The following is an 81,440-nucleotide window of genomic DNA, read 5'->3' on the forward strand; positions in this document are numbered from 1 at the left end:
CACTTCGGGGAGGATATAGGAGATGGCCAGGTCTGAACAGTATTTAAAGCCGATAAATACCGCGATTTCAAGGGCGATAAACAAGGGCAGTTTCCATAGCAGGTGTTTTCTGTGCCTTAGGGCTGCAGGAAGGACGATCCTGGCGTGTGCATAGAAGAGCAGAATGTTCACCGCGTAGTGCAGAAGGTAAAAGATGATTTTACTAAATGTGCCTGTCGCAAATGCGATGGAGAGGGATTCATAGATAATATAGATGCTCCAGCATCCGGCATGCAAAGCGACATTTTTGAGATTATTCTTTAAGTTGGATATTGTTCCTGCGTAAGTCAGCATAAGCCTTGCGTAATAAGTTCTTGAATGGTTTTTTAGGGGGCTAAGTTTCCTTCATGAAACACAACAACCACCACAGATTGAGCAAGAAAACAGTATTTGTTTTCCGCTCCAGAGACCAGAAAAAGGGGATCAGTACTGACCCAACCGAAACCAGTATCACCATTATTGTTACCGGTACCGGGGTAAACTTTGGCGCTCAGCCATCCCCAAAGAAGAGCTAAATTCTCCTGGAGACCCAGATTTTTTGGGCAATTAAATCCCGGAATCTGCTGTCATAGGGTTTGCTCATCGGAATGGGATGTTTCCCGAGATAAACGACGTTCCCTACAATACGCGTTACGTAGGAACCGTTTATCAGATAGGATTTATGAACCCTGAAAAACTGATCATGTACGCAGAGCATGTCGGTCAGTTCGCTGATGGTCATGTAGCTGTTATGCCGCTCGCTTTCGGTGAAAACGTCTACGTAGTTACCCGCTGCCCTGATGTGGGTAATACTGGATAAATCTATTTTATCAATTCTTCCGCGCTCCCCCGGCCTGAAAAATGCCAGGTCTTCATAACTGAATTTTCTGATTTTCTCTACAAAACATTCTTTTAGTACCCTGTTGACCACTTTGGCGAATGTTTCCAGTTCGATGGGCTTGAGCAGAAAGTCCCGTGCCCGTACGTCGAATGCTTTAAGGGCGTATCCGTCATGTGCGGTGGTGAAAATGATGTTGGGAGATTGTGTCTGGAGGTTTTCGGCAAGTTGTATGCCGGAGAGCCCTGGCATGTCAATGTCGAGAAAGATCAGGTCGATGTCCTGGGTCTGGCTGAGTTCGCTCAGGGCGTGAAGGGGTTTGGTAAAGGTTTTGTGTACTTGCAGGTTTGGGAATTCTTCGATGTGGTGAGTCAGGATGTTTATGGCTGACCGGTCGTCGTCAATGATGACGCAATTGTAGGTTTTTTTCATAAAAAATAGGTTGATTAGTGCAATTTAATATTTTTTATTCTGAATAGGAATACGTAATTATCACTTACTGATCATCTTAGCGCGCTATGCGCTTGATTTTTTAAGTTTTGTTGTGAAGTGAAATGAATGGGTAGTTAAGTTTTTAGCAGCATAAAGGGATGGAAAGTGTCCCTTTTTTCAGTTGAAATCTTAATTGCTTGAGCTTTTTAGGTTTTTGGGGTAGTTGCCTTGAATAAGACGTACGGTATGATGGTACCAGGGCAGTTAGTGATACAGGACAAAGTCGGTAATCAGTTGTAGTCAGTTGATATTGAAAATTCAGTGATTTTTGGATAATGTACCGGTTTGCAAGCCTGCGGTTGAATAGCGGCGTATTCTATTGATTTATCCACGCTAACTTTCCTGGTAAATATTTGTATTGTCATGAATAGAAGGGTTTCGCGATAGTGAAACTGTCTTTTAAAGCTTACTAAGAGTGAATTGCTACTTCCCATGGTTTCACCTTCATCATCGTCCAAAAAATATTGCTTGCAACAATCTTATCTTTGAATGATGAAAAAGGACTATTTTTAAAATCGGAGAATAAACAATCTATAGTGACCACTGCTTTTCTACAAAAACACTGAATAATTTTAGCATCAGTTATCTTTATCGAATCTGCGGACTGTTCCAAAATTCAAGTTTAGGCTTTTCAGGTGCACTGACCAATTCAGATCTTTTTGAGCTGAAAATGTTTTCGTTTTTGCAACCGGGTAATAAAATAAAAATCGAAATAAGTAGAAAGTCACTTTAATAAATAAAATTTTAAAAACTGAAATAAGTTATGTTTGTAAAAAAGAAATGTGAAAGTTGAAAGTTTTTGATAAACAGCCGATTAGAGTATTGGAATACCTCATGGATCCTCGATGTCTGGAGGAGAAATCAGGTAATTCACTTTACGACCCACAGTTTACATTTGGTTATCAAAATATCGAATCTGTAGATGTTGTTACGACTTTGTTTAACATGAGGTACTGTGTCGGACTCCATGATGAGCAACTTTTCCAATACTGTAGTTATTCACAGTTTGGATTTATTCCTGAAGGTTTTTTGGAAGATCTCAAATCCGTAGAGAATTATCTGGAGCAATATTATCTACATACAGAGAAATTTATGAGTTTATTTGGATGTAAACCCATGAAAGAAATTGAAAAAGATTATGATAGAAGATTGTATTTTAATGCTGTCGGATTATTAGAAATGATTAAAAGTAATGGGAAATACCCATTTCAAATTGCTTTTTCTTAAAACTAAGAATGAGTAAATGATATCTGCAATCCTTTCAATTTTGATTCGAATGCCCTGACTTTAGCATTGTGTTCTGCAGATGCATTTGTTAAACCGAGGGGTCACTTTCACCGAAATATACAACTACATAACATAAAGTTGATACTTGCCTAAGATTGTACAATATTCGGATTTATAAAAGAGCATTGAGATATTCCCCAGTCGGAATGTGGTGTAGAAATAGCTATTGTTGATAATAGTTAAACCATGCATTTAGCCGCTCTGTTTCAACAGGGAACTGAACACTGGATAAGTTATTGTTGCTTTTATTTCTTATTTAAAATATCGGGCATGTTTATTGAGACGGCCACGCCGGTTGAGGATAATTTCGAGTTTCCGTAACCAATATTGGTCAACGGAATTTTAACGAAAGGGGAGATCGCAATCTTCAAACGTCCGTTGATTTTCCTTTGAAACGTGGCAGCAATATTGGCAACACCTAAAAAATGCTGGTTCTGATTGCTCACCTCATAGCTTGATGGTCCCCCAGCATACGGGTTCTGGTAAGAATAGTTATACTTCTCTTTAAGCATCAGATAGCTGGACAGTCCGGTTGTAAGGATCATGGTATTTCTGCCATTCTCCATCAATTTATAATTTACATTCAGCGGTATATCCAGGACATCACAGTTCGCGTGTACATTATTAGGCTCGTTTTTAAAAACATAAGTGCTCTGGGGATTGTAAAGGCTGAAATCTGAATCATAGATTTTTTTGGCGTAGGTAGCCCCTGTTGTAATGCTCAACCGCTTGGTAATGGCAAGGGTAGCTTCCAGTCCCATGCCCCCGCTTAGACTGCTCCGGCCTGTCCGCTGCACGCTGGTCAAATCCGGCGCTGCAATGATGCTCAGCGATAATTGCGGACGCTTGTTTTTTATTAATCTTTCTTTAGTGTTTGCAGCTGAAACCTGAAGGTTTGCATCGACCGGCGATATCTTGAGTAATACGGAAGCATACTCTGCCGGGAGATTCATTTTTCCGAGATCTATACTTGCCAATTTTCCGGTATCCGGTAGGAGCTTTTCATCATCTTTCCCTGGATCTGACCATCCATTGCCTTTTTTAATATGGCCCTTTAATTCGCTCAAAGAGCTTGCATGGCTCAAGGTTTCTTTAGGCCTTATTCTATTTTCGGTTTCCAATACTTTGGCTTTGGGTGAATCATGCGAGCTGCTATTAGTCCTGTTAATTTCAGGTTTGTTTTTCTTTGCCAGAAATGGATGTCCTGAATTTTCTTCAGGTTTCCAGATAAATAAACAAATCAACAGCATTGCTGCAACTGCACCGACACCCGCCAGCCAAAAGAAAGGAACGATGCGTCGAGGCTTATCATCCAGTTTTTTTTCCATGGCAAGCCAGTCCAGTTCATTGTATTCCAGATCCGGGTTTTCTAAACCCTCTTTGAATAATTTATCAATATTTTGCTGCTCTTTCATTACCTATTCGTATCTAACTTCAACTCTATATTATTCTTTTCTTCACTGTAAGATTGAATTTTGTAACTCAACTGATCATGTTTTAAAAGCATTCCTTGTAATTTTTGTCTTGCCTTGAAAAGATTTGATTTTGATGTTCCCGTGGATATTTTTAAAATATCTGCAATTTCCTCATGGCTGTAGCCGTCAATTGCAAACATGTTGAAAACCGTGCGGTATGCCGGGCTTAAGTTCTGGATCAACTTCAGTAAATCGGCGTAGGCCAGGTTATCATAATCTGTGACAGGGGGAGGAGGGTGATCCATGGTATCGACATCCAGGTGATGGGCAAACTTTAAATTCGCCCGGTAAAAATCAATGGCCGTATTGGTCACAATTTTTCCAAGCCAGGGCTGAAAGTCTTTTTCCGAGTCATATTTCGCAATATTTCTGAAAACCTTAAAAAAACTCTCATTCAGTATTCCTGACGCGTCCAGCCGGTTATTGGCATAACGCAGACATATGCCCATAGCAAAGCTATAGAAATGTTTGTACAGTGCCTGCTGGCTCTGCCTGTCATTTCTAACGCACCCTCTTATATGATCTTTCAGCTGTTTTTCACTGCCGGGATTGGTTGTCACTTAATTCTCCTTTCGGCAATGATACGTGAAGGATATCGAAAAGGTTGCCTGCCTCATTAAATTTTTTATTTTTTTTTCGGATCAATTATCCGGTTCGTTTTTTTTCATGGAAAAGGGTTTATCCTTTTAATCTGGTTACAATAGGAAGCACCGGCTCAGGTACTTCCCACTTCTTTCTTATATTATTTTTTATGTTTATTGAAGGAAAATCTTCTGCTGATGCTAAACCCCCAGCGATATTGACCTTTGGTCCAGCTTGTCGTGGTCTCGGGGATAAACTGCATCTCCTGAATCGCGGTTGCGTTCGTAAAGTTCAGATGAAATACATGTCCCCCGGTTTCCATTTCAAGACCTACGCCCAGGGTGTTGTAAAATTTTTTAAGATTGATGTCTTCCAGATATGACTTCTGCTGTGAATTTCTGAAAGGAACAGTGTAGTCTACAACAAAAGAAATCCTTTTATTTAATTTCAGCCTGCCACCGCCTCCCAGAGCAAACAGTTCGTTTTGGTCATTGAACTGGGTATAGTTTCTGTGGATATAGGTTGGTATGAGAACCAGTGAAAATCCGGGACTGAACTTCCTTGCAATGATCAACTGGCTGACATAACTCATCCGATCGGTGAACTTCTGGTACGAAGTAGCTGCGGTCGGATCTTCCCGGTTAGCTTTGACTGCTGCTGTGGTATGGCTTAAAAAACCGGTGATCGATACCGGCACCTGGTCATCAATAGTTTGTTCTACCAGTCTCAGTTTCAGGCTAAGTTCAATTAACTGCTGCACGGCTGTTGCCCCTTTTGCCCTGGCTAACCCTACTGTTAACCGGTCAGTGATTCCATAGTCAAAGCCTATTCTGATATCCGTTGAATTATCCAGCCCGAAAAACTGGCTGATTCCTCCGTTACTTCCCGCAATGTCGCCGAAACGGTGATCCACTTTGAAATCAAGTTCGTTTTTATGGATCGTTTCGTTGGTGTGCAGATTGATCAGTTTTCCGGATTTGAAAGTCGCCATCACCTTTTCACCCTTTGAGGACATTCCGCCAAGTTCTTTCTCCAGGTCATCCTGCGCCCTGGTCATAAAAGGTAAGCCCAGCAGACTTGATAGAAGCATCGCAATAAAACGGTGCTGAAATTGTTTGGTATTTGTTTTTTTCATTTTTATTGTTTTGGGAGATAGCTTGCCTGGATTTTTACATCAATGGTTTCGGCGATGTTTTTAAATACTAAAGAAGGGACTTTGATACCATGGTCTGCTATCCTGATTTTAAAAGCTGTCTTTGCCGAAAGTGTTCCTTTGGCTACCGAAATCGTAGCAGGGACCGAATAGGCCTTTGTTATACCATGGATACTTAAATTTCCCGACACGGTCACCTGATAATTTCCGTCTTTTTCGGTATTAAAAGCCCCTGAAATTTTTCCTTTGAATTCTGAGTAGGGAAATTTATCAGATTCCATATAATTTTCATTGAAGTGTTCTTCCATCAGCTTTTTCGGAAACCGGAAAGAGGTGTTGCTGACCTTAAAGATCATCTCGCTATTTTTAGCATTTATTACAGAAGCCCCCGTATTACTTTTGGCTTCGATGTCTTCCACGACAGTACTGCTGAAGAAGTTCACCGTAGCATTTTTGCTTATCCATATGTCCTGTGCAAAGCCGATATGGACGGTCAGGCTGAGGATGATTAAAAAAATCAGTTTTCTCATCGTTAATTGTTTGGTAGTCCGTTGTCGAACCAGGTTTGAAGGGAGGTGAGTTCAGCGGCAGATAACGTACCGCCTCTTGGCATCGTTTTATTGACAAGCACCGAGGAACGAATCCGGGCTGCGCTGGATACAACAGAGGCATGGCCGTTAAAGGTCCATATGCCTGCAGCAGACCTGCCTGCACCATGACACCCTGCGCATCTGCTTTGTAAAAGAGGTGCCACAAAAGTTGCATATGAAACTGTGCTTACTGGCGGTCCCGGAACAGGTATATCGGGCTGAATTTCTTCGGCCTGACGTTTTGAGCAACTTGCCATGATCAAATAAAACATGGAAACCACTGCTATGATGATCAACTTTCGCATATTGTTAAGGGTTTAGAGGTGAGCTTAAGTTTAATACAGGCCACACTCCGGGAGCAGGAACGCTTACACCTTTTGTTTCCCCCCTTTTTGCATCAGGACCAAAATAGTATAGGGGATGTCCTTTGAAGGTGAGCTGTTTTTTGCCGACAGCAGTAATTTGCATAACCAGGTCTTTGCTGATCATGGAGGGAAGATTAAGAATCTCGGATTCAAATATCGGCCAGGTGGCATTGTTTGACAGATCAGCTCTGGTGTAGGTGTTGACATTATAAGTATCGGGGGTAAATGCATACAAAGTTCTACCGGCAGCATCAGTAAGGTATTCGCTGATTCCGTTGCCTTCTTTGCTGTCAGCGGTATAATTTCTTCCGTTTGCACCAACCAGTTGCGTTTTAGCCAGCATGATAGAGTAATCAGGTTTTCCAACAGACCAATTTCCACCTATGCCGTCACCCTTTACTTCCCCGCTTTTTGTATCGCCAGCATAGTAGTATAGGGGCCAGCCCTTGAAGGCAGTTTGTTTTTTTCCGTCCGATCTGGTAATGGTTGTGATGTCTGCGATGTTAAGATTGGAGGGAAGGGTAGCGTCTTCGGCATAGAATACCGGCCAAACCGTTTCACAGCTTCCTGTGCAGGTAGCAGTTCCGTTTGCATCTGGAGCGAAAAAGTAAAGCGCAAAGCCTCTCTGATCGGTGAGGATATTGCCGAAGCCCGCACCTGCAGAGATTTTCAAAGCAGTCTTTGTGTTCACCGGAGCCTCAGGATCCGGGCTTAGCCCGCTTTTTGAACAGGAACCAAGAAATAATGCAAGGCCAATCATGGCCACATTTAAGTTTTTAAAGGAATAGGACATTGGATAAATGATTAGGTTTTTAAAGTAATTTTTAATCATTACGGCAGGTTTTATATTTTGGTTGCCTATTCGATTATGTTATGGGGTGGTTTTTTATAAGATAATTAATATCAGTCGATGAAGCGCATAGAGGCGTGGCTTTAAGTGCATGTTCGGTGATAGGGATTGATGAACCCAACCATTTTGCGGAAGTTGAAGGTTTGTTTTTGTGTTATCTAATTCAAGTATGAAGTGTATTTTGATACTTGCAACACATAGCATAAAAGCTAAGCTTTATGGAAGGGATACAGCAGGTAAACTTGATTACAGTGGATTAGTTGTGCCGAAAGTTTTTTTGTGCAGATTATCCCCTTATGCTTCCAACTACCAAATGATATTAAACCAGATGCAAGTCCAATTGATAATAAGGGGGGCAGACGTTGATTTGAGCTCTTATCCTGAAAAACAAACGGGGAGTTATCCTTAGTGTCCTGCTATTCCCGTTTAGAGCATGTATTCAAAGCCGTTATTTTCGGCAATAGTAATTAACGGCGTGATGGTGCTTTTGAATTTTAATTTGTTTTCTTCTGTTAATTCGCTAATGTTTTCCAGATCGGGAAATATGGAGAGGTAGTCTTCGAGCAGTTTTTCTCTGGGTAACTTATATTTGATAATTTCAATGGCGCTTTTTTGCAGGCTATAAAAAGTGTCAAAATATATTTCCATTCTTGGCAGCTTATCGGATTTTGAACTATTAAAAGATGAATTGGCCGGTATCAGGTTCCATAACAGGTCGTGTGATACGAATGCATAGGGAATGAAATGTTCTATCGCGAATGCATTTTTATAAAGACGGGTATTGGTGTAAATGCAGTCTACGCCACCTAGTTCTTCAATTACGGTATCCCAGACTTTCCGCTGTTTGGTGAGGCTGTTTCTCCTAGCGGGCTTTATTAACTTATTGGGAATGTCCGGTACATTGGGATTGTGCTTTTGAAGGTAAAGGCTCAGTTTCCAGTAGCAAAAGCTTTTTAGTATGCCTGCGTTTTTGCTGAGGTAATCTGTCCAGACCGGATTGATGGTGAGGTGTGTCTGGTCCAGTGCATATAGGCAGTTATTTTCAAATTGCCCAGAGGCCTTGTGTACTTCGCTTTTGTTTTCGGCAATTGAAGGGAACCAGGGACTTAGGAAGCGATGGGGTACCTGTTTGTCAAAGTGCCACAATAGCTTTTGGGTTATTAGTCGGCTACTGTTGTTTAATTTTTTCTTGATGGTGTTTCGGTCCTCGTCGATGCTGATACTTTCAACAACTGCGATCTCTTTCACTTTTTCATGCAGCTGGTCCTGCTTTCCGAAACTGACATGGAAATAATTGATCGTGTACCAGCTGGCGGCAACCATTCCGGTGAACAGTTTTTGCTTGGGGATATAATGCTGGCCGTTTTCTACTTCCTCCAGGATGGAAAGAAACCAGTAGAATTTATAGGTGGCTGCCGTGTTGTTAAAGCTGGCGGTTAACAGGTTGATGGGTAAGTGTGCGTGGGGTGGGATCATTACAGTGCAAGATAAGCATAGGCAGGCAGGGATCGAAATCCTTTATAAATTATCAAATGGGCCAAGAACTTTGGCCTGCCTATAAGTCAAACTAGGAAACAATTAGATTGGCAAAGCGGCCTTCTCTTTTCTTAATTAGTATCCATTACGAGTGTTTCACAATTAAAATAAAATCACTAATTTGCTTGTTGAAATCTAAATTATGTCTCGATTAAGTTTGCATCTTGCTATTTGTTTTATCCTCTGGCATGGTAATGTTCTTTTAACCGCATCGGTAGCCAAAAAAATTGGTATTTCCCAAACACCATGTTAAGTTAAAAACGCTATCATAAAATGAGGGAGGACTCTATATTTCTGAAGTATGATTTACTGTTGCCGTCAAAGTTTGATGGCGGTTATCTTATTTTATCGCTGTACGAAAAGATCAAGAATGAAGAAATTGAACAATACTTCACTAATAAGGAGATTACAGAAATTCTACAACAGATAGCACACAGTTATGGAGAGGGTTCTGTTAGACAATGGAGCAAGATCAAGGGATCTTTATTTCATTATTATATCAGGAACCACCCTGATGAACCATGGAAATATTATCTTACTGACTATGCAAAAAATGTAGTTGAGCTGATGCTAAATAAACTCAATAATCCCTACAGGGAGCACTCATTGCGCAAAAGCTTCGAAGAATCGTTTAATATTACACATGGAGAAATTAAAAATGTACTCGAATTAGATCGAAAATTTGGCCGAATATTTATTCAGGGGCCGAAAAGCGTTGTCTCCGATCACTTGGAGTCATTGGAAGAAGAGTTGAAGGCGGCGTATGAGCAGCTAAACGAAATCCTAAGGAACGAGGAACTAAATGACGCGGCGAATATGGTCAGGAACTTTACTAAGATCTTCAGCAAATTTGGAGATCGTGCGCTGGATATCACAAATGCAATTTTATCGAAGGATAAATTTCTTAGAGACCTGCAGTTTATTGTTGATGATTTTTATGGGGCTGCGGTTGATCAAAGTATATCAGAAGAGACCGAAAAGTTGAAAACGCGGGCAGACTGGGAACGGGCGAGAGAGATTTATCTGGACATCACGACATTTTTTAATACCATAGATCAGAAGATAGATCTGATCAGGCGTCAGATTAGGAACGCCAGCTCCAAGCTTACCGAGCTTCAGGAACAGTTTTCCGCAAGAGCCCATCTTAGGATGCTGCTCAAAAAATTTTTCCATCTCGCACTTGATTGTGCACATTTTGCAGATGACAAAATTGGTTTAAAAGGAAATTTTCCCTTAAAAAAACTTGTACATGAGAAGACAATGATACTTTATCCCAAGTACTATGAATTTGGGCTTAAATATCAAAATATATTGCTCAGGCAGGAAGATGACAACGACTATCATAAAGCGGAGCGGGAAAGGATTGAAAAAGAAATCAGACGCCAGCAGGTTATATACGATTGGTCAGAAAAAATAAAACGTGATATAAAGCGGGGGACAACTATCGAGATAAGCGAACTTATGGAAACTGTTTCTTTGGCCGAAGGTGATATCTCGCTTGCCTATCAGGTTGCCGCCAATATCATTTCTTTTGCATCTGCTGATATTCAGATAGAAGTAAAAGTCAGCCAAAAATTAATTACGCTGTCCAATCAACATTTTTCATTATGGAAGACCAGAATTTCAAAGGCCTAGATTACTCATTTTTAATGGAGAAGGAGGTCGAAAAAATTTTCGCCAATCTTAATATCACCCTGTTACAGGGCAGACATATAGACCAATCCGATTATACTATATTTTCGGTAATACAGAAATTCGAGCAGGAGTGGAAACTTTTTTACGAGAAGTTATACAAGATCAATCTTGTTGCGGATGTTTTTGATGGCAGTGCCTATTATTATCTTGATTTTTTTGAAAATGGAAAGGGTGGTTTAAGTGACCAGAGCAGGTACAGGGAATTAAGTGAAACACAGACAATCATAGGACTTATTTTGCTCGATCTTTATTATACCCGTTATTTTGAAGAAAGGAAAATGATCAGCTGGTCGGAAATCAAAGATCAGATAATGGAAAGTGACCATCAGGAGGCTTATAAGCGGATCCTCTTTGGGGATATAAGGGGAGATTATGATGAGAAGGAATGGTCCAGTGCCGAGAATAAATTTAGATCAGCAATTGTGAGCTTTGATAAACTGGGTTGGGTTTCAAAACACTCTTTGCAACAGGATGAGCTTTTATTTGAGATCCATCCTGCCATACACCGGCTTGCAAAATTATATAGTGCAGAGCTTGAAGATTTTGACGCATTCTCAGAAATGATAAAAAGCAGGAGAGAACAGCCATGAATTACCCCAGCATTTATTCGCTCTCTACGGTTGGTGTCATTAAGCATTATATCCATGATTACCTTTTTCATCACAAGAGAACAGACTTTATTGGTTCAAACGGTGTGGGTAAATCCATTATCGCAGATATCCTGCAGATGATGTTCATATTTGATAAAGATTTAATCAGGTTTGGTACCGATGGTCTGAAGAAAGAAGAAAGGAATATCAATACACTTCCCTACAAAATGAAATTTGCCTACTGTTTTTTAAACGTGGAGGTTGATCAGGGAAAGTTTATTTTGATGGGCATTCAGATCCAGAATCAAAAAAATAAAAGGATTACGCCATTTTTGGTGACTAAGTCTGCAGATATCAGCCGAGCGATAGAGCACCTCACGCTCGCTAGGGAGGAAATGCTACTCGCCAGGGATTTTATGGACCAGGACACTTTACCTGATCTTCCTGAGCTGTCTAAACATTTCCACAATAAGATGGATCTCAGATTGAATTTCTTCCGGAACAAGGATGATATTGGGGATTTCGCTAAAAGTGTGCACCAGTTTTCATTCCAAAATGTGCACCACGCTTTTTACCATCCGGTCTTGATGGAATCGTAAAGACTGAGCCAAATATATCCAATCTTCCCAGATTCCTCCCCTTCATTTTCCAATCTATCTTTCCTGTATTTGATCTGTCAATCCTCCACGGAAGATGGTTTTGCAAGAAAAACGGCCTTCCTGGACATGATTTATAGCAAATCAGCCCAATTTTAAAAACACATCAGAATAAGAAATATAATTTTTGATTTTAAGGCCGTTAGAACATCTCCACTTCGGTTTCTCTAGACGAAACAACCAATGAATCCAATCCTGCTTTTCAGAAGCTTAAAACCGCTTAAAATGAGCCGAGTGGCCACTTTCAAGCGTAATCTAGTGACCAATATAGGCCGAAAAAGATGGCCACGATGGATGAAAACCAGTGGCCACTTTTAGCGGAACCCCCAGTCTAACCCTTTATGATGCTGCGGCTGGGAGTATGATTATTGATGAAACCAGAAATTTATATTTTGTGAAAGACTATGAACTAATTGCTAAAGTGATAATTCAAATGCTTTATGAATTAAGATGTAAACTTTTTCATGGAGAACTTGATCCTATTGCTGCTAATTTAGGGATTTACCAGCATGCATTCCACATTCAAAAGACGTTAATCAAAGAATTAATATGAAATTTTTAGAAGCAAAAGACCGTGCATTAGCAGATATCTTAAGCCGTAGTCGTTTCAGAATAGATGCATTCCAAAGAGAATATCGTTGGCAGCGTAAACATATTGAAGCCCTTATTAGTGATCTTGCTACCTCGTTCGATAAAAATTATACATACGGGGACACAATAAGCACATACAATAATTATGATAGCTATTATATGGGCCCTATTGTTTTATGTGACGACGGAAAAGAGTTGTCAGTAGTTGATGGTCAGCAACGGCTTACATCTTTTACCTTGCTGCTAATTTTCTTACATCATGCTCAAAATAATCTACTAGATCAAACGCTTAGTATCGATCTCAGGGAGCACCTCTATGTAAAAAGAGGTGGAAAAGATACATTGATACTAAATGTAGATTCTCGAAAACGAGCTATTGAGCATTTAATTAATAATCCTAATGACATCTTCAGAGATATCGATGATATAGAAAATGGTGAAGCGCAAAAGAATATGCACGATCGAGATGAATCCATATTGAACATTATAGGTCGATACGAGGATATTACAAAGCTTTTTCCTGAGCATTTGATGAATGAAGATCGACTACCGATATTTATAGAGTGGTTATTACATAGCGTTATTCTTGTGGAAATAAAGGCATTCAGTATGGAAAGTGCTTACACAATTTTCGAAACTATGAATGACAGAGGCTTGAGCCTGAACCCTACAGAAATTTTGAAGGGTTATCTGTTGTCAATGATTGATGATGACGAGAAAGGAGAGGAAATGAATGTTTTCTGGCGGGACCGTATTTTTGAAATTAAGACACAAATCGGAGTAGATAGTGATTTGGATTTTTTCCGAAATTGGTTGCGATCTAAATATGCTGAAACTAAAAGATCGACAGCTAAGGGGTCGGAAAACTTGGATTTTGAGCAAATTGGAACTCAATTTAATTCTTGGGTTAAGAATAACTCATCAAAAATGTTTTTGAAGCGTTCTGATGACTTTTACTATTTTATTAAGTCTGATTTTGACTTTTATTCTTCAGTATACGTCGAATTATTTAAGCGTAAAGGCAAAGTTCAGGAGCGATTTGAAAACCTCTATGTCACGAGTTTTTACACCATCGCTGACTCACTATCATATCCCTTATATTTATCCCCCATATCCAAGGTAGATGATGAAGATGCGGTTGCAAGAAAGATTTATATCGTGGATAAGTTTATTGATAATTATGCCGTCGGCCGAACTTTTCAAGGTAAATCGATAACCCAAAGCTCTATCCGAAACTATATATACGATTTGGTGAAAGACATTAGGAACTTGGAGGTAGAAGATCTTCAATATACTTTAAAGAATCGACTCAACGAAGGCTGGGGTGATACTCCATTTTTTCATATGCAACAAATGAATAATTGGGGGTTTTATCATTATTTTTTTGCTAGAATGCTCTATCATATTAGAGACAGCGAACTTGACTTTCAAAGTTTAATGCGGAGCAAAAAGCAAACTTCGTACGTACTTATACCCATATTTACTGCTGAGGAGATTCCAAAAGTATTACAGGATTCATTATTTTACTCTTATGAGTATGCTGTAGCTAATTTTGTTTTGATTCGACGGTATGATCTAGATGCTTATAATTCATTAAGCATTCCTGATAAATCTCGCTTTCTTTTGATTAACGGGTATCTACCTGAAATGCAAGATTACCAAAATTTTGATGACATATTAGGATTACTTGCTCATAGAGATCGAATTATAACAGAATTAGTAATGCAAATTTGGAACTTTTAAGAAAGAGAATTGATATAGTTGAGTGTTGTAGAGCCTTTTAAAGGTTTATTCATATGGTTGTATTTAATACTGTAGAATTTAAAAACACAATTTATTGCTCAAATTGCAAGTTATTTGCTTTCAATAATGTTTAATCTTCATTTACGAAAATCATAATTATTCATAATTTTTAGATATAGGTATTATTTGAATTATCTTTTCCTCGAACTGCTTGCTCTCACTACCATCTTTATTTAGTTTTGCCACTTTTTCATATGTTATTTCAATGATATTATTGACAGGTATCTTCGGAAAAAGTTGGCCTATTGATTTTAGATCCAAAGCTTTCACTAAGAGAGGAAGGTGCCTAATGCTATATTTATCTCTTTGGCTTAGGTCCTCAACTTTACCAATAAAACTGCTAGCTAATTTTAGTTTTGAACTAAGCTGTGCTTTTGAAATACCCTTTTTTATTCTTAGTGCTTTAACTTCTTTTATTAAGAGGTAATCTATTTCAGAGATTACTTTTTTATCCATAATTTTTCAATTAAATCAACCAACATGTTGGTTGATAAATAAATTATACTTATCTTCGTTATTAGATATTTATAGCGACAAATAGAGTTGGGGAAATCCTCGCTTTAACGATGTCTCTCATGATAGAAAACCGTCAAACTTTCGCATGAGCTGATATGAGTTCGCCATTTCTATTGGATATTTATATCTTTGATATAATATTCAATAGGGCGAATTTCATGTAAGTCTTTTGCGAAACTCAAGTTTAACTTGAGTGGTTCTTGACGGTACCTCTATCAAAAGCTTTGAAATTCGCCCTATTGGTTTTAGCCAATTTGGTTTTCTTCCTATGCTTTTAGGGTACACATCGTTTTACATAAAACAACCGTTTATGAAAACGAAAGAATTAACCGCCATCAAGATGTATCCCTCTGAGGACGTTTTACATCATTATTCCCTTAAATTCTTTTTAAAGAACATTATTTGTTCCCCTTCGTAATGATGGGCTAAGAAATTCCGGGACAAAAAATAGCCGAAGAGAGTTGAGGCTGTTGTGTGGTTGAGAGCACGCTTCAGATTCGCTTGGTTATATTTTGCCCGGGACCAGCCTTTATGGCTTTTTAGTCCTGGTTCATTACTATGGTTATCGCAATTGCCAAGTTAAGCAACTTTTTCTAATTACCAATACGGTTTACTGTATCTGCATGTTTTTTCATGCGGTAAGGGCTGGTTTTTGCTTTGTTTTTTCTCTTTTTTCCTGGTTTTTTCTGTTTTAATTTTTTTTTTTTTTCTGTTTAATTTTTAACATCTAATGGCATGGGCAAATTTGCGTGTTATCCTTTTGATCGGCTTTTTGCTTTGAAGCCTAAGAATCCAGTTTGAGTGGCTTGGGGGTGCAGGGGGTCTTTTTTATAAAATAGGTTCTTTAATGATTGATTTAGTTTTGGCTTCCTGCATTCTTTTTTTGGTGTTTTTCTTTCTTTTCCTTTAATCAACTAAACCAAACTTTTTATGAAACAAACAACGATTTCTATCGTAAGGGGAGGGCTATGCCTTTTATTTTATGGTAGGTCAATGAAGATATTTACTTTTTTTTTGCTGGTTCTGGCCTTTTCCGCAAATAGGGCCTCAGCGCAGGCTCCTCGTTCGGCCGATGAGTTGGTTGTCGGCCAGAGGATTCCTGATGATTTGTGGGATGTGCCTTTCAGGTCGCTGAGGGTGAAGGCTGGGCATTCAGATATCGGGGGTAGTGGCGGGGTGAAGGGACGGGCTTTTGAACCGGCGGTGTTCAGGCTGCGGGAGCTGAAGGGGCGGCTGATTATTCTTGATTTCTGGGCGACCTGGTGCGGGGGCTGTATTGCGGGATTTCCGAAGGCGAAAAAGCTGGAGGAGCGTTTTGGTGGCAAGGTTTCTTTTGTAATGGTGAACAATGAGGTGCGCGAGAAGGCGGAGGCTTTGCTCGGCAGGCGTTTGAGGGAGTATGGGGAGGTTTTTCATTATGTGAATTCGGATACGCTGCTGAACAGGCTTTTTTATAAGCGGTTGATTCCGCATTATGTGTGGATTGATGGTGGGGGTAAGGTGGTGGCGGTGACCACGCCGGATGAGGTGACGGAAGGAAATATTTCTCGGGTTTTGGCGGATGGCGGGGATGGGATCCGGAATGTACTGGATGTTGACAGGGCATTGCCGCTTTTTAGTTCGGCCAGTCTTCCGGTAAAGGATCTGCTGAAATATAGCCTGCTGACCAGGGGCAAGGTTTATGGTCTTCCTTCGGGGTTCCATTCCCGTAAGGAGGCAGCTGGAGACCGCAGTTCCGGAAGGGTGATCACGAACATGAGTTTTCATTATATTTTTAATAAGCTGTTTCTGGAGCACCGTCTTAAAACCGGGGCACAATACGGGCAAGAAAGGCTGGTCTATGAGGGAAGGAACCTCCGCTTGCTCAGGGATACATTTTTTAATTATGAGTTTTCGGTTTCTGGCCACTTGATTTCGAGCTTGGATTCGCTGATGCTGGCGGACCTGAATACTTTTTCCCCTTTTCGGTTTGGTCTGGAAAGGCGGAAAGTGAAATGTTTGGTGATGCGGGTGGTGGACAGCCTGAAATTGCCACGGGTGAAGGCTGGGAATGGCCGAAAAATGGCCTTTGTCAGGGGCAATGGGGGTAAGGAGGGTACGCTGGTGGTGGAAAATATGGAGGTGAACAGGTTGGTTTTTAGGATCAAGCAGGAGGGGGAGCTGGCTGGACCAGTTACGGATCTGACACATTCGGAGGCATTGGTCTCGCTGAGCCTAAAGCTGCCCTGTTCGCTTACGGAGCTCAACAGTCAGCTGGGGAAATACGGATTGAAGGTGACGGAGTCAGAAGAGGAACTGGAATTTGGGATTATCCGGGATCAGCCGGTTCATTAAATTTTTATAAGGATGAAATATATTTATATATCAATAGTGATTGTGATGCTGCTTGTGGGGCATGCTTTTGCGCAGCAAATGGTTATGGGTAGGATCTTGAATGCCGGGGACAGTGCAGCTGTGGGGAATGCTTCGGTAAGGGTTTCCGGGGCGGACGGGTTCAGCCGTTCGGTGATGGCGGGGGAAGATGGTAGCTTTTCGCTTTCGCTTGGTGAGGGAAGCTATAAGGTGATGGTGTCTTCGGTCGGTTATGCTGCTTTTGAGAGAAGCATTTCGGTTCCTTTATCGGGAACGTTGATCATAACGCTGAGCCGGGCGGAGAATCAGCTGGAGAACATGACGGTGAGTACGGGCTATCAGGTTCTGGACAGGACGCGGTCAACGGGTTCTTTTTCGAAAGTGAGCAGTGCGCAGCTCAACCAGCAGGTGGGCAGGAATGTGCTGGACAGGCTGGAGGCGATAGGCAATGGGCTTTCTGTTGACCGGGCTACGAGTTCGGGCGGAAGGATTATGATACGTGGGCTCAGTACGATCCGCGGTCCGAAGGAGCCTTTGGTGATTGTGGATGATGTGGCCTATGCGGGGGATCTGGGGAATATCAATCCGGATGATGTGGAAAGTATTACGGTGCTGAAGGATGCTTCGGCGGCTTCGATCTGGGGCGCCAGGGCCGGGAACGGGGTGATTGTGATTACGACCAAAAAAGCTGGCTGGAATGCGCCGTTGGGCATTGATTTCAATGCTACGGTGAGCCTGGTCGGAAAGCCTGACCTGGGTTATGAGCAGCGGATGGGTTCTGCTGATTTTTTGGGGGTGGAGGAGTTTTTGTTTGCAAAGGGCTTTTACAATAGCCAGATCAGTTCGGTTCAGAAGCCGCCGTTGACGCCTTATGTGGAATCATTGGTTTTGAATGCGGCGGGGCAGCTTTCTGCTGCTGAACTGGCGGAGGTGAGGGCGAGGTATTCGGGCTTTGATGTCTATGATGATTTCGACAGGTATGTATACCGGAATGGGGTGAACCAGCAGTATTCCCTTCGCCTCTCTGGTGGTGGTGAAAGAAATATGTGGTCGCTTTCTTCGGGTTTTAACCGCAATAAGGATAATTTAGGGATGGCCGATGAGCGTTCGACGCTGAGGTTCTCCAATACTTTTAAGCTCACCCGGATTCTGCAGCTCAGCAGTATTTTGACTTATTCTGGTGCGAAGGTGAAGCGCGGCCGGCAGGGGATCGGTGAAATTGTGAGTTATTCAGGGCTTTATCCTTACGCGAGGTTTGCAGATGAGGCGGGGAATCCCTTGTCGATCACCAAGATGTACCGGCAGACTTTTTTATCGTCTCCTGCGACCTCCAGGCTGCTGGACTGGTCTTACTTTCCATTATCGGATTATTTACATACGGATAATACCACTAAGCTGACGGATTTGAATGCAAACCTGGAGCTGAGTTACCGGCTGCCTTTTGGCCTGAAAGCAAGCCTGCGCTATAATGTTGAGCAGCAGCGGTCTTCTTCTCAGGTGCTCCAGGGACAGGAATCTTTTTATACCCGGGACTATATCAATTCCTTTACGCAGGTTCCCGCCTCGGGGACTACAGTGGTTTATCCGGTTCCGATGGGTGCGATACTGGACAGCGATGAAGGGGTACTGAATTCGCAGCAGTACCGCGGACAACTGGATTATAACAGGAGCTGGAAAAATCACCAGATTTCAGCCCTTGTGGGTTATGAATGGAGAAGGGCGGTGAGTGAAAGTGCTTCTTCCAGGGTTTATGGGCTGGATACGGATAAACTGAATACCGGTCTGGTGGATTATACCCGGACGTATCCAAATTTTGTGAATGGGTCGAACAGCTTTATCCTGAATGGGGATGGATTTGACCTGAAGCGGAACAATTTTGTTTCCCAGTTTGCCAATGTATCCTACACCTTTAGGGATGCCTACACGGTTTCGGCGAGTGCGAGGGCGGATGCATCCAATGTTTTTGGCATTTCCACCAATAACAGGTGGAAGCCGCTGTCCTCTGTTGGTCTGGCCTGGGAGCTGACCAGGATGCCTTTTTTTAAAGCGGGTTTCGTTGATTTTTTAAAACTGAGGTCAACTTACGGGTTGAGCGGCAATGTGGACCCGAGTATGGTGGGCGTGAATACGATCCGTTTTCCGGGGAGTAATGCATTTACGCAGTCTCCTTATGCGGTTTTTGATAAGTTCAGCAATCCTGACCTTCGCTGGGAGACGGTGAGGATGTTTAACCTCGCTACGGATTTTACTTTGTTTGGATCAAGGCTTTCGGGCAGTGTGGAGTATTATGCAAAACGGGCGGATGATCTTTTTGGTTTGTATCCCGTGGATTACACGACCGGGATCGGGGCTACGGTGATCAAGAATGTGGCCAAGATCAAAGGGTCGGGATTAGATGTGCAGCTCAACAGCAAGAATATCTCCGGGAGTTTCAACTGGCAGTCGACGCTTAATTTTTCAACCAACCGGGATGAGGTGGTGACTTATTATTTGCTGACCAGGAGTGCCAATAGTTTCGTGCAGTCGGGTGCTGCTGTGTCGGGAATTGAGGGTTTGCCGGTTTATTCTGTTTTTTCCTATAAATGGGGCGGGCTTGATCCGCTTACCGGAGATCCTTTGGGGATCGTCAATGGCGGGTTGAGCAAGGATTATAACCTGATCACCGGTTCGGGGACGACAGTGGAAGATTTAAAATTCCATGGGTCTGCTTTGCCCAGGTACTTTGGTAACCTGGTCAATAATTTCAGCTTTCGGGGGCTGACGCTTTCGTTGAGTCTGAGTTTTAAGTTTGATTATTATTTCAGGAGAAAAAGCATTGAATACGGTACTATGTTCAGTTCCTGGCAGGGGCATGCTGATTTTCAGCAGCGCTGGCAGTCGCCTGGTGATGAGTTGGTGACCAGCGTGCCTTCCATGGTTTTCCCGAACAGTTCTTCCCGGGAAGCTTTTTACAAATTTTCTGAGGTCCTGGTGGAAAGGGGTGACCACATCCGGATACAATACATCAACCTGGACTATGCGTTTGGGAAAAGTTTGACTGCTAAGCTCAGGATAAAGTCTTTGAACCTATTTGCCAATGCATCAAACCTGGGCATTATTTACCGGGCCAATAAAAGTGGGCTGGACCCGGAATATGTCACCAATAGTTTTAACCTTCCCCCGGGCAGGCTCTTTTCTTTTGGTTTGAGAACTTCACTTTAATTCCTTTATTATGAAAAAACTACATGTGCTTTTATTGCTGATATCGTTGATTGGGTTATCTGGCTGTAAGAAAATCTTGGAGGAGAAATCCGACCAGAAACTGGCCATTCCATCCACTTTAGCTGACTTTCAGGCTTTGATGGACAATTTTACTTTACTCAATGGCGTGGACCACACTTCACTGGAAGTGAGTGCCGATGATTACAGTCTGTCTGATGCTGATTTCACAGCAATCTCCAGCGAAGCTTACCGCCGGATGTACCGGTGGGAAAAGGGTTATCTCTTTAATCCTTCCTTTAACGAATGGCAGACGGCTTATAGGGCGGTCTACCACTGCGGAAGTGTGGTGGAAGGGCTTGAGCAGTCGGAGCTGAACAGGGATGCTGCTTTTAATAATGTAATGGGACAGGCCCTGGTCTTCCGCTCCAAGTTCCTGATGCAGGCGATGGCGGTTTGGGGGAAATCCTTTTTAATCTCGTCGGGCAATGACATCGGGGTTCCCTTGAGGCCAAGCCTGAATTTCAATGAACCTACGGTACGTGCAAGTTTGAAGGAGGGCTACGACAAGGTGATTACAGACCTGAAACATGGGGCATCCCTTTTGCCTGCAAGGTCTTTACACCCTTACCGGCCTTCCAAAGCGGCTGCCTTTGGGCTGCTCGCAAGGGCAATGTTGTATACCGGGAATTACCGGGAAGGGGCACTGTATGCGGATTCCTGTATCAAAATGGCTGATCCGCTCCTTGATTATAATAAGCTGAACAGCGCTGACCGCTATCCCTTTGCCCTGTTTAATCCCGAGGTGATATTTGATATCTACGTGGCCCCGGGAACCCCGGTCGCCAGTTCAAGGGCGCGGATCGACCCGCAACTTATCGGCCTATACAAGACGAATGATCTGAGGAAGGGCTTGTTTTTTACGCAGACCGGAAGTTATTATTTTTTCAAGGGGACTTATCACCAGCCTTCGCATTTCTTTGGCATAGCCACGGATGAGATGTATCTGATTTTATCGGAGTGCCTGATCAGGACAGGGCAGGTGCAGGCCGGTCTTGCGGCGCTGGATAAATTGCTGGTGAACCGCTTTCGGACGGGGACTTACATTCCGGTAGTGTTGAATGATGCAAAAGCGGCGCTGGACCTTGTTTTGCAGGAGCGTAGAAAGGAACTGGTGATGAGGGGTTTGAGGTGGATGGATCTGAAAAGGCTGAATGCGGAGGGTGCTGGTATTGAGATCTCAAGGACCATCAACGGAGAACGGGTAGTTCTTGCGCCGAATGATCCCAGGTATGCCTTGCCGATTCCCGAGGATATTATTGAGCTAACGGGGATTCCCCAAAATGAACGCTAAGGCATTAAACTTTACAGCAGGGAAATTTCCTGCTGTAAAGTTTTGGAATTTATTGTGCCGCTCTGCGGGCTGCTGCTGCAGCGTCAATGGCCGGGGCAGAATCTCCATAAGTGGAAACAAAATAGTCATGTAGCTCTGCCTGGGTATCTACACTTTCCGGGGTGAGGATATAACATGGCAACTGATCATCCGAGCCACATTCGGTGGGGCTTGGTGCAGACATGGAATATTTTGTTTGATCGTTTGCCTGTCCTGTGGAAGTTCCCAGAAAGTTCCATTGAACATCTGCTCTGTTTTTTGGTGCATTTTTAAATGCACTGGTGGTAATGGTTAAGCCGAACCCCAGTACCAGGGCTGCAAGGCCAATGTTGATGTTTTTTAACATGGTGTTTGCTGCTTTGTTTCGTGAAAAAGCAACTGAAAAATTTTTAGTTAAGGATCTGGATGCACCGCCCCTGTTTATCCAGATAGGTTGATTTTTTATCATCGGGCGGATATGATTGGTGGCTTGCGGGAAAACCTGGTTTTACGGCAGGCAGGAGGGGTCTTAAGGGGTCACAGCTACCTCCTTTCCTTTTTTGCGGGTGAACAATAGGTAAATCACTAAAAATAAAAACAATATGTTTATGACTAGGTGCGCTTTCCAGCTCAGTGCGGATATGATACCCCCACAGCTACATGGTGCTTTACTGAGGTATCCGGCCACAACGATATATACATAGATGGTGAAGATCGCCATCAGCAGCAGGGATAAGTAAAGCCCGGGCGTTCTGAAAGATTTAAAGGCGAGCGAAACTGCGGCCGCTATTTCCAATATAGGGATACCTATAGCTATGGCTATTGCCGATGGGCTGGGAAAGATTCTTTCCAGCTGGTTTTGAAAATCAGTGTGATCAATGATCTTGGACAGTCCGGTATAGCTCCAAAGCAGGATCAGCAGGGCATATCCCAGGGTGATCAGGTTTCTTCGTAGATTTAAGATGGCTGGCTTCATATCTGAAATTTTAGATGAAGTTCCGCCAATTGGTGCTGGTTATTTCTACCCAATGGTGACTTAATGACTGCCGGATTTGTTTTTGAGGGTGATTTAAATTACTTTCTTCTGGGTCTGCCGCGTAGCCTGCTGAGCGTTTTAGGATCGATGCCTAAATAACTGGCTATTTTTTTCTGCTCACAAACCAGTGAGATATGTGCATATTCCTTCAGGAACTTTTCATATCGTTCGTAGGAGTCGTAGAGGGATAGCTGGAGCTGATGATTCAGTAAGGTTTGGTTGAGTGTCCGGTTCAGGTCATTCTGGATATTGGGAAATTCAGGAAATAATCTAAAAAGATTGGCGATATGGTCATCGGGCAGCATCATGATCTCGCTTTCCTCCAGAAATTCAAGATATAGTGTACTTTCCGCTAAGAGATGTAAGTTTCGCTCCAGGCCCGGGAAACTGTTTTCCTGAAAGAAGAGTAAGGTCTGTTCCTGGTATTCCTCACCTTTCAGGAATAGCCTTGCGCTGCCTTGGGAGATTAGGCTGGTGATATTGAGCCCGCTCTGATTTAGGGGCAGGATCTGTTTTGCGGGGAAAGGCTGTGCGGTGATCACATAGTTGATATAGGCGGCCAGGCCCGCTGATATGGCGGTATCTTTTCCGAGCTGGTGGAGGTAGTTTTCTTTTTCCATAATCTTTTTGGGTCAAAGAAAGCTTCTTTTTCGATCTTGTCAAGTTGCTGATCTGGCCACCGCTTGCAACCCCCGATGCTTTGTTGTTTTTGGTTAAAAAAAGATTGGTAAAAGGTATATATTTGCCTCATGATGTAAGAATAGAAGTAATAAATAAAATATTGTAGCAATAGCTATTTGACTGTTTCAGAAAACCGCAAAATTTCAAACAACACAGGAAGAATAGATTGGTTGCCTACGCTATGCGTGGGTGCCTTTCTGCCTTGTGTTGTGGGTCTTTGCGGTCCCTCTGAAGCGGGCGATAGGTCAACCCGCGCTTTTTTTATGGAAGAAAATCTGCAAGATCCGGTTTCGGAGTTTTTAAATATGGCCATTACGGACCTGGCGGTCAGTGAGGGTTTTATGCTGCGCAGCAAGCTCATGGGATTCAGCACTATCGGAGAGATTGTGAAGGCGAATTTAGTTGAGGTTTCAGCTAAGGAGGATTATTCCCAGAGATGGTATTTTGAATTGGTCAGTATTCTGGACCGTCGCGGACTCCTTCATCTCATCAGCCGTTAGCCTGGATTTTTTGCTGTGCCCGGGCCAGCATTTCTGCGAGCTTTGCGGTCACTTTTGCCATATCTTCGCGTGAGTTCGCATAGTAGGCGTTTTTAAAGCTTTTCTCTGAAATGTGGCTGGTCTCTTTGGTGCTGTAATGCCCCACAACATACTCATGTACTTTTTTTGGTTTGTCTTCCAGGATGATCCCGCATTCAACCTGAAGGTGGATGAATAGGGCCAGCTCTTTAACTGACAATGATGTTTTGAACGAAGACTGTAGATTTCCTGGGTCACTGAGTTCGCTGGCCATCTTTTGCAGCTTTTCCATATGGGTAATTTCGGCCTGTAGAAAATCAATAAGGGATTGTTTCAGTGGCGGAAGTGTTGGGTAGAATGAGTTACCGCTATGACAGATGAGCTGCTTGATTCTTTTTTCCATCCACAACAGTTCTGCATAGCTTGATGAAAGGTCTGGCAGGCGGTCCCGTTCCCTGATAATGGAGATGCAGCAATAGCTAAACAATCGGGGACAATTGTAGTCATGTCTGATCAGCACGTGAAGGTATTGTTCTTCAATGTACTGTGGCTGAGATTTACTGTGTTCCAGCAGTTCACCTGTCAGGCGATGCAGGTGGAGAAGCTGCATATGACTGGTCTTTATCTCAGATAAATGTTGATGGGAGAGGCCGGATCTGAGCAGTTCAAACACATCATTTCCCGTTTCTCTGTTTAGATTGGCCTGGATCTCGCTAAGCGTGGACCTGACTTTGTCGCCTTCTGTCTTCAATTCAAACTGACATAGGGGATGGCTGGTATCGAAATAACCGGGAAAATATTTTTTTATCGATACGCCAAGTGTGTAAAGGTGGATTTCAAATTCTTTTAACAGTGCTGTTTTTTTTAAGGCATTTGGTTCAGTTTTGATACCGCTTTTTGCTAGTCGTTGATGGATGCTGTTCTGAAGTATGGTCAGGGAGTACTGATGGCGGGTGATCATGGATCGGAGCGCATCATCGGATAGTTTGGAGTGTTGCAATAGCGTGAGCACACGCTCGCATTCCATCCGCACTTCCTCAAGAACTTTGGTACTTATTTCTTCAGGATCGGCGGCCGAGTGTTCAGTGGTATGATAAAGTTCGTATAAAGGATCAAGTGCATAATCCATAAGTTCAGGGGTTGCGTTGACACTGAATTTAGTATTTAATCCTTTTATCTGTTCCGAAATTACGTGATTTGGGTTTTGACTTACGCAAGAAGACTGTTGAGTTAGACACAATCTGAACTAGTCTATGGTTTGGTTGATGCTTTCCGCAATAGCTTCCGGTTTTAACCTCGCTGTCGGATCTTTACGCAGGTGGGTTTTCTATCCAAATAATATATGTTGTTGTGATTAAACAGTTGATATATAGGTATATTTTGCTGTTCTTTTCTGGGTTGAAGGTCTGGCGTTCGATTGCTGATTGGATTTCAGCCCATCAGCATTTAAAGGTTGCTTCACCTGGCAACCTTGTAGCAACTTGACGGGCGTTTCTGTTTCTTTTTTATTTGTGGTAAAATTTTGCTGTCGTGTTTTGGTGAATGTTTCATCATCCTGATCCGGAATTTGCCGTTCAAACTGCTGCAAAAAGAAACTGAGTTCAAGGATTAACTTTTAAATCTTGTTGTTTCATGAATAAGATAGATGCGCTTTTGGATATCCTGTCCAAGATATACCACCTTCTGGTGCTGGTTTACAATAGTAAATACCATGGAGAACTGAAGTTTGATGAGGATCCACAGATGAACCGTCAGGAAGTAAAGGACTATTTGGGAATCAGTGAAAGTACCTATAAACGTATGGTAAAACAGGGGAGGCTAAAGCCGATGAAACTTCCTGGTGGGGATAAGTTTTATAAGAGCAAATTATTGTCTGAATATAAAGAAAGCAAAAGAAGGGGAAGGATTTAATTAAGCTATTAGAATATCTCTGAACAATGTGTGGGTATGGCAGGAACGGCCAGTCATTCCATATTTAACTGTCATCCTATTTGGCTTTAGAGTGACAGTAACGGATTAAATTGGCCGTTTTGGTCTTTCGGACTTTTTCCTGACGGACTTATGGAAATAAATTGCTCAATTTGATGCAAAGATCAAAGCTTCTGGAGCATAGACTTGGGATGCAAATATTTTTCGATCCCTTATTTCGGGGGATTACGGTTTTAAGCCTACCAACGCATATGGATAATGTTTGATCTTCCGGAAGCTTTGAATTGAGGATAAACTTCACAATGCACAATAGATATGGAATATTTTTCCAACGCTACGCCTATAAAATGATATCGTCTTCTATTTCCAGCATCCGTGTTAGACCAGTCCCATCCAGATTACAGGTGTAGATGTAATGTATGCTACGGTTGTTCTGGTTTTCTGCTCCAAAAATAATTTTAGTTGCAGTGCGCTTTAATCCAACATCGAAGGGCTCTATTGATATCCCGCCTGGCAGGGCGATAGGGATAGGTCTGTTTGCGCTGCCATCCATATTCATGATCCAGATCTCGGGTTTGTCATTTGTACCATGTTCCTTGCAGTAAATAAAGTTTGTAAAATCCGGAGCTGTGATTTTACCGTCTTTGTCGATGACTATGGTTTTTCCGTCTACCATCACATAACCTAAACCTGTAGTCGATGCGATTGGTGATTGTGGTGCGAAAATAGTAGGGGTGGATGAAATTTTTCCTTCTTTATCAATTGTTATACTTGTTCCATCTACCATCACTCCCCCCAGTGTAGTTTTTGAGGCAACCGGCAATATATAGTTGGCAATTTGTGCAACAACATCTTTCCGGCAGCTCAGCTGAACAAGGAGTAAGGAGAAGGCGAATGCCGTTAGCACCACTGTACTTCGTAGGATTTTTTTCATGACATTTGTTTTTAGTGATTTGCTGTTGAGGTTTAAAGATTACAAAGTGAAGCTTAATTTGAATTGTAAATTGCTGGTTTTAATTTTTTCTTTACCGAAGGTAGTGCCCGTCTCGCTGTCATAGGCTTCAAAGTTACTTTTCACTTTTCCCGAAATGTAGTCAATTGATAGTCCAATTGCTTTCCGGCGTAGAGTGATTCCAATGCTGGTTTCCAAACCATAAGCCAGTCGGTTTTTTATGCTTTCAGCGTCATAGTCCTCATCAGAGGATGTCCCGGACTCATTTATAAAATAGAAGCTTCGTCCATTTCCGCTCATTTCATTTTCTGAATATCCAAAATCAAAGAAACGAACCGTTGGAGCTAACTGAAGGCGAACGTCAATTAAAAACTTTTCGACCAGATTGAAAGAAATAGTCGGTCCGAGTTTAGTTGAGACAGCAGCAGCGGTCATCGAATCTTCGACATAGGCTTCTGGTGTTCCGGATGCGGCCGCATAAGCTTCCCACTTTTCCATTTTATTATAGTTCAGCGATAGAATAGTCCAGTCCAGTCCGTAATTTATTAGACCGTTTTTTTTTCTGTCTTTGAAATAATAGATGTGGCCGAATTCCAGCACGTATCCAGGTCCTGCTCCATATCGGCCATCAAATATGTTTTCTTTCGGTGTTAAGGAATAGTCAAGTTTATTGCCCAGTTTATTTGTTCCCATTCTAAAATACCCCTTGCGAAACGGAGATCGCTCCTGAGCGGATACATTGAGGGTAAAGCCTATGGAGAGAGCAATAAAAAGAATTGTGATTTTCATGATTTTGATTACGTTAATTGATTTATAGATGAGATCTTATGGTTTCAAATCTATCAACTACTAGATGGATTACCTATACCCATCAATGGGTATTTTTTACGACATACGTCTAATGGAAAAGTTGGTTCAAACATTTTTCTGTACCAAGTTCATGACCTTAAAGTGCCACGCAATAGGAATGTATTTATGGAATAGAACGAGAGTAAGTATGCTAGAGAACTTTAATTGCAAAATCATTCACAGTTGTAGGTATTGTTTGTTTCGATGGGCTAGGAAATTTGCCTAGATATCTCGGGGAAGATAAACTGAATGAAAAAGAGGACATGATAAAATACTTGGTGCCCGTAGGAATATAGTAATATCCTTACTTTCCAATACAATTTCCATCTCGTGGCTATTAAGAGCAAAAATATGTTCGAGAATACGGCAGCAATTATGGCAAAAGTATTTGTGGGAACCCCAATGATGATCTCATGTCCTACTTTAACAGGGTCTGCGATTTTTGCGCTGGACAAAGCATCAAATGAAAATTTCTATTAGAATGAACTTCGGAGTTAAAGATCGGTACTATTTATTTGTTGCCATATTGTTGTATAAGCATAATTCTGTTTAGCTATTTCTTCTTTCTATTGTGAATAGGATGTTGGCTTGAAAGCTTTGCCTAACCAATGATTTTTCATTGGGGATATTGTTGATTTTTTCGACTTGATAGCTGGTGATGGCTTGGATATTTGTTCTCTTTACTGACAACTTCATTCAGGACTAAGACCTGTTGTCGTTACTGCTTTCAAGATCAGACGATAATGATTTGATATTGGTCCAGCTTGCTTTTTTTTCGGCTGTAGAAAAAGCGAATTAAATATGCTCCAGGAGTATCTTATTGTCTTGGTGTTTTTTAATATTAATATTGTCAGCAACCAAGGAAAGGTTTACCGAGAATAAAGTAAGAATATGAGCTCGGTCGCCTATCTGTTCTCTCTTAAGCACTTCAGAGCAAGTTCATTCATGTTACGGCTATTGGTCTTTGCCAGAATGTTTCTTCTGTGTGTATCTACAGTTAGTTTACTGATGAATAAATATTCAGCAATTTCATTGCTGGTTTTCCCCTCTAATATTGAAGAAAGCACTTCACTTTCACGCTTTGTGAGTTCCGGGATATTGTAGTCAGCTTCATATGTACGATGTGAAGTCAGGATATTCTTATAGCTAGGCTCTCCTTCCAAACCAATAAACGAAAGAGAAGATCCATTTTCTCTCTTAAGGTTACTGATATCTGTGTGAACACCCAATACTCGTATTACTCCACCTACTTCATTTGTCTGAACAGTAGTGACCTGATGCAATAGGCGAACATAATCTCCCATTTTATTTCTTACGCGAAAGTCATAGTTCACCTTGTATTTCATTGTTTTTTCTGCCGGTAGCCTGCTGAAAAAATCCTGTACCTTTTTTTCAAATTCACAGAAATAAATCAAATCATTGGGATGCATACTCCTAAACATCAATTCAACACTAAACTCGTTCTGCATATAGCCCAAGACTGATGTCATCCGGTCACTCACATACTCCATTTGTGCGCTTGGTATATGTAGTATGTAATAGTAAAAGTCACCTGGATGAAAAATATCGATCAATCTACGATGGATTTCCATTTCCAGATTGACATGATCGGGGGTAGGGTTTTTCGAAAGCTGATGCCAGATCTTTTTGATTTCTGTAAGGCGTACTTTAGCCATTTTAAACTGAGTAATTTACTAAATATAATGTTTTTTAAGACACCTCGTTGTCTTTCTGTAATTTAAAACTTTTTCAGCAGAACATTATACAATACCTCGAAGTATGATCTGGGGCTGAAACTAAAAAATTAACGATTGGGCGCGATATTTTCTCTCTTTATCGTAGCTGATGAATCTATGAAAGTGGATAAACCAGAGTAGATTAAAACCACCTCAACGGTACTAAAATCTTGTTAAGTTTTGCTTGTTTGTATGTGAGCAAAGCAGCAGAAGGGGTCAGCCCAATTGGTTGTCTACTCTGGGATAAAAATATCTCTCTTGTAAACTATAAAAGGACAAGGGTGATATCTGGAGATTAACATTCCTGTATAACTATCAGTTGATAATAGGAAAAAATCCGTTTTTTAAATATTTATTTGTCCATTTTAATTGATAATAATTTGTATTTAATCGGAAAAAATCCGATTTTAGATGTAAATATTAACACTTATGAATTTTAGAAATTCAGTAAAGGCTTTTACAAACGCGCCTTTGAATAGATTAGTTATATTGGATATGCTCAAGGATTACAAAAGACCTAATGACAAAATTAGTGAATTGATAAAACATGGTGATCTGATTCAGCTAAAAAAAGGTTTATATGTTCCTGGGGTCAGCTTAGATGTGGCGGGCCCGGAACTTTTCGTGATCGCAAACCATTTGTGGGGACCCAGTTACGTATCGCTTGAGTCTGCGATGTCATACTGGGGGCTGATCCCTGAGCGGGTTTATCAGGTTAGCTCTATTACACTCAAGCTTTCAAAGAAGTACAAAACGCCAAAAGGAACATTTAGCTATCGCGCTATGCCCTTCCCATACTATAGTTTCGGAACCTTAAGTATAGAACTGTCTCCTGGACAGGTGGCGGTTATCGCAACACCGGAAAAAGCTTTGTGTGATAAAATAATCACTACCTCAGGACTTATTTTAAGAAGTAGGGCCCAAACGCTCAGTTTTTTACTGGATGATCTGCGAATGGATCGGGCATTGCTTGAGAAGTTTGATCTTAAAGCGCTCAGTTTATGGATTAAGGATGCGCCTAAGAATGAGAGTTTAAGAATACTGGTTAAAACACTTGAGAAGATATGATCAAAGAATGGATTGCAGAGTACAATCCGCAAAATACGGAGGAAGTACTTTCAGCACTACGGGAAATTATGCAGGATGTTGCCTTGGCGGGTCTCTCACGAACAAATTTTTTCGAGAATGCAGCTTTTTATGGCGGAACGGCGCTTCGTATATTTTACGGGCTGGACCGATTTTCTGAAGATCTGGATTTTTCATTATTGGAAGCGGATCCGGATTTTTCTCTTGAACCCTTCTTTAATGCTATTGTAACTGAATTCGAATCCATCGGCATGAAAGTTAGTATCCGGGAAAAGGACAAAAAGCAAAAAACAAATATTGATTCGGCTTTTCTGAAATCTGAAACAGAATGGAAAGAACTGGTACTGGAGGATATTGTAAAACAGGCCGGTATAAAATCTACGAATAGATCTATGAAGATTAAAATTGAAGTGGATCGTCAACCGCCTCTGGGATTTACGACGGAAATGAAATTGCTAACACGCCCGTTCTCTTTTTATGTGAGGTGTTTTGACAGACCAAGTTTATTCGCCGGGAAAATGCATGCACTTTTGTTCCGTAAATGGATAAACAGAGTTAAAGGCAGAGACTGGTATGATCTGGAGTGGTATATAAAAAAAGGAATTCCGCTCGACCTAAATCATTTTGCAAAGCGTGCTAAAGATACTGGCGACTGGAAGGAGGATGAACTAAAGGAAAAAGATGTGTTGCACATGTTGAAAGAGAAGTTTAGCACTGTCTCATTTGAAAATGTAAAGGAAGATGTCAGACCATTTATTAAAGATGACAGAATACTGGAAATCTGGAGTGCGCAATACTTCATGGATCTGTTGGACAGGATGAAATTTCAATAGCTGGCGATGAATCTGTATTTAAATTTTTGGCAAGGGCAATTTGGACAAAAAATGGTCGTCGTTCCGCATTTAAACTGTCACCCCGTTTCGCCGAAATGCCCAGCCCATCACGTTGATAGGTTTGTATAGCCTGAATATGAACAGACAACCTGGGCAGCAATGAAAGGCAAGACGGCACCTAACCGTATCTATGCAGTGGCATGGGGTATTGTTGAGTTGATGCCAGATGTGGCTAAAACGAAAGCCAATTTGATTTTGCTTAGGTAAGATTGTTTTGTTAATTGTTTTAAGCTCATTGAAAAGCGCCCCATCTATTTCATCAATCCTCCAAATAAAGGATCACTCAGATCTACGAAATCCAGCTCTTATCATTTTCCAAATGGTACACTCCATTTATCGTAAAAAGATATAGATTTCAGAGTATTGGCAGGATTTGTCTGGTTTGAAACTTTACATATCCCGGTCATAAATTTGACCAGAATATACCAACTCCAGGCATCAACCCAAAAAACGCCCAGCCTTCTCAAACTGGACGCCAATTAACCACGGAAAAATGGTTATTGTTTGTTTTCTGTGCCAGCATCGGCCGGTGCGTTGGTGGTTTTATCATGAGTAGTGTCGGCACTCAATGAATCTTGACCTGTTGTACTATCAGTATATTGGTTCATTTCGTCAGCATTCTTCTCATCCGCCTGTTTACCATTGCATGCACTTAGTGCCAGACCTAGTGCAACAGTTAATATAAAAAGTTTCGTTTTCATAGTGTAAGGAGTTGTTGTAAGAATACAATCCGTTTAAAACAATAATGTTTTGATTGCTTATCACCTTAGCCAAATAAATTGAAGCAATTATCGCCCGAGGTGTTTAGGCTATTCTTGTTTGGTGGAATTACTACACTTACGGATCTTCTTTCGACACCTGCTGATTAATAGAAATGATTCAAGCTGATCCATATAGGGAAATTATGGTAGATACCGACATTATTGATTCAACTAGGAATGAGGAGGTAATGGTAACCGATTTGAGAAGTCACCCGCATCACTTCAACCATTGAAAAGAATATTATAGATCGGGCTGCTCAAATGGCTGCTGGTGTATGGGTGGATGACCATGCTTTTGCAGAAATGGCAATTGAGCCAACGCTTTATGATATGTTTAAGTTGCATACGGTTAAATCCAATAAGCTGGAATAAATATTTTTATGTTCTTCATCTATTCACTTACAATCGGGGTTCCTATCCACACACTTTATCTACCGTATATCTACGAAAGGTAAAACCAATTGCGCACAACACTGGTTAGAATATAGTAATACAACTGATCACGCATTTGCACATGGAAAACTATAGAATAGGAATAATTGGTTACGGTGGATTCGGAAAGTTTCTTCACCATTGGTTTGATAAGATGGAAAATACAAAGGTTGTTGCCATCGCTGAAACCGGTCAGCGCACCCACGATATTCCTGGCTGCAAGGTTTACTATGATTGGAAAGAGCTGCTCGGCGATCCGAACATCGATATTGTTAGTATTGTTACTCCACCGGGCTTACATGCGGAGATGGCATGCGAAGCAATGAAGGCAGGCAAACATGTATTACTCGAAAAACCAGTAGCCATAACAGAAGAGACGGCAGAGGAAATTCTTAAAGTACAGAAAGAAACCGGCAAAATCATCACTGTAAATCACATGATCCGGTATAATAGCATCATGCAAAAAGTTAAAGAACTGGGTGAAAGTGGTGCCTTTGGAGAATTGAGGCATGTTGTGGTGAATAATTATGCCCAGGATGAGGCCTTGCCGATAGAACACTGGTTCTGGGATGAAGAGATGTCCGGTGGCATCTTGGTGGAACATGGTGTACATTTTTTTGATATTGTCAATTCACTGACCAAACAGAATTTTCAGCAGGTATTTGGGGCTTCACATCACCGGAACAGTAAGCAGCGCGACCGGGTAGCGGCTATGGTTGTATATGATGATGGGTTGATGGGCAGTTATTATCATGCTTTCTCGGGACCGGGAATGTTTGAACAGACCACTATACAACTTGCATATGACCTGGCGAGAATAGAAATTGAAGGCTGGATGCCCCTGAAAGGAAAAATACACGCAATGGTGAACAATAAGACCAAGGCAGAAATCAGTGAGCTACCGGGTTGGACAATCCAAAAAAGTGAGTCATTGGAATCATCAGAAGACATGTCGAGACCTGAGGGATGGGGTAGCGTTGAGAACAGCAATGATACAGCCACCAGACTTTTTGGTGGAATTGCTTATCCCATAGATGAAGTGATTAGGGGTACTTTTGAAATTAATCAATCTAAAGGCGAGGTGTATGGGAAGTGTGTGCAATCTATATTGAGTGATCTGATACAAAGAATAGAGAATAAGGACCATAAACTTAAGGTAACCATAGAAGATGGTGTTTTAGCCTTGAAAATTGCACTTTTAGCCTCTGGATAAGTTCAGGTTCTCTTTTTAGTGGTTGAGCTGATCTAAGCTGTATCTACCCTTTATATCCATGTTAATATGTTGTTTTGAACAGGGACTAGAAGAAACAGGTTCGTATTGAACGCGGTAGTAAATTACAGGCTATCTTATTTTTATGGAATTAATCTGGAGGTTTAGCTAGCGTGAACAAACTCATATGGGAGTTTAGGGTCGGGGTGTTTCTGTCTAGAATGACGACTTCACCAATATTTTCCACATCTTAATATAAGTTCATATTCTTAGGATACACGCTTCTGATTGTTTTAACCGTTTTAATGGGAAATGTTATATTAAAAAATGAAGTTAAAGGATTTCGGAGAGCGGGTTATAGATTTCAATTGTCAGTTGCATTATTCGGGTGAACTTCCTGAAGGTTTCCATGTGCTTAATCCTTATTTCGATAATGCAGAAACGATAGAGGTCATGAAGAAATTTTATCGTAGGTTTTATGGGGATTTTAATACCCGAAAATTTATTGTCGGAATAAATCCGAGTCGAAAGGGGGCTGGTGTAACCGGCGTCCCTTTTACGGATACCAAAAGATTGGATAGCGTTTGTGGCATCGGGATGCATTCCGCTCATACTCACGAAATATCTTCCGTATTTATGTATGACATGATTGCGCAGTTTGGCGGGGCTGATCAGTTTTACAGTCAGTTTTATATCAATTCCCCCTTTCCCTTAGCTATTGTTAAGCTAACCAAAGAAAAGAGATGGGTTAATGCCAACTATTATGATGAGCCTGCATTGTTTGAGCAGCTCAAAGGATTTATGATTTCCAGTTTGAAGCAACACATCGATATGGGCTTAGATGTGTCCGAGGTTTTTGTGCTTGGCAAGAAAAACGCTTTCTTTATAGAAAAGCTGAACAGAGAAGCAAAACTATTCGAGCGCTTAACGGTATTGGAACATCCAAGATTTATTCAGCAGTACAAATCAAAAGAAAAGCAGCTATATATCGATAAATATATCCTTAGTTTATTGGGGAATGGTGAGGATAACTAATAAAGCTAACATATAGTGGTGAGTATGAAAGAGAGATGAGCCTATTTAATGGTTAACCTTGTCTTTGTGCGAGATTATCCTGTGCTGATTTGCTGTAAGAGTAGACGAGAGCCAGCCGTTAGGCTAGGCAATGATTTAGTGGCCCGGAAAGTGAGGATCATCTCGCTTGCGCTTAAGTCTCAATCCTAATTTAGATGATTTTATTTTAATGCACATGACTCACGAATGTTTTGATATTCGGAAATCAGGACCCAATATCCTGTTTCAAGAATCAATGGATTTGGCAAGTCTTTTCAGTAGAACAAGGGAAAGCCCGGTCGGCGAAATCCTAAATCTGATAAACCGGATTGATGAATGCTTAAGCGCTAAATTTCAGATTTTACGGAAAAGAAGATGGAATGCTAATGTGTGGATATACCAATACCTTTGACCCCTTCTCGCCAATTTAAAAATATGCATTCAGTCAAAAGCTTACAACAAATCTATTCCTGGTGAGACGGGGTCAATCTACTCCGGTTTATCCACTTTTATCATAGCTGCTAAGGGTGTGGCCAACAGTGCACCGATCAGACCGAATGCTGCCGCTCCGGCAAGAAGCATATACAGATTCGACATAGGATGGATGTTCATTGTGGAAGATGTTAATTTGGCCATTAAAAAGTCTGATATAAGTTCATTAAGTATTAAAAAAAAAATCATACACAATAGTGCTGTCATTCCACTGACTGATAATGCAACAAGCGTAGGAGGAATGGCCATAATATAGAATCCTTGTGATCGGTAATTAAAAATACAGGATTTTTCGTAACCGAGAATACAGAGAAATTGGCAAGAATGATGTCGAGAAATTGGCAAGAATAAATACATAGTTCACCTTTTGGGGCAAAGCCCCAAAAGATTAGAACACCCTTGTGCTTCACCACAAAATACAAGGGATTCAATGAACTATTATTTAAACAAACTTATGATCTATCATGAAGTTCACCAAATGGAAAGAGCAGGTTTTTCCATTCAGAAGATTGCCGAGCACCTGGTAATGGACTGGCGTACCGTAAAACGTCTATTACTCCTGAGCGAGGAAGCTTACCTTCAACAATTAGAAGTGCCACTGGGCAGAAAAAGTTCCCTTGATGCCTATGAAGAGTTCGTTCGGGAAAAGCTTATCCTCTATCCGGCTACCTCTGCAGCCCAGATGCACGACTGGCTGAAGGAGCACAATGTTAATTTCCCAATTGTTAGCCCAAAGACCGCTTTCAACTTTGTGCGTTCTGTCAGGAACAAATTCAATATCCCAAAGACTGAGCCACAAAGAGATTATTTCGCTGTTCCGGAGCTGCCTTATGGTCAGCAGGCACAGGTCGATTTTGGTTTCTACAATATGTCAACCACTCAGGGCAGAACCAAAAAAGTCCAGTTCTTTACTTTTGTGCTGGCGCGGTCCCGTTACAAATATATCTATTTCAGTGATACTCCTTTCACTACTGAATCGGTTATAGATGCCCATGAAAAAGCTTTTCAGTTCATTGGAGGGCAACCACTGGAGATTGTTTATGATCAGGATAGGCTTTTTATGGTTTCAGAAAACCTGGGTGATATCGTTATGACCGCTGGTTTCCGTGCTTATGTCCGCTCATCCGGCTTTACCACCCACTTCTGCAGAAAGGCCGACCCGGAGAGTAAAGGCAAGGTAGAGAACGCGGTCAAGTATGTAAAACAGAACTTTCTCTATAACCGCTCTTTCAGGGATATGGAAACGCTGAACTCCGATGTATTGGCATGGCTATCCAGAACAGCAAACCTCATGCTACATGGTACAACCAAACTGATTCCACTTGAGGAATTTACCATTGAGCAGGCTTTTTTAATCCCCTGGCAGCCAACCCAGACCAAACCAGTAGAATACCCTGCCTATACCGTTCACAAGGACAATAAGATCTCTTACAAAAGCAATGTCTACAGTGTTCCATTGGGTACTTACAAAAAATCAAAAACCGTACTCCTCAAGGTCACCTATGAGCAGATCATTATCATGGACCACAGCAACACCGAAATATGCAGGCACGAGCTCTGCATGCTCAAAGGCCAGAAAATCCTTTCACGGGACCATGGCCGGGACAAGGAGACTGCTATTGTGGAAATGATGGAGGGCTTCTGCGATCTGATGGAGAACAAACTCAAGGCCATAAACTGGCTCAGTCAGATCAGAGACCATAAACCACGATATATACGTGATCAGATCCAGTCGTTAAGGTCCACGGTAGTTGGTCTGGATCCTGTGATTGCCTCACGTGCATTGGATTATGCATGTAGCCACAACATTGTAAGCGCAACAGACTTCAAGGCAGTTGTAAAGAGTATGCTCCGGGAGAATAAAACTGAAGATGCACCTGAGATAAAAATCATCCAGCTCAACCCATTGAGTGGGGAAAGCCGCAGAAATGCAGACACGGCTCCACAACAGAGTGATCTGGATAACTACGATGAAATATTTAATCAAAAATAACAAAAGTGGGGCCATTTGACATGGCCCCATAACTAAAAACAAAAATCATGGAAGTACAGAAACAAGAGATCAAACAGCTTTGCAGCAAGTTTATGCTTACCGGCATGGGCGCGAGTCTAGAGGGCATCGTGAATGATGCCGAAAAAAATCGGATTGGGTTTATGGAGTTCGCACTGCAGCTATTGAAGAGCGAGGTGGAACACCGTCAACAAAAAGATGAGGCCAAGCGGATGAAGGCAGCTGGCTTGCCCAGAAGCAGTGATCTTGAGCATTACGATCCGGAAAAAAATGGGCTTAGGACCGAAAGGCTGGCACAGCTCAGGGAGCTAAACTGGATGGATCAATTGTTTAATATGGTATTGATGGGGCCCTCGGGAACAGGGAAGACACATTTGGCAGCGGGATTGTGCCGTGATGCGGTCAAAGCTGGTTATAAGGCTTATTTAAGGTCAATGGATGAGATTATAAATACCCTCAGAACAAAGGACTTCGTAAAATCGCAAATGCTTGAATATAACAGGTTGGCAAAAGCTAATATGCTAGTGCTTGATGACATTATGCTTTTTCCATTGGAGAAGAACATGGCAGTGGCATTTTTCAACTTTATAAACCACATTTATGAGTCCACTTCAATCGTAGTTACCACCAATAAAAAACCAACCGAATGGGCAAAAATGCTGGAGGATGAAGTCATTGCAACGGCACTGCTCGACAGGTTACTTTTTAAGTGTGAAGTGGTTAATCTTACTGGAGATAGTTTCAGGCTACAGAACCGGCAAACTTTCTTTGAATCGTAGAAATATTAAACTACTTTTGAAACGGACTCTGTATTTATTAGTGCCATTTTCTCTGCACCATTCTTACCAAAAATACTGTATTCCTAATTACCAAAAACTCTGCATTCTTTATTACCGACTACAATCCTGTCTTTAAACTTCGAGGATGGACCCAAATACATATATGCAAACCTTTCACTGCAACCCGTTGGCCGGATGGGTGATGAGCCCGATAACATTATTTTTCTTCTCGATGATATTACCAGCCAGATTTTCTTAAAAAAAATAAGCGAACAGGCCAACGAAGTATTGCTCAATGCTATCGAAGATACCGGTCTGGGATATACGATTGTTGAGTTTGCCTCTGGTGAGATGGCGGCCAATGTACAGATGAAACAAAACTATGGTTACGGCGAATCCGAGCGGTTCAGTTATAAGGATCTTTTCGCAGCAATACTGCCCGAATTCCGGGAAAAGATAAAGCTTGCGGTTGACGAAGCTGTCCGTAGCCACGGAATTTATCAGGCCCAGTATCAGGTTAAATGGCGTGATGGTTCCATCCACTGGTTAAAAGCATATGGGAAACCTGTATATGATGCGAATGGTATAGCTTCTCATATCATCGGGTTCAATAAAATAATCTCAGTAGATTAAATGCATCAGTAACATTGATACGCTTTCCATGAACGCAGTTAGGTAAGATATTTTAGTTCATGATGGAGTAGACTTACTTTGGAGGCATGGGTACTATTTGAGTAACCTGCATAGAACGTATTTTCCAATTGTTCTCTTGCTTGACAAAGACTGCCGTAATCATCTTATGATCTGTGTTTCCTTTTCTAACTGTCTTTCCAGGCACCTGGTAATCCTGTTTTGCGATCAGAGTTTCTTTGATGTATACAATTGCTGCCTTGTCGCTCAGGAAGTGTGTCTTTGAAATATCGAACTTGACCTGAGTGGGTTTTATACAACAATCATTGATCAGCTTAAACTGGTTTATAATCTCGCTTTTTCCTTTCCAGAACAAACCCAGAAAGTTTATGAGCGTTCCATCCTCAGTAAAGGAATCTGCATAGGATAACATATCATTTTTGTTCCAGTCCGTTTCTTGCTTGATTATGACTTTATTTATTTGTTCTTGTGGCGTTTGTGCCCAGCAATGAGCATTTAGGATAAAAAGGAATAAAAGTATCATTCTATTCATCATGTCTTTTTTGTGTATAAAATGCTGATTTTAAGTGAAATAAATGCAAATGATTGAATTAAATGCATCGTATGACTTCTTTGCTAAGGGATAGGATATTTGATTTTTGAAAGTCCTCATTGACGCCGTTATTTTAAATGGGCTCAATCGATACCTTTTAAGAACTTCTTCTTGATCTAGTGTACGCTGGCCAGGTTAATTTCGCTAGCTCGATATTTAAAACTATCTTAAACGATATTAAAATATATCAGCACATGGCACAGGGAAAAGTTAAAATGTACAATGGAGAAAAAGGTTATGGATTCATCACTCCGGATGAAACATCAGAAGATTTATTTGTCCACGTTACCGGACTTCTGGTACGCGATCTCAAACCGGGAGACGTTGTTGAATACGATACCGAAGAAGGGAAAAAGGGTTTGATGGCTGTAAATGTTAAAAAACTCTGATTGATGAAGGGCTGATTTTCAGGCAAAAGTTATCGTTTGAAAATATGTCTTTGATAGTTTGCTTTAATAATTTGGCGTTTGTGATTGTTTCCCCTTCACATAAAATTGGGATTGTTGCTCAATTTACGCACCCCAGACGATGAACTCATCACTCATTTGTAAAGGGGGCTAGAAGTTTTTGAAAGTGAAAATACGGTACCTGTATTGGGAGTATATTTTATGGTCTGTACATGGTAAGATATTTTTTTAATCCCAATCTCGCCTGATTGATGTGTGTCTTGACGGTTCCTACAGGAATATCCAGCTGTTCGGCAATTTCTTCATATTTATACCCTTCGAAGTGCAACTGAAATGGAATGCTATATTCCGGTTTTATCGAGTCCATGGCTTTTGATATATCTTCCATGGCAAATGTGGTGGTTGAAGTATTCACTGTGGCACTCGTTTTCAGCTGGGCACTACTGATTTCATCATCAGTGGTAATCAACTCTTTCTTTTTGGTGTTTTTCCGGAAATCATTGATAAATGTATTTTTCATGATCACATAAAGCCATCCTTTGAGGTTTGTTCCTTCATCAAACTTTTCAGCAAACCTCATGCCCTTGATCAGGGTTTCCTGCATCAAATCTTTCGCATCGTCTTCATCATTTGTAAACTTAAGGGCGTGGGAAAGCAGGAATTCAGAGTGTTCACTAAGTATTAAGGTAAATTCAGTCTGGTTCATAGGTATAGATTGATTTTTATTCCCCAACGATCAATGATAGAAAAGGTTTTAAATCAGGCGAAAAATATTCAGCTTGGTGGGTATACCCGTTGAATATAAGCCCGGCCGTCATTATCGCTATTCCGTCTGGTTGTATTTTTTGCTAATAAAATTTGATCCCTCTTGTTTGATTACTAAAAATATTAGCATAAATTTGTGTTGTATAAAGGCAAGGATATTTATGATCAGGGCATTTGAGAAAAGAGCAGAGCAGAAGATTTCGGGGTTTCAGTCTCCGGCGGCAGATTATTTGGAAGGCAGACTTGATATTGCCGGCAGGCTGGTTGTTGATCCCCATTCTACCTTTTATTTTCAGATGAAAGGAGAGGCCATGTCCTCGGTGAGCATTCATGATGGAGATATTCTGATCATTGATCGAAGCCTGTCCCCGAAAAATGGTACTACTGTTATCGCTTTTATAGACGGGAATTTTTCCTGCCGGATCTATCAGGTGATAAACAGTATCCCCCAACTTAAAAACGATACCGGAACAATCTACCAGACCGAAATGGATACCCTTCAGATATGGGGAGTGGTGACCTCGGTCTGCCGGAATGTATTGCCCAAATCTTTAAAAACCGGAAAGTGCCGCCATGTTTGCGCTCTGTGACTGCAATAACTTTTATGCCTCGGCAGAACGGCTGTTTCGTCCGGAACTTACAGGCAAACCCATTGTTGTATTGAGCAACAATGATGGATGTGTCATTGCCAGGAGCGAGGAAGCAAAAGCATTTGGCATTAAGATGGGGGATCCGGAGTTTCTGGTCAGGGACCTGATCAAAAAATACCACATACACGTTTTTTCCAGCAATTATGTGCTTTACGGGGATATGAGCGAACGTGTGATGAATCAGCTTGGCCGCTGGTTTCCCCGGCTGGATGTTTACAGCATTGATGAGGCCTTTGGCTGGCTGGGTGGTATCAGGAACCTTGAAAGCTATGCGCCAAAAATCAGAAATGCGGTGATCCAGAATACCGGTATCCCGGTTTCAATTGGCGTTGCGCCTACAAAGACGCTTGCCAAGCTGGCCAATAAGCTTGCTAAAAAACACAATGGGGTACTGGTACTTGATACTGATGAGAAGATTTCGGACGCGGTCAGGGATTTTCCTGTGCACGATCTCTGGGGCGTTGGCAGGCAATACTATAAAAAGTTCGAAGCACTGAAGATAGAAACGGTGGCCCAGCTGAGGGAGATGCCCGAAATGTGGTTCAAGCAGAATATGACCATCATGGGCCAGCGCATGTACAATGAGCTATGGGGGAGACCTGCCATTCCGCTGGACGAAATCCGCGAAACCACCAAAGGCATTACCGTAAGCCGCTCTTTCCGGAACTATATCGAAAGCCCGGAGATTCTGGCTGAGGCGCTTGCGCTATATGCGAGCAGACTGGCTGAGAAGCTTCGTGCCCAAAAGCTGCGCTGCGTGTACCTTCAGGTGTTTTTATATACCAATAAAAACCGGGAGGACCATCCACAGCATTTTCCCAGTCATACCCACAAGCTGCTGATCGCCAGTAACAGTACCACTGATCTGGTGGGTATTGCGGTGAAAGTGTCCCAAAAACTTTTCAGATATGGGATCAAGTACAGAAAGGCCGGGGTCATTGCTACAGGACTCATTCCTGAAAGCGAACTGCAGCTTAATATGTTTTCTGATCATGATGGAGGAAAGAAAGATACGGTATCTGCTGTGCTTGACCGGCTGAACCTGGCCTATGGAAGGGGAACGCTGAGAATGGCGACTGAAGGGTATGAAAAAAAGTGGCGGCTTAAACATGAATACCTATCCAAGGGTTACACCACCCGATGGAGTGATATTATACAAGTTATTTAAGATAAGAAGACAAGTTATGTGCGGAAGAACACTGATAGGGGAGAGTAAGGCCATGGCGGCAAAGGCAGGTCTTATCCTTGGCGAGGAAGCTAAAGAAAAGGACACCAACCGGCCTCCGGGCACGGATATGCCTGTAATATTGGATGCCCGTTCGGGCAAACTTCATTATGTCAAATGGGGGCTTATTCCCTCATTTTCGGTTGAAACGCCCAAATTTGCTACCACTTATTGCCGTATTGAAACCATGCACGCTTTACCGACCTATAAAAACCTGATCGGACGGCGTCATTGTGTTTTTGTGGTGGAAGGGTTTTATGAATGGGACAGGAGCAGTACCCAGAAGCAGCCCTATTTTTTTGAACGCAGAGACGAGGCACTCATGCTGATTGCGGGTTTTTGGGACAGTTGGAAAGATCCAAAGACTGGTATCGTGATCCCGTCCTGTACCATGATCATGCAACCGGCCAATGAATTTATGTCCAAGATTCATGACGGCATGCCCTGCATCCTTTCCCAGGCAGAAAGCGCGATCTGGCTGGACCGTGAGCTGCCTTCCAGGGAACGGTTAACTGTACTGCATCCGGTTAATAATGATTTGCTGAAAGGCTGGCAGGTGGATAAAAAGATCAATAACGCCCGCAATAAAGATGAGGACAACAATAAGCCTTCGGGTCCTGACCTGACGCTTTTCAATTAACTTGAATGGCTGGACGTCTGGATAGTCTTTATGATATGCTGGAAGTCTGAAATAACAGCTTAGCGATCAGCTGTTTTAGAATGTATTAATCATCTTTTGAAGTATGTTGTTAACTATATTTGATTGATTCTTACGCTTCACCTGCTTCTGTTTTCGCTATGGCAGTTCTGATTCTGCTCAGGGTCTCGAGTCTCATCCCCAAAAAGGATGCAATGTATTTTAGTGGTACCCTATTGAGCAGGTGAGGGTAAATATGCCGAAACCGATCGTAGCGCTTGGCCGCTGTGGGCAGCTTGGCTATATATGCCCGCTCAGAAGCGCCCCTGAAATAGATTTCGGTCATCTTCCTTCCTACATAGTTGGCGATCGGGAAATGATTGTACAAATACCTGGACATGGAATGCGGCACCGCTATGGCGAGCACAGGTTTAATGCTTTCAATGTATTCCTCGGAATCCACTTCTTGCCATAGGTTTCGGATACTGCCGGCCAGTTCGAAATCTGCAGCAATCCAGGTAGTGATTTTATGATTCCCTGCTTTAATATATCCATGTACAGCGCCTCTGATGATCGGAAATATGTACCGATTGCGTTTAAGCGGAGAGGCAATGTGTTTGCCCTTTGGAAAGGATACCGGGAATGTCTCTTTGTTGATTATCTGCTCAATCTCCGGATTGAGCTCATGATAAGACTGAAAGACTGCAATCAGTGGTGATCTGCCCCCGAAGTCGTTCCATTTTGCTTCTCCGTATTCGTTCTGTAAATTCATCTGCGTTTACTTATAGGATTTCTGCTATACCTTAGATCTGAATTTTATACACAATTCCAGCGGGAGTTTTGTTTGACCAGGATATAATGTTGTGGATTAGCTACACTTATACTGCATTTTAAATACCAATATGTTGCTGACATTCCGGATTTTTAGGGTTTCTGGAAATCTTAACTTGAGCAAGTTAACATGCATTAATTGGCCTGCAGGGGCAAAGTAAAACGGAAAGTGCTTCCTTCGCCTAATTTGCTTTCTACCCAGATCTTTCCGCCATGGCGTTGTATGATTTCGCTACAGAGAAATAGACCAAGCCCGAGACCTTGCGTACCGCTTTCCTGCATGCGGTAGAACCGGGAAAAAATCAGCTCAAATTTATCCTCTGGTATACCTGGTCCCTGGTCACGGACACTGATGATGACCTGGTTATCATTCACTTCGAGAGAGATCTCCACAAGCTTTGATGAAGGTGAGTACCGGATCGCGTTGGTCAACAGATTTACAAGTACCTGTTCGATCCTTTGCGCATCGAGCATGATGCTTAACGCATCAATATCGGTGCGGAATTTAAACTCATGCTCGGGATGGACATGTACCATGAGCTCAATACTGTCTTCGATGATGCGTTTGATATTGTTGGCTTCGGTCGTCAGCAGTAGCTTTCCGGCTTGTATCTTTGTGATATCCAATAAGTCATCGATCAGGGCCGTTATTTTTTTTACCTGCTGGGCAGCTCTGCTAATGATGTGCTTAGACTTCTGGTCTCCGCTTGTTTTTTCAAGGATTTGTAGATAGCCGTTTAAACTGGTCAGCGGCGTTTTCAGTTCATGGCTTGCCAATCCTATGAATTCATTTTGTCTCTCACTGAGCGTTTTCACCTGCTCATAAAGCCGTGCTTTTTCCTGCTGTAACAAGATCTGCTCGCTGATATTCCTTGCAATCTTTGATGCGCCGATGATTTTTCCATCTTCAGCAACGACCGGGGAAACGGTCACTGAAATCGGAATCAGTGTGCCGAATTTGGTTAATCTGACCGTTTCGAAATGAGCTACTTTTTGACCTGCCTTGATCTGTGAAATGATAAAGGTTTCTTCCTCAAGGCGATCGGGTGGAATGATTAGCGAAATATGCTTGCCAATAGCTTCAGTTTCCAGGTAGCCGAACATTTTTTCGGCGGCAGGATTCCAGCTCATAATGATGCCATCGAGCGTTTTACTGATAATCGTATCATCAGAATTCGCTACAATTGCCGCTAATATGGCATTTCTTTCGTTCAATAAAGCTTTTATCATAGGTTGATGGGCCCCAAAGTTAAAAAGAATATTCATAATAGTTGTAAAGCATTTGTGCGCTATAAAGTCATCATCTTATAGAGTATCACAACGGATTTGCCTGACGTGACCTTTTATTAGGTGTAACACACTTTTTGCCATACAGCTACAGTGAACAAGCGAGAGAGAAATACTATAATTTTGCCAAAACGTAAAATGATGAAATAGATGTGTTTGTCAAAATCTGATATAGGTATCTTTTTGATAAGAGAACAATGCTTGATTTCAAATTCATATCCAGGAATATCAGTATGGCGCTATTATTGATTGAAAAGCCAATCAATTATTCAGCGAACGTATATAGGAGAAATATTGATGATAAATGTCAAATAAACGATTTTATGTAGTTTTAATCAGTCATATTTTAATAGTAAGTGTAAATTTTACACTATATTTGATCCATGAATCTGAATAAAAACGTCTCACTAAACATCATGGGTATTAGTGCCCTGGATATCAGAATGATAGAATTGATCGCCCAGGGATTAACCTATAACGAAATTAGTGCTGAATTGAATGTTATTCCATCCAAGGCGGAGGGCATACGTAAAAAGCTGATCGCAAAAACCCATACCAAAAATGCAGCTTCGTTGATATCCTTCGCTTACAGGTTTGGATTGCTGAAAACATAAAAAAGCTTTTATCCCTGGAACAAGAAAACGCTATTCGTTTTTATTTCTCCAAAGTCACCTGGATCTTAACTTAAATTAGCAAAAATTAAGTTATCATTTTCTCCTATAGACTTTGATTTCAGAATCCGGTTATTCAGCTCCTAATCGCAATGTCTCGATGACTCGCTGTTTAATTGAATATCCCTTCTGCTCGTCGCCTCATCTCATATTGCTGAACTTTCCTGTAACAAATTTTAATTGCCAAAACAAAACCTCATGAAAATTGATTCTATTTTCATAGCTGGAGGTAATGAGAAAAAAAATAGATTTATTGGAAGATGACGAGGGGATCAGGGATGTTATAACCATGATCCTTTCTGACGAAAATTATGAGGTGCGTAGTTTCAGTAACATCACAGAGTTTATGAACAGGGATACCTTTCATTATCCTGATCTTTTTTTATTGGATGTTATGCTCCCAGATGGCAACGGAATGGAGGTATGTGCGATGCTGAAAACAAATGATAATACCAGATCGACGCCAATAGTCATGATGAGTGCCAAGTATGATGAGCTGCAGATCAAACGATCATGTGAAGCAAGTGCTTTTGTATCCAAACCTTTCGAGATAGACTTCCTGCTGAAGAAAATCGGCGCTATTATCCAAAACTAAACTTAGATAATTATTTTGTTTCCAATAAACACATGATTGCAGATATTGATTACCAGAATTTATTTCTTAAAGATCTCGACTTAAGCCTTGCACTAGAAATCGGCCTTCGAACGATCATCATGTTTACTTTTGTTCTTGTCTTTCTTCGCTCTTCTGGCAAGAAGGGGGTAAGGCAGTTGAGTATTTTTGAAGTAGCAATTATTATCTCACTGGGTTCTGCTGCAGGGGATCCTATGCTGAGCAGTGAATCAGCCATATTTCCATCCCTCCTGGTTTTTCTCATTATATTGGTCATTTATCGCCTGATCACCTATCTGGCAGCGAAGAACCAGGGAATTGAAGATATACTGGAAGGGAAGGCCACCTATATCATTGAAGACGGTATGTTCACCTTGCAGGAAGAAGGAGATGCAAATTTTGCGCAAGATGAATTTTTTGCCGAAATGAGAACCCAAAGTATCGAACATGTAGGTCAGGTACGCACTGCTGTATTAGAGTCGAATGGTCAGGTCAGTTTTCTGTTTTATGCCAAAGAAGAAAAAAAGAAAGGTATGCCCGTTTTTCCAAAGCCATTTTCGAAACGTTCTGTTGTTGTATCTGAAAACGGAGATTATGCCTGTACGCACTGCGCAAATGTTGAACAATTATCGGCACCGGCGAAATGTACAAGATGCGGTAAAGAGGAATGGGTGCTGGCAATTGATACTTTGAGGACAGCATAACTAAAATGATATATTTAAATGGCTGTAAGCGGGCCAGGATTGCTTTTTTTAAGCATTCCAAAAACAGCATATTGGATTGGATTTCTGTGAAACCGTGCTATATCTAAATATTGGAGGAAAGTAAGCTTTGAAAAAATTCAGCTTCTGGCAGTTCTTTTTTAATTTTTGTTAGCTGTAAAGATTACCCAATGACATTGTTTTCCCTTCGCTATCTGGTATTTTGATTATTTCTTGGGCCACCAGGCGATTATTTACCATTCCAATACAAAACTGAACGACTTCAAATCTGTTATAGACAATTCTGTTATCCTCATGATGAAAGCGGATTTTTTGACCATTATTGTCTTTAATTATCCCGCAGCCTGACAGGCTATTGTAGGATAAAATGATTCCCAAACGCTTCATATCAGCATGCAGATTTATATTTTAAGTGAGAATACCTAACCTGAATGAGCAGGCTATTAAGGCAGCAGTGTTTCTACTCTTTGACTTTCGAAGCATACTTATTCGTATTGAATCCACTGTTCGCTTACTGGAAAATACTATTTCTCCTATTTCCTTATTTGTTAATCCTTCAGCAATCATGTTCAAGATCATTAGTTCCCTGTGATTAAAAACAATTGCTGGACTTGCGGAAACAGGAATGTAATGCATGGTTAAATATACCCAATATCTTCCGGTATACATTTTTTAAAACAAAAGATAGTATAAATACCAGAATGTTGTTTTAAAGTGGCTCTAGCATCAGTTGATAGTACAAGCTATCAGAACCCTAAGCAAGTAAATATAAGGCGAGATCCTGAGAGGATATGAGAGGCATTTAATCATATTATTATTGAATATTATGACTCAATAGCTTGAATAAATTGTTTAACTTTATAGAAGTTCAGCAGAATATTATTTTATCTTCCTGCTTCATGAGAAGACCTGCATGTTCCTTACCTATCATGGCAAAGCAGTGTCATTGTTTTAGAACTGACTGATGATGATCAAGAAAGAGTTTGAGTGGGATGGAGAGGTTGATACCAGGGATCTTTTTGACCGATCAGAAAAGCTTATACAATCCTCCAATCGGATCATTTCCGATATGGAAATTCAGGTTCAGCAGTGTAGATTTCTGATTGAAGCACTTACTTCAAAAATAAAGCGCAACCAAGGTTTATAAGCTAAACTGGAGCAAGGATTTTTCTTTTGTCATCTTAAGGATTCCAGTGGAAATACCTTTGATGTTCATTAATCGTCCGGCTGTCTGAAAATAAGATCTCACACCAATATTGTTATCACATTCGGCCAAGAAAAATGTTACTGGATTCCTGATTTGGTCAACCTGAGCTTGGGGATCAGTGATCTGTCATGATCATTCAGTTAATCCCGGGAATATAATAGTGATAGAAGTCTATTATTTACGCCGGTTTTTAAATCGTTAAGATGCCAGTCGAAATCTACACACTGATATATAAAACGGTTATATTTCCGGTCGATGATGCATATCAACTTCTAGGTGGTTTGGGAATGAATGCGTTGCTTGATCCCATCTGAAATATTAATGAATTCCCGCTTGAACTATCCACAGGAAGACTGGTAAATAAAAAAGGGCATCTGCAATATTAAAAAATTGCAGGCAGGAAAGATGCATATTTTACGCGCTCATGTATGGTTTTTTATTTCTGAAAATACGTGTTAGATTATTTTTTTTGTAAAAAAAAAGGTTTTTACTTTGGCAGCTCAAACCAAAAATTTGTCCCGGTGAGGGGATCACTGCTAACGCCGATTTTTCCAAGATGCTTGCGGACAATGTTTGCACTGATGAACAACCCTAGGCCTAAACCTGAAGCGCTGTTCTTGTTATCTGTTGCCTGATAATATCGGTCAAAAAGAAGTGGTATCTTATCTTGGGGTATTCCGGGGCCTTTATCAATAATCGAAACCCGGATGCTATCCTGCTGATTTTCAATGTTGACTTTGATCTTGCTGGATTTAGGGGCGTATTTGATGGCATTGCCGATCAGGTTGGTTAATACACGCCCTATTCTTTCCGAGTCTGCCGTAAGCATACTATTTTTGTGTCCCAGTAGCTCAATGGATTGAGTTGGCAACGTTTCAAACTGATCTATCACTTCCTCCGCCAAAAAGTAGATGTCAAAATCTTCTTTTCTTAGCGAGAGCTGCTCTTCATAATTTTTCCCGGCATTCAACAGGTCGTCAATAATTGCAGTGATCCTGTTGATTCCCTTATTGGCCTGAAGGATCAGCGATTTAACACGCTCTGAAGCACCGTCCTGACTACGGTCGAGAAGTTGTAGTGAAGCTTTAAGACTGGTAACGGGCGTTTTCAGCTCGTGACTGGCAATACTGATGAAGTCATCTTTATGCCGCTCTATCAATTTGTCTTTGGTGATATCATTGATTACGCCAATCACCCTGACGACCTGACCGGAATCATCCTTTTCGGGCGTACCTTTAATGTTCAGCCATTGAAGTTGTCCGTCCTTTCGCAGTACCCGGGCCTGTACATCCAGACCATCCGTTTGGGCGATTTTTTGTAAAGCGCCTTTAAAGCTTTCCAGATCACGCTCTGACAGATGAGGGTAGTAATCTTCCAAAAACCATTTTTTACTATTGGAATCATAACCAAAGAGCTGGTCGTGATCAGGTGAGCGGAATACTTCACCCGATTTGATATCAAGCTCCCATATGGCCGTTCCTGAATATTTTAATGCAACATTTAACCGCTTTTGGCTATTTTCAAAATGTTTCAGTCCGGTGATGTCGTCGAGCACCGTAAAACCGAATGTTTCACCCTGGTCGGTATATAAAATTGTTGTCACATCTACCCATACAATTTCCCGGTCTTTGCGGTAGAGGCATGCTTTTAGCTTAAAGTTCGATACCTGTTTAGCCCACAGTTCTTCCTGGAGATGATGCCAGTGGTCTATATGTTCTTCGCAGGCATGATCCAAAATTTTTGTGCCCAGAATTTCTTCGGCTGTATAACCGAGCAGCTTACAAAGTGCTTTATTAACCTTTAAAATGGTGAGATCTGAATTTATGATTTTTGTGGCGACGCTGCTGAGTTCAAATATACTATTGAACTTTGCATCACACTCCCTAAAACGTTGCTCGAAGCCATGCTTTTCACTATCTTTTTTCATATTTTACGCTACTGTATTCTTAACATTTTTTATGCATAAGTGTTTGAGCTGAGATCGAGCCAAAACAAAAATACATCGCGATTGATTTAGTATACATATCAGCATTTATTGTTATTGCAATCGGCTCAGCAGCAGGGGGCCTTGAGCCACTACAAAATATACTAAGTCAGTTAGCTCATCCCTTTAATGCTGCAATCGTTTTGATCCATCATATTCCAAAAGGCAATAACAGTAACCTTGCATTGATTCTTAAAAGGGTAACAGATATACCGGTTATAAAAGTTGTTGAGGATACAAAAGTAGAAAAGAGAAAATCTATGCACTGGGTATAGGCAAAATCATGATAGTTATAAACGGTACGCTGATGTTAAGATAGGTCAGAAGAGGAAAACATCAATAGGGGAATCGATGAGTTTTTTATAAGTCTTGCCAGGGACGTAGGGCATCTTGCGATAGGAGTGGTCCTTTCCGGAGCAGGGCTGGATGGATTGCAAAGTGCGATGGCCATAGAAGATCAGCAAGGCCTGATTATTGTGCAGGATCCGGATACCGCCCAGTTCGGATTAATGCCGGGATCCCTTGTTGCAAACGACCATCCTGACTATGTACTGTCCCCAAAAGGCATCGCAACAAAACTTCGGGAAAAAACTGCTTTGGTGAATGAGTAGTTCATTTTGTATGTCTCGGGGATGCGCTCCTTTAATCATATAGCTAAGACCTGATATTCTTTTGATGATATTTTACAGCTTCACGTGCAAGCGAAATACTGTTCCTTCGCCTAAGCTGCTTTCTACTTCGATCTTGCCTCCCGATGCTTCGATAATTTCTTTGACCAGGTACAGTCCGATACCGGAGCCCTCTCCGGACCTTGATATCCTTTCATATTTTTTGAAAATATTGCCCAGTTTAGCCTCAGGAATTCCCATGCCGTTATCTGAAACCTGTATCACCATATAATCATCCTTTTGATAGGTTTTAATGTGGATTTCAGGTGTTCGTGCTTTTGAACGGTATTTAATGGAATTGTTTACCAGGTTATATACTGCGCTTCTCAGCTTTCGGCGGACAAACTTGATTTCTGAATGTGCTATTTCGCTTTTGATGACTGCTTTGGACTCTTTGATCTGTGGGGCCAGGGTTAGCCTTACATCCTCAATAATATGCTCGAAATCCAACAGTTCGTCAACAGCTTTGTACCGGTGTTCGTTTTCACGGGCATCGGTGAGATCATGGATAATGTGCTGCATCTTGATCAGACTGTTCTCCACTTTTTCAAGCAATACAGGGAATCGCTGCATGCCTTTTTCAGGCAACTGCTTGAGCATTTCAATGGTTAACCCCAGGCTGGTCAATGGCGTCTTGATATCATGGGAGATGGTATCGAGCAAAAGTTCATGCTCTGCAATGAGTTTCTCCTGCTCCTTCAGGTCACGTATCCGCATGGTGATTTCGACGAAAGTGACGATTACCCCGTTGGTTTTTTTATTCTTTTGGACGATATAAGGCAGAATATTCATCTGGTACCACCTTAAATCGGTGGTTTGTATTTCTTTTTCAAGCACCTCTCCGGAATCAATAACGTGCTGAATATTTTCCATAATGGTAGGAAAACGGAAGTTTTCGTGGATTTCGGTGAGTGGTCTGCCCACATCGGTAAGCTGAAGACTGAATTGACGCATCGCCGGTGGCGTGAACTTTCGCAGAATCAGGTGTGCATCGATAAAAAGCTGGGGAATAATGGTGTTCCGAAAATAGTTTTCCAGTTCCTCATTGAGCTCAATTAATGAACTGATCTGTTCGTTTTTATTATTCATCGATTTCCGCCGCGTGGGTCAGGTATTAGGGCCACGCAAGATATGGAATATCTTCAGCTATTTCATTATAAGTTACAACTGCTGTGAGTAAACCACATTGGAATACCACGATGGCAAGACATATCTAAAGCGTGAGAGTAAAGACCAGCTTTTTCAAATAATTGGTCCAGAATGGTTCGAATGAGTTTTCTAACTGAGCAGTAAGCGCGTCAAGAGATTTCAAAAGGCATTTCGTGCTTAGTTTTTTTTTATGGGTCCAATGGTCTGGTGCAAGCGGATTCTTGATTAGAGCTCTGCATGGACAACACGAACATTTTCGTATCAATGTTTTATCGCTAATTAACGTTTGGTTAGCATACATTCAGTTTAATTAAAGATTGCGGTTTCGATATAATTAAGTTTGGATGTATACGGTTTTCCAGGCTGAAAATCTTTTGAGTTTGAAGCCAGAGAGCCCTATGAAATCAGCCAGAGCTAATATCACGTCCAATTCTTTTAAAGAAATTATCCTTGTAGGTATCGGTTATAGGTATTAATTTTTCTTTGATGCTAATCCTGTTTCTTTCAATGAATTTAATTTTGTCGAACGCAACGATATATGATTTATGCACCCGAATAAATTGATATGCAGGTAAAAGTTGCTGGATGCTTTTCATGCTTTGAAGTGTCAAGATCACCTCTGCTTCGGTATGGATCACGATATAATCCCTAGCGCCCTCAAAATAGTAAATATCGGAGAGGTTCATCTTGATGATCCTGTTCTCAGTCTTAATGAAAATATGGTTTACCGCATTTGTATTTAGCGAAATAGAGGTGTCTGCTAATGCCTTGTTCATCTTAAATCGGTCTGTTGCTTTTTCAGTAGCAACCATGAAACGAGCCATCGTGATCGGTTTTAGCAGATAATCAATCACCTCAAAATTATAGCCATCCAATGCATATTCGCTATAGGCGGTAGTTACAATGACCATACATTTTTTTTGCAGCAGGTTTAAAAATTCAATCCCATTTAATTCGGGCATCTGCATATCGAGAAAAATCAGGTCGATTTCTTCAATTTTCAGATAACTGATTGCGGCTAATGGATTAGAGACGGCCCGCACCAGGTTTAAACCTGGCATCTTCGAAATGTAATCAGACAAAAGTGATAAGGCCAAGGGCTCATCATCAACTACCATGCAATTTAAATTTTCAGCCATTAATTACCATTTTAAGTTCAATATGAAAGTAAGTTGCAGTTTCATCTATGATCAGGTTATATTTTGCAGGGTTCAATAACTCTAATCTTTTTTTGATGTTCTCTAAACCAATTCCCCCCGTTGCATCTTTCCTGTTTTCGTTTTTTTGATTACCCACCTTGAAAATAAGCGTATTTTCCTTAATTTTCAGGCTAATAGTCAGCGGATGCTCAGGGTCTTTCAGGTTCCCATGCTTAAAGGAATTCTCTACAAATGGAATGAGTGATAGGGGAATAATTTTTATTGCTGGGTCAATATCAGCTTGAATATTTATCGCTCTTTCGGGGATGTAATCATACCTCATCAATTGCAAATCTATAAAGTTGTGCAAATATTCAACTTCCCTAACCAAGGGTACAAAATCATCTTTTTGATACAACATGTACCGTAATAAATCAGAGAGTTTGCTGATCGCTGGAAGTGCATTCGCCGAATGCTGATAAACTAATGTATAAATATTGTTGAGATTGTTAAACAAGAAGTGAGGATTAATCTGAGATTTAAGGAATGACAGTTCTGCATTACGGGCCTGAAGCTTTAACTCTTTTTCTTTTAACTTCTTAAATCGTTCGTACTGTACGCCAAAAAAAGCAATTGACACAAAATTATAATAGATGGTAAAGTATAGGTTGTCGAAAACATAATACTTTAACGTAAGATATTTCGGGTTATAATTATGATGGCCAGTTATATAAAATAAGATCACCTCTTCTACAACAAAGCGCAATCCAATCATAATGGGTAGGCCGATTAATAGGTACAGGCTAAGGGTAACAATAATTCCCTTGTTTGGGTATAGGAAATAGAATAGCAAATAGGTTAATATGTTATCTAACAGAAACACCAAAAAAGAAGGGCTTATAAAAACCTTAGTGATATCACTAATAAATACAGCAAAACCCCAGGTTTTATCTGTACGATTCAACCACCCTGCACTATGGCTAAGGAAATAAAATGTACAAAAGCAGGCAATAAGAATAGGTATTTTAAGGCGCATTATTCAAATCTACAGTATTCAAAACAGCTAATCCAAGCATTTCTTCAATTATTTTTAGGATCTTATTTGATACAAAATTTTGCAGATGATATCCTTCATCTTGCAGTTTGAATTGCGCCTTTCAAAGAATTCATTCTTTGATCAGGATGAGGGTCTTCAACTTTATAAAAAAAGAGAATGAAGAAGATCTATTTGTTAATTGTTATTAGTCTATGCTGCTTACCAGCACTATCCCAGCAAAATATAACTATAAAAGGCAAGGTGTTAGATGAAAACCGGGCGCCCATTGCTAACGCTACGGTGTCCTTATTTTCGGCAACAGATCAACCTATACTCAAATTACTTACCAATGAAAGTGGTTTGTTCTCTTTTGTGAAACCCTTCCAAAAATTTTATGTCAGCATCAATTATTTAGGGTATATTCCATTTAGAGTAGATGAGTTTAATGGTGACAGTATCATCATCACCCTAAAAAATAAAAATGTGCAACTTAATGAAGTTGGTATTAGTACAACAAGGCCATTTATTGAACAACAACTAGACAAAATGGTTGTTAATGTTAACGGCGATGCAAAAGCTGGCGTAAATGCGATAGACATTTTAAAGAAAATACCTGGTGTTGTGCTCAAAAATAATGAAGAGCTAATGGTAGAAGGGAAAGGGGTTGCTGTAATGATGGATGGTAAACTAACCCGATTATCAGGAGCTAATCTAATGTCGTTATTAGAAGGTACTGCTTCTGCCAACATCAGTCAGTTCGAAATCATCTATAATCCTTCTGCAAAATATGATGCTGCCGGCTCTGGTGGTTTAATTAACATTAAAACGATTAAACGGGATAAACCTGGTTATGATGCCAACATCAGCATAACTGGTGGTCATGGCTGGAAATTTCCAAACACCAGTAATTCAGTTGGGCTCAATTATAAAACGGGAAATACCAATTTTTATGGTTCATATAGTTTTGGTTTGGGCAAACAATACCAAGAAATACAAGCGAATACGTATCAAAGTGATCTTAACCAAAGATTACAGGACTCTTCTACTTATAGGAGTAGGTACGAATCTAATAATATCCGTTTAGGTTTTGACCATTCTTTAAATAAAACCGATGTATTTGGTGTGCTGATCACTGGATCTCACAATCTTCGTAATCCCAATTATTTTTCTGACACAGAAACCTATGGCGTAAACCAATTTAGCCCTACAGCACTTACACGGTCTAACAACAAAAACTCAACCACTGGAAGAGGGATAAATGTAAACTTGAACTATAAACATGTAATTGATGCTAAAAATCAACAAGAGCTTAGTTTTGATGCCGATGCAGGTACTTTCGATTACCACAATCAAAATACGAACAACATTGCCATCATCAATCTCTTAACTACAAATCAAAACCAAGCGTACATGCAAAATGGGCTTACAAAATCTGAAATCTATAGTTTTAAAAGTGATTATACCAAAAAGTTAAGCAAAGGTGTTTTCGAAACTGGTCTCAAAATCAGTAATGTAAAGATCGAAAATAATTTTATTTCCTTGTTTAGCAATGATATGCAACAACCCAGTGATATGGGAAGCAATGATTTTTTATATCGAGAAACCATCTTGGCGGCTTATGCAAATCAAAGGTTGGCTTTAGGGAAGTTTTCGATGCTGCTGGGGCTGAGGGGGGAGCAGACCTTTACCAATGGTAATTCCATTACCTTAAACAAGGAAGTAAAAAAACAATATCTTAATCTTTTTCCAAATGCTACGCTTGGCTTAAAGCTAAATAACAGTTCTATTTCTTTGGGCTATTCAAAAAGGATTGGACGACCCTTGTATAATGAGTTGAACCCATTTGTAATGGTTACAAGTGCTTTTACTACCAGGAGTGGTAATCCGAACCTTAGTCCATCTTATACAGATAATCTCAGGTTAGCTTTCACACTACAAAGCAAATTCACCATTGCAACTTCTTATAGTTTTGCTAAAAATGTAATCACAGATCTGCGAACACGGGATCCTCAAACCCAGATCACCAATAGTTTTAAAACCAATTTAAGTGCCTATCGTAACGTAGGTTTTAACACTTCTTACAGCAATAAACTCTTTAAAATTCTGCAGCTTAATTATAGTTTAGGCATTTCGAACAGTAACTACGATTTTTTGTATAATGCTGCTCGTGAAAACATTAATCAGACTACCGGATATCTTTCATTGGGGAATAACATCGAAATTTCGCCGACGTTATGGACCGAAGTATTTTTTTATGGTCAATCTAGGGTAACTTATGGCAACACTGTGAACCTGCCATTTAGCACAACCAGTTTGAGCTTCGGAAAAAAAATATTTCAGGGAAAGGGAAGTCTCAACTTAAATATCAATGATATTTTTTATACAGGGATTACCAGAAGTGAAGCTAATTATGGCAATATTGTTTATGATTTAAAAAGTAAATACGATAGTAGGAATGTACGTTTAAATTTTTCATACCGATTTGGAAATTCGAAAATTGAAACCAGAAAAAGGAGTGCTGGATCTGAGGAAGAGCAGCGGAGAAACCAATAATAATTGGCTTAAATGGTAAATTCATCAGGGCTATCACAATTCGACAGAAAACATGAAAAGAGATTTATGAAAACTCTGTTTATAATTAATCTAAATAAGCTATATTTGTCGAAATTCCTTAAAATTGTCGGCCGAAGCAACAAACCATATCATTTCTATTAACAGGAAAACATTTGAAGATGTTTATAACCGATACTGGGAAAAAGTTTATGCAGTATGCTACAATAACATCAGAGATGTAGAGATTGCCAAGGAAATGGTACAGGACATCTTCAGGTCTTTATGGGAAAGAAGAGCAGAACTCGAACTTGATAATGTTGAACGCTACCTCGTCCGATCTGCGAAGTACAAAGCTTTTGAATTTATCAGAAATAAAACAAGCAGGCAGAAGATAGATGAATTTAACTATCAGGGCTGCATAAACTCGAGTAATTGTACTGAAGAGCAGGTATTCTTCAATAATTTGAAAGAAAATGTAGATTTACTGGTAGATACCTTGCCCTGTCAATGTAAAAAGGTCTACAAAATGAGTAGGGAAGATGGTTTGAGTAACAAAGAAATCTCTGAAATGCTCATGATTTCTGAAAGGGCGGTAGAATATCACATTACCAGAGCGATGACTACTTTAAAAATGAAGCTTGCTGTTTTCAATAAAAAATAAGCTTCACCTACGGAAATTTTATGTTAGCGCTACTATTCTTGAAAAGCATCAGAAATATTAGTTTTGTTTTATAAATTAGGTTGATGAAAGTAAATGCCGATCTTTTAGCGAAATATCACGAAAATCGCTGCACGCCTGAAGAGCGTACAGCGCTTGAAGCTTGGTTGCTAAGTAGTGATGTTGATGATCTGGAGTTTCACAGTGAAAAAGACAAACAGATTGCCAAAGCTGATATTTGGGAGGAATTGGATGCGATTTTACCTAAAGAAGAAGTTGTTAAAGTAGCACCAAATTTTGCATCATTTTATATGTGGAAAGGCGCAATTGCAGCAAGTTTAGTGATCGGGTTATTTGGTCTCTCTTTTTACTATTTTAATCAAAGCAGACAGACAGCTGTCGAATTCGTTGCATTTCACAACAAATCAAGCTTAAAGGTTAATCACATCAGTTCTAAAGAATACAACCTGACGATTGCACCGGAAACTTTTGCTGAGGTGAACCGACATAGCGGCATTATTGAATTGAGTGGCAGTATCTTGATTTCACCCAAAAAGGACATCGAGTTAAGTTTTGATGGTGAAAAAGAAAAAGTGAAGCTGAAGGGGGGACAGACCTATATCATCCTAAATAGTAAAACTGGAAATCATGGTTTAATTATCGTAAACGAAAAAAATCTGATCAGTTTGCCTCCCGTTATTCAGAAAAAGTTAATTCAGGAGTTTGATATCTAGTATCCATTTAATCCTCATTACTGCCTTATCCAATATGAAACCAAGCATTGTCAGACTGTTAAACTTTATTTTTGTATTCTTTGGCATCGTTTGTTTCATCGCCTGTAGAAGCTCTTGTTCTACAAATCACAGGGAGAAATATAGTATTCATATTATGGATATGGATGCCAAAGAATATGTTGTAACTACCAACAATTTGGATGCAGGTTTACTTAAGCCAGAAGAAATAACTGAGGCACTGCCCGATTCTATCTTCAGAAATATTATTGTGAAAGATGGCTTTTATTACTCATTACAGCGGAAATCAGATATTTTAACCAAGTATACTTTAAAAGATAGAAAGCTTTTTGCTGTTGCCCATTTGCAGTTGCAAGATTACAATGAAGAGAATTTTTTATGGATGGGAAAAGACTCCCTATTGTTGAGCGGTCTGAATAATCAGGCCAACGAAGCGAAATATTATTTGGTTGATACCAAGGGTATGAAAACACTCGCTGCTGGACTATTGGATATTAATAAGCCACAAGGGAAATTTAAAACTACTTCTATTGGTTTTGTACATAAGAGAAAAGACACACTGTTTATTGGCTACACTTTTCATCCTATAATCCACGGTGCCAATTATACAACCAGCGATACCATGTACATCTCCCGGTTAACCTACCCGCAAATGAAGCGTGTTGGTATTCAAAAGGAAATCAGGTCAACTTATCCGGCAGGGATCAATACGGTGCAGCACAATGAGTTTACAGACGAGTATGGTAATTTCTATTTTATGTCCTGTCCGGGCATTGCTATGGGTAACCGAGCCGATTTACCAACGGCTATTTTTAAGATCAATGCCAACAGTTCATTAGTAGACTCAACGTATTTTTTCAATCTTTCCTCGTCAACGATCAAAAACCACGCTTACGGCTTATGGTATGTTGGAAATGGAAAAGCAATTGTTCGTTCGGAGCGAAAGGATTTGTATAAAGGCCTTTCTGACCATTACAGCACTTCACATTTCGAATTTTACCTACTGGATATCGTTCATCAGAAAGTAATTAAAAAATTGGATTTGCCTTTGGATAAAGGAACCCGCAAGGAATGTGTTTTGGTAAATGGCGATACAGTTCATATTGCCGTAAATTCTACTACCGATGGCAACTTCATCTGGCAATATAACCTCAAAACTGATGAACTAAGAAAGGGCCTGCAGTTGGGAGGGGTATCTGCCTTCATCGTTCGTATAGATCGGTTATTAAATTAATTTAGACTAATTTTAGATATTTTCATTTTCCACCTTCGGGTAAGGGGAAGTTAGGCTACTATGTTTAAAAAACCATAAAAATGTTTCGTTTTAAACTTCTTCTAATTATCATTTTCTCCTTTCATTTATCAATTGCGCAAGCGCAACAAAACAGTAGCCTAAGTGGTATAATCACAGATAGCTCGGGGCCACTTAGTGGCGCATCTGTAATATTTAAAGGCACTAAAATGGGCACAACAACTAATAGTAGCGGTTATTTTGAGTTTACTGGAGTTGCTCCCGGTACTTATACAGTTGTCATATCAATAATGGGTTTCGAAACCCAACAAAAACAGGTAAGCCTAAAAGCAGGCGAGAAACTAAATGTTAACTTCTCACTTAAAAGTACATCACAACAAATGCATGATGTGAATGTAACTGGTAAAACCGCTACACAAAAGATTAAAGAGTCTGGATTTGCAGTAAACGCCATCGACACTAAAAAGTTGGCAAACACCACCGCCGATTTAAGTCAGATTTTAAACCGCAGTACCGGCGTTCGTGTTCGCGAGCAGGGTGGTTTAGGATCCGATTTTAAATTCTCAATTAATGGTTTATCTGGTAAGCAGGTTAAATTCTTTATTGATGGGATACCAATGGATGTAATGGGAAGTGCAATTACCTTGAACAACATTCCTGTAAACCTTGCTGATCGTCTGGAAGTTTACAAAGGTGTTGTGCCTGTAACTTTGGGAGCCGATGCAATGGGGGGTGCGGTAAACGTAATTACCAACCAAAACGTTAATAACTATTTAGATGTAAGCCACAGTTATGGTTCTTTTGCAACCAACAGATCAGCTTTGCTTGGTCAATTTGTTGATAAAAAAACAGGGATCGTAGTTAAGGCATCAGGATTCTTTAACTACTCTAAAAACAACTATCTGATGAAAGACGTAGATGTTGTAGTCGGTGGTGTCAGAAACGGGAAAGAAATTACCGATTTAAACGGTGCTGATTATGTAAAAGCAGATGTAAGGCGTTTCCACGACGATTATAGGTCGGTATCAGGTCAGTTAGAAGCTGGAGTAACCAACAAGAGCTGGGCCGATGTTTTATTTGTAGGTGCGGGTTATAACAGAGTTGACCAGGAATTACAGACCGGTTTTGAGCAGGATATTGTTTACGGAATGGTTACCAGAGCAAGCAATGCCAAAAATTTAACCTTGCGCTACAAGAAAGATAACCTGTTTACCAAGGGTTTAAGCTTAACAGCCTTTGCGGCAAAATCAAAAGATACCTACATTACTACAGATACTGCAACCAGATTGTATTTCTGGGATGGTTCCTATTCTCCTGATAGAGGCACTACCGAGATGAATAATATTAAGAATATTACGCACATGGTTAGACCAAGAACCTATGCCATGGCTAACGCAAGCTATACAATCAACAGCGAGCATTCTTTCAATTTAAACTACACTTTAGATCATTTAAAGAATAGAAATTTCAACGCTTTAGTTACAGATCATGATGATATGCCAGGTTTGCTCAGGAAACAGATTGCTGGTTTTGCCTATCAACAAGACCTTTTAGATAAGAGATTGGTGAATACGGCATTCGTAAAATATTATCATTTGGGCTTAGAACGTAATAAGTATATCAACGCTGTTTTAACTAAGTTAGATACTACTTTTAGCAATTTAGGTTACGGTATTGCAACCAGATACAAAATTTTACCTGATTTAGGAATTAAGGCTTCCTTCGAGCATGCTTATCGGTTACAAGAAGCAGAAGAAATGTTCGGCGATGGCTTAAATGTACAGGGTAATCCAGATTTGAGGCCCGAAAACAGCGACAACGTAAATTTGGGGGCGTATTATGGCTTAACAATTGGAAAGAGCAGGTTTTTTATAGAGGCTTCTGGTTTTTATCGTAATGCGCAAGATTTTATTGCTCCACTGCCAGATCAACGCACAAAGGTCATCAAAAATCAAAACGTATCGGCAGTTAGAATTACAGGTTTCGAAAGCGAATTAAGATACGCCTATGATCAGTTAATTACGGTAAACTTAAACTTAACTTACCAAAACGCAATTAGTACAACACAATATGGTAGAACCGAATCTATCAACTATGAAAGCACTTACCTAAATAAACTGCCAAACCAACCTTTCTTATTCGGTAATGCAGATTTCACCATTGGTAAAGACAACCTGTTAGGTAAAAACACACGTATACAATTTAACTGGCTTACACAATATGTAAACTGGTTCTATTTAACCTGGGAAGGTAGTGGCAGTTTAAACGGAAAACAATTTGTACCTACCCAGTTTATACACAACGCATCTGTAAATTATGCGCTTCAAAATGGCAAATACAACCTATCTGCCGAGTGCAGAAACTTAACTGATGTAGTAGCTTTTGATAACTATAGTGTACAAAAACCAGGCAGATCATTTGCCGTGAAATTGAGGTATTTCATTCATTAGTAAATAAATTTTTAAAAGATGAAAAAATATATAAGTAGTGCCATAAAGGCTATTGCGCTAGTATTATTGATTGTTGTTATCAACAGCTGTAAAAAGCCAGCAGGGGGTTCAGACCAAGGCGAAACTAAATATTCGGCAGTACTATGCATTGGTAGCTGGCCAAATACCGCTTATTACATTGCCGGCATAGGGTCGTTAACCAGCGGTACCATTAGTTTGGCTAATAACGGCGCCGAAATGACGGGTAAAGTTTATGCGCAAGATATTATCCAAAGGGATGGTTTTTATTATCACGCCAACGCATCCAGCGGAAAATTAGGCAAATATCACGTTGAAAATGGGGTGTTGGTAACCGATAAAGAAATTCCTTTTTCGTGGTTAGAGTGGAGCTCGTATGCTTGGGAAGATGCAAGTACTTTGGTCATCTTCGGGGTTGGCAATAATGAGGGGCGTTACGCTGTTGTTAACGTAGACAGAATGGCGATTAAAACGGGTAAACTAAGCCTCAAAAGCATTCCAACGGGTTTCGATGGTTACAACATCGGTTTCGCACAATACAGCGCTAACAAACTATATTTAGGTTATGGGTTTTCTTCGACAGATTTTACCAAATATCCCAACATGCCGGTATACCAGGAGTCGTTAGTAGCGATAATAGACTATGCAACCATGACGGTAGAAAAATCTCTGTCTGATACTCGTACTACTGGTTTAGGCGGTCCAAATGTATATGCGCCATCTTCATTTGTAGATGAGTTGGGCGATCTTTATTTTATCAGTGATCCGGTAAATAATTACGATTACAATTCTCCATCGGTAATGTACCGTATCAAAAGTGGAACCACAGTGATCGATCCAACTTACTTCTTCAATTTTTCTGCAGTTACTAATAACGAAATGGTGCCGGCAATGTGGTACATCGGTAATGGAAAAGCCATTGTGCGTTCAAGAATTGCAGGTCAATCTATCGATACCGACCATTATTTCTGTATAGTAGATGCTAGAAACGGGTCGTTTATTAAAAAACTAAACTTACCTGTGGATAAAGGAGAACGGATGGTAAATGCCGTAATTGTTGAAGATGGAAAAGTTTTTATTGCAGTAAATTCTGCGGATAAAGATTACATCTGGCAGTACAATCCCGCAACCGATGAGCTTACCAAAGGGGTTGAGTTTATAGGAGGTATCGATTACATCCTGAGAATAGAAAAACTAAAATAATACCAGCAGCTTACAATGACATTTAAGAAGATTAATGCGTGGCTGCATTTATGGCTAGGGTTAGCATCTGGTATTGTTGTGTTTATACTCGGAATTACGGGCTGCATACTTGTTTTTAAGGTAGAAATTAACAAATATGCCTCACCTTGGACACGGGTAGAAATTCCTGAAGGCGGTAAAATGTTGCCACCTTCAGTACTTTACAAGGCGGTAGAAAAAGCGGTGCCCAATAGAGAAATAGAATCAGTTTGGTACCATGGCCAAGGAATGACCTCAAGGTTCAGGATTCATGAAATGGATTCTACCGTTTTTGTTAATCCATACAATGCAGAAGTTGTAGCTATTGGCCAGTTAAATGATTTTTTTCACTTTTTTGAAGACGGCCATTATTATTTGTGGTTGCCACAAAAAATTGGTCGTCAAGTAACAGGCTGGGGCACGTTTATATTTTTTCTACTGCTCATTAGCGGATTGATTTTATGGTGGCCCAAAAACCTGAAAAAAGCTAATGTTAATAAGAGCTTTAAAATTAAATGGAGCGGTAAGTTTAAGCGTGTAAATTACGATTTACACAACGTTTTAGGTTTCTACTCCATTATTGTTGCACTTATTTTAGCTTTTACCGGTTTAATTATGAGTTTTGCCTGGGTTAATGCTGGTGTATATTGGTTGGCTGGAGGAGATAGCACAGAGAAAAAAAGAATTGAAGCTGTTTCTGACACCACCACAAATCTTAAAACAAATATGTTAGAGCAGGTAAACAAGGCCTTTTACTTAGGAGTTTCCAAAATTGGCGAACATAATACAGATCAAATTATTGTCAACTTCCCCGAGAGCGCATCTGATGCACTTTACATCTGTGTTGATATGTATAAAGGTACCTGGCGTGATGTTTACCTAGATCAATATACCTTAAAAGAACTTCCAGCATCGAGAAATAGACTTAGAAATGAAGACCTCGCCGCTTGGATTAGACGCTCTAATTATGGCTTACACGTTGGCGAAATTGGCGGAACTACGACTAAAATAATCTACTTCATAGTTAGCTTAATTTGCGCCAGTTTGCCCGTTACCGGCTTTTACGTTTGGTGGGGCAAAAGGAAAAAATCAAAAAAGAAATTCAGCAGCTTAAGCGAACCCAATTAAGCGCTTATCAATTAAAATCATACAGAATGAAATGTACGTGTACTACAGCTAAATTGGCTGTCAAGGATATCTTTTTGCGCAAAATTTTAGGGTTTATTGCTTTATTGCTGTGGACACAAATTGCTGTTGCACAACAAGAGGGGCGTATTTTGGGAGTAGTAAAAACTACTTTGGGCAAACCCATAGAATATGCCTCGGTAGCCTTAAAGCAAAGCGATGATAAAATTTTTAAGGGCGTATTAACAGATTCTGTTGGTAAATTTTCGTTTGCAAATTTGCCAAACGGAACTTATAAATTGGTAATTTCTAGCATGGGTCATATCAACCAAACCTTACCTAACTTCCAGGTTAATGCTTCAAATAAGGTCTTTAATTTCTCAGATATTCAACTGGCGGATGATGCGAAACAATTAGCAGCGGTACAGGTTACTGGGCAAAGGAAAGTGATAGAGCAAAGTATGGATAAAATGACTTTAAACGTAGAGCATAGCATTTTAGCCGAAGGCAGTACAGCCTTAGAATTGTTGGAAAGAGCGCCAGGGGTGAAGGTAGATGGTGATGGTAACATTTCCCTAAAAGGAAGAAGTGGTGTAAACGTAATGATCAATGGCAAGCTGACCTATTTAAATGCAGCAGAACTGGCAATACTATTAAAAGCAACCAATTCTTCATCCATCTCTAAAATTGAAATCATCAACAGTCCGTCTGCTAAATTTGATGCTGCGGGTAATGTTGGGATGATCAACATTGTGATTAAGAAAAACCAAGCAAGAGGGTTTAACGGTTCCATCAATACAAATGCTGGCGCTGGTCGTAATGCAAGGTATGGCGGTGGATTTAACCTGAATTATCGTTCTGCAAAATTTAACATTTATGGTAATTATAACTACGCTTATCGTGGCGAAACCGAATACCTGGATTTTATCAGGCGTTTTGCCGATGGACAAGTTTCAAATTTTCGAACATCTACCCAGCGTACCGAAACCAATGAGCCACTAAATACCCATAATTTTCGTGCTGGTATCGATTATGAAATTGATAGCAGTCATGTTATTGGGCTTTTGGTGAACGGAAATTTAGGGAGCTATATCCACGATAGTGAAACCAGCAACCTGATTAGAAATAATCAGGGAACTTTGTTAAGTGATATGTTTACCCAAAACTACGATAAACAAAGCTGGGAGAGTTTAACCTACAACTTAAACTACTTGCATCGTTTTGGAAAAAAAGGTAGAGCGCTCTCTGCAGATTTAGACTTTGCGCCTAATCGTTTCAACTCTAATTTAAATTTGGATACCCGTTCCAAACCTAATACTGATTTTCCTGATGGAAATTTAGCCAGAAGACGCGGAACTGTGCCTGCTAAAACCGATGTTTATGTAGCTAAGTTTGATTACACCGACGTATTTAGCGAAGCTATAAAATGGGAAACTGGAGCAAAGAGTTCGTTCATCCAAGCGGATAATAATTTGGTATATCATCGGTTCATCAATAACAATTGGGAGTATGATGCAACGTCAAGTAATCATTTTAAATACAAAGAGCAAATTCATGCGGCTTACTTAAATGTGATGGCGGAGTTTGGAAAAACCTCAATACAAGCGGGTTTACGTGGCGAGTACACCAATACCAACGGAAATCAAATCACTGCCAATCAGGTTTTTGCAAGAGATTACTTTCAATTGTTTCCCAATGTGGCGGTAAACCAAAATATCAATGCCAACAACCAGGTTCAACTTTCTTATAGTCGTAGAATTGAAAGGCCAAATTATAGTTCCTTAAACCCTTTTCGTATGTTCAGAGACCCATCTTTATACTATGAAGGAAATCCATATCTAAAACCAGAACTAACACAAAACATTGTATTTAATTATGTATTCAAGAACAAGTTTACTACGTCTTTAAACTACAGCAGAACCAGTGATGTAATTACTTGGGTAACGGGACAGAATGATGCTGCAAATACGACTTTCGAAGCGCCAAAAAACCTCCCAAGTTTAGTGAATATGGGTGTGAGTTTTACCGCCCAGGTTGACTATTTCAAGTGGTGGTCGGCAACAAATTTTGTAAATGTTTTTCGTAACGAATACGATCTGCAAAATAGCAAGAACAAACAAACCAGCTTTAGTGCAAATACCCAGAATTCGTTTAAATTAGCTAAAGGTTTCGGCGCAGAGCTGAATGCTTTTTATAACTCAAAATCAGCTTATGGTATGATGATCGAGCAATCTTACTGGGCAGTTTCTGCCGCCTTGCAAAAAAGCATACTCAATGATAAAGGCAGTATCAAGTTAGCAGTGAATGATATTTTTCAGACCAATAACTTTAGAAATGATACCCGCTATGAAAATATCAATATGTACAGCAGAATTTGGATTGATAGCCGAAGAGCAATCCTTTCATTTACCTACAGGTTTGGAAAGCAGTTTGAAAATGGTGCCCGTAAAACAGCTAGCGATGACATTCAAGACAGGATAAAATAATCACAAAGGCTATGGGTATGAAGATCTTTTATTCGGGAAGCCAGTACATGGTGTAATCATCCGGGAATAGAGATAAAGAAAATTTCTGAAAAAAAATGCTGCTGATCTCTAAAAATCTAGCTTTAAATTTTGGTATTATGACCTTGATAAATTGATTTTTCTCAAAAAGGTATTAAGATATCGAAGAAGATAGTTGACAGAAAATTAGAAATTATTCCACTTTAATAATACTTGTTACTCTTATCCCGGGCATCCGGTCGAAAATATCCTGCATTTATTTTCTATGGTTTGCCCAGCAAATAACACTACTTTGTTGATGCCAAATGCCTTTGAGCGCTTTACCACGTTGTTGTACATTCCCTGATTTCTCATCAGCCGCCAGAGGAGTTTGGAAATCCAGTTTCTCTTTCGGAAAGCCTTTCATTTCATACATTCCAGGGGATTGAAATCTCCTGTTTCTCCTTTCATTTCCGGCTTTGTGAAGATCAGCTTTACTGCCGTTTTCCTGGCCGCTCATATTTTTTTACAGTCGAAGGCTTCAGTCTTTTCCGCTTTAAGCAGGCTACGGGCTTTCAGGACTATTCGCATTGGAAAAGGCCTGTGGGTGCGGGCAGTTTCCTGGATCAACTGCGTTTTGGTCGCTGAATATAATAACAATATATAAGTCTTTAATCTATGAATGAAGAGAATGTTGGGTATTTGCAGAATAATCTAAAATACCTGGGTTTTGGGGAGCAGCTGAATGCGGCGCTAAAAGAATCCATCGGAAAGGCTTTGCCTGAATTTAAATTTAAATTGGAGACGTCCGTTGTGATGGCCGATCCTGTTAATAAGGATAAGCCGGAATTAGCTGATAAGATATCTTATGCGCTGAACTTTTCAAAAAGTAAGGTGACTGATGTGTATTTCTTTAACAACTTTGAAGCGACTTTGCAAAAAGGAGGCGCTGTTGATGCGCTTTCGCAGGTCTTCTATATCAATAAGGGTAAGGGAGTAACCGCCAAGGAATCATTTAATCTCATTTCTGACCGTGCGGTCAATAAGGACGTAGTAAAGTGGGGAGAAAGCGAACCTGTGGCTAAAGCTGGACTTTGCTGAAAAAGTGGATGGGGGATATGTCATGAAGAACTTTGGCGAAAGTGCGGATTTGATCTTTCTGCACATAACCATTGACAGTTTTATGATCTCTGATCTTGAAAAGCTAGGTTTTAAGTATCAGTTAATGAAGTCATTGCAGCGTGGTAATGTGCATGAGGTTTCTTTTTTCAAGGTTGGCAGGGAAACAAAGGGATTTGTTGCTGCCTACCCACAGTATAAGACTTTGGACTTTTCTGACGCGGGTATGAAGTCGGTGTACAGCAAGGCTGTGGACCAGAAGGCAATGGCCAGTGAGGCAGTTGTCCAGGAGCCTGAAGTTGCTATGGAGACAAAAAGGGCAGGGGCAGATTGTCTTTGTATTAAGTTTTAGTTTTGTTGAGGCTTAGCAGGGGGCAAATGCCCCTGCTACTTGAGTTTGGCTAATTTTTTTGTGATTTAAGGGATTCTGATATATTTGCCGCTTAAATATCACTTATCATAGAAAAATATGCAAAAATTAGCGAGCTTGTAGCATCGGTTGAAGCTGATGCTGAAAAGTTCTACAACGCAGGTATCGCTGCTGTCGGAACGCGTGTTCGTAAAGGTATGCAGGATCTGAAAAACCTTGCTCAGGAAATCAGAGCTGAGGTCACAGAAAAGAAAAATACCAAGTAATCAATTAAGATTACTGTTTTGGGAATTATGCCCCAGTCCGGATTCGGATTGAGGCATAATTATTACGGTGGAAATTATATGGATTAAATCAATAAAAAAACCAAGATTGCCACAGAATTTTCATAAATTTTATTTTTGATTTTCACTTATTCCTTAACAATTTCCGCTGATCGTATTTAATAGGGGCATAGTGTCAGATATAAGATTGATGCTCAAGGAATCAATTAGATCAGCGTCAACTTTCATGTTTGACTATTAGCATCTTTCCATTTTCCAACCCCGTCCGACCGTAATCTAAACAATATCTTCAAATATATTTAGAGCTATTCAGTATCCAGCTAACATCCTCAAAATTAAAGCCGATGTCAGTAGAAACTACCAGCTAATACATTAGTCGGATTGTATTTAAGTAGTAAAAAATAGAGATATTTTTTGTATTATGCTCACATTTGTAATTGATCTGTCAAGAGGTGTTCTTAATTATTAGCAGATAATAAGTTTGTGCAAATCTAGCTAGGTTCGTTCTGTGCGCTATGAAATGCGCATGCTACAGGTACTTGTCATGACTATATTTTGAGCAGAAATCCATAAAAAAAAACTTCCTTATAATAACAAAAGATAGTTATTTTTGGTTTTTGCTTGACCTTTTCATCCTTTTGAAAAAAGGCAATTTCTATCCCAAATCACTAACCAAATGATATGCATCTTAAGCTGAAAAGGTACTTTTTGATTGTTTTGTTTTTCTTGATCGGCATACGGCTTTATGGCACAGAAAATCTACCGTTCTCTACCTTAGGCATCGAGAAGGGACTGTCTAATAATGCGGTAAGGGCAATTTTTAAAGATTCAAAAGGCTTTATGTGGTTTGGTACCCACGATGGTTTAAATAGGTATGATGGTTACGAGTTCAAAATTTTCAGGAATATTTTAGGAGATAAAAAATCTCTCCCACATAATTACATTTATAGCATTAGCGAAGACAGGGCGCATAACTTATGGATTGGCACTGGACAGGGAATTGGAATTTACAATCCATTGAATAATCATTTCACTGCTGCTTATTTTAAAAGACATTCCGATCGAGCCAGATTGGCAATAACTTCTCAGATCAATGAAATCATAGCAACTGGTAGTGGTGAAATGATTGTGGCTACGAACGGACTAGGGTTAATTGTAAAACCTGCCGCTCAAAACGAAGGGATACAAATTATGCTCAAATTAAAAGATGGGATGAGCACTGCAAATTATAATGTTCTTGATATTAAAATTGCCGGAAATAAAACAATTTACTTACTAATAGAGGGTGTTGGATTATGCGTTTACAAACAAAAAGCTAAACAGGTAGAAGTTTTAGAAACACTTTCGGTAATTACCCAGTGCATGGAAGTTGAAGACAACGAAAATTTGTTAATCAGTTCCAGCAAAGGCATTATTCGTTTAAATATTCTGTCACATCAGCAGCAGGCTTTAGGTGAAAACTTCGTTATTCCATCGAATGCAGAACTCATTTCGACCATGCATCTTGATAAACAGAAACAGCTGTGGCTAGGAACAAATGCTGATGGTTTGAAAGTTAAAACACAGGTAACTGGAGGTAAATATATATGGCCTTTAAGTGGCGCTATTCAAAATCAACTCATTCTAACAATTTATGAAGACGAGGTCGGTAGAAAATGGATCGGTACCTCGAAAGAAGGCGTAATTATTTTGGACTCGAAGAGCGCGAAATTTAAAACAATTTCTAGCAATCCACAGCTAAAAACAAGCTTAGTGAGCAATTTTGTTTCTGCTTTTTACGAAGAGAGAAATGGAAAGCTTTGGATTGGAACAGATGCAGGCGGTATCAGCATATGGAATCGTACTCAAAATACCTTCGGCAATCTCAAGTCTGTTCCACAAAATCCTTCATCGTTAAGTAGCAACGCAATTAGTGCTATTAAAGAAGATTACCTGGGAAATATTTGGGTGGCTACTTATGGTGGCGGTATTAATAAAGCTATTGGGGATACTCGTTATTTTAAACACTATAAATGCATCAACCAGTTTACAGGAAAGGAAAATGAAAATGTTTGGCAATTGTTAGAGGGGCATAATAAAGTGTTTTGGGCTACAACTTTTTCTCACGGAACACTGTATTTTTTAAATAGGAATAAAGATCGTTTTGAAGTCTTTGATCGAAATCTAAACGAAAATCTGCTATCACTTAAAGAAGATCGCAACTATAATCTTTGGGGTGGCAACGCATCAGCGCTTATTAAAATTGATAGTACCAAAAAGAAACATGAATATTATGATATTGGCAAACCGGTTCGGGTGATTTTTGAAGATCGCTTTGGCAATTTCTGGATTGGTTCTGAAGGGGGCGGGCTCTTGCTCTTCGACCGGAAAAAGAAAAAAATAGTGAAACGATTTTCTACCTCGGATGGGCTTTCCAATAATTCTGTGATCGGCATCGTAGAAACCGAGGGCAGTTTGTGGTTAAGCACCTTTAGCGGGCTTTCCAAATTCGACATCAAAAAGCAAACATTTTCGAATTTTTATCAGGACGACGGACTTCAGAGTAATCAGTTTCTTGATAATTCCTCCTTAAAATTGCGATCTGGAGAATTGGTGTTTGGAGGCTTGCGGGGCTTTAGTATTTTTCATCCCGATAGTAACAAAGTTACTGCCACAGCTGCTCCAATCGTTATCACAGCCATCCGGATTAACAATACGGCGGTTTCACCAGGGAATGCTATAGTAGCCGGAATGAGAGATGGTGAGATAGAAAAGCTCGAAATTCCCTACAACGAAGGGTTGGCTGTTGATTTTGCGGCGCTTGAATACAGTGTTCCAGGGAAAATATCTTACGCTTATTTTATGGAAGGTTGGGATAGAGGATGGAGTACTGCAGGCAAATTGAGAACAGCAACCTACACTAAACTGGCAGATGGAGATTATCGTTTGAGAATCAAATCGACCAATGCTGACGGCGCCTGGTCCCCCACAGAAAAAGTAATTCTTGTTACCATTTTACCGCCCTGGTACCGCTCATGGTGGGCGTTTTCATTTTATGTAATTCTTGCTGTTGTTACAGGATATTTATTTTTACGTTATCAAAAGCATCAGTCATTTTTGCGGTATCAGGTGGAGCTTGCTAACTTAAGGGTAGAGCAGGAAAAGGAGCTTAGTGAAAATAAACTTACTTTCTTTACCAATATTTCACATGAGTTTAGAACTCCTTTAACGCTCATTATTAACCCTATAAAGGAATTTTTAAATAGTAAAGATAGTTATGTAGACCCTAAAGAACTGATTATAGTTTACAGAAATGCCCGAAGACTTTTATCATTGGTTGATCAACTATTGTCTTTCAGGAAATCGGAAACTCAAAATATTAAAGTGTCGCAGTTTGATATTGTTGCTTTTAGCAGAGAAATTTTTACTTCTTTTAGCCAACAAGCAAAATCTAAACGAATAGCCTATTCATTTATTGCCGCTGAAGAGGAGGTTTATATTTTTGGAGATCGGGAGAAATTGGAAATTGTGTTGTTTAACCTCCTTGCTAACGCTTTTAAATTTACACCAAATGGCGGCAGTATCACTTTATCAGCCCTTTTGGAACATGATTATGTAGTTGTAAAAGTGATTGATACGGGTACAGGTATTTCAAAAGAAGCGGGGGCAAAAATTTTTGAAAGATTTTATCAAGACTCAAAACAACATGCCAGCAGTGGTTTTGGCATTGGACTTTTTTTAGTTAAAAAATTAATAGATGCCCATCACGGAACAGTTACTTACCAAAGTACGCCTGGCGAAGGAACCGAATTAATATTTAGCTTGTTGTTGGGATCTTCACATTTTACACCCGAAGAAATTGTAGAAATTGCTCCACCGCCTGTTACTAACAATACAACTTTTAATAGTTACAGTTTAACGTTAACAGAAAATGATCAACCAAATGAGGATCATTTACCAGCGAAGGCTGGTACATTTGATCCCACTACCGAAAAGAAAGCGATCCTGATTGTGGAAGACAGTGCCGATATCAGAAATTATGTGAAAAAGATTTTTACGAATGACTATTTGGTTTATGAGGCGGAAAATGGAACCGAAGGCTTTACTCTAGTGAAAAAATATGTGCCCGATATTGTAATTACCGATGTGGTAATGAATGGGGGGAATGGCCTGGATTTATGTACAAACATTAAATCAAACCCTGAACTAAGCCATATTCCAGTAATCATATTAACATCCAGTTCATCATCAGAAATTAAACTTAAAGGAATTGAACAGGGGGCTGATGATTTTATTACCAAGCCTTTTGATCAGGACATTTTGATTGCCCGTGTAGTAAACTTATTAAAAAGTAGAAATGCGCTTCAACAATATTTTTTGAATGAAATCACCCTTAAAGCGGATGATTTTAAGATCTCCACTGAATATAAGGAGTTTTTAGAACGATGTATTTCCATTACAGAAAAACATTTAGATAACCCTGGTTTTAGTGTGAAAACCCTAGCGGATGAGCTTGCAACTTCTCCATCTCTACTTTATAAGAAAGTTAAGGCCATCTCTGGGAAAACAACGAACGAATTTATCAGATATATCAGGTTAAGAAAAGCTGCCCAACTGTTAATTAATTCTGATTATAATATCAATCAAACTGCCATTCATTGTGGTTTTAACGATATAAAATATTTTAGGGAGCAGTTTAACAAGGTTTTCGGAATGCGGCCATCGGATTATATTAAAAAGTATAGAACCAACCTTTCATCAAAGCATAGGGTAATCCGGAATTTTTAAATCTAACTAAGTAAAAAGGGCGAATCTAATTGGATTCGCCCTTTTTTGTGCGCCGGGCATGGCTATCTGCTATAGGGTTCAAGTCCCGAACACGCTTTGCAGTAGGAAGTGTAGCTTAAGACAAGGGTGTCGTGGGCGACTGCGAATCTAAAGGAAGTCGGCGGCAAATATGGGGGCTCACGAACAGAAACTGTATATAAGGCGGCATCAGTCTGGGTGATGTTGCAAAACAAACAAAAGCCCAATACTGCATGGAAACTATGACGTAAATACAGGAGCTGGATCCATAGGAAGTAGATAGCCTTACCCCGGGAGATCTGGTTAAAATCCGTCGAGGGCATGCGCGAATGCCGTAGAGGAAACACTGCTCAGAATAATAATGAGCAGCTGGTCTAACCAGAAGTCAGCAGCGGCCATATTGCTGCAGGTAAATTACAGGAAGGGCCAAATGTTAGGATGGCAAAGGAAACAGAAAGTTTATGGCAAAGCGTCTACAGCTGAAACACTTAAGAGAACTGCTTATATGAGGGTAGGACGGAATCCGAGATTAAATTATAAGAGGAGCCGAGCCGAGCCGTGCAACCAATGTGCACAATGCCTGGGAAGGAGTTTTTTTTTAGTATTATGCTTGAAGAAATATTAGACATCCGAAATGTACAAAAAGCCTTTAGGCGGGTTACTGCCAATAAGGGTGCTGGAGGTATTGATGGTATGCAGACCGATGAACTTCGCGACTACCTGAATGCTAACTGGCAGACATTACGGTCAAATATTTTAACAGGTAATTTTCGGCCAAATGCTGTTCGAAAGGTAGAAATACCCAAAAGCGGAGGAGGAATGAGGATGCTTTGCATCCCAACGGTCATTGATCGCCTAATCCAACAGTCTATCGCTCAATGGCTGATCCCCAAGTATGAGGGTGACTTTTCTGCTAAAAGTTATGGTTTTCGGCCAAAGCGCAATGCCCATCAGGCAGTGCTAAAAGCTCAGGAATATCTTAACACAGGTTACACCTGGATTGTGGAACTTGATCTGGACAAATTTTTTGACCGGGTAAACCATGACAAACTTATGCATCTGCTGTCAGTAAAGATAAAAGATAAGCGTACATTGAAGCTTATTCGTCTTTATCTGAGTGTGGGAATCATGGAGAATGGATTGGTAAGCCCAAGAAGAGAAGGAACGCCACAAGGCAGTCCATTGAGTCCATTATTGTCAAATGTTATCCTGGATGAACTTGATGTTAAGCTCGAAGAGCGTGGCCACAGTTTTGTGCGATATGCTGATGATTGCAGTATTTATTTGCGAAGCAAGAAGTCTGCTGAACGTGTGATGTCGAACATTTCTAGCTATCTTGAGAAGTCCTTAAAACTTAAGGTTAACAGGGAGAAGAGTAAGGTCAGCAAACCAACGGATAGTTCTTTGTTGGGCTTTTCCTTTTATAAGAGAAAAGGATGGCAGTTACGTTTGTCTTCAGGTTCTGTTAAGAAAGTTAAAGAAAAGATACGGTTCTATACCCAACGCAAACACTCTGTCTCACTAAGTAATCGGCTGAGAAAATTGGACGAAGTAATTAGGGGATGGGTTAACTATTTCTCTATCGCTACTGGCAAGAGGGTGTTTGGAGAGCTGGATAGGATGGTTCGTAGAAGACTCAGGGTTATCCTCTGGAAAGAATGGAAGAATGCGTCAAACCGGATGCGTAACCTAATAAAGCTGGGGATATCCAAAAGCCAATCCTATCAATGGCCTCAAAGTAGAAAATCATATTGCAGAACAGCTAATAGCAAGATACTGATGATAAGTTTGAACAATGCTTACTTCTCCAAAATGAAGTATGTCGGCTTTGAAAAATACTACTATTGGAAAACGAAACACCAAATGAAATTATTCTAGCAAACCGCCGTATGCCGAACGGCACGTACGGTGGTGAAGGGGGATAGGTAGCCAGCTAATGGCTACCTTCCTACCTAATTGCTAGTTTTTGTCTTCGTCTGCAACGGCGTCCTGCCAGGTCTGCCACAGCTCTATGCCTACATTGTAACCGCTGTAGCCTGGATTTTGGCTTAATCTTGCCCCTCCGTTTGAGTTTATTGCACTCTGTGGAATTGGCCAGTTAATGTTTTTTGGTGCCATCGTGTATGAGCGACTTCTTACCGTAACTTTTCCTTTGTTGTAGAAATCACTGTAGCGTTCAATTCTTTGAAACCAGTAACTGTTTTGTGCCAGGTTTGCCACAGTATAGGTAGTTCCGCGTTCATCCGGTTTTCCGCTCATGGCCAAACAATATGAAACCCTGCTCATTTCGGTAAACCTCCATTCTTCCATGTTGAGTTCGCGGGCACGTTCATCCATGATGTCTCCAATATTCACAGTGGTATACAATTGCGTACATTGAGCACGTCGGCGAATAGTATTTACATCAGCAGTTGCACCGGCAATGTCACCAGCATAAAATTTAGCTTCGGCCCGCAAAAGGTACGTTTCTGCCAGGCGATAGCAATACCAATCGCCTGCACCACCCCTGTGGTTGGCCTCATTTGCATTTTGTGTTTCCAGCGGATCTTCAACATAGTATTTATAATGTGGCCATTCGAAGTAGGTTCTGATCGTATCGTTTGATAATAAGGTCCCTGTTGTACTACGCAAACGCACATTCTGACCAAACCATGTCGCGTTAGTAGGGTCATTATATTTTAATGATTCTGGCGAAACCCAATTGCCTACAGCAGTATTGTGCCTCAAATCTCCCGCATCATTTACACCGTTTACATACCAAACCGCTTTTTGAGCATAATATGTTGGTCTGATATGACCAATCCCTCTTCCATGTGCATGTGTATAATCATATTGCGCCCGGTAGTTAGCGTTCGATGTAGCAAAATATCGAAGTGCTTGCCTGCCATCTGGCGAGGTAACTCCCGTACCATCCATTAACGGCAACCAGTTTCTCATGGTATTCATTTTAATACCCATATCGGTAGCATTACGATTAAGCATCACCAAAATGTTTTCTTTGTTAGCATTAATGGCTTTGTTTTCTGGTCGGTGTAAATCCCAAACCACATTTCTGGTTACTGGCCATGTAGCCGAATATGGACTAACAAAGTTTCCGAAGGTATTTGTCATCAATGAATAACCAGAGCTGTTTATTAAAATATCTGCCTGTTGAATCGCTTTATCATATTGACCGGTAGCCAGGTAACATTTAATTAGCAACTGGCGGCATGCACCTTTATTAACTAAACCAATTAAATTTGTTTGTGCCTGATCTGGAACCCATGCGACCGCCTGCTCCATATCTGCAGTAATCATTTGCAAAATCGCTTCTCTTTTTGTAGAACGATAGTTTATTTTTGGAATTTGAAGAATCTTTGTTACCAGCGGAACATCCTTGAATTCGAAACATAATGCCAGATATCGGAATGAGCGATGAAAAAGCGCTCTTCCACGATACTGATTTTTAGTGTTTTCATCCAAACCCTCCACATTTCCTATAAAACTAAGGATGGTATTGGCATATTTGATTCCGTTGTAACTCTCATTCCAGAAATATGGAACTCGTTCGGGTAAGTCTGTTGGCGTTAACCTGGTTGCGATATCGGCAAAAATATTTCCATCATCAGTCTTCGCCGCTACGGCCACATCAGAGAACATATATTCAGTGCTAATCGGGAGACTTAAATCAGTGTATTCAAAGTAGGTCCAGTATGATCTTAAATGCCTGTCGCAAATGGCCATTGCCGCATCCAGACCACTTTTGGTAGAAAATGTTTTTCCTGGCTCGTACAGAGAAAGTGGATCAGGGTCCAAATAAGAGCGTTTACATGCTGGAAAAACCGTCACGCCTATCGTAAGCAACAAAGACAATTTAGTAATGTTGCGAGCTATTTTTGATTGTAATATATTCTTTTTCATCGGTTTCATCTAAAAAGTAACGTTTAATCCGAATGTGTAAATTCTTGGCGCGATGCCTCTATTTGCTTCACTTGCGCTAAAAGTTTCAATATCCCAGTAATCCCAGTCTTTATCTTTAGCCCATACAGCTACGTTCCTTACAGTAGCGTAAAGTTTAACTTTCTCCAGCGCCAGTTGCGATGCCCATTTTTGAGGAACAGTGTAACCCAGGGTAACATTTTCCAACCTGATGAAAGATCTGTCGAAAAGTCGACCAGGTGAATTGACACCGCTTGGCCCCTTTGCATCTAAACGGGCAAACTCTGTTGAAGGATTTTCTAAAGTCCAGTATTCTTTCTGATAAGCATTGGCCAGGTTGGTCACCAGAGAGCTTCCGTTATCTTGATTTAAATAAGCACCACTTAAGCTTTTATGTCCCCAATACGAATACATATTAAAGGAGAAGTTAAAATTTTTATAAGTAAAATCGTTACGCATTGACCACATAATTGGTGGCGCCGTTTGACCCAAAAATTCTTTGTCATTATCATTGTACACCGGAGTGGTGGTGCCATTGGCGTTTACAATATCATCGCCGGTGAAATTATTGGCCACTTTTGGATCACCGGGGCGTTGGTTGTAACGTGCGGCCTCGGTTGCTTCGTTTGCTTGCCAGATTCCGGTAACGCGGTAGTTCCAGATTGCGCTGATCGGCTGCCCGATGAACCAACCATTACCAATATCATCACGTTCTTTTGTGCCGGTTACGTTACCTTGGGCATCGAGGATATTGTCGTAAACGTAATATAAGTGTTTAATGGTGTTTTTATATTTAGAAAAACCAAGAGTAGTGCTCCAGCTAAAATTGCTGTTTTTAATGTTTAAGGAGTTAAGACTGATCTCAAAACCTCTGTTCTCTACCTTACCCAGGTTGGTGGTAATGCTTCCAAAACCTGTAAAACCAGGCAAACTTCGGTTCATAATCATATCCACTGTAGGGGTAATATAGTAATCCATCGAAGCTGTTAACCTGTCTTCAAAGAAGCCCAGGTCTAAACCAACGTTAAAAGATTCTGTTTTTTCCCAATGTAGATCAGGGTTAGCCAAGCGGCCAACGGTTAAATAGCGGTATTGAATTAAGTTCCCGTTATTATCTAAATATCCGGTCGTAGCACCAACGCCAGCACCTAAATTTGCCAAAGCAAGGTAGGGGTCGTCAAGCTGACGGTTTCCGTTTTGACCCCACGAAAGTCTTAATTTCCCGTTATTTAAGGGTTTCCAGTTAAAAAACTTTTCGTTGGTGAACGTCCAGGCGAATGCTGTAGAAAAGAAATTTGCTCTTGGGTTTGAAGTTCCAAATGCAGAATACCCATCTCTTCTGATTGAAGTGGTGAGCATGTATCGGTCATCGTAAGAATAAAATAGACGTCCAAGTAAGCCATCAGCGGTTTCTTTTACGTCGTTAGAATCGTAGCTACTTCTATTCTTATCTCCATAAAATGTTTCATGAAATCCCAAAGCATCACTAGGAAGGATATTTCTTGCTTCGATTCTATCCAGCCACGATTGTTTTTTTTCAGCTTCCTGAACCAGTGTTACGCTAAAACGATGTTTTTGACCGAAAGTATGTTCCCAGCTTAAGGTGTTATTTAACGACCAATCGTAACGTTGAGTTTGCTCACGATTTACTAAACCATTCGTTGTTCTCCAATCGGGATGGCTGGCAGATTCCCAGTAGCGATCGTGAAAAAATTGATAGCGAGGTGAGCCATTGAAGGAGTAATTGATATTAAATGGAAGCTTAACCTTGGCTGTTAAAATGGTATTGAACACGGTATAACCTTTATCTAAATCCCTAAAATCCCGATCAAAATCATAATTATATCCATAATTGTTAACCATATTATCACCCATAGGATGTACCAAAAGATTTCCGTTGGCATCTTGATAACTGGCATAAGGGGCATTATTGATGATTTGTCTTCCCCAATCAACTGCTAAATCTCCATCAGTACGGTTTTGAAAGTTGACGTTGGCACCAATTTCCAGCCAATCTGTAATCTTACCTTCAACTTTTAAGTTGGAGCGGATAGCTCTATAATTATTGCCAACAACCACACCCTCATTTTGCAGGTAACCCATAGAAAGGTAATAGTTCATTTTTTCGCTGGCGCCTGAAACACTTAGGTTGTAGTCCTGGTTTTTCCCAGTTCTGAAACTATGGTCGTACCAATCGAATGTTTGTCCGCCAAGAAAATTATTTAAAGCGGTGCCTTGCAACAATAGTCGTTTGGCCCATATCTCATTGTCTGATGCGGATCCATTTCCATTAGCAGTATATGCTTTCCATTGAGCCAGGTTAATGCCATATCTGCTTAGGTTTTCTTGAGTTGGATTATCATAATATCCAGGCTGTGTTCTAAAAGTAGATTGATAAGCTTCATAATTTCCTGTAGTTGGGTTTACGCCATAAGTTGGGGAGGTATACCAATCTTCACGGTATTTCATGTAACCATCACCATCAAAAACATCGCGGTTGGCGCCCATAGTTGCCAAAGCGAAGTTGGTAGAAAATGTTATTCTTGGTTTACCAGTTTTACCTTTTTTCGTGGTAATGATTAATACACCGTTAGCTGATTTAGCCCCGTAAACCGCAGCAGCCGAAGCATCTTTTAAAACGTCAATGGCTTCAATGTCATCGGGGTTAATTTCAGAAAGTTCACCATAGAATAATGCGCCATCTAAAACCAACAATGGATCGTTATGCCCACCAGCGGTATAAACAGATCTTTGCCCTCTAATTTGAATAGAACCTCCGCCTTTGGCAGATGCATCAAAACCTACAGTGACACCTGGCGTACCACGAAGAATATCCTGTGTAGTATTTGGGTTTTGGTCGGCAATTTTATCAGGCCTAATTTGCGTGATTGCCCCCGTTAGATCTTTCTTTTTCATCGTACCGTAGCCAATTACTACCACATCGTTTAAGCTTTGGGTGTCTTCGCTAATGCTAACTTCTAAGCTGTTTGTAGCTGGGACCGGAACTGTTTTGGTTACATAACCAACAAAAGAAATTACGATCACATCTGTACTGCGCACCTGTATTTGAAATTTTCCCTGCGCATCGGTACTGGTTCCCGCAGTTCCGTTTTGAACTTTAACAACTACACCCGGTAGTAATTCGCCGTTCTTGGCATCTTTTATAGTTCCGGTGAGTGTTTTGTTTTGAGCGAGGCCAATACCTGGAAAGGAAGTGAGCAACACAAAACATAGAAACAAATTAAACAGGATTTTAAACTCCCGCTTCTCTCTAAATTTTAAGTAATAATTAGTCATATTTATTTGGTTAGGATCTACTTTAAGGGAATAGATTCCGGTAAATAATGGATTGAAAAGTTGAATCACCTGTTATACTAGTCCTGGATAACAAGCATCAGATTATTTTTAACTATCATCCGTAATAGGGGTCTGTGGCATGTTGATTCTGTTATATCTGGTTAGGATAAAGTAAGTGGTATTTTATATCAGATAGGAGGGACATATCCGCATAAATGAGGGGATAAATTGCCAGAAGCGCCATTGAACGAAACTAATAAAATACGAACTTTCTGCTACTGGTAAAAAGAGACATTTAAAGATATTGACATACTTACGTCATAAAATCATACATCTAATAAGGTACTGAGAGCTTAAAAATCCCTCGTGTGTTCGGAAATGTTCAGGAACACTAGCTATCAATCGCTAAAGCAAAAGTGCTATGTTCGCTTATTTATAAATTGTCCATTCAAAAAATCAAATTTACCCCCTTTTTTTAAGTAAATTATTTCTCTATTTTGACATATGCAAAGAACTTCCGATCTGATGGGGCTCTAATGATTTA

72 protein-coding genes and 1 pseudogene are annotated in these 81,440 nt (G+C 40.4%); 41 read left to right on the forward strand and 32 right to left on the reverse strand.

The genetic code is table 11. The features are described from left to right. On the reverse strand, positions 1-333 hold a 333-nt coding region (locus tag OQZ33_RS21410; RefSeq protein ID WP_265801487.1), incomplete at its 3' end, for a hypothetical protein. Between the two features lie 53 nt (positions 334-386). Here OQZ33_RS21410 and OQZ33_RS21415 point away from each other — a divergent pair. Next, positions 387-554, forward strand: a complete 168-nt coding sequence (locus tag OQZ33_RS21415) for a hypothetical protein (protein ID WP_265801489.1) — start codon at positions 387-389, stop codon at positions 552-554. Here OQZ33_RS21415 and OQZ33_RS21420 read toward each other — a convergent pair. After that, entirely contained in the window at positions 551-1,288 is a 738-nt protein-coding gene (locus OQZ33_RS21420; RefSeq protein ID WP_265801491.1) for a LytR/AlgR family response regulator transcription factor, read from the reverse strand. The genes OQZ33_RS21415 and OQZ33_RS21420 overlap by 4 nt on opposite strands. An 849-nt stretch (positions 1,289-2,137) precedes the next feature. On the opposite strand from OQZ33_RS21420, the gene OQZ33_RS21425 reads away from it, so the two are divergent. Further along, positions 2,138-2,575: a hypothetical protein gene (locus OQZ33_RS21425; RefSeq protein ID WP_265801492.1), complete on the forward strand. Its 438-nt coding sequence runs from the start codon at positions 2,138-2,140 to the stop codon at positions 2,573-2,575. Positions 2,576-2,880: 305 nt separating this feature from the next. Here OQZ33_RS21425 and OQZ33_RS21430 read toward each other — a convergent pair whose 3' ends face one another. From OQZ33_RS21430 to OQZ33_RS21460, 7 genes are all read right to left on the reverse strand, one after another. Further along, on the reverse strand, positions 2,881-4,050 hold the full coding sequence (locus tag OQZ33_RS21430; RefSeq protein ID WP_265801493.1) for a hypothetical protein: 1,170 nt from the start codon (positions 4,048-4,050) through the stop codon (positions 2,881-2,883). Then, positions 4,050-4,670, reverse strand: coding sequence for an RNA polymerase sigma factor (locus OQZ33_RS21435; RefSeq protein ID WP_265801494.1), 621 nt, complete (start codon positions 4,668-4,670; stop codon positions 4,050-4,052). Before OQZ33_RS21435 ends, OQZ33_RS21430 begins: the two co-directional genes overlap by 1 nt. 182 nt (positions 4,671-4,852) lie before the next feature. Continuing rightward, positions 4,853-5,827, reverse strand: coding sequence for a DUF5777 family beta-barrel protein (locus OQZ33_RS21440; protein ID WP_265801496.1), 975 nt, complete (start codon positions 5,825-5,827; stop codon positions 4,853-4,855). Between the two features lie 2 nt (positions 5,828-5,829). Beyond that, a complete protein-coding gene (locus tag OQZ33_RS21445; RefSeq protein WP_265801498.1) occupies positions 5,830-6,375 on the reverse strand; it encodes a YceI family protein in 546 nt (181 codons plus the stop codon). A 2-nt stretch (positions 6,376-6,377) separates the two neighbouring features. After that, positions 6,378-6,692 (reverse strand): hypothetical protein, encoded by a 315-nt coding sequence (locus OQZ33_RS21450; protein ID WP_265801499.1) that lies wholly within the window; start codon positions 6,690-6,692, stop codon positions 6,378-6,380. Positions 6,693-6,744: 52 nt separating this feature from the next. Further along, complete coding sequence (locus OQZ33_RS21455; RefSeq protein WP_265801500.1) at positions 6,745-7,632, reverse strand: hypothetical protein; 888 nt, start codon at positions 7,630-7,632, stop codon at positions 6,745-6,747. A 444-nt stretch (positions 7,633-8,076) separates the two neighbouring features. After that, the gene (locus OQZ33_RS21460) at positions 8,077-9,126 is read right to left on the reverse strand and encodes an HNH endonuclease domain-containing protein (RefSeq protein ID WP_265801501.1); all 1,050 of its coding nucleotides are present in this window, start codon (positions 9,124-9,126) and stop codon (positions 8,077-8,079) included. 333 nt (positions 9,127-9,459) lie between these two features. Between OQZ33_RS21460 and OQZ33_RS21465 the strand changes: the two genes are divergently transcribed. The 5 genes from OQZ33_RS21465 to OQZ33_RS21485 all read left to right on the forward strand — a co-directional run bounded on the left by OQZ33_RS21465 (position 9,460) and on the right by OQZ33_RS21485 (position 14,461). Beyond that, on the forward strand, positions 9,460-10,821 hold the full coding sequence (locus OQZ33_RS21465) for a hypothetical protein (protein WP_265801503.1): 1,362 nt from the start codon (positions 9,460-9,462) through the stop codon (positions 10,819-10,821). Continuing rightward, positions 10,794-11,471 (forward strand): chromosome partition protein MukE, encoded by a 678-nt coding sequence (locus tag OQZ33_RS21470; RefSeq protein WP_265801504.1) that lies wholly within the window; start codon positions 10,794-10,796, stop codon positions 11,469-11,471. The genes OQZ33_RS21465 and OQZ33_RS21470 overlap by 28 nt, the downstream gene beginning before the upstream one ends. Next, a complete protein-coding gene (locus OQZ33_RS21475; RefSeq protein WP_265801505.1) occupies positions 11,468-12,070 on the forward strand; it encodes a hypothetical protein in 603 nt (200 codons plus the stop codon). Before OQZ33_RS21470 ends, OQZ33_RS21475 begins: the two co-directional genes overlap by 4 nt. A 361-nt stretch (positions 12,071-12,431) precedes the next feature. Then, positions 12,432-12,680 carry a hypothetical protein gene (locus OQZ33_RS21480; protein WP_265801506.1) on the forward strand — a complete coding sequence of 83 codons (249 nt, stop codon included), beginning with the start codon at positions 12,432-12,434 and terminating at the stop codon, positions 12,678-12,680. Beyond that, complete coding sequence (locus OQZ33_RS21485; protein WP_265801507.1) at positions 12,677-14,461, forward strand: DUF262 domain-containing protein; 1,785 nt, start codon at positions 12,677-12,679, stop codon at positions 14,459-14,461. Before OQZ33_RS21480 ends, OQZ33_RS21485 begins: the two co-directional genes overlap by 4 nt. Positions 14,462-14,617: 156 nt before the next feature. On the opposite strand, the gene OQZ33_RS21490 is transcribed toward OQZ33_RS21485, so the two are convergent. Continuing rightward, positions 14,618-14,977, reverse strand: a complete 360-nt coding sequence (locus OQZ33_RS21490; RefSeq protein WP_265801508.1) for an XRE family transcriptional regulator — start codon at positions 14,975-14,977, stop codon at positions 14,618-14,620. A 990-nt stretch (positions 14,978-15,967) separates the two neighbouring features. Here OQZ33_RS21490 and OQZ33_RS21495 point away from each other — a divergent pair. The 3 genes from OQZ33_RS21495 to OQZ33_RS21505 are packed head-to-tail and all read left to right on the forward strand — an operon-like array spanning position 15,968 to position 21,941. After that, positions 15,968-17,371: a TlpA family protein disulfide reductase gene (locus OQZ33_RS21495; protein WP_265801509.1), complete on the forward strand. Its 1,404-nt coding sequence runs from the start codon at positions 15,968-15,970 to the stop codon at positions 17,369-17,371. 12 nt (positions 17,372-17,383) lie between these two features. Continuing rightward, complete coding sequence (locus OQZ33_RS21500) at positions 17,384-20,590, forward strand: SusC/RagA family TonB-linked outer membrane protein (RefSeq protein ID WP_265801511.1); 3,207 nt, start codon at positions 17,384-17,386, stop codon at positions 20,588-20,590. Positions 20,591-20,600: 10 nt separating this feature from the next. Further along, positions 20,601-21,941: a RagB/SusD family nutrient uptake outer membrane protein gene (locus OQZ33_RS21505; RefSeq protein ID WP_265801513.1), complete on the forward strand. Its 1,341-nt coding sequence runs from the start codon at positions 20,601-20,603 to the stop codon at positions 21,939-21,941. Positions 21,942-21,990: 49 nt separating this feature from the next. Here OQZ33_RS21505 and OQZ33_RS21510 read toward each other — a convergent pair whose 3' ends face one another. The 3 genes from OQZ33_RS21510 to OQZ33_RS21520 form a co-directional block, all read right to left on the reverse strand. After that, positions 21,991-22,428, reverse strand: a complete 438-nt coding sequence (locus OQZ33_RS21510) for a hypothetical protein (RefSeq protein WP_265801515.1) — start codon at positions 22,426-22,428, stop codon at positions 21,991-21,993. A gap of 60 nt (positions 22,429-22,488) precedes the next feature. After that, on the reverse strand, positions 22,489-22,935 hold the full coding sequence (locus OQZ33_RS21515; RefSeq protein ID WP_265801517.1) for a MauE/DoxX family redox-associated membrane protein: 447 nt from the start codon (positions 22,933-22,935) through the stop codon (positions 22,489-22,491). Between the two features lie 98 nt (positions 22,936-23,033). Further along, positions 23,034-23,615, reverse strand: coding sequence for a Crp/Fnr family transcriptional regulator (locus OQZ33_RS21520; protein ID WP_265801518.1), 582 nt, complete (start codon positions 23,613-23,615; stop codon positions 23,034-23,036). A gap of 177 nt (positions 23,616-23,792) precedes the next feature. Here OQZ33_RS21520 and OQZ33_RS21525 point away from each other — a divergent pair, with 177 nt between their 5' ends. Then, complete coding sequence (locus OQZ33_RS21525) at positions 23,793-24,176, forward strand: hypothetical protein (protein WP_265801519.1); 384 nt, start codon at positions 23,793-23,795, stop codon at positions 24,174-24,176. Here the strand turns inward: OQZ33_RS21525 and OQZ33_RS21530 are convergent. Continuing rightward, complete coding sequence (locus OQZ33_RS21530; protein WP_265801520.1) at positions 24,166-25,323, reverse strand: hypothetical protein; 1,158 nt, start codon at positions 25,321-25,323, stop codon at positions 24,166-24,168. The two genes, OQZ33_RS21525 and OQZ33_RS21530, sit on opposite strands and share 11 nt — an antisense overlap. Before the next feature lie 503 nt (positions 25,324-25,826). On the opposite strand from OQZ33_RS21530, the gene OQZ33_RS21535 reads away from it, so the two are divergent. Next, entirely contained in the window at positions 25,827-26,105 is a 279-nt protein-coding gene (locus OQZ33_RS21535) for a helix-turn-helix domain-containing protein (protein WP_265801521.1), read from the forward strand. Between the two features lie 358 nt (positions 26,106-26,463). Here the strand turns inward: OQZ33_RS21535 and OQZ33_RS21540 are convergent, their stop codons facing one another. From OQZ33_RS21540 to OQZ33_RS21550, 3 genes are all read right to left on the reverse strand, one after another. Then, on the reverse strand, positions 26,464-27,057 hold the full coding sequence (locus OQZ33_RS21540; protein WP_265801523.1) for a hypothetical protein: 594 nt from the start codon (positions 27,055-27,057) through the stop codon (positions 26,464-26,466). Positions 27,058-27,096: 39 nt separating this feature from the next. Further along, positions 27,097-27,864: a hypothetical protein gene (locus OQZ33_RS21545; RefSeq protein ID WP_265801525.1), complete on the reverse strand. Its 768-nt coding sequence runs from the start codon at positions 27,862-27,864 to the stop codon at positions 27,097-27,099. A gap of 965 nt (positions 27,865-28,829) precedes the next feature. Next, positions 28,830-29,600 (reverse strand): LuxR C-terminal-related transcriptional regulator, encoded by a 771-nt coding sequence (locus OQZ33_RS21550; protein ID WP_265801526.1) that lies wholly within the window; start codon positions 29,598-29,600, stop codon positions 28,830-28,832. A gap of 489 nt (positions 29,601-30,089) precedes the next feature. Here OQZ33_RS21550 and OQZ33_RS21555 point away from each other — a divergent pair, with 489 nt between their 5' ends. After that, positions 30,090-30,728 carry a type IV toxin-antitoxin system AbiEi family antitoxin domain-containing protein gene (locus OQZ33_RS21555; RefSeq protein ID WP_265801528.1) on the forward strand — a complete coding sequence of 213 codons (639 nt, stop codon included), beginning with the start codon at positions 30,090-30,092 and terminating at the stop codon, positions 30,726-30,728. Further along, positions 30,725-31,579 (forward strand): nucleotidyl transferase AbiEii/AbiGii toxin family protein, encoded by an 855-nt coding sequence (locus OQZ33_RS21560; RefSeq protein WP_265801530.1) that lies wholly within the window; start codon positions 30,725-30,727, stop codon positions 31,577-31,579. The genes OQZ33_RS21555 and OQZ33_RS21560 overlap by 4 nt, the downstream gene beginning before the upstream one ends. A gap of 557 nt (positions 31,580-32,136) precedes the next feature. Here OQZ33_RS21560 and OQZ33_RS21565 read toward each other — a convergent pair. Then, the gene (locus OQZ33_RS21565) at positions 32,137-32,340 is read right to left on the reverse strand and encodes a hypothetical protein (RefSeq protein WP_265801531.1); all 204 of its coding nucleotides are present in this window, start codon (positions 32,338-32,340) and stop codon (positions 32,137-32,139) included. Between the two features lie 574 nt (positions 32,341-32,914). Here OQZ33_RS21565 and OQZ33_RS21570 point away from each other — a divergent pair. Then, positions 32,915-34,045, forward strand: coding sequence for a Gfo/Idh/MocA family oxidoreductase (locus OQZ33_RS21570; RefSeq protein ID WP_265801532.1), 1,131 nt, complete (start codon positions 32,915-32,917; stop codon positions 34,043-34,045). Positions 34,046-34,369: 324 nt separating this feature from the next. Continuing rightward, on the forward strand, positions 34,370-35,077 hold the full coding sequence (locus OQZ33_RS21575; RefSeq protein WP_265801533.1) for an SMUG2 DNA glycosylase family protein: 708 nt from the start codon (positions 34,370-34,372) through the stop codon (positions 35,075-35,077). Between the two features lie 507 nt (positions 35,078-35,584). On the opposite strand, the gene OQZ33_RS21580 is transcribed toward OQZ33_RS21575, so the two are convergent. Next, entirely contained in the window at positions 35,585-35,944 is a 360-nt protein-coding gene (locus OQZ33_RS21580; protein ID WP_322975117.1) for an AI-2E family transporter, read from the reverse strand. Positions 35,945-36,017: 73 nt separating this feature from the next. Between OQZ33_RS21580 and istA the strand changes: the two genes are divergently transcribed. The 3 genes from istA to OQZ33_RS21595 all read left to right on the forward strand — a co-directional run bounded on the left by istA (position 36,018) and on the right by OQZ33_RS21595 (position 39,010). Then, positions 36,018-37,580, forward strand: coding sequence for an IS21 family transposase (gene istA / locus OQZ33_RS21585; protein WP_265801534.1), 1,563 nt, complete (start codon positions 36,018-36,020; stop codon positions 37,578-37,580). 47 nt (positions 37,581-37,627) lie between these two features. Beyond that, complete coding sequence (gene istB / locus OQZ33_RS21590) at positions 37,628-38,377, forward strand: IS21-like element helper ATPase IstB (protein ID WP_265801535.1); 750 nt, start codon at positions 37,628-37,630, stop codon at positions 38,375-38,377. 195 nt (positions 38,378-38,572) lie between these two features. Next, positions 38,573-39,010, forward strand: coding sequence for a PAS domain-containing protein (locus OQZ33_RS21595; protein WP_265801536.1), 438 nt, complete (start codon positions 38,573-38,575; stop codon positions 39,008-39,010). A gap of 73 nt (positions 39,011-39,083) precedes the next feature. Here the strand turns inward: OQZ33_RS21595 and OQZ33_RS21600 are convergent, their stop codons facing one another. Beyond that, entirely contained in the window at positions 39,084-39,563 is a 480-nt protein-coding gene (locus tag OQZ33_RS21600) for an SgcJ/EcaC family oxidoreductase (protein WP_265801538.1), read from the reverse strand. 251 nt (positions 39,564-39,814) lie between these two features. Here OQZ33_RS21600 and OQZ33_RS21605 point away from each other — a divergent pair, with 251 nt between their 5' ends. After that, a complete protein-coding gene (locus tag OQZ33_RS21605) occupies positions 39,815-40,009 on the forward strand; it encodes a cold-shock protein (protein ID WP_265801540.1) in 195 nt (64 codons plus the stop codon). A 217-nt stretch (positions 40,010-40,226) separates the two neighbouring features. On the opposite strand, the gene OQZ33_RS21610 is transcribed toward OQZ33_RS21605, so the two are convergent. Then, complete coding sequence (locus OQZ33_RS21610) at positions 40,227-40,733, reverse strand: RNA polymerase sigma factor (RefSeq protein ID WP_265801542.1); 507 nt, start codon at positions 40,731-40,733, stop codon at positions 40,227-40,229. A gap of 220 nt (positions 40,734-40,953) precedes the next feature. Here OQZ33_RS21610 and OQZ33_RS21615 point away from each other — a divergent pair, with 220 nt between their 5' ends. From OQZ33_RS21615 to OQZ33_RS21625, 3 genes are read left to right on the forward strand one after another with little or no spacing between them, the layout of a single operon-like run. After that, positions 40,954-41,382 (forward strand): LexA family protein, encoded by a 429-nt coding sequence (locus tag OQZ33_RS21615; RefSeq protein ID WP_265801544.1) that lies wholly within the window; start codon positions 40,954-40,956, stop codon positions 41,380-41,382. Continuing rightward, a complete protein-coding gene (locus OQZ33_RS21620; protein ID WP_265801546.1) occupies positions 41,366-42,610 on the forward strand; it encodes a Y-family DNA polymerase in 1,245 nt (414 codons plus the stop codon). Before OQZ33_RS21615 ends, OQZ33_RS21620 begins: the two co-directional genes overlap by 17 nt. Positions 42,611-42,626: 16 nt before the next feature. Further along, positions 42,627-43,307 (forward strand): SOS response-associated peptidase, encoded by a 681-nt coding sequence (locus OQZ33_RS21625; RefSeq protein WP_265801547.1) that lies wholly within the window; start codon positions 42,627-42,629, stop codon positions 43,305-43,307. A gap of 130 nt (positions 43,308-43,437) precedes the next feature. On the opposite strand, the gene OQZ33_RS21630 is transcribed toward OQZ33_RS21625, so the two are convergent. Further along, entirely contained in the window at positions 43,438-44,076 is a 639-nt protein-coding gene (locus OQZ33_RS21630) for a Crp/Fnr family transcriptional regulator (protein WP_265801548.1), read from the reverse strand. 194 nt (positions 44,077-44,270) lie between these two features. After that, a complete protein-coding gene (locus OQZ33_RS21635) occupies positions 44,271-45,365 on the reverse strand; it encodes an ATP-binding protein (RefSeq protein ID WP_265801549.1) in 1,095 nt (364 codons plus the stop codon). A 440-nt stretch (positions 45,366-45,805) separates the two neighbouring features. On the opposite strand from OQZ33_RS21635, the gene OQZ33_RS21640 reads away from it, so the two are divergent. From OQZ33_RS21640 to OQZ33_RS21650, 3 genes are all read left to right on the forward strand, one after another. Continuing rightward, the gene (locus OQZ33_RS21640) at positions 45,806-46,036 is read left to right on the forward strand and encodes a helix-turn-helix transcriptional regulator (RefSeq protein WP_265801550.1); all 231 of its coding nucleotides are present in this window, start codon (positions 45,806-45,808) and stop codon (positions 46,034-46,036) included. A gap of 289 nt (positions 46,037-46,325) precedes the next feature. Further along, complete coding sequence (locus OQZ33_RS21645) at positions 46,326-46,688, forward strand: response regulator transcription factor (protein ID WP_265801551.1); 363 nt, start codon at positions 46,326-46,328, stop codon at positions 46,686-46,688. Between the two features lie 32 nt (positions 46,689-46,720). Continuing rightward, a complete protein-coding gene (locus OQZ33_RS21650; protein WP_265801553.1) occupies positions 46,721-47,410 on the forward strand; it encodes a DUF421 domain-containing protein in 690 nt (229 codons plus the stop codon). Positions 47,411-47,578: 168 nt separating this feature from the next. Here OQZ33_RS21650 and OQZ33_RS21655 read toward each other — a convergent pair whose 3' ends face one another. Together OQZ33_RS21655 and OQZ33_RS24610 are read right to left on the reverse strand one after the other, a co-directional pair. Then, entirely contained in the window at positions 47,579-47,815 is a 237-nt protein-coding gene (locus OQZ33_RS21655; protein ID WP_265801554.1) for a hypothetical protein, read from the reverse strand. Between the two features lie 21 nt (positions 47,816-47,836). Then, the gene (locus tag OQZ33_RS24610; protein ID WP_416338772.1) at positions 47,837-48,097 is read right to left on the reverse strand and encodes a LuxR C-terminal-related transcriptional regulator; all 261 of its coding nucleotides are present in this window, start codon (positions 48,095-48,097) and stop codon (positions 47,837-47,839) included. Between the two features lie 295 nt (positions 48,098-48,392). Between OQZ33_RS24610 and OQZ33_RS21660 the strand changes: the two genes are divergently transcribed. Continuing rightward, complete coding sequence (locus tag OQZ33_RS21660; RefSeq protein ID WP_265801555.1) at positions 48,393-48,575, forward strand: hypothetical protein; 183 nt, start codon at positions 48,393-48,395, stop codon at positions 48,573-48,575. Positions 48,576-49,122: 547 nt separating this feature from the next. Here the strand turns inward: OQZ33_RS21660 and OQZ33_RS21665 are convergent. Then, a complete protein-coding gene (locus OQZ33_RS21665) occupies positions 49,123-50,562 on the reverse strand; it encodes a sensor histidine kinase (RefSeq protein ID WP_265801556.1) in 1,440 nt (479 codons plus the stop codon). Positions 50,563-50,681: 119 nt separating this feature from the next. Here OQZ33_RS21665 and OQZ33_RS21670 point away from each other — a divergent pair. After that, positions 50,682-51,230 (forward strand): annotated as a pseudogene (locus tag OQZ33_RS21670) (chemotaxis protein CheB). Between the two features lie 72 nt (positions 51,231-51,302). Here the strand turns inward: OQZ33_RS21670 and OQZ33_RS21675 are convergent. From OQZ33_RS21675 to OQZ33_RS21685, 3 genes are all read right to left on the reverse strand, one after another. Continuing rightward, the gene (locus OQZ33_RS21675) at positions 51,303-52,376 is read right to left on the reverse strand and encodes a sensor histidine kinase (protein ID WP_265801558.1); all 1,074 of its coding nucleotides are present in this window, start codon (positions 52,374-52,376) and stop codon (positions 51,303-51,305) included. A 464-nt stretch (positions 52,377-52,840) separates the two neighbouring features. After that, the gene (locus tag OQZ33_RS21680) at positions 52,841-53,575 is read right to left on the reverse strand and encodes a LytR/AlgR family response regulator transcription factor (RefSeq protein ID WP_265801559.1); all 735 of its coding nucleotides are present in this window, start codon (positions 53,573-53,575) and stop codon (positions 52,841-52,843) included. Further along, complete coding sequence (locus tag OQZ33_RS21685) at positions 53,568-54,611, reverse strand: sensor histidine kinase (protein WP_265801560.1); 1,044 nt, start codon at positions 54,609-54,611, stop codon at positions 53,568-53,570. Before OQZ33_RS21685 ends, OQZ33_RS21680 begins: the two co-directional genes overlap by 8 nt. 177 nt (positions 54,612-54,788) lie before the next feature. Between OQZ33_RS21685 and OQZ33_RS21690 the strand changes: the two genes are divergently transcribed. The 8 genes from OQZ33_RS21690 to OQZ33_RS21725 all read left to right on the forward strand — a co-directional run bounded on the left by OQZ33_RS21690 (position 54,789) and on the right by OQZ33_RS21725 (position 67,126). Then, on the forward strand, positions 54,789-57,164 hold the full coding sequence (locus OQZ33_RS21690) for an outer membrane beta-barrel family protein (RefSeq protein ID WP_265801561.1): 2,376 nt from the start codon (positions 54,789-54,791) through the stop codon (positions 57,162-57,164). Positions 57,165-57,288: 124 nt separating this feature from the next. Then, entirely contained in the window at positions 57,289-57,825 is a 537-nt protein-coding gene (locus OQZ33_RS21695) for an RNA polymerase sigma-70 factor (RefSeq protein WP_265801563.1), read from the forward strand. An 83-nt stretch (positions 57,826-57,908) separates the two neighbouring features. Continuing rightward, positions 57,909-58,556: a hypothetical protein gene (locus OQZ33_RS21700; RefSeq protein ID WP_265801565.1), complete on the forward strand. Its 648-nt coding sequence runs from the start codon at positions 57,909-57,911 to the stop codon at positions 58,554-58,556. Positions 58,557-58,590: 34 nt separating this feature from the next. Then, complete coding sequence (locus tag OQZ33_RS21705) at positions 58,591-59,808, forward strand: hypothetical protein (protein WP_265801567.1); 1,218 nt, start codon at positions 58,591-58,593, stop codon at positions 59,806-59,808. 80 nt (positions 59,809-59,888) lie between these two features. Further along, positions 59,889-62,276: a TonB-dependent receptor gene (locus OQZ33_RS21710; protein ID WP_265801568.1), complete on the forward strand. Its 2,388-nt coding sequence runs from the start codon at positions 59,889-59,891 to the stop codon at positions 62,274-62,276. An 18-nt stretch (positions 62,277-62,294) separates the two neighbouring features. Then, a complete protein-coding gene (locus tag OQZ33_RS21715) occupies positions 62,295-63,497 on the forward strand; it encodes a DUF4374 domain-containing protein (RefSeq protein ID WP_265801569.1) in 1,203 nt (400 codons plus the stop codon). Positions 63,498-63,512: 15 nt separating this feature from the next. After that, positions 63,513-64,643, forward strand: a complete 1,131-nt coding sequence (locus tag OQZ33_RS21720; RefSeq protein ID WP_265801570.1) for a PepSY-associated TM helix domain-containing protein — start codon at positions 63,513-63,515, stop codon at positions 64,641-64,643. A 26-nt stretch (positions 64,644-64,669) separates the two neighbouring features. Then, entirely contained in the window at positions 64,670-67,126 is a 2,457-nt protein-coding gene (locus OQZ33_RS21725) for an outer membrane beta-barrel family protein (protein WP_265801571.1), read from the forward strand. 274 nt (positions 67,127-67,400) lie between these two features. Here the strand turns inward: OQZ33_RS21725 and OQZ33_RS21730 are convergent, their stop codons facing one another. Then, complete coding sequence (locus OQZ33_RS21730) at positions 67,401-67,643, reverse strand: hypothetical protein (protein WP_265801572.1); 243 nt, start codon at positions 67,641-67,643, stop codon at positions 67,401-67,403. Between the two features lie 158 nt (positions 67,644-67,801). Here OQZ33_RS21730 and OQZ33_RS21735 point away from each other — a divergent pair, with 158 nt between their 5' ends. The 5 genes from OQZ33_RS21735 to ltrA all read left to right on the forward strand — a co-directional run bounded on the left by OQZ33_RS21735 (position 67,802) and on the right by ltrA (position 75,559). Then, positions 67,802-68,224 carry a hypothetical protein gene (locus OQZ33_RS21735; RefSeq protein WP_265801574.1) on the forward strand — a complete coding sequence of 141 codons (423 nt, stop codon included), beginning with the start codon at positions 67,802-67,804 and terminating at the stop codon, positions 68,222-68,224. 22 nt (positions 68,225-68,246) lie between these two features. Continuing rightward, positions 68,247-68,594, forward strand: a complete 348-nt coding sequence (locus OQZ33_RS21740; protein WP_265801576.1) for a hypothetical protein — start codon at positions 68,247-68,249, stop codon at positions 68,592-68,594. A 107-nt stretch (positions 68,595-68,701) separates the two neighbouring features. Then, the gene (locus tag OQZ33_RS24390) at positions 68,702-68,878 is read left to right on the forward strand and encodes a histone H1 (protein ID WP_265801582.1); all 177 of its coding nucleotides are present in this window, start codon (positions 68,702-68,704) and stop codon (positions 68,876-68,878) included. 699 nt (positions 68,879-69,577) lie between these two features. Beyond that, complete coding sequence (locus OQZ33_RS21750; protein ID WP_265801577.1) at positions 69,578-73,663, forward strand: hybrid sensor histidine kinase/response regulator transcription factor; 4,086 nt, start codon at positions 69,578-69,580, stop codon at positions 73,661-73,663. A gap of 624 nt (positions 73,664-74,287) precedes the next feature. Beyond that, the gene (ltrA, locus tag OQZ33_RS21755; RefSeq protein ID WP_265801578.1) at positions 74,288-75,559 is read left to right on the forward strand and encodes a group II intron reverse transcriptase/maturase; all 1,272 of its coding nucleotides are present in this window, start codon (positions 74,288-74,290) and stop codon (positions 75,557-75,559) included. 81 nt (positions 75,560-75,640) lie between these two features. Here ltrA and OQZ33_RS21760 read toward each other — a convergent pair whose 3' ends face one another. Both OQZ33_RS21760 and OQZ33_RS21765 read right to left on the reverse strand, forming a co-directional pair. Further along, positions 75,641-77,581 carry a RagB/SusD family nutrient uptake outer membrane protein gene (locus OQZ33_RS21760; protein ID WP_265801579.1) on the reverse strand — a complete coding sequence of 647 codons (1,941 nt, stop codon included), beginning with the start codon at positions 77,579-77,581 and terminating at the stop codon, positions 75,641-75,643. 9 nt (positions 77,582-77,590) lie between these two features. After that, positions 77,591-80,896 carry a SusC/RagA family TonB-linked outer membrane protein gene (locus OQZ33_RS21765; protein ID WP_265801580.1) on the reverse strand — a complete coding sequence of 1,102 codons (3,306 nt, stop codon included), beginning with the start codon at positions 80,894-80,896 and terminating at the stop codon, positions 77,591-77,593. Between the last annotated feature and the right edge of the window lie 544 nt (positions 80,897-81,440).

It is taken from the genome of Pedobacter sp. MC2016-05 (assembly GCF_026239735.1).
GTDB lineage: Bacteria > Bacteroidota > Bacteroidia > Sphingobacteriales > Sphingobacteriaceae > Pedobacter.

Excerpts from the sequence above, each read along its gene's own strand:
- OQZ33_RS21415 (WP_265801489.1), top strand. The coding sequence starts at position 387 with ATGAAACACAACAACCACCACAGATTGAGCAAGAAAACAGTATTTGTT.
- OQZ33_RS21420 (WP_265801491.1), bottom strand. The coding sequence starts at position 1,288 with ATGAAAAAAACCTACAATTGCGTCATCATTGACGACGACCGGTCAGCC.
- OQZ33_RS21430 (WP_265801493.1), bottom strand. The coding sequence starts at position 4,050 with ATGAAAGAGCAGCAAAATATTGATAAATTATTCAAAGAGGGTTTAGAA.
- OQZ33_RS21440 (WP_265801496.1), bottom strand. The coding sequence starts at position 5,827 with ATGAAAAAAACAAATACCAAACAATTTCAGCACCGTTTTATTGCGATG.
- OQZ33_RS21445 (WP_265801498.1), bottom strand. The coding sequence starts at position 6,375 with ATGAGAAAACTGATTTTTTTAATCATCCTCAGCCTGACCGTCCATATC.
- OQZ33_RS21450 (WP_265801499.1), bottom strand. The coding sequence starts at position 6,692 with ATGGCAAGTTGCTCAAAACGTCAGGCCGAAGAAATTCAGCCCGATATA.
- OQZ33_RS21455 (WP_265801500.1), bottom strand. The coding sequence starts at position 7,632 with ATGATTAAAAATTACTTTAAAAACCTAATCATTTATCCAATGTCCTAT.
- OQZ33_RS21460 (WP_265801501.1), bottom strand. The coding sequence starts at position 9,126 with ATGATCCCACCCCACGCACACTTACCCATCAACCTGTTAACCGCCAGC.
- OQZ33_RS21465 (WP_265801503.1), top strand. The coding sequence starts at position 9,460 with ATGAGGGAGGACTCTATATTTCTGAAGTATGATTTACTGTTGCCGTCA.
- OQZ33_RS21470 (WP_265801504.1), top strand. The coding sequence starts at position 10,794 with ATGGAAGACCAGAATTTCAAAGGCCTAGATTACTCATTTTTAATGGAG.
- OQZ33_RS21475 (WP_265801505.1), top strand. The coding sequence starts at position 11,468 with ATGAATTACCCCAGCATTTATTCGCTCTCTACGGTTGGTGTCATTAAG.
- OQZ33_RS21485 (WP_265801507.1), top strand. The coding sequence starts at position 12,677 with ATGAAATTTTTAGAAGCAAAAGACCGTGCATTAGCAGATATCTTAAGC.
- OQZ33_RS21490 (WP_265801508.1), bottom strand. The coding sequence starts at position 14,977 with ATGGATAAAAAAGTAATCTCTGAAATAGATTACCTCTTAATAAAAGAA.
- OQZ33_RS21495 (WP_265801509.1), top strand. The coding sequence starts at position 15,968 with ATGAAACAAACAACGATTTCTATCGTAAGGGGAGGGCTATGCCTTTTA.
- OQZ33_RS21500 (WP_265801511.1), top strand. The coding sequence starts at position 17,384 with ATGAAATATATTTATATATCAATAGTGATTGTGATGCTGCTTGTGGGG.
- OQZ33_RS21505 (WP_265801513.1), top strand. The coding sequence starts at position 20,601 with ATGAAAAAACTACATGTGCTTTTATTGCTGATATCGTTGATTGGGTTA.
- OQZ33_RS21510 (WP_265801515.1), bottom strand. The coding sequence starts at position 22,428 with ATGATAAAAAATCAACCTATCTGGATAAACAGGGGCGGTGCATCCAGA.
- OQZ33_RS21515 (WP_265801517.1), bottom strand. The coding sequence starts at position 22,935 with ATGAAGCCAGCCATCTTAAATCTACGAAGAAACCTGATCACCCTGGGA.
- OQZ33_RS21520 (WP_265801518.1), bottom strand. The coding sequence starts at position 23,615 with ATGGAAAAAGAAAACTACCTCCACCAGCTCGGAAAAGATACCGCCATA.
- OQZ33_RS21530 (WP_265801520.1), bottom strand. The coding sequence starts at position 25,323 with ATGGATTATGCACTTGATCCTTTATACGAACTTTATCATACCACTGAA.
- OQZ33_RS21535 (WP_265801521.1), top strand. The coding sequence starts at position 25,827 with ATGAATAAGATAGATGCGCTTTTGGATATCCTGTCCAAGATATACCAC.
- OQZ33_RS21540 (WP_265801523.1), bottom strand. The coding sequence starts at position 27,057 with ATGAAAAAAATCCTACGAAGTACAGTGGTGCTAACGGCATTCGCCTTC.
- OQZ33_RS21545 (WP_265801525.1), bottom strand. The coding sequence starts at position 27,864 with ATGAAAATCACAATTCTTTTTATTGCTCTCTCCATAGGCTTTACCCTC.
- OQZ33_RS21550 (WP_265801526.1), bottom strand. The coding sequence starts at position 29,600 with ATGGCTAAAGTACGCCTTACAGAAATCAAAAAGATCTGGCATCAGCTT.
- OQZ33_RS21555 (WP_265801528.1), top strand. The coding sequence starts at position 30,090 with ATGAATTTTAGAAATTCAGTAAAGGCTTTTACAAACGCGCCTTTGAAT.
- OQZ33_RS21560 (WP_265801530.1), top strand. The coding sequence starts at position 30,725 with ATGATCAAAGAATGGATTGCAGAGTACAATCCGCAAAATACGGAGGAA.
- OQZ33_RS21565 (WP_265801531.1), bottom strand. The coding sequence starts at position 32,340 with ATGAAAACGAAACTTTTTATATTAACTGTTGCACTAGGTCTGGCACTA.
- OQZ33_RS21570 (WP_265801532.1), top strand. The coding sequence starts at position 32,915 with ATGGAAAACTATAGAATAGGAATAATTGGTTACGGTGGATTCGGAAAG.
- OQZ33_RS21575 (WP_265801533.1), top strand. The coding sequence starts at position 34,370 with ATGAAGTTAAAGGATTTCGGAGAGCGGGTTATAGATTTCAATTGTCAG.
- OQZ33_RS21580 (WP_322975117.1), bottom strand. The coding sequence starts at position 35,944 with ATGTATTTATTCTTGCCAATTTCTCGACATCATTCTTGCCAATTTCTC.
- istA (WP_265801534.1), top strand. The coding sequence starts at position 36,018 with ATGAACTATTATTTAAACAAACTTATGATCTATCATGAAGTTCACCAA.
- istB (WP_265801535.1), top strand. The coding sequence starts at position 37,628 with ATGGAAGTACAGAAACAAGAGATCAAACAGCTTTGCAGCAAGTTTATG.
- OQZ33_RS21595 (WP_265801536.1), top strand. The coding sequence starts at position 38,573 with ATGGGTGATGAGCCCGATAACATTATTTTTCTTCTCGATGATATTACC.
- OQZ33_RS21600 (WP_265801538.1), bottom strand. The coding sequence starts at position 39,563 with ATGATGAATAGAATGATACTTTTATTCCTTTTTATCCTAAATGCTCAT.
- OQZ33_RS21605 (WP_265801540.1), top strand. The coding sequence starts at position 39,815 with ATGGCACAGGGAAAAGTTAAAATGTACAATGGAGAAAAAGGTTATGGA.
- OQZ33_RS21610 (WP_265801542.1), bottom strand. The coding sequence starts at position 40,733 with ATGAACCAGACTGAATTTACCTTAATACTTAGTGAACACTCTGAATTC.
- OQZ33_RS21615 (WP_265801544.1), top strand. The coding sequence starts at position 40,954 with ATGATCAGGGCATTTGAGAAAAGAGCAGAGCAGAAGATTTCGGGGTTT.
- OQZ33_RS21620 (WP_265801546.1), top strand. The coding sequence starts at position 41,366 with ATGTTTGCGCTCTGTGACTGCAATAACTTTTATGCCTCGGCAGAACGG.
- OQZ33_RS21625 (WP_265801547.1), top strand. The coding sequence starts at position 42,627 with ATGTGCGGAAGAACACTGATAGGGGAGAGTAAGGCCATGGCGGCAAAG.
- OQZ33_RS21630 (WP_265801548.1), bottom strand. The coding sequence starts at position 44,076 with ATGAATTTACAGAACGAATACGGAGAAGCAAAATGGAACGACTTCGGG.
- OQZ33_RS21635 (WP_265801549.1), bottom strand. The coding sequence starts at position 45,365 with ATGATAAAAGCTTTATTGAACGAAAGAAATGCCATATTAGCGGCAATT.
- OQZ33_RS21640 (WP_265801550.1), top strand. The coding sequence starts at position 45,806 with ATGAATCTGAATAAAAACGTCTCACTAAACATCATGGGTATTAGTGCC.
- OQZ33_RS21645 (WP_265801551.1), top strand. The coding sequence starts at position 46,326 with ATGAGAAAAAAAATAGATTTATTGGAAGATGACGAGGGGATCAGGGAT.
- OQZ33_RS21650 (WP_265801553.1), top strand. The coding sequence starts at position 46,721 with ATGATTGCAGATATTGATTACCAGAATTTATTTCTTAAAGATCTCGAC.
- OQZ33_RS21655 (WP_265801554.1), bottom strand. The coding sequence starts at position 47,815 with ATGAAGCGTTTGGGAATCATTTTATCCTACAATAGCCTGTCAGGCTGC.
- OQZ33_RS24610 (WP_416338772.1), bottom strand. The coding sequence starts at position 48,097 with ATGTATACCGGAAGATATTGGGTATATTTAACCATGCATTACATTCCT.
- OQZ33_RS21660 (WP_265801555.1), top strand. The coding sequence starts at position 48,393 with ATGATGATCAAGAAAGAGTTTGAGTGGGATGGAGAGGTTGATACCAGG.
- OQZ33_RS21665 (WP_265801556.1), bottom strand. The coding sequence starts at position 50,562 with ATGAAAAAAGATAGTGAAAAGCATGGCTTCGAGCAACGTTTTAGGGAG.
- OQZ33_RS21675 (WP_265801558.1), bottom strand. The coding sequence starts at position 52,376 with ATGAATAATAAAAACGAACAGATCAGTTCATTAATTGAGCTCAATGAG.
- OQZ33_RS21680 (WP_265801559.1), bottom strand. The coding sequence starts at position 53,575 with ATGGCTGAAAATTTAAATTGCATGGTAGTTGATGATGAGCCCTTGGCC.
- OQZ33_RS21685 (WP_265801560.1), bottom strand. The coding sequence starts at position 54,611 with ATGCGCCTTAAAATACCTATTCTTATTGCCTGCTTTTGTACATTTTAT.
- OQZ33_RS21690 (WP_265801561.1), top strand. The coding sequence starts at position 54,789 with ATGAAGAAGATCTATTTGTTAATTGTTATTAGTCTATGCTGCTTACCA.
- OQZ33_RS21700 (WP_265801565.1), top strand. The coding sequence starts at position 57,909 with ATGAAAGTAAATGCCGATCTTTTAGCGAAATATCACGAAAATCGCTGC.
- OQZ33_RS21705 (WP_265801567.1), top strand. The coding sequence starts at position 58,591 with ATGAAACCAAGCATTGTCAGACTGTTAAACTTTATTTTTGTATTCTTT.
- OQZ33_RS21710 (WP_265801568.1), top strand. The coding sequence starts at position 59,889 with ATGTTTCGTTTTAAACTTCTTCTAATTATCATTTTCTCCTTTCATTTA.
- OQZ33_RS21715 (WP_265801569.1), top strand. The coding sequence starts at position 62,295 with ATGAAAAAATATATAAGTAGTGCCATAAAGGCTATTGCGCTAGTATTA.
- OQZ33_RS21720 (WP_265801570.1), top strand. The coding sequence starts at position 63,513 with ATGACATTTAAGAAGATTAATGCGTGGCTGCATTTATGGCTAGGGTTA.
- OQZ33_RS21725 (WP_265801571.1), top strand. The coding sequence starts at position 64,670 with ATGAAATGTACGTGTACTACAGCTAAATTGGCTGTCAAGGATATCTTT.
- OQZ33_RS21730 (WP_265801572.1), bottom strand. The coding sequence starts at position 67,643 with ATGAGCGGCCAGGAAAACGGCAGTAAAGCTGATCTTCACAAAGCCGGA.
- OQZ33_RS21735 (WP_265801574.1), top strand. The coding sequence starts at position 67,802 with ATGAATGAAGAGAATGTTGGGTATTTGCAGAATAATCTAAAATACCTG.
- OQZ33_RS21740 (WP_265801576.1), top strand. The coding sequence starts at position 68,247 with ATGAAGAACTTTGGCGAAAGTGCGGATTTGATCTTTCTGCACATAACC.
- OQZ33_RS21750 (WP_265801577.1), top strand. The coding sequence starts at position 69,578 with ATGCATCTTAAGCTGAAAAGGTACTTTTTGATTGTTTTGTTTTTCTTG.
- ltrA (WP_265801578.1), top strand. The coding sequence starts at position 74,288 with ATGCTTGAAGAAATATTAGACATCCGAAATGTACAAAAAGCCTTTAGG.
- OQZ33_RS21760 (WP_265801579.1), bottom strand. The coding sequence starts at position 77,581 with ATGAAAAAGAATATATTACAATCAAAAATAGCTCGCAACATTACTAAA.
- OQZ33_RS21765 (WP_265801580.1), bottom strand. The coding sequence starts at position 80,896 with ATGACTAATTATTACTTAAAATTTAGAGAGAAGCGGGAGTTTAAAATC.